Raw genomic sequence first — 115343 nt, 5'->3', positions numbered from 1 at the left:
GTTGACAGCACCGCGTTGCTGGCGCTGATGGTGCGGGGGTTAACCACACCGGAGAAACGAATAAATTCGGTTCCCTGATTAATTTCGATTTGTTTCTCACCCACCACGCGCAGGTTGCCGTTGGACAGCACCTGATTGACGGTGACGGTGATGGTGCCGGTAAAGGTGTTGTTGGCGGTCGCGCCCCCTTTGCCGGTGAAGTCGTTTTTGCCTTCGCCATCGAGACCCACTTTCTCGCCGCTCGCGCCGACCAGACCATTCAACCCGGTCGGTACGGTGGTCAGACCGAAGCTACCGCTGCCATCGCGGCTGGCATTCGCCGAGGAGCTTTTGCTGGCACTGACGTTTTCCTGCAGGGTAATCGTCAGGGTGTCGCCAATATTACGTGGACGGCGATCTTCAAACAGCGGCTGATAACCGTAGTTGAGCGGCGCAACGCCCTGAAAAATCGAACCATTGACCACCGGCGGCGCAGAAGGCGTTGGCTCTGCCGTTGTCGAGCCTTGTACCAGTGGCGTGCGTGGGACCAGCGCACAACCGTTTAATGTCAGCAGCGATAACGCCACCAACCAATGACCAGGCTTGAGAATCACTTGCTTCGCCACGGGGTTCTGACCTTATTCATGTTCTTAATCAGGCCAGCCAGGCTGGCCCAAAGACACCAGATTTATAACTGGGTTAACTTCTGCAGCATCTGATCGGAGGTGCTGACCGCTTTGCTGTTGATCTCATAAGCACGTTGCGTCTGGATCATCGACACCAGTTCTTCCGCCACGTTAACGTTTGAGGTTTCCACATAACCCTGATACAGCAGACCGGCACCGTTCTGACCCGGCGTGCTTTGGGTCGGCGCGCCTGACGCCTGTGTTTCCTGGTAGAGGTTTTCCCCCAGGCTGTCGAGACCGGCATCGTTCATAAAGGTGCTGAGCGTCAGCTGGCCTACCTGCGTCGGGTTGGTCTGCCCCTGCACCGTCACATCCACCACGCCATCGCGTGAAACCGTAATGGCGGTGGCGTTGGCCGGAATGGTGATCCCCGGCTGTACCGGATAACCGGCGTTGGTCACCAGCTGACCATTCTGATCCACCTGGAACGAACCATCGCGGGTATAGGCAGAGGTGCCATCCGGCATCTGTACTTCAAAGTAGCCCTGGCCGTTGATTGCCAGATCTTTTGAGTTGCTGGTCTGCGACAGGTTGCCCTGGGTGTGCAGACGCTCGGTGGTCACCGGACGCACACCGGTACCAATCTGCATACCAGACGGTAAGGTGGTTTGTTCTGATGACTGCGTACCTGGCTGACGGACTGTCTGATACATCAGGTCTTCAAAAACCGCACGCGAACGCTTAAAGCCGTTGGTGCTGACGTTCGCCAGGTTGTTGGCGATGACGTCCATGTTGGTTTGCTGGGCGTCAAGGCCGGTTTTCGCAATCCATAAAGAACGAATCATTGTTTTATCCTCAGCCTTAACTGCTCATATTGAGCAGTTGGTTGGCTTTTTGTTCGTTTTCATCGACGTTAGAGATGACCTTCATTTGCATCTCAAAACGTCGGGCGTTGGCGATCATATCGACCATGGTTTCCACGGGTTTCACGTTACTGCCCTCAAGAACCCCAGGCGAAACCTGCACCGTGGTGTCTTCTGCCAGCGCTGCCCCGCGTGTTGCCTGGGTTTGTGCCGTGGGACGGAACATGCCGTCGTCACTGCGTTGCAGCTCCTGGCCGGTGGCGGTGACCAGCTTCAGACGACCAATCTGCACCGTCGCATTGGGAGCATCACCGGGGTTACGCGAGGTGATGGTGCCATCCGTTGCGATAGTCAGCTCTGCGCCCTGCGGGACCGCAATCGGCCCGCCATCGCCCATCACGGGATTGCCCTGGATTGTCAGGATGCCAGTGGAACTGATTTGAATGTTGCCGTTGCGGGTATAGGCTTCGCTGCCGTCAGCGGTGCGTACCGCCAGCCAGCCGTCCTGCTGCACCGCCACGTCGAGCGCGCGACCGGTATTGTCCATCGCCCCCGCAGTCATATCGGCACCCGGTGTAGAGGCCGTTACCAGAGTACGCGTCGGCAGCGACCAGCCATTGACCGGCACCGCGCGGTAAGCTTCCAGCTGGGCACGAAAACCCGGCGTGGAGGCGTTGGCGAGGTTGCTGGCCGTGACGGACTGCTGCTCCAGCGTCTGGCTGGCGGCTCCCATCGCGGTATATATCGCGTGATCCATAATGCAATCCCGTTAGTGAATTAACGTAAGTTGACCAGGGTGTTGAGGATCTGATCCTGGGTTTTGATGGTCTGCGCGTTCGCCTGATAGTTACGCTGCGCGACGATCATGTTCACCAGTTCATTACTCAAATCCACGTTGGACGCTTCCAGCGCGCCTGCGGTCAGCGAACCAAAGGTGCCGGTGCCTGCGGTGCCGATAGCGGCCTGGCCGGAAGAGCTGGTGGCGCTCCACACGTTGTCACCTTCTGACTGCAAACCTTCCGGGTTAGAGAAGCTCGCCAGTACGATCTGACCCAGCAACTGAGTTTGCTGGTTCGAGTAAGTACCGGTGATGGTGCCGTCGTCGTTGATGGTGTACGTGGTCAGGTCACCCGGTGCATAGCCATCCTGCGTCGGGTTGCCGAAGGTGGTGGTGCCGGTGTTCTGCTGCAGGCTGCCCTGCATACTCAGGGTGATGCTCTGACCAGCCGCAGCGCCGTTCGAGCCATCAATACTCAGAGCTACCGTGGTCGCGCCGGTGACGCCACCCACGCTGGTGAGGTTACCGCTGGTATCAAAGGTCAGATCAAAATCGCCCGCTGAAGTGCCGGTGGTCGAGTCAATCGCGTGCACGGTCCAGGCGTTATCACCGGTTTTGACGTAGTACATATCGAGGGTGTGATCGTTACCCTGCGAGTCATATACCGTCATGGTGCTTTTGGCGTTGTAGCTATCGACGTTAGACGCATCAAAGGTGGTCACTGTCGGCGTGGTGCTGGTGGAGTTAAGGTTCGCCACCTGCGTCGCCGTGGTCGTGGCACGCGCGGACATCTGCGTGGTAGGAATGCTCAGCGCCACCGGGTTAGCACCGGTCTGAATGGTGGCCGGAGAACCACTTGCCGGATAGCCGGTCACGTACAGACCCTGGGTATTCACCAGGTTACGGTTTTCGTCCAGCGTGAACTGGCCGTTACGTGAGTAATACACCGCGCCGCTGCTGTCGGTCATACGGAAGAAGCCGTTGCCGCTCAGCGCCACATCCAGGCCACGGCTGGTGGTGGTGGTGGTGCCGTCGTTGAAGTTCTGGATCACCGCCGCTACTTTGGTGCCCAGGCCCACGTCAGAACCGGCAAACATGTCGGCAAAAGCAATGGTGCTGGATTTAAAGCCCGCTGTGGCGGAGTTGGCGATGTTGTTACCAATTACGTCAAGGTTACTGGAAGCAGCACCCAGGCCGCTCACCGCTTGGGAAAAAGACATATTAATTGCTCCTGGTTACAGGTTTATCAGAGGATCTGACGAACATCATCAAGGGTCGCGGTCCCCATGGTGCCGAGGTCCAGTGTAGAGGTGTCATCCGTTGTGCTGACGCCACTGACGTAGGCGTAATTCAGCGGTTGAGCCACCAGTTGGGTGCTGCCATTGCTGGCGGCAATGGAAACGGTATATTTGCCGTCCGGTGCCGTAGAACCATCAGTCAGCGTGCCATCCCACGAGAAGGTGTGAACGCCTGACGACAGCGCACCCAGGTCAATGGTACGTACCGTGGCACCACTTGAATCTTTGATGGTGGCGGTGGTGGCGGTTGAGGCGGTGGTCAATTCCACACCAAACGGCGTGGTCGTCCCGCTACCCACGAGGATCTGGCTGCCATCCACCATCACGCCATGACCAATCAGCGTAGAACTTTGCAGGTTCTGGCTGGTGCTGATCTGCCCGGAGATGGAGCCCAGCGTGGTATTGAGTTTTTCAATGCCGCTCAGGGTGTTGATCTGTGCCAGCTGTGTGGTGAGCTGGCTGTTATCCATCGGGTTGGTCGGGTCCTGATTCTGTAACTGCGTGACCAGCATGGTCAGAAACTGGTTCTGTAAATCTTCCGCACTGTTACCGGTGCTGCTACTGCTGGAAGAGCTAAGGACCGTGGGGTCCAGATTTTCGTTAACGCCTACCGCGATACCCATTGTGTTTCTCCGTTACTGACCCATAGTCAGCGTTTTCATCATCATTGATTTCACGGTGTTCAGAACCTCAACGTTGGCCTGATAGCTACGTGAAGCCGACATGGTGTTCACGGTCTCGGCCACCACGTCCACATTGGGCATCTTGACGTAACCTTTCTGGTCGGCCATCGGATTGCCCGGGTCGTACACCAATTTCGCCGGGGAAGGATCGTCCACCACGCCGGCTACCTTGACGCCACCGGTTGCCATACCCTGAGCGGCGTCGGTCTGGAAAATCACCTGTTTCGCCACATAGGGCTGACCATCCGGCCCGGTGACGCTATCGGCGTTGGCCAGGTTACTGGCGCTGACGTTCAGGCGCTGCGATTGCGCCGTCATAGCCGACCCGGCGATATCAAAGATATTTAGCAATGCCATGCTTATTGCCCCTGCAGAACGCTCATCATGCCTTTGATTTGGCTACTGATGAGGGTGAGATCGGTTTGATATTTCAGGCTGTTATCGGCGAACTGCGTGCGTTCCCGGTCCATATCCACGGTGTTGCCATCCGCGGCAGGCTGATCGGGAATGCGGTACAGCAGGTCCATTGATGGCTGTGCGTTGCTCTGCGCTTCGATGTGACGTGCCGATGTCACATTCAGCGCCAGACTGCTGCCATCAGCGCGACCATTTTCCATCACCTTGCTGAGCTGGCTGGCAAAGTCGATATCCCGGGCCTGGTAGCCTGGGGTATCAGCGTTGGCAATGTTGGATGCCAGGATTTCCTGACGCTCCGCCCGCAGGTTGAGAGCTTCTGTACCAAATCGCAGCGCGGCATCGAGTTTGTCGAGCATGCTTCCTCCGCGAATGAGAATTTCGAGCTGACAGCTTAATTGGGGAAAAGCAAGGGCTATCGTCTGAATAGCGCCAAAAACATCGGCTATTTTTGACATTGAATTTTTCGCGCGAGGAGTAGACTCAGGGCCATCTTCAGTCAGGAGGCGTATCATGCGCAGATTTCCAACCTTACTGTCTTCACTTTTGCTGGTGCTGGTGCTGCCGGGTCATGCTGCGCAACTTGATGCGCAATTGACGCAATTTTTTAAGGCGCGCGATCCGCAACATGCGGCAGGCATCAATGTGGTTATTCGTACGCCAAAAGAGCAGTGGCCAGCCTGCGATGCGCCGCAGTTTCTGTTGCCTGGCAATAGCCGCCAGTGGGGTAACATGAGCATCGCCACCAATTGCGGACAGAATCGTCGTTATTTACAGGTTCAGGTGCAGGTAACCGGACAATATCTGGTAGCGAATCACCAGTTGATGCGGGGCAGCAGCGTCAGCGCCAGTGATTTCCGCTTGCAATCCGGACGGCTGGATACCCTGCCGGCACGCACCCTGCTCAGCGCGGCGAGCGTCAGCGATGCCATTGTGATGCGTGACATCACGCCAGGCCAGCCGGTCACCGCCACGATGGTGCGCCTGCCGTGGCGAGTAAAAGCCGGGCAAAATGTGCTGGTGGTGGCCAGTGGTAACGGCTTTGATGCCAGTAGTGAAGGCAAGGCAATGAACAATGCGACCACCGCGCAGACGGTTCGCGTACGTATGGGAAATGGTCAGGTCGTCAGCGGCCGGGTCGGCGAGGATGGGAATATTCTTATATCGCTATAAAGCGCTAAAGAACCCTGTTTTTCTGCCGATAGTGAAAGCAACAATGAAATTACCCTATGCTGACTCAGTTGGCTCATCCCCGACTGACTTTACAGGAGCAAGACCATGAGCATCGACAGAACCCAGCCATTACAACCGGTTAGCACTGTTCAGACCCGTGACAGCAATGACAACAGCAGCAAAGTGCGTCAGAGCAGCACGGCAAGCACCACCAGCACCAGCGAAAGCGGTTCACAGGTGAAACTGAGTGCAGCCCAGTCCCAGCTGATGCAGCCGGGTAGCAGTGATATCAATACCGCTCGCGTTGAGCAGCTGAAAACCGCCATTCGCAATGGCGATCTGAAAATGGATACCGGCAAGATCGCCGACGCGCTGATCGCTGATAACAAGGCGTATTTAGAGGGTAACTGATCCCGATGAACAATCTGTTGACCACCTTAGATAAGATGCAGGAAGTGCTCTCCTCACTGAGTGAAGTCATCAATGAGGAGCAGCAGCAACTGGGTGCCGGTTTGATTAACGGCAACCTGTTGCAGCGCATTACTGAAGATAAGAGCGCGCTGCTTTCAACGCTGAACTATCTGGACGAAATGCGCCGGACTACCGAGCAGAGTAGCGGCACCCAGGCACCTTATCGTGGTCACAGTGAAATGTCTCGCCGCTGGAGCAGCATCCAGCAGCATACGCAGCGCCTGCGTGATGCCAATACGCACAATGGCTTGCTGTTGCAGCAGCAAATTCGCTTTACTGATGAGGCGTTAACGGTACTCAAACCCCATCAGACCCAGGCATTTTACGGTCCGGACGGATTGGGCAAAGGCCAGGCGACGCTCAGTCGCAAAGGGTAACCGACCGGGACAAATCCGTTCCTTTATTGACCCGGTCGGCATCAATGCCGACCCTACATCCGTAGGGTGCGCATTGATGCGCACCGTCAGCCCTGAGTACGGCGGGCGAAATCACGCGGGCGGAAGCCAAGCACACCCAGCATGACAAAGTATGCCCCCCCCCCGACGGCACAGACTCCCGCCAGACGCAGCAAGCGCCACCACATATGTCCCTCTTCCCAGGCTGGCATCACATAAAGCAAACCCAGCAGAGCCGCAGCCATCGCCAGCACGGCAATCAACAGACGCAGTAAAAAGCTAAACCAGCCCGGCTGTGGCTGGAAAATCTGTTGCTTACGCAGTTGCCAGTACAGCAGTGCCGCATTCAGACAAGCCGCCAGGCCAATCGACAGCGACAACCCCGCATGTTTCAGCGGACCAATAAACGCAAGGTTCATCAGCTGCGTCATGATCAAGGTAATAATGGCGATCTTCACCGGCGTTTTAATGTCCTGACGGGAATAGAAACCCGGTGCCAGTACTTTCACCACAATCAGCCCCATCAGCCCGACCGAATAGGCAATCAGGGCGCGCTGCGTCATGGCGGCGTCAAAGGCGGTGAATTTACCGTACTGGAATAAGGCGATGGTCAGCGGACCTGAGAGGATGCCGAGCGCCACGGCGCTGGGCAACGCCAGCAGACAGCAAAGACGCAGGCCCCAATCCATCAGGCGGGAATATTCATCGTGATTGCCGCTGGAAAAACTTTTCGCCAGCGACGGCAACAGAATGGTCCCCAACGCCACCCCTAACACCCCGGAAGGAAACTCCATCAGGCGATCGGCGTAGTACATCCAGGAAACCGAGCCGGAAACCAGAAACGAGGCGAAAATAGTATTGATAATCAATGAAATCTGGCTGACGGATACGCCAAGAATCGCCGGTCCCATCTGACGCATCACACGCCAGACACCCGCATCGCGCAGGTTAATGCGCGGCAGCACCAGCATGCCGATTTTCTTCAGGTGCGGCAGTTGATAGAACAACTGCAACACCCCTCCCACCACCACGGCCCACGCCAGCGCCATCACCGGCGGATGGAAATGCGGCGCGGCAAAGAGCGCAAAACCAATCATGCTGATGTTCAACAGTGTCGGCGCAAAGGCAGGCACGGAGAAGCGGTTCCAGGTATTGAGGATAGCCCCGGCCAGCGACGCCAGCGAAATCAGCAGAATATAAGGAAAGGTAACGCGCAGCAGCGAACTGGTTAACGCAAATTTGTCCGCAGTATCGGCAAACCCCGGCGCGGTAATCACAATCACCCAGGGCGCGGCCACCATCCCCAGCACCGTGACCAGCGCCAGCACCAGCGTTAATAACCCGGAAACATAAGCCACAAACACGCGGGTGGCGTCGTCGCCCTGCTTGCTTTTGTATTCGGCCAGAATCGGCACGAACGCCTGAGAAAATGCCCCCTCGGCGAAAATTCGTCGCAACAGATTAGGCAATTTAAAGGCAACAAAGAAGGCGTCGGTCGCCATCCCGGCGCCAAACACCCGCGCCACAATGGCATCGCGGGCAAAGCCCAGCACGCGGGAAAACAGGGTCATTGAACTGACCGCTGCCAGCGATTTCAACAAATTCATAATTGGCGGCGCATCCTGAAAAGTGTCGGATAAATGAGCAACTTAGCGCGGACATCCTGAGATGCCCGGCGATAGTCTACTGCCACAACGGGAAATGACCAGCATTGAGTGTTACAAGGGATTATTCCTGCTCAGCATCGCGCCACAACTTCTCCACCAGCCGCTGTGCCGCCAGCGCTTGTTCGCCACTGGTTTCAGGCATCGTCTGATTTTGCACGCACTGAATAAAATGATGGGCAGCGCCGCTAAATCCACGCTGGGTAAGATGACTCTGCCACGCGGCGGGAGCCTCCAGACGTAAACCCGCGCGATTTTCCTGCTGCCAGTCACGCATTTCGGCGATCTGGATATAATCGCCATCGCAAACGGCCGTCACCACTTCACGTTGGGTGCCCGCACGGCGATGCATGCTGGTGGTGATTTGTAAGCCCCCGGCAGAGAAATGATGCTCGGCATACAGCATCGCGCCCTGCTCATTGGTCTCAATATGACCATGCTGACGCGTCAGCTTGCCACCCGCCAGCCACAGCGCGGTATCGACGACATGCAGATAATCATCCAGCAGGGTAAAACGCAAATCCTGCGGCCCGACGCTGTCCGTGCGGTGCTTTTCAATCCGCAGTGAAGCGGCATTGGCCATCTGCGCCTGCAACTGCTGATAACGCGGCGCAAAGCGGCGATTAAACGCCACCATCAGTTTACGTTTACGTTTCTCCGCCAGCGCCACCAGCGCTTCCGCCTGTTGCAGGGTTTCCGCCAGCGGCTTATCGACGCAGACATCTTTATCTGCCAGCAGCAACGCTTTTACCACCTCATAATGCGAAGCGGTGCTGCTATGAACGAACACCGCATCGCTGGCCGCCGCCAGCGCGTCCAGCGTGGCAAAATAAGGTATGCGGTAGCTGTCGCAGATGGGCTGTGCTTTGGCCTGATTGGGGGAAAAGGCACCCGCCAGCTGCCAGCTTTCGGCCTGAGATAATACGGACAGCCAGGCTTTTTGTGCAATGCCGCCCAAACCAACAATCCCGATACGTAGCGTCATCTTAATGCTCCTTTTGCAGCAGCTGTTCGAGCTGTGCCTGCAACTGCGCCACAGTTTCTTCCAGTTGTGCAACACGGGCTTCAAGCCCCGGATGGTCTGATTCGCCTGCCGGTTCGGATGTCTCCACCACGTCACCACCAAACAGATGCATATAACGACTTTCGCGTTTGCCCGGTTCACGCGCCAGCCGCACCACCATCGGGCCATCTTCGCGGCTGAGCAAATGATTCAGTGTCTGTTCAACTTCATTCATGTCACTGAATTCATGCAGGCGACCGCTGCGGGTACGCAGCTCCCCTGGCGTTTGTGCCCCGCGTAAAAACAGCAGCGTCAATACGGCGACTTCGGCGCTGCTGAGTTGCAGGTTGCCAAACGCCGAGTTGCAGAACCGTTGTTCATATTTGCTGACGCGCTGGCCGAAACCGTTATTCGAGGTGACCAGGTGTTTTTTAACCAGCTCGTCCAGTTGTGACTGCACTTCGCTTTCGCTCAGGTTCATCACCGGTTCGCGGTTAGATTTCTGATTGCAGGCAGTGACCACACCATTGAGAGACAGAGGATATTGATCCGGGGTGGTGACCTGCTTTTCCAGCAGACAACCAATCACGCGCAGTGCCTGCGCCGATAAAGCCATTTTCATCGCATTGTTCCCTTTTTTATGATCCGCGGCGGTCCGGGGTCCACTCGCGCCAGGTCAGCGCTGTCAGAACATGATCCTGCCAGCGGCCATCGATCAACAGGTAATCTTTGGCATAACCCTCTTTTTCAAAGCCCAGCCGCGCCAGCAGATCGCCGCTGCGCTGATTATGCGGCATATAGTTGGCCATGATCCGGTGCATATGCTGCTGCCGTTGCATATAGCGGATTGCGCTCTGCAACGCTTCAAACATCAGCCCCTGCCCCTGCCACTTTTCGCCCAGTGAATAGCCAAGATAACAGGCATGGAACGAACCCCGCAGTACGTTGCTAAAGTTGGCGACGCCCCGCACTTCGCGTTCTTCCTGATCCATCAACACAAAATAGAATGCCGAGCCTTGCTTATGCATGTCGGCAATCAGTCCCAGACGCGCTTGCCAGCCAGACGGATAACAATGGCTTTCATCGCGTACCGGCTCCCAGGGCTTGAGAAACACGCGGTTTTCCGCGTAGTAATCCGCCAGCCGCCAGGCATCACGCTCATGAACTAAACGAACCACCAAACGATCGGTAGTGAGACGCACGCGCGGCCCAGCAGAACGATAGCCAAACATCTTGACTCCTGAAATCCATGGCTTAAGAAGGAAGTACGCCAGCGGCGTTATATCTCACTATAACCGTCACCCCGCCTGCGGTAAAACCCCGGATCCTGTTCCCGGGAATTCATCCTTAATCAGGATAAATTTTCTTACCGCTTCGATGAAAAAATATCATCCTGATAATCCTGTTTTTCTGCCGTACGGCGGCGGAAAATAGACCAACTGGTCTCTTTTTTCCTCTCTTCCTTGCTCAGGATTTAGCATGTCTCGGGTTGCGCGGGCACGACGCCTCGGTAAAACATTTTTATTAGTGGATAACATGCTGGTGGTATTGGGATTTTTTGTGGTATTTCCCCTTATCTCCATTCACTTCGTCGAACAGCTCGGCTGGGCTGCGCTGATGGTCGGCATTGCCCTCGGCCTGCGGCAGTTTGTGCAGCAGGGTTTCGGCATCTTCGGCGGTGCGATTGCCGACCGTTTCGGTGCGCGTCCCCTGATCGTCACCGGCATGTTAATGCGTGCGGCGGGCTTTGCCTGTATGGCCCTCGCCCATGAACCCTGGCTGTTGTGGCTGGCTTGTCTGCTATCCGGACTCGGCGGCACCCTGTTCGATCCGCCCCGCAGCGCGATGGTGGTGAAGCTGGTGAGAGCGCGTGAACGCGGCCGCTTCTTTTCACTGCTGATGATGCAGGATAGCGCGGGCGCGGTGTTGGGGGCGCTGATTGGCAGCTGGCTGCTGGCGTGGGATTTCCGCCTGGTATGCTGGGTTGGCGCGGCGGTGTTCGTCAGCGCCGCTTTATTCAATGCTATCTGGTTACCGGCCTGGCGCATTTCCACCGAGCGTATTGCGATGCGTGATGGCATGCAACGCGTCTGGCAGGACAAACGCTTCCGCCTGTATGTGCTGACGCTGACGGGTTATTACATTCTTGCGGTGCAGGTGATGCTGATGTTGCCGGTGATGGTGAACCAGGTCGCAGGTGCCCCGGCGGCAGTGAAATGGATGTACGCCATCGAAGCAATGCTGTCACTCAGCCTGCTCTATCCGCTGGCGCGCTGGAGCGAAAAACGTTTCCGCCTCGAAACACGTCTGATGGCCGGGCTGTTTTTGATGACCATCAGCCTGTTACCGGTTGGCCTGACCACCACGCTGCCGTCACTGTTCTTCCTGATCGCCGTGTTCTATCTCGGTTCGATCATCGCGGAACCGGCGCGAGAAACGCTGAGCGCATCGCTTGCCAGCTCACGCGCCCGTGGCAGCTATATGGGTTTCAGCCGTCTCGGGCTGGCTCTGGGTGGCCTGATTGGCTATTCCGGCGGAGGCTGGATGTTCGATTTAGGCCAGCAACTGTCGTTGCCGGAATTACCCTGGATGCTGCTCAGTACCGTAGGTGGCGTGACGCTGCTGGCCCTGTGGTGGCAATTTCAGCCACGCGCGGTCGCCCCGGCGTTGTTCAGCAGCTGATTTGCCCCGGTCGCCTTTCTCTCCCATACTTCCCGCACGCCGATAAAAAAGGGTGACGCCAGTCACCCTGATAATCACAGGAGAAACGGGATGAAACTCTACATCTACGATCACTGCCCTTTCTGCGTCAAAGCACGCATGATTTTTGGGTTGAAAAATCTGCCAGTCGAGCTGGTGGTCATGCTCAATGACGACGAGAACACACCCAAAAAACTGATTGGTCAGAAGATGGCGCCCATTCTGCAAAAGGCGGATGGCAGCGCGATGCCGGAAAGCCTGGATATTGTGCGTCTGGTGGATAAGCAAGATGGTGAACCGCTGCTGAATGGCAAAGCCAATCCGGCCATCAGCGACTGGCTGCGTCGCGTCAATGGTTACGTCAACAAACTGCTGCTACCCCGTATCGCCGACGCGGGCTTCGCTGAGTTCGCTACGCCGGAAGCGCGTAACTATTTCCGCGAGAAAAAACAGGCCAACATTGGCGACTTCACTGAACTGCGCAAGCACGCGCCAGGGCTGATAAAAAACGTCAGTGACGATTTGCGTCAGCTGGATAAGTTAATCGTCAAACCTAATGCGGTGAACGGCGAGCTTTCCGAAGATGATATCCATCTGTTTCCGTTGTTACGTTCCTTAACACTGGTTGCGGGTATTGAATGGCCCAGCCGCGTGGCCGATTATCGCGACAATATGGCGAAGCAAACCCAGGTCAACCTGCTCTCCTCTATCGCAGCCTGACCCTCATGATGAGAGGCGCACCGGCGCTTCTCATCTCTCTCCTGGTGACACCTGCCCCTGATTCAGGCACGCTATGCCTCGTTTGCCGTATCATTCAGGATGAGGAAAGTATGAAGAAGGCGTTTTCCGGGCTACTGGCCCTGTTGTTTGCCGTGCTGCTGACTGGCTGTAACCAATTAACGCAGTACACCATCAGCGAGCAGGAAGTGAATCAGGCGCTGCAAAAGCACAATAACTTCGAGAAAGATGTTGGCGTCTCCGGGCTGGTGAATGCACATATCGTGCTGAGTGATTTGAGCAGCCAGATTGGCCGTGAAGAACCCGGCAAAATTACCCTGACAGGCAAAGCGACCATCAATGTCAGTTCATTATTTGGTCCGCAACAGGCCGAAATGCAGCTCAAAATGAAGGCGCAACCGGTGTTCAATCCTCAGCAGGGGGCGATTTACCTGCATGATCTGGAAATTGTTGACGCCCAGGTGCAGCCGGAAAAAATGGCGTCGATCATGAAGACGTTGACTCCCTATCTGAATGAATCGCTGAAGCGTTATTTCAATGAAAAACCCGCTTATGTGCTGAGCGAAGATCGCAGCAAAGGTGAAGCGCTGGCGAAGAAATTCGCCAAAGGACTGGAAGTTAAACCTGGCCAGCTGGTGATCCCTTTCACTGATTAACCCCCGTGACCGCGCCTGCTGTGGCGCGGTTTTGCTTCTGACGCATAAAATCCCGTGCAAACGGTTGCCCAAATCCTTATGCTTACTCCCCGGCCTAAACGTGCCTTTCGTTTTCTACTCAGCCGGAGCCTTTTGAATGACAGCCCAACCCCAGCAAATCACGATTCGCCGCCCTGACGACTGGCATATTCATCTGCGCGATGGCGCGATGTTACAGGCCGTGTTGCCTTATACCAGTGCGGTAAACAGTCGTGCCATTGTCATGCCAAACCTGGTTCCGCCGGTGACCAGCGTCGCGGCTGCGGTGGCCTATCGGGATCGCATCCTTGCGGCCTTACCCGCCGGACACGCCTTTACACCGCTGATGACCTGCTATCTGACCGACTCTCTCGACCCGGATGAGATCGAGCAGGGCTTCCGGGCTGGCGTATTCACCGCCGCTAAACTTTATCCCGCTCACGCCACCACCAACTCCAGCCACGGCGTCACCAATATTGCCTCCATTGCACGCGTGCTGGAGCGGATGCAGCAGATCGGTATGCCGATGCTGGTACACGGTGAAGTGACCGATTCTCACATCGATATTTTTGACCGTGAAGCGCGTTTTATTGAGACGGTGCTGGAACCGCTGCGTCAGCAGTTCCCGGCATTGAAAGTGGTGATGGAACACATCACCACCAAAGAAGCGGCGGAATATCTTGCCGCCGGTAATGAACTGCTCGGTGCCACCATTACGCCACAACACCTGATGTTTAACCGCAACCATATGCTGGTGGGCGGTGTGCGTCCGCATCTGTATTGCCTGCCGATCCTGAAACGTAATATCCACCAGGAAGCGCTGCGTAAACTGGTCGCCAGTGGCAACCGTCGTGTATTCCTCGGCACCGATACCGCCCCACACCTGCGTCATCTGAAAGAGGCCAGCTGTGGTTGTGCCGGGGTGTTTAATGCTCCGACTTCTCTGCCAGCTTACGCCACCGTATTTGAGGAACTGGATGCGCTGCAACATTTCGAAGCGTTCTGCTCCGAGAATGGTCCGAACTTCTATGGTCTGCCACTGAATGAGGGGACACTGACGCTGGTGCGTGAACCCTGGACTGTCGAACAGACCGTGGCCATCGCCGATGATACCCTGGTGCCTTTCCTGGCCGGTGAGACCCTGAACTGGCGCGTAACCGCCTGATGTGATGATGCTTGCCTTCGGAAGCAATATACTGTACAAATAGCCAGTATATTATTCCGGAGGTGTTTATGCGTGTCGAAATTACCGTAGCAAAAACTCAACCCCTTCCTGCTGGCGCACTTGACGCGCTGAGCGCCGAACTTACCCGCCGCATCAGCCGGGATTTTCCCGACGACGAACATCATGTCAAAATCCGTTACGCCAGCGGCAACCAGCTCAGCGTATTTGGTGGCTGCAAAGAAAATCGCGATCGCATCAGTGATATTTTGCAGGAAACCTGGGAAAGCGCTGACGACTGGTTTATTACCGATTAACCGCCACTGCGCAGTTTTGCCGGGTTTCGCCACCCGGCTTTTTTGTTTTTATTTCTCCCTCGCCAGACAAAGTCACTGCATCTAAAATCATCATTAACGCCCCTATTCTTGCACCCGCCATGCTAACAGGAGATGTTTTACCCATGACTCACGATAAACCGGAAGAGGCAATGACATTTGGCGAATTGCTGGCGTTAATTGGTGAACAGCAACGCCGCTTAACTGTGCTGGAAAATGCCTTTGCTAATCTGACATTCTGTCTTGATGATCGTGCCAGCCAGTTACTGGTGCACAATCTTTTGCTGGAAGCGCAAAACCAGAACCACGATACGCAGTTACAGCAGCAATTTGTCCATCTGGCCGAAGAAATTAAGAAATGCAGCGGTGAAAGACCAGATGATTCGCAGGGTTAAAATCGCCCTTTAATCGGTTCCAGAGTTCTCCTAAAGTCAGGTAACTTTGCTGCCGATAACCTGATTAGTGCGACTTTACATTCGCAGCTTCAAATGCCCATAAGCGCGGGCGGTTTATTATTTTTTAAAAGCGTATTTTAAAAGCATTTATTTTTTGCTCAGATTTTGAACACCACATTTTTTAACTATTGTACCGTTCGTTTCATGTTATAATTATCCCGCTAGTGCAAGAAAAGCCGCATTGAACCTCAAGAAGCACTTCGTTTAACGAGTAAAAAGGAGGTTATAATGGACAGAAATAAAGACGTCATCCAGACTCATCCATTAGTCGGATGGGACATTAGCACTGTAGACAGTTATGACGCCATGATGATCCGCCTGCACTCGCTCTCATCGCAGGATCAGAAAGAAGAAGACGCAGATGTTGGTCCTACCTACTGGCTAACCACGGATGTGGCGAGGCAGTTTATCTCCATACTCGAAGCTGGCATTGCAAAGATAGAGTCCACAGAGCAATACCTACGCGATAACCAAAAGCATTAATTTTTAATATTTCGCGTGAAACAGGCCCTGCAGGGTCAATGCCGGTCCCTCAGGGCGACCGGCATTGTTTTTTGTAGCATCACTCTTTTCCTGACGTCTGCCTGCGAGCGCTCCTGACAATCGCCGCCTGGAGTTCCCCGGCGGATACCGCGCTGATAAATACCGAGGTATTCTCCTCTACAGCCCGCTGTAACGGCATCACGATCACCGTGGGCAGGTTGCCCAACTTAAGTTTGTTCGCCAGTTGCGAATTATTTTCCAGTACGCGTCGGGCTTTGGTGACGGCAGACTGCGAAGGAACCGCAACCTGCAATTCTCTCACCACATATGCAATATCTTCTGCCTGCAGATGCTCTTTGAACATCGACTGATAATAACGCAACCACTCCCCCGCCCCCTGTTGCTGCCACAGAGCAACGCCAATCGCCAATGCGGTTTCCGATGACGCCCATCCTTCTCCGGGCATCGGCCAGTCCCGGAACACAAAACGCACCTGTGGATTGTCACGCATCATCTGCATAATGACGGTGGACATGGCGCCACAGGGAACGCAGCGATAATCATAAAAACTAATCACGACTACCGCAGCGTCGGGCGGGCCGATTTGCGGCGCGTCATGACTGACCAGCAAGGTCTGGTGCAATGCAATCACTTTTCGTTTTAGCTGCAGGAGGGTCTCGTTGCGTTGTCGCTGACGTTGTTGCAGCATCTGGTCGAGAATTTCAGGATGCGCCAGCAGATAGTCACGCGAAATCGTGCCGATTTGTTGCCGTTGTTCAGGCGTGAAGGCAGGCGCTGTGACGGCAAACGCCGGTAAGATCACCAGCGTGAACAGGGCAGTGAGCATGATGTTGCGCGGCATAACTCACCTTTTTATTTCGGCCCGGTGGCATCTGGCGTGATGTTGCGGAGCAACACCACATATCGGGTTCCCATGACTTTCCCTTCGCCCAGCCAGGTTTCATCGTAAAGATTCAGCCTCGTATTACCATTGGCGAAAGTATAAAAAAAGCCGTTTTCCGTCTGGTTACCCACAAAGTCGGCCAGCACGAAATTGCCATTCAGGGTGCGCCGAATAAAATCCGCAGACTGGCTGACAAAATCGCGGCGCAGCACGCTCTTACAGCTGTCGAGACTGGTAAAAACCTCTCCCTGATGCGCAGCCAGTAGCCCCGCCAGCATATTGACCGTCACCACCGCCAGCGGCGTCAGGCGCAGGAGTTTAGGGGCGAGCTGCGGGTCATCAGGTTTGCTCTCCGCCCCCTCAATCAGCGCTTCTTCGGTAAAAAAGGTCGAGGCGATAAAGGCGGCGCAGGCGGTGGTCAGGTCGGCCTTACTGGCGCTGGCCAGATAGCTAAACCCGCTGTCCTGAGAGGCCAGTTGCTTCACCTCAATCCCTTTGCTGGTGAAAAAGGTATCGAATTTATCCAGACTCTGCTTACCGCTGACATACAGGCAGACCTGATCCATGATGATTTTATTGCGTTTACCGCCAAATAACGGCACCAGTGACGTAATGACCTGCTGCGTAATCGGCAGGGATGACACTTCAATATCATGCGCATCCGCACCCGCCGAAATCTGGTCACTGCCCAGTAAACTCAGGGCGATCACCACCGCTCCTCTGCCTAGCCATCTGTTCATGTTGTATCTTCTTCTGCCGGTGATACCGCATTACCATTGATAACCAATGCCCACGGAAACCCCGAAATCGCTTTCGCTGTTACCGGACCCTTGTAGTTTGGTGATCCATTTGCCGTTACCGGAAATCGCCGAAACACCAATGGCGAGAGAGGCTTTATCGTCATACCCGGCCACCGAGACCCCCACCAGACTTGACGACGGCTCCCAGGCTTGTGGCAATCCAGCCATCGCCATAGCGGAAGCGACGCCTGCGGTCAGTTTGTTATCTAAGCGATCGACCCGGTTATTGATGTTGCGAAATGACTGGTTGTTGGCGGCCTGCACCTGATCCAGCTGATACACGTTAACGGCGTCGGTGTCATTCACGCCAGGCGCAACGTTGGTAATACGTCGTTCGTTACCGGGAGATCCCACCGAAACGGTATTGGCCTCACTGGCGATGGAGTTGGCGCCCAGCGCCACGGAATTGCTGGCGGTTGCGCTGCTAAAGGCACCCATTGCCACGCTATTATCGCCAGACGCGACCGCGCCATTGCCGACTACGGTACTGTTGGCTCCGCTGGCGAAGGTATCATTGCCCAGCGTGGTGCTGTTGACCCCGGTGCTACGTGCGTTGCTACCCACAGCTGCAGCGTTGCTGCCACTGGCCGTGGCGATACCTGTCGCGTTCACGGCCAGCTGTTTCGTGTTGCCCTGCTGAAGCTCTAACGCTTTGATTTGTCCGACCGTCACCGCATCGCTGTCGTTAACCCCCGCGCTGAGCCCGGTCAGAACACGGGTGCCTTCGTCACCGGCGACGTTCACGGTACTGCCACCGGTGCCCTGGGCAATATCCACTTCGCTGCTGGTGGTTGCCTGAGTCACCAGTTTTTCACCAGAATTATTAATGTTCTGATACAGATCGACGATGTTATTGGTGTTTTGTATCACCTGCTGATCGACAGCAAAGAGCTGGCTGCCGTTAACTGCCTCGGTACTTTGCGCTGACAGCGCACCCGCCGCCACACCGGTCAGTTTGCGATTCCCATTGGTACCAGCAAAGGTCACCTCATTACCGCCGGTCGTGGCGGCGACCGTGACAACACTGGCGTTGGACGCCTGCTGAACCAGACCAATGCTGCCGTTGTTAATGTTATTCGCCAGGTTAACGATGTTATTGGTGTTGCTGGTCGTCGCACTATCAAGGGTGCCGAGCGCATCACCGACGTTGGTTTTGATACTGCCCTGAATGTTGTAGCTCGGGTTGGTCAGATTGCCGTTACTCCCTACCGTCGCCCCGCCGCCCAACGCGCTGGCGATATTCTGGTTGGCGCTATAAAGCTGGGAACCGTTAATGGCCTGGGTACTGCCCGACGCGATGCTGCCAGGTGCCACGCCTGAAAGGGTGCGGCTCCCGGCTGTCCCGGTAAAATCAACCTGAGTGCCGTCGGTGGCGGCCCCTACGGTGATGGGCGCACCCGCTGCCGACTGCCGCACCAGACCGATGCCGCTGGAATTGATGGTGGTGGACAGCGTGTTAATCGCTTCGTTGCTGGCAAACAGCTGGGAGCCGTTCACCCCGTCGGTGCTGTCGCTGCTGAGCCGCCCGGCCGCCACGTTGGTCAGGGTGCGCTCGCTGCCCGGTGCGCCGATGCTGACGGTGCTGGCAGGTGCTCCACCGGCGAAGTTATGGCTGACCCCGGCAATCATGGCAGATGTCGTCGTCACCGCGGCCGCGGTAACGGAGTTCGCGCCCAGCGCCACATCCCCGGCGTTGGCGGCGGTAGCACTGGTGCCGATCGCCACGGCATCGTTGCCGCTGACGGCCGGTAGCGTGCCTGTGGAATTGGCGCGGAAGTAGCGGCTGCCATTGTTCGTCAGATCATTCACCGAAGTGCTGAGGCTGCTGACGTTACCGTTAGTGGCAAACAGCTGGCTGCCGTTGACCGCGTCGGTGCTGTCTGCCGCAAGCCCGCCGGCAGCAACACCGGTCAGCTTACGCGTCCCCCCGCCGGAGGCGGAAAACGACACTTCACCGCCGTCAGCTTCCCCGCCAACAGTTATCACCCGGCTGGTCGCATCCTGTTTCACCAGCCCGATGCCGCCGGAACTGATGGTGGTGGACAGCGTGTTAATCGCTTCATTGCTGGCAAACAGCTGGGAGCCGTTTACTCCGTCGGTGCTGTCGCTGCTGAGTCGCCCGGCCGCCACATTGGTCAGGGTGCGTTCGCTGCCCGGTGCGCCAATGCTGACGGTGCTGACAGGTGCTCCTCCGGCGAAGTTGTGGGTGACTCCCGCGATGGTGGCTGAAGTTGTGGCGACCACCGGATCGGTGACGGAGTTCGCGCCCAGCGCCACATCCCCGGTATTAGCGGCGGTGGTATTGGTGCCGAGGGCTATCGCATCCTGAGCCGTGGCGGTGGCACCGGTGCCAACCGCTGCGGAATCGTCGCCGGTCGACGTTGCCGCAGCGCCAACGGCGATGGCATTAGTACCACTGGCAGCGGAGTCAAGGTCTGTCGAGTTGGTGTGGAAATACTTCGTCCCCTGATTCGTCAGATTAGTGATCGAGTTATTGGTATCAAACAGCTGGCCGCCGTTCACCGCCTGCGTGCTGCCCGACGCGATGGTGCCGTTGGCGACACCAGCCAGAGTGCGTGCCCCGGCGGTCCCGGTAAAATTCACCTGCGTGCCATCCGTAGCGGCGCCCACGGTGATGGGTGCACCCGCTGCCGACTGCCGCACCAGCCCGATACCGCCCGCGTTAATCGTCGTAGACAGCGTATCAATCGCCTGGTTGCTGGCAAACAGCTGCGAGCCGTTCACCGCATCGGTGCTGGTGTCGCTGAGCTGCCCGGCGGCCACGTTGGTCAGGGTGCGCTCGCTGTCCACCGCGCCGATGCTCACCGTGCTGGCCGGGGCATCACCGGCAAAATGATAAACCGTGCCCGCGATGGCCGCTGACGGCGTGGCCACTGCCGCCGCCGTGACAGAGTTCGCCCCCAGCGCCACATCACCGGCATTGCCCGCTGAGGCCGAGTTACCAATGGCAATCGCATCCGCGCTGCTGGCGCTGGCACCGGTGCCAACCGCTACCGCATCGGCACCGGTTGCAGCCGAGTCAGCCCCCGTTGAGTTGGCGTGGAAATACTTCGTCCCCTGATTCGTCAGATTAGTGATCGAGTTATTGGTATCAAACAGCTGGCCACCGTTCACCGCCTGCGTGCTGCCCGAGGCAACCGTGCCGTTTGCCACGCCGGTCAGGGTGCGCGCCCCGGCGGTCCCGGTAAAATCAACCTGCGTGCCATCCGTAGCCGCGCCCACGGTTATCGGTGCACCCGCTGCCGACTGCCGCACCAGACCGATGCCGCCCGCGTTAATCGTCGTGGACAGCGTATCAATCGCTTCATTGCTGGCAAACAGCTGCGAACCGTTCACCGCATCGGTGCTGGTGTCGCTGAGCTGCCCGGCGGCCACGTTGGTCAGGGTGCGCTCGCTGTCCACCGCCCCGATGCTCACCGTGCTGGCCGGAGCATCACCGGCAAAACGGTAAGTCGTGCCCGCGATGGTCGCTGACGGCGTGGCCACCGCCGCCGCCGTGACGGAGTTCGCCCCCAGCGCCACATCCCCGGCGTTGCCTGCTGAAGCGACGTTGCCGATGGCAATTGCATCCCTGGCGGATGCGCTGGCACCGGTGCCAACCGCCACCGCATCAGCACCGGTTGCAGCCGAGTCGGCCCCCGTTGAGTTGGCATGGAAGTAGTTGGTGCCTTTCGTGGTCAGGTTGTTCACCGTGTTACCGAGGCTGGTGACGTTGCTGTTGGTGGCACCGAGTCCGCTGTTCAGCGCGGTCAGTGCGCTGCCGACGTTGTTAAAGGGCGTGCCGGAGAGGCCGGTTAACGCATACGACGGCGCGGTGACTGAACCGTCGGTGGTGCTGACCCCCGCCCCGCCGCCGAGATACGCGGCCTGGTTCTGGTTACCCGTATACAGCTGGCCGCCGTTCACCGCCTGCGTGCTGCCCGAGGCGACGGAGCCGTTCGCCACGCCGATCAGCGTGCGCGCCCGGGCCGTCCCGGTAAAATCCACCTGGCTGCCATCCGTCGCCGCGCCCACGGTTATCGGTGCACCCGCCGCCGACTGCCGCACCAGACCAATGCCGCCAGAACTGATGTTGTTATAAATTGAATCAATCGCCTGGTTGCTGGCAAACAGCTGGGAACCGTTCACCGCGTCGGTGCTGTCGGCATTAAGCCGTCCGGCCGCCACATTGGTCAGGGTGCGTTCGCTGCCCGGCGCGCCGATGCTGACGGTGCTGGCTGGTGCTCCTCCGGCGAAGTTGTAGCTGACTCCCGCGATGGTGGATGAAGTCGTGGCGACCACCGGATCGGTGACGGAGTTGGCACCCAGCGCCACATCCCCGGCACTGGCGGCAGTGGTATTGGTGCCGAGGGCCATCGCATCCTGAGCAGTGGCGGTGGCCCCGGTGCCAATCGCTGCCGCATCGGCGCCGGTCGCCGTTGCCGCTGTGCCGACAGCAATGGCATTGGTGCCGCTGGCCGCTGAGTCAAGGTCCGTCGAGTTGGTGTGGAAGTACTTCGTGCCGTTGTTGATCAGGTTGTTGACGGTGCTGTTGGCATTAAACAGCTGGCCGCCGTTGACCGCATCGGTGCTGCCCGACGCGATGGTGCCATTAGACACGCCAGTCAGCTTGCGGGTGCCTCCGCCGGTGGCAGCAAACGACACTTCACCGCCATCGGTTTCCCCACCGACGGTTATCACCCGGCTGGTCGTATCCTGCTTCACCAGACCAATCCCGCCGGAATTGATGCTGGTATAAATCGAATCAATCGCCTGGTTGCTGGCAAACAGCTGGGAACCGTTCGCCGCGTCGGTGCTGTCGCTGGCAAGCCGCCCGGCCGCCACGTTAGTCAGGGTGCGCTCGCTGCCCGACGCGCCGATGCTGACGGTGCTGGTGGGCGCCCTTCCAGCAAAGGTATGCGTTGCCCCAGCAAGTGAAACAGAGGTGGTTGACACAGCTGCTGCGGTGACGGAGCCGGCGCCCAACGCCACCGCACCGATGTTGGCGGCGGTAGCGCTGCTGCCAATCGCCACAGCATCGGCACCCGTTGCCGCCGAGTCGGTACCCGTCGAGTTGGCATGGAAATAGTTGGTGCCTTTGGTGGTCAGGTTGGTGATACTTGTATTGGCAGTACCCAGGCTGGTATTCAGCGCGGCAAGCGCATCGCCGACGTTACTAAAGGGGCTATTGGTGAGGCCCGCTAACGCGTACGACGGGGCAGCGATGCTGACAATGTTGCCCGTCGCCGAACTTACCACCGCTCCGCCACCCAGCGCAGTGGCCAGGCCAGATCCGATGGCAAACAGTTGATCACCGTTCACCCCCTCCTTACTGCCACTGGCGACAGCACCATTACTGACGCCAAGCAATCTGCGGGTCAGGCTATTAGAATTTGTAAAGTTTACCGTGAGGGTACCGGTATCCGCACCAACGGTGACCCCCGTTGGCCCTGTAACTTTCACCATTCCCACATCCCCGACATCAAGCGCGTGCAATGCATCGTTGACTGTGGTGTAGGTTTTGCCTGTAAGGGTATAAGTTGGCCCTGTAACGGCACCCGTCGAGCTATTGAGCGTTGCCCCTCCACCTAAAGCAGTGACCACCGGTGATAGCTGACCGACGTTAACGGCATCAGTACCCGCCGTACCTGGTGCCAGTGAGGTGATTTTCTTGCTGGAGAGGCTCAGACCATTGGTCGTATTAACGGTGGCCGAAGCGCCATTGAATGTGAACGCATCACTGTTAAATGTGATTGCGTTTTTCTCAACGATAATCTGGCTGGATCCTGCCACATACGTTTTGCTGATACCGCCGAATGAAAATCCGGCAGAAGAAGTGCCCGCCCAGGAAATACCCGTGGCATTGTTGTTAATGCCTGACATATAGCCGAAATTATCACCGCTTACCGCTGTTACTGCCGATGACCAGGGCGCACATAATAAGCGCGTGGTCCCATCATTCATACAATAGTTATTGGCATTCCCCACAGCAGGACCTTGTACACCGACAAAAGCTAAATTGTTATTAATCGCATAGGTGTCAGTCGCCTGCGACGCCATGATAACCAGCAGCACAATGCTCTTAGCCACTGTCCCGGCACCATTTTTCGCCAGCTCACTCACCACGACCATGCAGCGCTGGGCAACGCTCCATATCGTTTTATAGATTCTGTTCATGACCCAACCCCATTGATGCCGCAGCATCAGGCAAGCCGTTTGTTTCTACATTAGTGACATCAACCTACAATAGATAAATATTGAGAATAATAACCCACGCTTCGCTTAATTTGCGGAATTTTATTGGTAATATTTGACTAATTATGGATTGCCTTAATATTTACTGCCAGAAAGGGAGGAAAAATTTTCGCACACCCATCAGCCAGGCAAGCGCCGAAAATGATCAACAATACCCGTCCGTTAACACCGTCCCCTGCGGAAAATAATGATCCTTCAGTGCGTCAGACTTCGTATCCCGCAGGGCGGATTTTTCATGAAAGCGCGCTTTTGTTATGCTGCTGAAAAATTTCGCCGTAACAAGGGAGTGATGTTGCATGGTTTATGATCTGATTGTGGTAGGCAGTGGTTCCGTTGGCGCGGCAGCAGGGTTCTACGCCACCCAGGCGGGCCTATCGGTACTCATGATCGACAGCGCCCACCCACCCCATTCTCAGGGCACCCATCATGGTGAAACACGCTTAATCCGTCACGCTTACGGTGAAGGTGAACGTTATGTTCCGCTGGTGCTGCGCGCGCAAACATTATGGGACGAACTGGAAAGCCAGAGCGGGGAACGCATCATGCACCGCAGTGGTATTCTCAATCTTGCCCCCATCTCTTCCACTTTTATTCAGAACGTCATCGACAGCGCCCGCGCCTGGAAGCTGGATGTGCAAATTCTGCAGGCAGACGAAGTGCGCAAACGCTGGCCTCAGTTCACCGTGCCAGACGGTTATATTGGCGTGTTCGAACCCCATTCCGGTTTTCTTAAATGCGAACAGGCAGTGCGTAGCTGGGTGCAGCTGGCAGAACAGGCAGGGTGTGCCCAACTGTTCAACTGCCCGGTGACACAAATCGGTCGGGATGGCGACCTGCAACAGGTCACCACCAGCGAGGGTGAGTTTCGTGCACGCAAACTGCTGATCAGCGCCGGTACCTGGGTCAGCCATCTGGTGGCGGATTTACCCGTTACGCCAGTGCGCAAAGTGTTTGCCTGGTATCAGGCTGATGGTCGTTACAGTGAGAACAACAAATTTCCTGGCTTTACCGTGGAGATGAATGACGGCAGCCATTTCTACGGCTTTCCGGCAGACAATAACGCACTCAAGGTAGGACGTCATGATGGTGGTCAAATCATGCAGACCCCTGCCGATCGCAAACCTTTTGGTAGCGTCGCCGCCGATGGCAGTGAAGCTTTCAGCTTTTTACGTCAGTTTCTCCCGGGTATCGGCGTATGTTTACATGGTGAAGCCTGCAGCTACGACAATACGCCTGATGAAGACTTCATCATTGATACTCTGCCTGATGAACCCAACCGTTTAATCATTACCGGTTTAAGCGGACATGGTTTTAAATTTTCCAGCGTGCTGGGTGAACTGGCCAGTGAATTTGCGCAAGACAAACCGCTTTCCTTTGATATTACCCCCTTCTCGCTGACACGTTTTTCCTGATCAACCGAGGTCGCCGCTGCTACGGCGGCGGCCAGACTGACATAAGCTGACAAAAATTTAATCTTCGCGCCGGATAAAAGCGCAAAAGGTGTAGTAATTACGCCAGTCCCTTTCATCCAGTCAGTTCAGGGAGATGTTATTCAATATTTCTGAGTGGCAGACATTAATAACGTCATAATTCCCGAACAGTTATTTCTTTATTTATAGAAAAGTAAGTCTGATTGATCTTCTATTTCAAAGTATGGATTCTCATTGCTACTTATTTCTGATTTGAGATTTCAGAAGATGTGGCGTAATTCTCCACTGCGGTTTGGTGCCGTCTCCATTTTATTACACTGGCTAATGGCTCTGGCCATCTATGGCATGTTTGTGCTCGGATTATGGATGGTCGGGCTGGGTTACTACGACGGCTGGTATCATACCGCACCCGAAATTCATAAAAGCATTGGCATCCTGTTGTTCTGCGCCCTGCTGATTCGTCTGGCATGGCGTTTTCTGTCACCACCGCCCGCCCCCCTGAGCAGTTATTCCACCCCGGTGCGCCTCACGGCGATTGCTGCACACTGGCTGTTATATGCCCTGCTGCTGACCATTCTGCTGAGCGGTTATTTGATTTCCACCGCGGATGGCAAACCGATTTCTTTTTTTGGCTGGTTTGAGGTGCCCGCATTGCTGGCAGGTGCCGCTGCACAGGCGGACACCGCCGGCGATATTCATCTCTGGCTGGCCTGGACGGTGGTCGTGCTTTCCGTAGTGCACGGACTGGCTGCCCTCAAACACCATTTTATTGACCGTGATATCACGCTGAAAAGGATGCTGGGTTGCCGCATCCCGTTAACCTCTGAAAAGGAAAAGTAACATGCTTAAGAAAACACGACTGGCGCTATCGGGTGCCGGTTTACTGGTCGCCAGTCTGTCGGCCAACGCCGCCGAGTACCAATTTGATAAGCAAGGCCAGCATGCTTTCGTGCAGTTCCGAATTCAGCATCTCGGCTACAGCTGGCTGTACGGCAGCTTTAAAGATTTCGATGGCAGCTTTACCTTTGATGAGGGTAATCCGGCGGCTGATAAGGTCAATGTCACCATCAATACCAACAGCCTCGATACCAACCATGCCGAACGCGATAAACATCTGCGCAGCGCTGATTTTCTCAACACCGGCAAGTTTCCGCAGGCCACCTTTGCCTCCACCGCCGTCAGCAAACAGGGCAAAGAGTATAAAATTACCGGCGACCTGACTCTGAATGGTGTGACGAAACCCGTCACGCTGGATGCCCGTTTAATCGGTGAAGGTAAAGATCCCTGGGGTGGTTATCGTGCCGGATTCGAAGCCAGCGGGGAGATTGTGTTGAAAGAGTTTAATATCAGCAAAGACTTAGGTCCTGCTGCGCAAAAAGCCGAATTGATTATTTCTGTCGAGGGTGTGCGTCAGTAATACGCGGGCAGCCTGCACCAGTGCAGGCTGCCACCGGATTATTTCTTCTCCGGCACCGGAATCGCCATGGTCATATTCAGCAAACCACGTGATTTGTTGAAGACCTTGTTGCCGTTTTCGCGCCCGGCGCGACGAGCACGTTGCTCTTCAGGCGACAACTTTGACTCTTCCATACAAACCGGGCTGCAGCAATTGTGGAATTTTTCCGCACAGCTCGGGCACTGAATAAACAGCAGATGGCAGCCATCATTGACGCAGTTGGTATGAGTATCACAAGGCACACCACACTGGTGGCAGTGAGATAACACATCATCAGAGATACGCTCGCCCATACGCTCATCAAAGACAAAATTTTTGCCTTTGAAACGCACCGGTAATCCCTGCTCGCGTGCGCGGCGGGTGTATTCAATGATGCCGCCCTCGATGTGATAAACATCATCGAAGCCGTTGTGCTTCATCCATGCACTGGCCTTTTCACAGCGAATGCCGCCGGTGCAGTACATGACGATCTTTTTATCTTTCTGATCTTTCAGCATATCAACCGCCATCGGCAGCTGATCGCGGAAGGTATCCGCAGGCACTTCCAGCGCATTATCGAAATGCCCCACTTCAAACTCATAGTGGTTACGCATATCGACAAAAACGGCGTCCGGATCGTCCAGCATGGCGTTAACATCGGCCGCTTTCAGATAGTTACCCACCGCACTGGCATCAAAACTGCTATCGTCAATACCATCCGCCACAATGCGATCGCGCACTTTCAGACGCAATACCCAGAAAGATTTGCCATCATCATCCAGCGCAATATTCATACGCAGATTATTCAGCGCCGGATTGAAACCATACAGAAACGCTTTCATGCTTTCATACTGGCTGGCGGGCACGCTGATTTGCGCGTTAATACCTTCGTGGGCGACGTAAACGCGGCCAAACACCTTGAGTTGGGTTAAGCCAATATATAAAGCATCACGGAACGCCTGAGGATCGGCAATCTGGAAATATTTGTAAAAAGAGACCGTAGTGCGCGGCTCGGTTTCAGCCAACATGCGCGCCTTCAGCTCTTTATTGGAAACAAGGTTATGTAACACTGGCATGGTGTTCGTTCCTGTTATCAATCGGGAAAAATGAGCGCGCACATGATACCTGAATTCATCACGATGCAAAGCCTTTGCTGTGAATATCCCCTGACAGTGACCCGCGACGCAAAACTGCACGGTAATTATATTTTAATGCGCTTGCCAGATTTCTCTTACCTGCTGGAGGTCTATGCTTGATTTCAGTCAGAGAGAAAAAATGGCACAATAGCGACAAATAACAGGAACCGGTACCTCTGGTACAAGACGCAGGATACTGACATTTCAATGACTCAACTTCCCCAATTTTCCCGTGAACTCCTCCATCCGCGCTACTGGCTTACCTGGCTGGGCATCGGCATTCTCTATTTACTGGTGCTGCTGCCTTACCCGGTTTTGTATGTTATTGGTTGTGGTTTAGGTCGTATTGCCATGCGCTTCCTGAAACGTCGCGTCAAAATCGCGCAGCGTAATCTGGAGCTTTGCTTTCCCGATATGCCGGTCAGTGAACGTGATGCCATGGTGAAACACAATTTCGAATCCGTTGGCATGGGCCTGATCGAGACCGGCATCGCCTGGTTCTGGCCAGACTGGCGTATTCGCAAATGGGTAAGCTGTAGCGGGCTGGAACATATCGACTCTTCTCTGGCCGCCGGTCGCGGCATTCTTTTGATCGGTATGCATTTTCTTACCCTGGAACTCGGCGCGCGCGTCTTTGGTATGCATAACCCAGGCATTGGCGTGTACCGGCCGAATGACAACAAATTACTCGACTGGCTGCAAACCTGGGGTCGGATGCGTTCCAATAAAAGCATGCTGGACCGCAAAGATCTGAAAGGCATGATCCGTGCGATGAAAAACAACGACATTATCTGGTATGCACCGGACCACGATTATGGCCCGCGCAGCAGTGTTTTCGCGCCATTTTTCGCCGTTAAGGATGCCGCCACCACCACCGGCACGCATATGTTAATCCGCCTGGGGAATCCCAGCGTGGTGCCGTTTCTGGTACAGCGCCTGCCCAACCGTCGTGGTTACGAGATGAAGATCATGCCGGATATCCGTGACAAATTCTCGCTGGAAAATGAACTCGACACCGCCATTAGCATGAACAAGGTGGTTGAGGAAAGCGTGTTGCTGGCCCCGGAACAATACATGTGGCTGCATCGTCGTTTCAAAACGCGCCCGGAAGGTGAACCTTCACGCTATTAATGTGAAGCGGGACACCGTGCGTGTCCCGCTTCGCCTGTAATCAAATTTGCCTTAATTCATGATATTATCCGCCAATATCCGGCGAAAACTGTACCAATCTGAATTAAAGCTCACGCATATTCTTAGGCCATTTTAATCTGGAGTCAGCGCGCACAAAAAACAGAAAATCATGTCCTCTGGTGAAGCCTGGTGACAAATAATAAACGCAATTCCCTTCATATCATGGATTTATTCCTCAGCCACTAAAGAAAATCTTACCGATTACACCAGACCTCTGCGGATCTGAATTTTTCTGATTCCAGGCATATTCCTATTTAATATTGTTGAATTCTTTGAGTTCGCTAATCAATACAGAAAAATTAACTTAATTTACAAGGTATTATCTTAACAGATAGCTTACTTATTCCGTTTCTAAAAAAGATACGCATTACTTATACCTTTCTGGAATTTGTTCACAAAATCGATTCCAGTTAGTTTCATTTATGAGAGTTAGTTCAATAACTGCTCAAGAAAAATAAAAAGATTACACACAGCAAACCGCAGGAACCCATAATATGAATAAAGGCATCTACTATTATGTGACGGTCAGTACCGATCAGGATAATTATCACCTGTTACACCGCAAAGAGTGTAAACGTCTGCCGGAAAAGGAAGATATGGTCTTTATCGGTACACTTTACAATTTAAATCAGGCTTTATCGATTGCACGTATTAATTTTAAAAAGGTGAAACCCTGTATTAAATGCTGTATTCGCTACTCTGCTCCTGTTATTCGTGAATCTGTGCGTCCTGTGCTGCATTTTCCCCAGAAAATGCACTGACCCGTCCGGGCGGATGTTTCACCTCATCCGTCCGGACGTTATTCCTCACAACTCCCGCTGATTTTTCGTCTATCCTTCTCTGAAATCCCTATTCAACAGGCAAGGAGATTGCGATGAGCATGTTTACCACTTTAGAAGAAGCCATCGAAGCAGCACGTGAGGAGTTTCTCGCCAGCCAGCCGGGGCTGGATGCGGAAGATGCAGCCGTCAGCCAGTTTGCCCTGCAAAAATATGTCATGCAGGATGGCGATATCATGTGGCAGGCCGAATTCTTTGCTGATGAAGATGAGCAAGGGGAATGCCTGCCCATCCGCAGTGGTGAAGCTGCACAGGCGATTTTTGACGGTGACTTCGAAGAAATCGAGTTACGCCAGGAGTGGCAGTCGGAAAATACCCTGCACGAATGGGATGAAGGTGAATTTCAGCTTGAACCGCCGGAGGACACCGAAGAAGGTGAAGCCGCAGCGGCCGAGTGGGACGATGATAACAGTGATTCTGACCGCTGGGCGTAGAGGTTATTCGTAAGGACCGTGATGGGCATCCACCGGTAATAACAGCGTGTCCATCACCAATGACAGCGGCAGATCAAGGATGGTCAGCATACGCCATGCGCCATCACGCACATCCCACTGCACTCCGGGGTAGTATTGATTACCGTGTCCCTGGCCGGGCACGGTACGACTGATGATGCTGCCACAGCCACTAAGCAACATGATGGCGGCACTGACGACAGTTAATTTCAGGAAACGATTCACAACAATTACTCACAATGGACTGGCGTTATTTTAGCCGTCAGTGCGGGTGAATAACTACACCTGATAGCGTAAAGATTGCGTTAGTCGGAACAGTCTTGCCGGTTAATCGTACTGTAACAATAAAAAAAGCCGCTATCGCGACACGATAGCGGCTTTTATCTCGCGGGCTTAATCAGCCTGCGCTCTTCATCAATGCTGCTGTAGTGCCAGTGGGTTTAACTTCAGCTTCTGATAGCTTTCCACCCACTGATGATATTTCTCACTACTTTCCCACAAGCGGGTATGGACGCGAGCCAGCACTACCGGATCGCTAATCAGCTGCAAGCGCTGTTCGCGATTCAGTTTTTCCGGTGCATCACTCAGCGCCTGATCCACACGACGATCGCGGGCATGATTGAGCAAGGTGCTATGCAAATGGCGTGAGGTCGCCATCGCCGTCGCCAGCGCGTTAAATGCCGGGTTAAACAGCGCATGCATAAAGCCGTTTTTCAGCGCACGTTCACGGTTCAATTGCAGGTAGCTATCGGTATCCACCAGCTCTTTCGGCGGATCGTACTCTTCCGGAATCAGGAACAGCTTCGCTCGCTTGCTTTTCAGACCGAGGGTCGCGCGGCTCGACATGACAGACACGAACGGCGACAGAATCAGTGAGAAAACAATCGGCGACAGCCACCACAGGAAGTTCAGATCCAGCAGGCCCATGCCCGCAGCCCAGACAATCCCCAGCAGCATCTGCGAACCGTGACGACGGAAAGCTTCGCTCCATGGTGTCGCATCATCGTCGCGCTGCGGTGAGTTCCACACCACTTCCCAGCCAAGGAACGCGCTGACCACAAACACGGTATGGAACAGCATGCGCACCGGTGCCAGCAGTACCGAGAACAGCATTTCCAGCAACAGCGAGAAAAACAGCCGCACTGCCCCGCCATACGGTTTTGCGCCTTTGAACCAAATCAGCACCACGCTGAGCAGTTTCGGCAGGAACAGCAGAACCAGCGTGGTGGAGAACAGCGCAATCGCCAGATCCGGACGCCACTGCGGCCACACCGGGAACAACTGCCGCGGCTGCAGGAAGTAGGTCGGTTCCATCAGCGTATGCACTACCTGCAAGGCGGTGGAGAGCGCCAGGAACATAAACCACAGCGGAGCCGAAAGATAGGACATCACCCCCGTCAGGAACACCGCACGGTGTACCGGGTGCATCCCTTTTACCAGGAACAGGCGGAAGTTCATCAGGTTACCGTGACACCAGCGGCGGTCACGCTTCAGCTCATCCAGCAGGTTCGGTGGCAACTCCTCGTAGGACCCAGGCAGATCGTAGGCGATCCACACGCCCCAACCGGCACGACGCATCAGCGCAGCTTCAACGAAGTCATGCGACAGAATCGAACCGGCAAAGGAGCCCTCGCCCGGCAACGGTGCCAGCGCACAGTGTTCAATAAAGGGTTTCACACGAATGATGGCGTTATGGCCCCAGTAGTGTGATTCCCCCAATTGCCAGAAGTGCAGGCCAGCGGTAAACAGCGGGCCGTAGACGCGGGTAGCAAACTGCTGACAGCGGGCATACAGCGTGTCCATACCCGAGGCTTTCGGTGATGACTGGATAATACCGGCCTTTGGATTCGCTTCCATCATGCGCACCAGACCCGTGAGACACTCACCGCTCATCACGCTGTCAGCGTCCAGCACTACCATATAGCTGTAGTTGCTGCCCCAGCGACGACAGAAGTCATCGATGTTGCCGCTCTTACGTTTCACACGACGGCGACGGCGACGATAGAAAATCTTGCCCGCGCCACCCACATCACGCACCAGCTCCATCCAGGCTTTCTGTTCGGCGATGGCAATATCGGCATCGTAACTGTCGCTGAGGATGTAAACGTCAAAGTGTTCCGCATTGCCGGTACGCTTGACCGATTCCCAGGTCGCACGCAGGCCCGCGAAAACACGTTCCACGTCTTCATTACAAATCGGCATAATCAGCGCGGTGCGATGCTCCGGATTTAGCGGTTCATCGCCTGACGTTGAGTAAGAGATGCTGTACTTATCACGGCCAATCAGCAACTGCAGGAAGCCCATCAACGCGGTCCAGAAACCGGCGGAGACCCAGCAGAACAAAATGGCGAACAGGAACAGAATACCGGTCTGCAAAATGTACGGCAGAATCAGCTCCACCGACTGCAACCAGTTCTGGTTGAACAGCTCCATGGGATCGAGCAGTGTCCAGCCCTGGTACGGCAAAATGGTTTTCATGTACCAGGTCGCGATCACCGTTTGCAACAGCGTCAGAATCAGCAGGACGTAACGACGCATCGAGCCCACGTGACGCCACTTCTCTTCCACTTTCTGTTCTTCGTCCGCGGTGGAGCGCGGCGCAGACTTACGCCCACGCATCGAATCCCAGGCACGGGCAATCGGGTTGGTACGCCAGGCTTCCGGGAACATCAGCGAACGCTTCACCTTCGGCATCGCCTTCAGAATGGTGCGGTCGAGATAATCCTTGCCCAGCTGCTGACCATCAGCCAGCGAATCTGGCCAGGCCATCTGCACACGGGACGACACCGATTTTAACGGGGCATCATCCAGGCGCTCACTGGCGGCAACATCATGCCCCAGTGACGTATGAATAGCGTGGAACGCCTGGGCATTTTGTAGCGATGCGCTCAGGCGGGCGCGCTCTGCCGCATCAAGCGGCAGAGCTTCCACGTAAGATTGAGGTGTAAAAGTCGAGTTATTCATTGGCTGGTAACTGATAGCTCCAGGTTTCCGTCAATGTCTTGTCACCGCTAACCAGCGCCGCACGCATTTCCGTCGGCTGCTTGTTATCTTTCACGCGCAGACGCAATACCAGACGCCAGCCTTTGGTCACCGGGTTGTAACGCACGCTCTGCTCAACCACCTCGGCGTTATTACCCACGCTGACCTGTGGGGCAACCTGCGTATTTTCCGGCAGTTTGCTCATTGCTCTGCCGACAAAGTCAACAGTAAAGGCGATGCTGCCATCTGGCTGGCGCACAAGATTGGACTGCTTCACATCACCCGCAGAGCGCAGGGTATCTTTCACCCAGGCAACATCATCGGAATGCAGCAGGTTTTCGTCACGGGTAAAGTGCAGACGATACTGGAAGCTCATCTCTTTACCCGGTTCAGCCAGTTTTTCCGGCGTCCAGAAAGCCACGATATTGTCGTTGGTTTCATCGGCGGTGGGGATCTCCACCAGCTCGACATGGCCTTTGCCCCAGTCACCTAACGGCTCTACCCAGCCGCTCGGGCGCAGGTCATAGCGGTCATCAAGATCCTGATAGTGGCTGAAATCGCGGCCACGTTGCAGCAAACCAAAACCTTTCGGGCTTTCGATGGTGAAGGTGCTCACCGCCAGATGTTTCGGGTTATTCAGCGGACGCCAAATCCACTCGCCGTTACCGGCATGGATGGAAAGTCCATTGGAATCATGCAATTCCTGACGGAAATTGCTGACCGGCGACGGCTGATTTGCGCCAAACAGGAACATGCTGGTCAGCGGAGCGACACCCAGTTTGCCGACGTTGTCACGCAGATAAATTTTTGACTGCACATCAACGGTGGACTCTTTACCCGGACGCACCACAAAACGGTACGCACCTGAGGCGCGCGGTGAATCCAGCAATGCATAGATCACCAGTTGCTTGTCCTGCGGTTTTGGTCGCTCGATCCAGAACTCTTTAAAGCGCGGGAACTCTTCGCCCGATGGCAGAGCGGTATCAATCGCCAGACCACGCGCCGACAGACCATACACCTGGCCCGCCCCGATCACGCGGAAGTAGCTGGCACCGAGGAAACTGGTGATCTCGTCGTTTTTACCCTTTTCGTTCAGCGGATAAAGTACTTTAAATCCGGCAAAACCAAGGTTTTTCACCGCGTCAGCGTCATGCTTGACGTTGCCGAAGTTGAAATAGTCCGGGTTGTACTTGATTTCACGCACCGTATTGGCCGTTACTTCGTTGATTTTCACCGGTGTATCGAAATACATACCCTGGTGATAAAACTCCAGTTTGAACGGTGTACGCAATTTGCCCCAGTAAGCTTTATCGTGGTTAAACTGGATCTGCTGATAATCAGCATATTTCATTTCACGAAACTGAGAGGGTAAGTTGCTCTTAGGCGCTTCAAAGCTTTTCCCTGCCAGGGCCTGAGCCTGTTTTGCTACATCATCAAGGTTGAACGCCCAGCTATTATTTGCGTACAACGCCAGCAGAACTGCTGCACCAACCCAGCGCATCTTCATCAGTCCGGCCTTATTTTTCACTATATTCAGCACATCCCCCCCTTTCGTGTGCTTAGATCAAACCCGCATATCTTAAAGGATTATTCGTTTTTCCGACAGCGTATGTAAACGAATGTTCCCTCTATTTGTAAGTCGAAAATGCGCTTTTAGGATTATTAAACGATACAGAATCTACTGATAGTATACCCTGTTTACAGCCGGTAGAATTTTACTCCGGCATAATCCGGTTTCAGGGCGAAGCCGGCCAGGACTCAGACAATTGGATGCTTATGACTGCAGCAAAATCCGAACGCGAATATTTTCTCGATTCGATTCGAGCTTATTTAATGTTATTGGGCGTGCCTTTCCACGTTTCCCTGATTTACTCCACACAAAGATGGTCAGTAAATAGCCAGGATGCCTCGATGTGGCTGACGGTGTTGAATGATTTTATTCACGCCTTCCGCATGCAGGTGTTCTTCGTCATCTCCGGCTATTTTTCCTACATGCTTTATCTGCGCTATCAGCCACAGCGCTGGTTAAAGGTCCGCCTGGAGCGCGTGGGTATTCCGCTGCTGACCGCCGTGCCGCTCATCACTTTGCCGCAGTTTTTTATGCTAAAAAATCTTACGGATAAAGTAGGAGATTGGGACAGCTTCACCCTGTATCAGAAATACAATGCGCTGGTGTGGGACCTGATTTCCCATCTGTGGTTTCTGGTGGTGTTGGTGATCCTCACCACGCTGGGAATGATCACCTTTCGCTGGCTGCGCAGCCAGCATCGTCAGATTGATTATACCCGCGTTGGCTGGGGCAAACTGACGCTGGTCCTGCTGGCATGGTCGCTGCTGTGGTGCGTGTTCCGTCGTCTCATTTTCACCTTCCAGCCCAACTGGCTGATGGATGGACTGTTCAGCACCGCCGTGATGCAAAGCCTGTTCTTCCTGCCGTTTTTTATGCTGGGCGCACTGAGCTGGAAACATCCGCCACTGAAGGCGTTGTTTGTCCGTTTTAATCCGGTGATGTGCTTTGGCGCGATTGCGGTATTTGTTGCCTATAGTCTGAACCAGCGCTTCAGCAGTGGCGATGGCTGGTTGTATGAAATCGACGACGTGATTTCAACCCTGATGGGCCTGTGCATGCTGAACGTGTGTTTCTGCTTCGGGCACAAGCTGCTGAACAGTCACTCACCACGCATCATGTATCTGGTGAATGCCTCACTGTTTATTTACCTGGTGCACCACCCGCTCACCCTGCTGTACGGCATTTTTATCACGCCGCTGATCAGCAACGATACCCTGGGTTTTTTCCTCGGCCTGTTGATGGTGTTTGGCGTGGCGTTTGCGTTGTATGAAATCCATCTGCGCATTCCGTTGTTGCGTTTCCTGTTCTCGGGGAAACCACAACGCAAATAGCCGCCGGGCCAGCTTAGCTGGCCCGTTTTATTTACAGCAACCACTCAATCGGCAAGCGCCATACCAGCCGCACCAGCAAACGCTGTACCCAGGTACATTGCGGCTCATGGATATGGACCACTTCGCCCGCCTCTGCCGGATATTCCACCCAGTTCACCCGCCCCCAGCCATCGAGACGTAAGGTCCAGGCACGATCGCGCATCCCCTGAATAAAGCGCTGATGGGTGCGCTGCGCCAGTTCGTCGCTTTCAATCACCAGCCCCATTTCGGTATTCAGCACCGCTGAACGCGGGTCGAAATTAAACGAGCCGATAAAAACTTTTCGATTATCCACGCTAAAGGTTTTGGCGTGCAGGCTGGAGCCAGAGTTACCGGTCAGCCCACGGTCGTGCGGTGCCTCGCTGGCATTGGCCTGCGGCTTCAGTTCGTACAAAGCAATGCCGTGACGCAGCAGCTTCTTGCGCCAGCGCGCATAACCGGCATGCACCACGCTGACATCATTGGCTGCCAGCGAATTGGTCAGCACGGCGATTTTGACCCCGCGTCGCTTCAACGCCAGCAACTGTGCCACCCCGGCACGCGTCGGCACGAAATAAGCCGAGATGATGTCAAATTGCTGTTGCGGCGTACCAATCACCTCCAGCATGCGCTGGGGTAACAGGGAAGACCGCTTCGCTTTACCCAGCCCTTTACGCGGATCATCGCTTAACAAACGCGTGGCCGCCCAGGTCATACTCAGCGTCCCTTCCGCCATCTGGCTGACAAAAGAGGATTGCTCCAGGCGGGCCATATAGCGCAGCACCGCTTCGCTGTGTTGCCAGGCGGTGGGCAGTCGTACCGCCTGGCGTCCATCGTGATCAACATCGACCACGCAATGCAGCGGTGACACCGCTTTGCTGTGCCAGTAACGCTCGAAATCATGCTCCACCTCCTGCACCACCGGCCCTATCGCCATCACGTCCAGATCGGTAAACAGCGGTTCATCGCCGGTGCCAAAATATTCATCGCCGATATTGCGCCCGCCGACCAGGGTCGCGGCACCATCTACCGTCAGGCTTTTATTGTGCATACGGCGATTCAGCCGGGCAAAGTCGGTCAGATAACCGAGCATGCGCAGCGTGCGAAAGGAAAAAGGATTGAACAACCGGACGGCGATATTGGGATGACGATCCAGCTCGGCGAGGGTCTCGTCCAGTCCGGGGGTATTGTTGTCATCCAGCAGCAGACGCACTTTGACACCGCGCTCTGCCGCGTCCAGCAAGGCGCTAAACAGCAGACGACCCGACATATCGTTATGCCAGATGTAATACTGCACATCCAGCGTGCGCCGGGCCATGCCCATCAGCAAATAACGGGCGGCAAAGGCGTCCAGTCCATCATTGAGCGGATGGATCCCACTCATGCCCGGATGTGACGCGCAGCGCGCATCCGTGATTTCATTCAGCCAGTTTTGGTCTTTTTCCGCAGAATGGCGTGGTGCGGCTTCGCTCATACAGGATCCCTGAAACTCATCATATTCTTATTGTTGGAGGTCGCACTGCGCATCGCAATCGGAGGCTTCCGGTAACAGTTGCTGGCCCGCTGTTAATTTAGTCTAGACTTAGCGAAACGTTCTGCATTCGGCGTGCCCCGTGAGGAGAGGAAAATGGCGCAACACCCCCTTGTTCCCCCGTCCCCGCGCTATCAGCCCCGGCTGTTTCGCAGTTTTTTTCAGGGCAGTTTTCCCTGTTCCAGCGCCCGTCGCGCCGGAGGGCGACGCCTGGATATGGTGATCAGCAGCGGCCATGACATGCTGCTGGAAAAAGATTATGCCGCACTCAAGCAGGAGGGACTGCTGACCGCGCGCGATGGCGCACGCTGGTATCTGATTGAAGCCACCCCAGGTGAATATGACTGGCGCTCCTTTCTGCCGATGGTACACGCCGCCGCGCGTCACGATCTGCAAATCATCTGGGAGCTGATGCATTTTGGTTATCCCGATCATCTCGATATCTTCCATGCCTCATTTGTCGATCATTTTGAACGCTTCGCCCGCGCGATGGCGCAACTGATGCGTAATGAGGGCGTGGAGCAGCCGTTCTTCACGCCCGTCAATCAGATCTCCTTCTGGTCGTGGGCCGGTGCAGATGTCGCATGGCTTAACCCCTACGCCAGCGATCGTGGTAAGGAGCTGAAGCGTCAGCTGGTGCGGGCTTCGCTGGCGGCAATGCATGCGATTCGCGAGGTCTATCCGCAGGCGCGTTTTGTGCTGACCGATCCGCTGGTGCAGGTGGCCACCAATCCCGCTAACCCGGATAGCAAACCCTATGCCGATGCGCAGCATCAGGCACAGTTCGAAGCCTGGGACTGGCTGGCCGGGCGCGATGCGCCGGAGCTGGGCGGCAGCGAAGATTTTCTTGATATCCTTGGCCTGAATTACTATCCGGATAACCACTGGTTTTTCCCGGGTGACCCATTACCCGATGACCATCCCTCACGCCTGCCGCTGCATCGCCTGTTGTTGCAATGCTGGCAGCGTTATCAGCGGCCGCTGCTGCTGGCAGAAACCGGCGCGGAGGGCGACGCGCGCGCACCCTGGCTGCGTCAGGTGTCTGAAGAAGCGATGCTGGCTCTGGAACAAGGGGTGGCGCTGGAAGGCATTTCGCTTTATCCGGTGGTGGAGTATCCGGCATGGGCTGATGATCGTCGTTCACCGGGGCCATTATTTGGTCTGGGGGATCCCAACGGCAATCGCACGCTACATGAGGCCTTAGCGCTGGAGTTACGTAGCCAGCAGATTAAGTGGCAAAAACGGCGGCAGGATTAAGATTGCTGGGTTTCGGCGTTTTTCGGACCGCAGGTTTGAACATCGAGAGAACGGTCAGCAGGATGGCGCACATCGGTGAGCCAGGTCATGGTGAACAGGAATACCACGCCAATCAGACAGGCCGAAAGCAGGCCAATTATGGCGATCAGTTTGTCATCTCTGGATTCCATCAACATCTCCTTGCAGGCTTCCGATACCCGTTGCAACAAGCCTTAGCTCATCCATAACGTCATCATCAGGACAAAGATTATAAGGGTAACCGAGGTCACTGCAAGTACCACAATGGCAAACTGCGCATCGTCGAGCGGCTGGCGCAAAGGTTCGTCGTGATCATCGGGTGGAGCAGGTGAACTCATGTGAACTCAATAGAAATAAAGGAAACCAGCAGCAACATTAACGCATCGAGTGTAATGGAAAGCGGCCAAAGATGAAGAATTATTTCCGCAGGAAATGACAACGGGGCGCAATCGCGCCCCGCTGAGAGATTAAAAGTCGTAGCTCATGCTGACTTTTAAGGTGCGCGGATCGCCCTGTGTCAGGTAAGTCCCTGAGTAGTCGATATTCGCCCAATACTTCTCGTTGGTGACGTTTTCCACCGCCACGCGCCAGACCACATCGTTCTGATTGATCTTCGTACGATAACGCAAACCCAGATCCAGCGTGGTGTAAGCCTCAATCCGTTTGGTGTTGGCGGAATCCGCCCATTGCGGGCCGGTATGGTTCAACAGCGCGGTCGCGGTCAGCCCCTCAACCGGCTTGATATCGTACTCTGCGCCCAGCGCATAGTTATAACGCGGCACGCCGATGGCCTGTTTGCCGTCGTACTGGCCTTTTGCCGTTTTCACCATTTCCGGATTAATCCAGGTGGCGCTGGCATTCAGACGGAAGCCAAGTACCGGTTCACCAAATACATTCAGCTCCGCACCACGGTGACGCTGTTCGCCATTCATGGCATAGACATTGTTGCTGTCGAGAATGCCCGATGGCTGTTTGATCTCAAACAGCGCCAGGGTGCCCCCTACGCGGCCAAAGTCACCTTTGACACCGATTTCATTCTGCTTCGAATGCGCAATACCGGTCACCGCACCGTAGTTAACCGCGCTGGTCGGTGCCGTTGAGCCAGGCTGCAACGCTTCGGTGTGGTTGGCATACAGGGAAATCGACTGCCAGGGTTTGTACACGATGCCGTAAGTAGGCATCCAGCGGCTTTCGGTATAACGCGAGCTGACGTCTTCCGCCTGGGTGTTGTAGTTGTAGTTACGCACCCAGACTTTCTGATTGCGCGCCCCGAGCGTCAACAACAGGGTGTCGTCGAATGCGCCCAGCGTGTCGCTCAACAGATAGCCCTGGGTGCGGGTGCGGGCCGTGGTTTTCGGATCGTAGAATTCGCCACCCGCGTAGGTGGGCGTCGGTCGCGCCACATCAACCGGATCGTAAATGTTGTAGGTGTAACCTGACAACGACATGCGATAGGCGTTTTTCGCGTTGGTGGTCAGCGCAGAATAGCCCAGGTTGACCTTATGCGAGATCGGTCCGGTATCGAAATTGCCACGCACGCCCAGCATGCCGCTCATGTTGTCCTGACTGCGGTTGGTTTCGAAGGTGTTGATCGACACATCACCGGCGGTATTCAGCAGTTTTGGCGTGGCATAGTTACCGATTTCATGGGCATGCTGGGCACCCAGTGCCGCATACGCAGTCCAGCTATCGGTGAGGTCATACTCTGCTTTTGCCATGCCCCATTCGTTTTCAATATTGCTGAACACCCAGGGCTGGCTGTAATTGGTGGAGTTAGAAGGCACCGCCGGCAACGAGTCTACACCGCTGATATTGACGCCCATACGACCATCGTGGAACGTTTTTTTCTGGTAGCCGAAATCCAGCGAGGTACGCAAACGCTCACCACGATAATCCAGTCCAATAGACGCCGCTGTGGTGCGTTTCTTCTCGCCATCAACGCCAGTCTCACCTTCGCGGTTAACCGCGTTAAATCGCACGCCGAACTGGTTGTTATCACCAAAACGGCGGCCAATATCGAGGCTACCACCCACCTGCGAGGAGGACGTGTAGTCAACACCGACACGGGTCAGCGGGGTATCATCCGCATGTTTCGGTTCCAGGTTGATCAGGCCACCGACACCGGTGCTGGCTGCGCCGTTCAGCAGGCCGTTAGCCCCTTTGAAGATTTCAACGCGATCAATCAGGGAAGCATCCATCACCTGACGCGGCACTACGCCGGGTAAACCGCTAAACGTCATATCATCGCCATCGAGGCGGAAACCACGAATACGATAACTTTCCGCGAAGTTGCCGTAGCCTTTGACGTTTTGCACCGTGGCATCATTACGGATAACGTCGGCAATGGTTTTTGCCTGTTGATCCTGAATCGCTTTGGAGGTGAAGCCAATCACGTTGAATGGCACATCCATCGCGTTCTGCTCACCCAGCATGCCAAGACGGCCGCCGTGCGCGATCTGTCCATCAAGATAGGCCGGAACTAAATCGTTCCCGCCAGGTTTGAAGTCATTCTGCGGTGTCGCCACCACGGTCAGCGTCTTCTGTTCTTTTTTCGCCGCATCTGCGGTGGTGTTGGTGGTAGCAGCCATCACTGGCAAACAACCGGCGCTGACCATTACAGCCAGCAGCGTCGGTTTCAGTCCGGGATTGAAAGGCGTTTTGCGCATGGATATCCCCTAATGCAAAGCAAACTGATAATCATTATTATTGCGGTTTGCGATTATGCGGACAGCAGCGCTGAATGCAAGAAAATTCCTGGCATTTCTTTACAAATTCCAGACATGGGGGAAGGTTTATTGCGCGGGGGTCCAGCAGCGTGCCCGCCAGTGCGCGATAAATCGTGCCGCTACGCTGCTGTGCGATTTGTAGCGGCGCAATTTATTGCGCGGGGTTTTCGGTTATCCATCCTGCCAGCGGCGAAACACCAGCGAAGTGTTAATGCCACCAAAAGCAAAATTGTTCGACTGGATATACTCAGTCTCGATATGGCGCACGCCACCCATGATGTAATCCAGCTCGCCACATTCTGCGGCAGGCTGCGTCAGATTCAACGTCGGAGCGAACCAGCCTTCACGCATCATCTCAATACTCATCCATGCCTCCAGCGAACCGCAGGCACCGAGTGTATGGCCGAAGTAACTTTTTAATGATGAGATCGGCGTGCTGGCACCGAACACCGCCGCCGTGGCCTGGCTTTCGGCAATATCGCCGCGATCGGTAGCCGTACCGTGTGCATTAATATAGCCAATCTGATCCGGCGTTAGCCCGGCGCTTTGCAGGGCACGTTCAATGCAAACCTGCATGGTTTCCTGCTGCGGTTGGGTGATATGGGCCGCATCACAATTGGTATGAAAACCCACCAGCTCGGCATAAATGGTGGCACCCCGTACCTGGGCATGGTGCAGTGATTCCAGAATCAGCGTGCCCGCCCCCTCGCCAATCACCAGCCCATCACGCTGTTGATCGAACGGTGCGGGTGTGGCGTGCGGCGCGTCATTGCGCTGGCTGGTGGCAAACAGCGTATCGAATACCGCCGCTTCCGATGGACAGAGTTCCTCCGCCCCACCCGCCACCATCACCGTCTGATAACCGTGACGAATCGCTTCCCATGCATAACCAATCGCCTGGCTGCCCGAAGTACAGGCGCTTGAGGTGGGGATCACCCGTCCACGTAAACCAAAAAACAGCCCAGCGTTGACTGCCGTGGTGTGCGGCATCATCTGCACATAGGTGGTGCCAGTGATATTGTTGGTGTGTTTTTCCGTCAGCATGGTGGCAAATTCGCTGACCGGACCGGTGCTCCCCGTTGAGGAGCCGTAAGCAATGCCGGTTTCACCATGGGTGAGCACCGGATGCCCGATCAACCCCGCCTGCTCCAGCGCCAGCTCGGTGGCACGCGTCGCCAGCAGCGACACCCGTCCCATGGCGCGGATACGCTTGCGGGTGTAGTGCTCAGGCAAGGTAAAATCATCCACCGGCGCGCCCAGCAAGGTATGCAGACCAGCATACACCTGCCATTCCGGCATATGGCGCACCGCGTTTTTGCCTTGCTTCAGGCGCGCGGCCACCGCAGGCCAGCTCTCACCAAAGGCGGTGACACCGCCCATTCCGGTTACCACCACACGCTGAATCACAGCATACCCCCATTGATTGAAATCACCTGCCGCGTGACATAACCCGCAATGTCCGACATCAGGTAACTCGCCAGCCCGGCCACTTCTTCCGCTGCCCCCATGCGCTTCATCGGAATCAGTTTCAGCGCTTCATCAATCACCTGCGATTCCAGCCCGGCCATAGCGGTAGCGATCAGTCCCGGCGCGATGCAGTTAACGGTAATTTTGCGTTTCGCCAGCTCAATCGCCAGCGCTTTGGTGGCACCGATAATGCCCGCTTTCGCCGCGCTATAATTGACCTGGCCGCGATTGCCCATGATGCCGGAGACCGACGATAGCGTGACAATCCGTCCTCCCTGGCGCAGCCCAATCATCGGCATCACACAAGGCTGGATGACGTTATAAAAGCTGTCGAGATTGGTGTGAATCACGCTGTCCCACTCGTCATCCTTGAGTGCCGGGAATGCCGCATCCCGGGTGATCCCGGCATTGCTGACCACGCCATAGTAAGCACCATGGGTGGCGATATCCTGCTCCAGCGCATCTCGTGTCGCCACACGCTGCGCCACATCAAACTGCAATGTCCGGCCGGAACCACCCGCTGCGATAATCTGTTCCAGCGTTTGCCTTGCACCGCTGGCATCACGGTGATAATGCACCACCACATGGAAACCATCCTGAGCCAGACGCCATGCAATGGCTTGTCCGATTCCCTTGCTCGCCCCGGTCACTAATACGCTACGCATTATGACGTTCTCCTTGTGCTAATAATGGTTGTAATTCGTCATCATCCGGCTGCCAGGTGTTGAGCCGGCCACTGGCCAGGCATCGATCTCCATGGCGGATTTCCCCTTCAAAACTGCCGAGACGCGCATCGCGCATCAGCAAATGCATCATCACCTGCAAGTTCGCGCCTGCCGGGAAGGTTGCCGCCGCCACGCGATAGCCACGTCCGCCCAGCAGCATGCCGGGGCGAATCTGCGTCACCCCCTGCTCCCTGGCGTGAAACCCCGACCACACCCCCACCGTCTGCGCCATAATCTCCACGCCGAACCAGGCGGGCAGCTCTCCCTGTGGGGTCAGAAACGGGCCCAGTACGCCCTCAGGGTCCACCGACACCAGGCAGATCACGCTATCTGCGGTGACGTTGATGACGCGCTCCAACAGCAACATTGGCGCGCGATGCGGCAAATACGCCTCTGGCGGTAAAAAATCAGCCATCGATTCGTCCTGTAATCAGGCAGGTATTATTCCCGCCAAAAGCAAAAGAGTTGGAGGCGATCACCGGCCGCACCAGCGGGGTCGGCACGCTAATCAAGCCGCAGTCCGGCAGCGAGGGATCGCGTTCGGCCTGCGAAAAATCCTGCCCCGGCAGCGGTAAATGCTGCTCCAGCAGCAACAACGACAGCGCCGCTTCCGTGGCACCGGCCGCACCCAATGTGTGGCCGGTAAGATGTTTGGTAGAACTGCAGGGAACACCATCACCAAACAGACGATGCACCACCGCCGCCTCCACCTGGTCGTTAAGCGGCGTGGCGGTGCCATGCAGGTTGATATAACCGACCTGTTCAGGGGCTAAACCCGCCTGCTGCAAGGCCATGACCATCGCGCGCTCCGCCCCGCTCCCTTCCGGATGCGGGGCCGACATATGCCAGGCATCCGATGATTCCCCCACCCCCAGCAATGCCAGCGGCTGAGGCTCCCGCGTCAGCAGCAGCAGCGCTGCCGCTTCTCCAATCGAGATCCCATCACGATCGCGGCTGAACGGTGCGCATTGCTGTTCCGATAACGACTCAAGGCTGGCAAATCCATTAATTGGCATACGGCTGAGCGAGTCGGCTCCGCCTACCAGCGCCACATCCGCCAGACCGGCGGCAATCAGGCGTGCACCGCTGATAATCGCCCGGGCGCTGGAAGAACAGGCGGTGGAAAGGGTATAGGCCGGGCCATCCAGTTGCAGATACGCGGCCAGAAAGCGCGAGGGATCGCCCAGCTCCTGCATCCGGTAGTCATAACCGTCTAAGCCCGCGTTAACCTGACGATCGCCTTCATCCACGCCCGAGGTGCTGGTGCCAAGGATCACCGCCACCCGGTCGCGGCCATACTGCGCAACCGCGGCCTCCAGCGCCGGATGAATTTGTGCCAGCGCCGCCAGTAGCAGCCGGTTATTGCGGGTATTGTGCGCCGCCAGCGCTTGCGGGATGACGGGCAGCTCGCCCTGCACCGCCCCCAGCCAGCAACGTTTACCTGCCTGCAGCCAGCCGTCGCGCGGCTGCATCCCTGGCGCTTCGCCCAGCTGCAATTGCGCAGCGATCTGCGCATGGCTGTTGCCCAGCGCATTGACCATGCCGTAAGCCGAGATATAAATCATGATGCGTCCAGGGTTTGAATCTGAATCAGATAACCAAAAGCACGCTGTTCGATGCTGATGGGGTCACGTTGCTTGCCACGCTGGATGTAATGAATCAACGTCACCACTGTGCCGGAGGGATCGCGCAGCTCACGCCGATCGCCAATATCCTGCAACTGCCAGCCGCTGGGTAACTGCGGCAGCCAGGCGCTAATCGGCCAGTGGCTGAGCATGACATCGGCCAGTACCTGGCTGGCTGGCGGCATCTCCGGTAACGCCATCATTTGTTGAGTATGGATGCCACTGGCGTCGTAAGTGACGCTGAATAGCCGGATACCGAGTGACGACAATCCGGCAAGGCTGATGTGCTGCCCATCCGCCGCCAGCAACACCAGCAGCGATTGCGTTTTACCTTTAGTATGGCCGGTTAATAGCTGTTGCTGCTGAAACGCCGGGGAAATGCCCGGCACGGGCAACGTGACACGCACGCCCGGTTTAAGCCAGGCAGTTGGCCGGTTGGGTTGTGTCGTCTGCTGCGCACACCCGCCGATCAACAGGCTAAACAGCAGCAAAATCAGGCTTTTCTTTATCATGGTTTTCTTTTCCCTGCGGCCAGCGGGGCCAGCAAAAATGCGCAGAAGATGCCGCTGCACAACACGGTGCCAAAGCTGCTGATGGCCGCTGTGCTGCTGAACACCAGCATGCCCAGCGTCAGCAGCGTGGTCATCATCGCCAGCGTAACCGCCAGCATCGAGGTCAGCGGCGTACCGCGTGGGTTGCTGAAAAACAGCGTGTAATTGATACCTATCCCCAGCACCAGAATCAGCGCCAGTAAGGCAAAAAGGTTGAGCGTGGCACCAATCCAGCCAAGCGTAGCCAGTGCTGCCGCCAGCGATAGCCAGGAAGGCAGCGCGCTACGCAGGCCCGCTTTCAGCCCAAGCCGGATCAGATAGCTCAGGGTAATCAGCAGCAGCGCCAGCGCCAGCAAGCCACTCAGCAGGGTGCGCCAGAAGGCAAACAGCTGATCATAACTGGCTTTGCGATCAACCCAGCTGACCCCCTGCTGCTGCTGCGCCAGTTGCTGGAGCGCGCCGCTGTTGCGCACGCCTGACACCGGCACCAGCACGCTGCTGCGACCATCCGGCAGCGACAGCCACAGCAAACGCCAGCCCTCGCTGAGCGGACTTGCCAGCCAGTCGTCCGGTGTCACCGGCATGGCGCGCAGATCGGCCTGCGCCGGGGTGACGCCCGCCTGTTGCAGCCGCGCCGCTATCGCCGGGGCCGCCTGTTGCAACAACCTCACATCCTGTTGCTGCTGCGCCAGCGAGTTGAGCGGCAGCAGGCGATAACCGGACAGTTCGCCGCGTTGCTGCGCCTGTTGCAGCCTGGGTGCCAGCGCACTCAGGCGTTGCAGGGTTTGCTGGGCATTATCGCCCCACACCACAAACCAGGTCTGATCGGCTTGCTGGCCGGTGAGTTGTGCCAGCTGTCGATCCTGCGCCAGCAACTGCGCCGGAGCGCTTTGCAGATGCGCAATATTATCGTCCACCCGCAGTTGCAGTATGCCGGTCAGCGCATAAATCGCCACCAGCGCAGGCAGTCCCCATATCAATCCGCGATTACGCCGCCACGCCGCCAGCCAGCGCGCCAGCCACACCATACCCGGTATCGGGCGCACCGGCAGACCACGTACCAGCCACGGATAAAAACAGATCACTGTCAGGCAGGATGCGCTCAGTCCACTGGCGGCAAACACCGCCAGCTGACGCAGGCCAGGAAAGGGGGCCAGCAGCATCAGTAGCCAGGCAATGGCGGTGGTGGCAAGCGCCAGCAGCAGCGTAGCGCGCACCTTCGCCAGGCTTTGCCACGGTGTGGCCCGATCGCCATGCACCATGCGTTCGGTGAGGTAGTAAAGGGTGTAATCCGCTGAGATCCCGACGATGCTCAGGCTCATCACCAACGTCGTCAGATGCAGTTCGCCGAAGCACAACAAGGTCGCTACCGTGCCCGCCATCGCGCCAATCGCCACCGACAGCGCGCACAAGGCCAGCGGGCGCAGTGAGCGGAATACCAGCCAAATCAGCAGCAACAATCCTCCCAGCGTGACGCTGCCGAGGGTCTCCACATCATGTTGTGCGCGCTGGCTGGCATCATTGCTGAACAACACCGTGCCGCGTGTCAGCAACCGGGCATGCGGCCAGCGCGTTGTCAGCTGTTGTTCCAGCTGCTGCAACGCCGCGACCAGTTGCTGGCTTTGCTGGATGCTGAAAGCATTGCTCGCCAGCTCGCCATGCAGGAAGTACCAGCGACGCTGCTGCGCGTCATTCACCGTCAGCCAGCCATTACGCAACACCATTTTGCTGGCGTTTTGCTGCAAGGCCAGCTGCGCCCCACGCACCAGCAGCAGCGGATCATGTTGTAATTCCTGGCTGCTGACGCCAGCAAAGGCGGAAAACAGCTGCGCCAGAATCCAGTCAGCCTGAGCTGTGCCACTATTTTGCAGACGCGCTCGCGTGGACTCGTCGATCAAGCCATTACGATGCTGCCAGGCAAAACTCCCCCAGCGTTGCATCTGCTGATCGTCCATCGCGCCGCTAACCTGAGCAAGCAGAGGTAACGCCTGCAATTTCGCCTGCCACCAGGCTGCGGCTGCCTCGCCATCCTCGCCGTCGGTGCTGACCAGCCACACCAGTTGCCGATCAAGACGCTGCATAAACGCCTGCTGGATCTCTGCCGGGGCCTGGCCAAGATTCTGCTGCGGCAGCAGCGCCAGCACGCTGCTATTGATCTGGCTGCGCGGTAACAACAGCGCCAGTGCCATCGCCAGCAACAGACACACCGCCAGCCACAGCAGCGCCAGGTTTCTTTCACTGTGCCGCCGCAAAACGTGCGCGCTCCTCATCGGTCAGATGGCCGGGTTCGGTACGGGTAGCGCTCAGGGTGATTTCTGTCTTATCTCCCTGCCTGTCATCGAGACGGATCTGGTTAAGAAACGCGCCCCCCTGTAATTCGATGCGGTTAAAAATTTTATTCAGCGGTGCCGCTTTCGGTATCAGACCGAGCTGCCAGTTATCTTTCCCCTGCGCCTGAAATTCGAGGGTGAAATTCTCCCGCAGCACTTTCTCATCCGCCTGGAATAACGCGCGCAGCAGATGGTTAAACTGGAACATCTGCGGATTACTGTCGGCGGTGATCACCTGGGGCGGCTGGCCGCTGATGCTTTGTACCATGCGTCGATCATCCAGCAGCAGGGTCATGGGGAAAGGGGTGTTCTGCTGCCACCACAGCCCCTGTTGCTGTGCAATCAGCAATTGCCCGCGTGACACCAGGGGTTGCGCCATACCGGCAATGGTACGGACCTGGACGAAGTTGGCGCGGATCACCGGCTGGCTGGCAAAGCGCTGTTGCAGCTGGTCCAGCGTCACCGCACCGACGCTGGCACTGCACAGCAGCAACATGGCGATCAAAAAACGTTTCAAGGTTGTACTCCCAGGCGTGCAAACAAAATGGCAGGCGAGACGAAACACATCTCCTGCGTGGTCTGATCCACCGCCACCTGAATGGTGTGCGCTTTGGTGGTGACCTGCCCAAGCGCATTACGAATGATGTAATCAATGCGCAGGCGGTTCTCATATTCTGCAATGGTGGCGCTGATGCGAATGACCTCTTCACAACGGATTGGCTGACGATATTTCACCCGCGCATCCACCACCGGCCAGACATAGCCGCTGGCCGCCATTTCGCTGTAGCTGTAATTCACGCTGCGCAGCAGTGCCTCACGCGCTGCCTCAAAAAAGCGGAAATAGTGGCCATGCCACACCACCCCCATCGGATCACAGTCGTTAAACGACACCACCCTCTCCACCTCGGCGCGGTGTTCTGCCTCACTCATCGCGGTTCTCCTCAGCCGGTAATGCCCAAAAATCGTAAAAATTAAACCAGTCCAGCGGTGCCCGCAGCGCATAATGCTGCAAGCGCCGGGCATAGCGATCCACCGCCTGTTGCAAGGCCTGCTGGCGGGTAGCACGCGGCAGACTCAAGGGGGAAGCGAAGGCTTCGCAATGCACTTGCAATCGGCCCTGCTCACGCAAGGCAAACATCAGCAGCACCGGGCAACGCAAGGCGGCGGCCAGTAAAAATGGTCCCTGTGGAAAGGGGGCGGGCTGGCCGAGAAAGTCACTCCACACCACACGCCGCTCGCCACCGCGCTGGCGATGCACGGCGGTGCGATCGCCAACAATAGCCACCCATTCCCCCGCATCCAGTTTCTGTTGCAGCAGAATCGCGGTGTCTGGCCCGATATCCGTAACCGGCATCAGATTGACCCCCGCCTGCGGTGCAATGCTTTCCAGCACTTGCCGAAAGCGCTGAGCATTGTCAGTAAACACCAGCGCATTGATCACCAGGCCACTCACCTGCTTCGCCATCGCGCGGCAGGCTTCGATATCGCCGAGGTGTGAAGCGAGGATCAGATGACCCCGGCCTTCAGCCGCGCGGATCACCGCTTCAGTGCCGGGAGCAAAATCGATATCGCGTCCCCAGCGCAGATCACCACGCCAGCTCGCGACCTTATCCAGCATGCTGTAGCCAAAACGCAGGAAGTGACGGTAGCTATTGAGCGGCACTGGCAATGTCTGTTTTTGCTGCTGCGCACAGTGTTGCACCCGCGCCAGCCACTGCTGCGATGCCGCGCGCGCACGCCGTCCGCTGAGCCAGTACACGGCCACCACCGGCCATAACAGCAACACAAATGGCAGCCGCCCGGCGCGTCGATAAAGCCACAGCATAAAACGCAGCCCCCACTGCCCGCGACGTTCCGGCGTTGACGACCAGTGGCGCGCTTCTCCACGCTGACGCAGCAACTGTGGCATACGCGGCAACATGCCGAAGAACAGGCGAGTGTGCATCCACGAAATACGCAGGTTGTCGCGCAGGGTATCAAAATGCGAGACACCGCTCGGCGGATAGGTGACGCGCGTCGTCAGGAAGCGGCTCGGTGTGCCCTGCCAGTAGAGACGCACCATGATTTCGGTATCAAAATCCATGCGCTGCCCCAGCGGCTGGCGATCGCATAAGGCCAGCGATGGCTCCAGCGGATAGACACGAAATCCACACATGCTGTCTTTCAGTGACAAAGAAAGCGTTTCAATCCACACCCAGAAGTGGGTGATGTAGCGACCATACAGACGCGATTTGGGAATCGAGGCATCGTAAAGCGGTTGCCCGGAAATCAGGCTGTGTGGATGGCGACGTGCTTCATCAAGCATCCGTGGCGTATCTTCCACCTGGTGCTGACCATCAGCGTCCAGTTGCAGCGCATGGCTGTACCCCGCCGCCGCCGCCGCACGCATTCCGGCGATCACCGCCGCGCCCTTGCCCTGATTTTCGGCTAAGCGATGAATACGCAGCTGCGGGGCCTTGAGCGCGTCGATTTGCTGCCGGGTCTGCGCATCGCTACCGTCATCAACGATGATGATCGGCAAATTAAACGGCGCAAGGCGTTGCAGCACCGACGCCAGCATCGCACCGTGGTTATAACAGGGGATCAACACGCAGGGGGCGAATGGCGCATTCAGCACAGGCGGATCTTCCCACTGCTGGCGACTGGCGTCGCGTCGTCAGATAACAGCCGATACTGAAAGCTGAGCACCGATTTCTCAGGCTGCCAGTCAATTCGCAACTCCAGCTCGGCATCCGGCAGCACCGGCTGCTGAAATTTTATGTTCTCAATCGACGCAAACGCTTTTCCGGGTACCAGCCGCGTCAGACCGTAGTACAGCACCCAATCGAGTTGCGCTACGCCGGGCAAAATCGGCAGGGTGGGAAAATGACCGCGAAACCACAGCAAATCGGCAGCCACATGCAGACGCAACGTCAGCATCGTAGCCTGCTGCTGAGCATCAAGTTCAACCGGCAACATGAAAAAGCTCCTCAATTTGCGGCCAGGCGCGCTTACTTTGCGCGGTAACCGGGATGGTGGTCACCACCCGCCAGTAACGTGGCATGGCGACCGATTCCAGCCAGGGTTGCAGCGCCTGTTTCCATTGTTGTTTACGTTGCGCCAGCGTGGCCGGATCCAGCGGTTGATCTAAGGCCAGAACCACGCCAATCGCCTGGCGTCCGTGGCGCTGAATCACCAGCGCGGCGGCATCGGCAATCTCCGGCAGGGCCAGCAAACGACGTTCAATCTCGCTGAGCGACACGCGTTTATCTTCAATCTTCACCACACGATCCTGTCGCCCCGCCAGCTGAAAATGGCCGGATGCCAGTGGTACCAGGTTGTCATCCAGCAACCAGCCCTCGGCCCGCTCCAGCAGCGGCGAGAAGACACGCCAGCGCGCATCATCCTGCTGCTGCAGGCGCACCGGCGGAAAACATTGCCAGGGTGCCTGTTCCGTACTCAGCTCACGCCAGGCGATGACACCGGTTTCCGTGCTGCCATAGATTTCATCCACCGGGCAGCCCAGACGCTGTTGCGTGTGACGGGCATCAGACCAGGGTAATGCGCCACCCGCAGAGATAATCAGCGCACAGCGCGGCAAATTGAGTGACGGGTCGAGGCGACGTAAAAAGGCCGGGCTGCTGATAAAAGCGTAGCGATGCGCCGGGGCAAGGTCCGCCAGTTGTTCGCTGTACAACAGTTGCTGCGCAGCAAAAGGTAAACCGAGCGCCATCGGCAGCACCACGCGAAACGTCAGGCCATACAGATGCTGATGGCTGACGGAGGCAACCACATGGCAGAGCCGCAGTCGATCGCCCCAGAGCGTCGCCAGCCACTGCGCTTCGGTGTCCAGCGCCCGGATTGATTTCACCACGCGACGTGGGGTGCCGGTCGATCCGGAGGTAAACAGCACCAGCGAGGCATCCGCAGCGAGGTCTGCCAGTTCAGCATCAGCCTCCGCACCATCCCAAAGCAGATGCGGCAGGGTCAGGGCCAGCGGCATATCGCTGATCACCCCGTCAAAACAGCCCGTCATCTCCGCCAGTTGCGCCGCGCGACAATGGCCTGGGATGACCGGCGTTTTCCCCGCATACCACACCGCCAACAGCGCGACGGTGAAGTGATAACTGTTGTCAAAGCACAGCGCCCACTGCTGGCCTGGCTGGGCCCGCAGCCGCATACACAACGCCATCACCTGCCGCTGCAGCGTGACTAAGCGATAGGGTTGCGCGCCCTGCCAGGCAACGAGGCGATCCTCCGCGCGCAGCCAATGCGCGATGGCCTGTGCTTTCATGCCTGTTTCCTCACCCGCTGACGCAGCAGCCATTCGCCAGCCATCAACGATCCCATCAGCAAATAACTGATGCAGCCGTTCCACAACGTCCAGATCCGCAGATCCGCCAGCAGGCAGGTCATCAACGCCACGCCGCCATTGAAAATAAAAAAGCCGCACCACACCTGAGTCACCCGTCGGGTGTAGCGCACTGCCCGCGCCGGGAGCTGCGGTTCACGCAGGCGCGCAATGCGCTCAACCAGCGGCATTCCCCGCCACAACGATGACGCAAACAGCAGCAACAGCAGCGCGTTAACCACTACCGGATACCACAACAACAGATGCTGCCCGCGTAACCACCAACTGGCGAGGCATAGCACGCTGCCGATCAGCGCCATCCATAATCCGCTCCGCGCCATCGCACCCTGCGCATGGCGCAGGCTCCAGCCGCGCAGCACAAACAGCAGTGCCAGCAGCAACAGCAGCAGACGCCATTGCGGATACGTCAGCGCCAGCCACACCAAAAATGGCCAGGCCAGTAGCGCCATGACATTCAGCAAACGCAGTGCCGCTCGCATGTCGTCCTCAGTCTTCGCGCGTCAGTTGTGCCACCGCATCCACCACATCCTGCACGGTACGCACCGAGCGGAACATTTCCGGGCTGAACTTATGCCCGGTGCGCTTTTGCAGATGCACCACCATATCGACGGCATCGATGCTGTCGAGTTCGAGATCTTCATACAAACGCGCATCCGGGCGAATGTCGTCAGGTTCAATTTCAAACAATGAGGTCAGCAGCGCTGCAACTTCCTGGTAAATCTCATCTTTATTCATCATGCTTACCGCTCTCAGGCTTGCTGTTGTTCAATAAACGCGGCCAGCGTGGCCACGGAAAAGAAATGCGCGCGCAGCCGTTCGCTTTCTGCGGAAAGCTGCACACCAAAGCGATTTTTCACCGCCAGGCCGAGTTCCAGCGCGTCGATGGAGTCGAGTCCCAGACCCTCACCAAACAGCGGTGCATCGGTATCGATATCGTCCACACTGATATCTTCCAGATTCAGCGTGTCGATAATCATTTGTTTAATCTCGTTGATCATGGCTTGCATAACTTAGTTAGTCTCTTCAGGGGTCAGAGCCTGTTGCAGGTGACGCGTCAGGTGACGCGCTGCCAGCGGCTGCGCATCTTCATGCGCCTGGTAAAAGCTCTGGCTGGCAATGCGTGATTGTACGCGCACAGTAAATCGCGGTTTAACCGGTGGAATCTGATACCAGCGGCTCTGCTTATCCAGCATGCGTTGGGTGCAGCTGATATGAACCACGCGCAGATCGCATCCGGCACGCACGGCGATATTGGCCGCGCCCCGTTGTAATTTTAGTGACTCGCCGTAACGGGTGCGGGTGCCTTCAGGAAAAATCAGAATGGTATCGCCACGTGCCAGGCGCTGCTGGCTCTCAGGCAACAGCGTTGCAGCCTCGCTGTTGATCAGATAATCCGCGGCACGGATCACGCCACGCAAAAAAAAGTTATGCTGCAACTCGGCTTTCACCAGGCAATCTATCTCGGGTAACACCGAGGCAATCATCACGTAATCGATAAGCGAAGGATGGTTGGCGACAATCAGGCAGCCACGATCCTGTTGCAGCCGCTCTGCCCCTTCGATGTGATAATCATAGACGCCAACCCGGCGGCAAAAACGCAAAAAACAACGGAAACTGCAGGCGATGCTGCGCCGGGCGATCTGACGGCGACGCGCTGCATCACGTTGCACCAGCAGCAACAGGTTGAACCAGACCAGCGACAGCAATAACCCGCCGACGCTGAACAAGCTAAAGCTGACGGCCGTCATCAGCAGCCGCCAGTAATAATTCCAGCCAGCGTTGCGGCGCTCAATCATGCGCACGCTCCCACAACCATTCATGCCGCTCTCCCGGCACAGCAAAAGCCGCCTGCTGTCCGAGCAGGCCATGCAGAAACTGCAAACTTTGTGATAAGGATGGCGAGTGACCGGGCCGCAGTGGCTGCGCCTGACAGCGCCAGTCGTCACCGCTACGCAACAGCAGTGCCACCGCATACGGGGCATTGAACGGCATGTCTGCCAGCCAGGGGCGATAATATTCCGGCACCAGGCCCTCGAAATCCACCAGCATCACCTGCTGATAACCGGCCTGATGCAGTGCCGCTACTTCCAGCAGCCCCTGCTGAAAACTGTCCATCCCCGCCGCAAGCGAGGTGGACACCAGTGGCTGGCGTGCTGCAATGGTCAGGCTGCCGACGGCAGAGTTGTGGACGGACATAGCAAAATCGGTAGGAGAGAGTGCCTGTTGCTGCGCCAGGGCTGCAAGTATGCGCAGGTTGCGTTCCAGCTCACCGTGACGGCTGGTAAATACCACGGCATCCACCTGCTGACGCGCCAGCAACGCCAGGCCGCACTCCACTGCCGCACGGCTGCCGCTGCTCAGACGGCGTGCCGTCATCATCGGCAGAAACCGGGGTTTCGCGAGTGGTTGGGAGGGATCAATCTGCGGAGCATGTTCTGCCCAATGCTGCCAGGCACTGAGGGTATCAAGGCCCGGTGCCAGAGCGTGCCAGTCGATAAGCGTGTAAGCGAGTTTCATACCTGCATTCTTTTATAAGTCTGAGGGAAGGTCAGATTTTCCTGGTGCGGCATCCCTTCCCTGCCTGATTCCGGTCATCCGCGCTGGCGGATGTCTGCCGATTAAAGAAGGCGGGCAACTGACTAATTCTATAACCTGGTGGCAGACCTGCACGCGGACCGGCTTATCGCGTCGCCAGTGCCGCCAGACGCAGCTGGATATCCTGATCGAGGTTATGTACCCAGCGATGGTAATTACGATGAATCTGACCCTTACCCGCTAACAGGTTCTGGCTGCCAACGTATTGAATGCTGTAAGTTTGTGCACTGTAGATCACCCGGATGTCTGCGGTGTGGCCGCGTTGCGTCAGGCGGCCATTGATCACCCCCGGCCCGGCCGGCGTCATCACCCACTGACGGCTAAGCCCCGCTTCGATAATGGTGTTTTTCATCTGGCTGTCGCTGTAGCGCTGGCTCAGCGTTTGATTGATCGCCGCAATTGGCGCGGTACGAGAGACACAACCGGTTAACAACGTCGCCGTGACCACCAAAGCCACGCCCCATGTCTTCATCATCATTTCCCTTTTTTCCCCTGTTATGAGCAAACCCTTCGCCCTCTGGGGCGCTGAGAGTAATGCTGCATGATGCAAAAACAAGAGAAAAAAGCATAAATCACTTTATTATCAGAATGTACTCACGAAATATCAGATAAGTCTGTGATTAAACCGGAATATCCACCACAAAATCGCGCAGACACATGATGATTAACCTTTCCAGCCGCCCCCCAATGCGCGGTAAAGATCGATTTGCGCCAGCAGCAGGGTATTTTTCACACTCACGACGCTGAGCTGCGTATTGAACAGGGTGCGTTGCGCATCCAGTTCGTCCAGATAGGAAGCGTAACCGTTCTGGTAGCGGTTGCGCGCGATACGTAACGCCTCACTGACGTAGTTTTGCTGTTTCTCCAGCTCGGTCAGTTGTTCCTGATTGCGGCGGATGGCATCCAGCGCAGTATCCACTTCGGCGAAGGCATTTCTCACCACTTTCTCGTAGCCAAACAACGCCTGATTGCGTGCCGCCATCGCCACATCCACCTGTGCCGTCAGCGCTTCACGATTGAAGACCGGGGCCAGCACGCTGCCACCGATGCTCCATAAACGGAACGGATTATCAATCAACTCATGTAACTGGTAGCTTTCAAAGCCGCCGCTGGCAGTCAGATTGAGTGACGGCAGCAACTGCGCTTGCGCCGAAGCCAGCGAGGCATCAGACGCCAGCAGCTGACGCTGTGCCTGGACAATATCCGGGCGACGATTGAGCAGCTGCGACGGTAACAGCGTCGGCAGCCGCTGTGGCAGGATCTGATTGAAATGCCCGGCACGGGCGATTTCACGCGGGTTCATCCCCACCAGCACGCTGAGGGCATTTTCCTGCTGCGCAATCTGGTGCTGCAACTGGGGTACCTGCGCTTTTGCCGTCTGATACTCTGACGCTGCCTGCATCCACTCCAGTCGCGAGGAATAACCGGTTTGGTACTGACGCTGTGCCAGCGTCAGGGAATTCTGCCGGCTGATCAGCGTCGCCTCGGTGACACGCAGTTGTTCATCCAGTGCACACAGGCTGAGATAGCCGGATGCCACCGAGCTGGCAACGGTCAACTCCGCCGCTGCCGCCGCTGCACGTTGCGCATCCAATGACGCCTCGGCGGCGCTGATGTTGTTGCGGCGACTGCCCCACAAATCGACGTCATAATTGGCCTGTAACGATGCCTGAAACACCGCATTTTCATACGGCAACCCGGTGGCGGCGGAAATGGCGCGCTGATGAGTCGCCCCCGCACCGGCTGTCACGCCAGGATAGTTATCCCCCTCAGCGGCACGTAGCTGAGCACGATACTGATCAACACGGGCACGGGCGGTGAGAATATCGCTGTTATGCAACAACGCCTGACTGACCAGCCGATTGAGGTTGTCATCGCCAAACGCTCGCCACCATTGTGCTTCCGGTGCCGCACCCGGTCCTACCTGCTGACGCCAGCTTTCCGGTATCGGCAACGAGGCCGGTGCTTTTTCGACTTCTGTCGCACAGCCATTCAGCAGTAAGACGGTGAGCGTCGCCAGCATCAATCGGCTCATAGCGCATCCTCATGCGGTGCGGCGGCCGTATCGATACTGACTTCAACCGACATCCCCGGACGCAACGCCTGTAAATCACCATGCACTTTAATTCGTACCGGAATGCGCTGCGCAATTTTGACAAAGTTGCCGGTGGCGTTATCCGGCGAGATGGCGCTGAACTCCGATCCCGCCGCTGGCGAGATATATTCCACGCTGCCGTCGTAGCGTTTGCCATCCAGCGCATCAACGCGAATCGTCACCGGTAAACCGGGCCGGATACGCGCCAGCTGGGTCTCTTTCAGGTTGGCAATCACCCATTTGTTATCCGGCACCACCGAAGTCAGGCGCGTACCGGCGGTGACAAAGGTGCCTTTGCGGACCGACAACTGGCCGAGCTGGCCGTTATCGGGGGCAATGATCCGCGTGTTGGCCAGATCAATATCGGCCAGCTCCAGCGCCGCTTTGGCGTTAGCGACATCGCCTGCCAGCGCCGCGCGATTCACAATCACCGTTTGCAGATTTTGTTCGGCTACCGCCAGTTGCGCCTCAGCCTGACGTACCTGTGCCTGTGCCTGGGCATTGGCGGCCCGCGCAGCATCACGCTCACGCACCGATAGCGAGCCATCCGCGGTAAGATTTTCCACCCGTTTCAAATCAAAGCTGCTTTTTAGCGCCTGCGCTTTGGCATTGTCGATGGACGCCTGGTTACTGAGGATGGTGGCTTCGGCACTTTTACGCTGCTGCTGGTTGTTGTTCAGCGCCGCCTGTTTCATCGCCAGCTGGGCCTGCGCCTGATGTACCCGCTGACGATAAATACGATCATCAATGGTCATCAGCAGTTGCCCCTTCTCTACCGGTTGCAGATCCACCACATCCACCGACGTCAGATAACCACTGACCTGCGGGCTGATAAAGGTCACCTGACCCCGTACATAGGCATTTTCAGTGGACTGAATCGTGCTGGTGAAAGGCCACAGTTGCCAGGCGTAAAGGATCACCAGCACACCGACCAGCACAATGCCACTGCCTGCCGCAATTGAGAGAATACGCCGACGGTTGATGCGCTCGCGCTCTGCGGCCTGAAGATCGTCCTGTTGACTCATGGTGTCTCCGTTCGGTTTGCTGATAAGGCCAGCTGACGTTGCTCCGCCAGATTACGCCGGGCCAGTCGCCAGTTGAGGTAGCGCAGGCGCGTGAGTCGCCAGAGCACCCACATCAGCGTGATCAGGGCCAGGCCAGCGGTGAGATAATAGGTATCGTTATAAGCGAGGATGTTGGATTGCAGCGTCGCAATCGTCTGCAACTGGCTGCTGCTCTGCGCGCTGAGCAGGGTGCCATCCGGCAACTGGCTGCTAAACAGGGCGCTGTATTGGCTGAGACGCTCGGTGACATTCGGGTTGAGCTGCGACAACTGATCGCCCAGCAGGCTGGAGTGATATTTTTCGCGCCAGGTCTGGAAGGTGCCGAGGATCGCTGCGCCAATCAGCCCGCCGAGATTCTGGCTCATGCCGAACAGCACGACAAAACTGACCAGGTTTTTCGGCTGCGTGACCACGCTGCCAATGCCCAGCAGCATGGCGGGGGCCAGAAAAAAAGCGCTGCTAAAACCGAGCAAAAACTGACTGAAATACATGTTATCGCCGCGCGTCAGCGGGCTGGATTGCGCATCCATCAGCGAGGCAATGATCATTACCAGCAGCGAGAATACAATCGGCCAACTGAGATGGGTGGGCCGGATGGTCAGCGCACTCAATACGATGCCCGCCACCACCCCCAGAATGATCGCCAGCGCCATGCCGCGCATTTGATCGTTAAGCAAACCCAGCTGTTGCAGGAAACCCACGGCCCCGGTGTTCTGCTCCGCCAGCACGATACGCATCATGATCATCACGATGCCCAGCCGCACCATCATGCCGTTGCTCAGCCAGCGCGTATTGATCAGGGGATTTTGCCGGTTATGTTCCAGCACCACCGCTGCAACAATCAACACCAGCGCAATCGCCAGGGATATGCCCAGCCACGGCGTGGTAAACCACCATTCAATGCGTCCAAGGGACAGCACCGCACAAATCAGCGCCATGCCGGGAGCCAGCAAAATAAAGGTGAGAAAATCGAGTTTTTCGAACGCTTTGATGCGATCACCCGGCGGCAGCTTCACCACCAACACGCAACCCAGCGCGATCATCGCCAGTCCCAGCTCGAACAGATACAACCCGCGCCACTCATCCAGTTGTAGCAATTCCGTGGAGAACAGCCGCGCCAGCGGGATCGCCAGCTGCGAAGCGGTCAGGCCAATCACCAGCGCTTTCAGGCGATGTTTCGCGGGCCATGCCTGAACCTGGTAATAAATCCCCAGCGAACTCAGCGCTGCCCCCACCATGCCGTGCGCAGTACGCACAATAATCGCCGAGCTGAGATCGTTGGCCAGCAGATGAAAAAACGCCACCAGCACATACAACACCAGGAAGGCTTCGGTGAACAGACGCAGACCAAATTGCTGGCGAAACTTCACCAGTAACAGGTTGATAGAGATATTACCCATGACATATACCGCGGGTAACCAGGCAATTTCATTGGAGTACGCGGCGAAGGTGCCTTGCAGATTGGTCAGATTGGCGGTGACCAGCGCATTGCTCAGCGCACCGGTGATGGAGATCAGCAGGCCAATCAGACCAAAGGCGATGCGCATGGCTGGCGAATGCAGTGGCGTGGAAGGCGACCCCGGCAGCATCGGTTTCTCGTGTGGCAACCACTCTCGCTGGGCATAGGGATTGCGCTTCGCCACCGTTATAACGTCCCCAGCCGCGTCAGTAGTTGCTGCAACACATGCTCAGTGACGGCCAGTGCCTGTGGGTCAATATCAGCCAGCAACTGGGCGCGTAGCGTATCAGCCTGAGTTTTTACTTCCGCGAAGGCAATGTTGCCCTGCTCCGTCAGCATCAGCAGGCGCTTGCGGCGATCCTCCTGGGGCTGGACGCGCGCCAGCAATTGTTGTTTCACCAGCCGATCCACCAGTGGTACCACACTGGCCTCTTCCAGACCCAGCAATTGCGCCAGGGCTTTTTGCGTCGGTGGTTCATTTGCCGTCGCCACCGTAGCGATGGCCATCCAGCTACTCATACTCAGCCCGCTCTCTTTCAGACGGCGGTCAACCGCCAGCCGCCACGCATGCGCAGTGAGATGTAATAAACGGGAGAAGGGTTGTGGATAGTCAGTCAAAAGATAGTGACCTAATGGTTAGATGTCTAACTAAACAGTGACGTTATTATACGCAGACCCGGTTGCGAATGAAAATACCCCAGCACCCCTGATTAATTCACGATGACCATGGTAGTGCGAAATTTGACACAACCCATGAAGCTGTACATCCTTGCTGTATAGGTTATGTGAGGTAACCGTCTATTTATCTGGCGATAAATGGATGAATAGCACAAAATGTTCATGTTTACCTTGTACAGATTGAGAGTCATTGTATAAGTTTATTGTCCGGGGACTGGTTAACGGTCCTGTAACGAATAATGCACGTTGTGCCGCCTCTGAAGGTGTTGTGGATTTCCACCTCCAGAGGCGTCTTTTTTGTCTGTGAGATGACGTTGGGTCTTTCACGCCTGTCCGCGTGAGAGTTTTATCATCGTGAGTCTGATGATTCTCATCAGACTGAATTTTAGGACTTTACACATGCAAAATGCCGTTATAAGCCGCGATCAGGCCATCGCGCGATATTTCAATCTGGCGAGTGAAAGTGCAGACAAGCAAATGGCTGTATTTGGTCAAATCGTTGCTGAAATTCTGCAAACCGGTATGCCCGTCACCAATAAGGCAATTATTTCTGCCCTGATTGTCCGGCTGGAGCAGGAAAATGATGTGGCTCAACTGGATATTTATCGCCAGCTGCTGGAGATCGTGGTGCATAAAACACCGGATGATGTCCTGGTATAAATCACGATTCCACGGATGGAATCCCCCACCTGAACACAGATTTAGTCTGGCATCCCCCAGCATTGACCGGTAACATCCTTTTCCCTGTCCGTTTCTCATCTGGTTACTGCCTACCGTTTGGTAAGCGCAACATAATAAAAGAGCCTGCACAATTTATGAGTCATCCATCCGAAGATCTCACGGTAAGCCGCGTATTACGCTCGCCTGCCCTTCTCACCCGCGAATGTCTGGCCGGGATTATTACTGCGCTGGCCCTGATTCCTGAAGTCATCTCTTTTTCCGTGATTGCCGGTGTTGATCCTAAAGTCAGCCTGGTGGCGTCGGTGGTGCTGTGCCTGACGTTATCCCTGCTGGGTGGCCGCCCGGCGATGGTCACCGCCGCCGCAGGCTCGGTAGCACTGGTGATAGGCCCCATGGTACACGCGCACGGCGTGGAATATATTCTGCCCGCCGTGGTGATGGGTGGCGTGATTCAGATTTTGTTTGGCCTCGCTGGCATGGCGCGCATGATGCGCTATATCCCACGCTCGGTGATGATTGGTTTCGTCAACGCGCTCGGTATTCTGATTTTCTTTGCCCAGGTGCCCCATGTCTGGGGCCAGTCCGGCCTGGTATGGGTGCTGTTTGCCGTTACGCTGGCGATTGTGTTGTTGCTGCCGAAAGTGCTGAAAAGCGTTCCCTCTCCGCTGGTGGCGATTGTGGTCGTGACCGCTATTGCGCTGCTGCTGGGCTATCGCGTACCCAATGTGGGTGATGAAGGCCCGATGACAGCCGGATTACCGGGGTTCACCACGCTGCTGGTGCCGTTTAACCTGCAAACGTTGCAAATCATCTGGCCGACGGCGCTCAGCATTGCCTTTGTTGGCCTGATGGAATCACTGCTGACCGCAAAACTGGTGGATGATATTACCGACACCCCATCCAGCAAACGCCGCGAGTCCTGGGGGCTGGGTATCGCCAATATTCTGGCCGGGTTTTATGGCGGGATTGCCGGTTGTGCCATGATCGGCCAGACCATTGTTAACGTGGAACTGGGTAAAGCCCGCACCCGCGTTTCCACCGTCGCCGCCGGTCTGGTGCTGCTACTGCTGGTGACCGGCCTGAGCCAGATCATGGCGCAGATCCCAATGGTGGTGCTGGCAGGCATTATGATGGTGGTGGCAGTGAAAACCGTGAACTGGCATAGCCTGCACCCAGCGACACTGAAACGCATGCCGTGGTCAGAAACGCTGGTTATGGTGCTGACCGTTGCCATGACGGTATGGACCGGTAACCTGGCACTGGGCGTGTTAGTTGGGGTGATCCTTGCCATGATGCTGTTTGCGCGCCGTATTGCGCATGTAATTCACGCCGAACGGCAGCTGAGTGATGAAGGTGACCAGGTACATTACACCGTGCGTGGCCCGTTGTTTTTTGCCAGCAGCAACGATCTGTTCGAACATTTTGACTACGCGCACGATCCTGCATCAGTGACCATTGATTTGACCCATGCGCAGATCTGGGATGCTTCCAGTGTCGCGGCGCTGGACGCCATTGAATATCGCTATCAACGTCATGGTGCCACCGTGACCTTTATCGGACTGGATAACCGCAGCAGTGATTTCCATCGTCGCCTGACAGGAACGCTGGGGTAAGTGTTCGCATAAATAACCGGGGCCAGCCGTGTTACCACGCTGGCCCCGGGCGTTTTATGATGTGATTACAGGATGGTGACGTGGATCCTGTCTTCAATCAGGACTTCCGATTGACCACTGCTGTGGTAATCATGATAAACCTTGCCATCAATGGTGACGGTGCCGTTATCCTGCCAGTGATCAGCCCCACCGCTTAGTTCAACGTTGCCATTCTCGCCATTGACGATCAGGGCATCATGATTTTCACCCTCCACCTTATCCAGCGTCTGATTATCCACTTTCAGGGTGTTATTGCCGTTGGACATATCAATGTTATGCATCTCCTTCAGGGCATCCACCAGGTTGGCCAGATCGATGTTCTGGTGATCGCCATCCAGCAGCAACGCAATACCGCTATCATCGTGATGGTTTGGTTCATCAACATTAAACGCACGAGCCGCTGGCGTCGTGTCATCCGCTACTGGCGCATCATGGGTGTTATAAATCACATACACCTGACCGTTGTATTGCGCGTTGGGATTTTTATCGGTGGTTGCAGCCCCGATCTGCGAGGGCGCACCGACCAGCAGATCAGGGTGACCATCTTTGTTCATATCAACGACATCTACCGACCAGCCAAAGTACTGATTTTCAACGCTGCCGTAATGCACTTCCCCCCAGCCGTTTTCGAGTATGGTCTTAATGTCGATCTGACCATGGTTGGCCTTCAGGGCATCCTCATAATCCTTTTCATGGCCGCCATAGACGACATACACCGCCCCGACAACTTTGTTGTTATTCACCGCCAGTGGGTCGCTGATGACCAGATCGTTGATGCCGTCACCATTGAAGTCATAGCCACCGATGACATTGAGACCAAAACCCTGCTTGCTGCCGGGATGGTTGGTACTGACGATGCCATAACCGTATTGGGTGTCGAAATCTTTAACCGTCTCGTTGACCCCAATATTGATATCGCCCTTGATCTTGTTGGCGTGCAGAACCCATACCTTGCCATTGCCTGAACCGGAATAATCAGTACTGGAACCGATCGCAATGTCCGTATCGGTGCCATTGCTGAATCCGCCGAGATTGGCAATATTATGGTTGTGCGGGATTTGTTCAGCTCCGCCACCATCGGCAATTGGGCGCGCATTGATTTCATTTAATATACCCTCACCGATGTTATGGATACGAATCAGCTGAGTCGGATCCGCAGTCGCATCGGCCACGCTGAAACTATTGGGCAACCCATCTTCAGGGACTTTATAGAGATACCAGGTGCCACGTCCCGCACCATTCTTCACGGCTGACTCAGCGTCCTGAATAGCAAGGTACTGTTGCTGGTTACCAAAAATATCCCCCAGCATCTGAATATCGGAGCCGAAGTTATAGTTTTGAGTAGAGCCTGCGGCATTGGTGTAATCTTCATAGTCGATATTCCCCACCACCATGCCATCGGGTGTGGTAATCGGCACCCACGGAGCATGCGGAGTCCCGTTTGTCGGATCGGGTTGTAGCTTGATGTTCCCCCACTTTCCGTGTTCGGGATCAAAAGTGACGGTAGTGATCACACCCTGCTGGCCGCGTGGAGCTGAAATGTCGCTGATCAGAAATGTCAGCGTGCCATCCGCGTTGGCGACAGATCCAACGTTGAAGCCAAAATATTTCCCCCAATCCGTATCGGTCATCATAAAACCATAAGGACTGTGGCCGCCTTCAGCATTTGAAATCTCTTTAAGATCGAAATTATTCGGCAACGGTTCCTTAACGAAGAAGGCCTTGTCATTCCAGTGTGAATAAATCGCCACCCAGCCATTATCAAGCGCCTTGATACCATAACCCATCAGATCACTGCCATCCCCATTGGCATTAGCCACGGCACTGCTGTTGGTAATAATTGTGCCAATTCCCGGATGTGCTTTGAACAACGCTTCCATGCTGGTGCTTTCGGTAATCATCCAGGCATACTGTTTGGCGACGGCGTAAATCACCCCCTGATAGTTTTCACTTCCTGCCTGATTTAATCCTCCGCGGGGGGCGGTGATATAGATAAAATCTTCGCTGGTCGTGATGGCATAGCCAAAGTTGTCCCCGGTTCCCTTGCCCGCATCAGAAAAAAGTACAACAGGCTCTGCGGGCAGCACTGTCCAGCTGCCGTCTGCGCTGCCGTTCAGATAACCCGGTTCTGATTCGTTAGTCGCCTGGTCCACAACCACCGCGCTGATATGGTGCGGGCCGGTATCGAGTGAATGTTGATCATCCGGTGTGTAGCTCCAGCTGCCGTCAGGATTGACCTTCACGTCACTGGCAATAATCTTGCCCTGATCATCCTTAATGGTGACCGTCACTGTATCGTAAGTGTCATTATCCTTGAGAGTGACCTGCCCGCTGAAGGTTGGCGTTGCATCGGTTTTTTCTGAGTCGGTGACGATGGTCGTCGTATTGTGATTAGCGGTGTCCACATTGAAAATCGGCACAGCCGTTTCGCTATGGTTCCCTGCCGCATCCACAACCTGAACCTGCATGTGATCATAGCGGCCGTCAGCCAGATCAGGCACCTCGGTGCGCCACGCTCCCTGATCATCTGCTTTCACGGATATCAACACGTTGCCATCCTTATCGAGGATGTTTACCGTGCTGCCCGCTTCCGCATTGCCGCTGAGCGTCGGCGATTTATCGTTGGTCACACCATTGGCAAGAATGACTTCGTGAGTCTGATCATTGGTGATCACGATATCGGTCGCTGGCGCTGGAGGAACGGTATCCTGGGTATAATCCACCGGGCCGGTGGTTGCACCTATATTCCCTGCGGAGTCAGTGACCGTCACTGTGATATGGTGTGGTCCTTCTCCCAGACCGTTGTCCGGGGTAAAGGTCCAGTTACCTTCGGCGTCGATGGCAACGTCAGCCAATTGATCTTTGCCGTCTTTAATGATGACCTTATCACCCGGTTTTGCCCCCGTTACATGACCACTGAAATTTGGCGTGCTGTCGTTGGTGGGATGGTTGTGATCAATCACCTTCTGATGGTCGTCGGTGATAATCAGGGTGCTGGTGCCCTCTTCCGGCTGAGTATTCTGGTTATACTCCACCGTGTAAGACGGGGTGCCCTGGTTGCCAGCCTCATCAGCGACGGTGGCGGTAATTTTGTGTTCGCCATCGCCCAGCGCCGGGTCCGGAATAAATGTCCAGTCGCCATTTGCATCAATTGCAGCTTCACCCAACACTTTACCGTCGTCTTTGATGATCACCTTATCCCCCGCTTGCGCGCCAGCGACATGGCCGCCGATGTGCGGGGTGCTGTCGTTGGTGGGATTGGTGCCGTTAATTATGCCGCCATCATCGTTAGTAATTTCGAGGGTACTGGTGGAAGTCGGTGCCTGAGTATCCTGGGTATAGTCGATACGGGTGGACGGTGTCCCCTGGTTGCCTACCGCATCGGTGACGGTGGCGGTAACCTTGTGTTCGCCATCGCCCAACGCAGGTTGCGGGGTAAACTGCCAGTCGCCGTTTTCGTCTATTGCCGCTTCGCCCAACACTTTTCCATCATCTTTGACGATCACTTTGTCCCCCGGCTGCGCCCCATCTACATGGCCGCTGATGTGCGGGGTGCTGTCGTTGGTCGGCTTTGATCCATCAATGGTTTCGTTGGCATCATTGGTGATCCGGATGGTACTGACGCTGTCCGGAGGCGTGGTATCGACAGTGATGGTCAGATCGGATTGCGTGCTGTTACCGGCGGGATCCGTCACTTCGACCACCAATTCATTGCCGCCTTCACCCAGCGGTGCATTCGGGGTTACCTGCCAGTCGCCGTTACCATCAACCACCGCAGATCCAATCACCGTATCGCCATCTTTAATGGTGACGGTGCTGCCCGGTTCAGCCTGGCCGTGAATCGCAGGGGTGCTGTCGTTGGTATTTGTGCCGTTATTGGCATTACCGTCCCGGTCATCCACCGTGATATTTTGTGCCGCATCAGGAGAGGTGGTATCGACTTGCAAATCAACCTGTTGCGATGCGCCACGGTTACCCGCAGCATCCTGCAATTCCGCAGTGAGTTGATGCTGCCCCTCACCCAGGTCATGATCTGGCGTATAGGTCCAGTGGCCATTGGCATCAATGTCCGCATACCCCAGCACCTTATCGCCATCCTTAATGACCACACGATCACCTGCCTCTGCATCGGCGACAGTACCGGTGATTGTCGGAGTGGCGTCGTTGGTAATGCCAGCGGTAATCGCCACAGGATTTGCCGGATCATTGTCGTTGATCAACTGCAAATCAGACAGCGTGCCTGGGGGCGGCGTGGTATCAACGTTCAGTGTGATATCCGATGTGGTGCTGTTTCCCCCTGGATTGGTGACATCCACCTGCAAATTGCTGTCGCCTTCCGCCAGCGGGGCATCCGGGGTTAGCTGCCAGTCGCCATTCCCATCAACAACGGCAGAGCCAATCACCGTATCGCCATCTTTAATGGTGACGGTCATGCCGGGTTCCGCTTTACCCTGAATCACCGGAGTCGCGATGTTGGTGGTATCGCCCGCAATGCGGTTGCCGTCTTTATCAAAGATCGCAATGTCATAGGCGGGATTTGGCGGACGGGCGTTGCTGTCACTGCCGGAATGATCGTCTGAGCCGCCACCATGATGTGAAGCCGCAATAACTCCGCCAGCAATCGCTGCAGTAGCGAGACCTGCCGCTGCTGCTGCCCAGCCACCGGACATGCCGAAGAGACCTGCGGCACCTTTATCGTCGTTATCATCCTGCTGCCCGGCCGCTGCTGCGCCATCTGTTGCCTGAGCCCCGGGGGCACTGTCTCCTTCTGCTACGGGTATCGCTTGCCCCGTACTGCTTTCGCCTTCTGTCAGCGCGCTGACCAGCGAAGTCTCTCCGCTTGATGACCAGCTATAGCGATGACCCTGGTCGTCAATACCGTAGATGTCCGGCGGTGTCTCCTGTGCATAATAATCTTCGATCAACACCACTGGATGTTTGCCATGCCCGGTAAAAATTTCCAGATCATTACCATGACGCACAAACCTCAGGCTTTTGATCGAAGCGATGTCTGCGCCCGCTTTTAACGCAATCTGTCCATGCGGTGGTGACTGGATAGTTAATTGCGTTAACGGCTCAACTTTGATGATAACGTTATTTTCGCTGCCGTTAATATTCGTTGCACGATGCAATAAGTCGTCCGTTGACGATGAATATGTCATATAAATTTCCCGGTGTTGTATTTCAGTATCATTTCTATGCTAAAGCACAGGATTAAGATTTATCTCTGGCATTGCTTTATTAAAGGTAAGCAACTGACAGGATGATAAATGTTGAATTAATCCAAATATATATATCGAGGCAGCTATATATATGAAATGGTCCTGAAAAAATCCTATCCACCAACTTAACAAATGACACAAAAAATAAATTAACCCATTAAAATAAAACAATATTACCTGGAAAATCAGACTTAAAATCAGATGTCATAAATTAATCACAGGAATTAAGTCAAACTCCCGATTATTATCCCCCGCCAATCTTTTCATCCCATGCCGGCACCACTTATAAAATAAAAATACAGAGAAAAGAAAAATAAAGGCAGATGACATTACCCTTATCCAGGATTAGAAAACTTCATTATGAAAGAAATTAGTCACCCGTCATCTTCTGCACACCAGGAGAAAGATACCTTACTCTGCGCTATCACCTGGCTTGTCAGACACCATGGAAAATCTGCCAGTGCCGATGTGCTGTATGCAGGCCTTCCCCGCGGTGAATGCCTGGCTCCCGATATTGCCGTGCTGATGCTGGAACAGGCCGGGATTCAGGCGGGATGGGTGGAGAGGGACATTCTGACCCTGTCTGAATCGCTCTACCCGCTCATCATCGCCATGACAACCGGCGAATATGTGATCCTGCAGAAAAAGCATGAAGGGCAATACAGCCTGCTGACGCCCACCGACGGGACCCTGCACCATGTTTCAGCAGAGACATTGGCTAAAGAGGCTGCAGGTTTCGCCATGTTGACCCGATTGAAGGTGCAGCCCGTTGCCCGTGGTGACCAGGATATTTTGCCCGCCAGCGGTCGTTCGGGGCATTGGCTGTTTTCCAACCTCTGGCGCTTTCGCCAGTACTTCTACAGCGCCGCGCTGGCTGCGTTACTGGCCAATGTGCTGACGTTGTCGACCACATTTTTCACCATGAACGTCTATGACAGGGTCGTACCAACCGGGGCTTATGCCACGCTCTGGTCGCTGGCTATCGGTGTGCTGATCGCCATTACCTTCGAGTTTATCGCGAAGCAGATAAGAACCTGGCTGGTCGATTCTGCCGGAAAAAAAACCGATCTGCTGGTAGGTTCGCTGCTGTTTCGCAAAACGCTGGCGATGCGAATGGAGTGTAAACCGCGCTCAGCCGGTTCGTTTGCTAACCAGCTACGTGAATTTGAATCGGTCAGGGATTTTCTCTCCTCAGCCACGCTGGCGACGCTGTCTGATCTCCCCTTCTGTCTGTTGTTCCTCAGCATCATGTTCGCCATCGGCGGGCCGCTGGCGATGATTCCATTGCTGGCGATCCCGGTGATTATCATTGCCGCAATCGCCATTCAGTGGCCGTTGTCGCGTTACATGAAAGAGAACATCAGTGAGATCTCGCAGAAACAGGGATTGGTCATCGAAACCATCGTCGGGCTGGAAACCCTCAAAGCGGCAAAGGGGGAAGGTGTGATGCAAAAACGCTGGAATGATTTCAGCGCATTGGCGGCGGCATCATCGATGAAGACCCGCTATCTGTCGAGCCTGACCAGTAATTTTGTCAGTTACGTCCAGCAGGTCTGTACCATTCTGATCGTGCTGTGGGGGGTGTATCTGATTCATGCCGGGGAAATGACCATGGGCGCTCTGGTCGGGATGGTGATCCTGTCAGGACGCTCATTATCACCGCTGGCGGCGGTGGTCGGGCTGGCCATTCGCTTCCAGCAGGCAAAAACCGCCTTACATTCGCTGAACCAACTCATGGCGATGCCCACTGAGCGCGATAAACAGGCGCACTTTTTACCTTCACCACCGCTGAAAGGGGACATTGCACTACGCCAAGTCGGTTTTCATTATCCCAAAACCGGTCTTCATGATCCTCTGCCGATTCTGCATCCATTAAATATCAACATTCGGCCCGGCGAACGCGTCGCCATTTTAGGCAGTATCGGCAGTGGCAAATCAACGCTGTTGAAAATTCTCGCCCGTCTCTATTTGCCCACCCAGGGGCAAATGACGATGGATGCGCTTGATGTTAACCAAATCGATCCCGCCGACTGGCGTTCCGTCTGTGGCTATGTTTGTCAGGACAATCGCCTGTTTCAGGGAACGTTACGACAAAACATCATCATGGGAAATCCAGCCGTGAGCACCGAACACTTTTTGCAGGTGGCGACATTAACGGGGATTGATGCGATCGCTCGCCGCCACCCTTCAGGATACGACATGCCCGTGGGCGAAATGGGCCAGGGCCTGTCAGGCGGACAAAAACAACTGGTCTCCCTCGCCCGATGTTTACTGCTTAACCCCTCGATTTTACTGATGGATGAACCCACCAGCTCGATGGATAGCACGGCGGAAGCCCAGTTTATTGCGCAATTGAAACAGGTTATCCAGCAAAAAACACTGGTGATCGTGACCCATCGCGCGGCGGTGCTGAGTCTGGTGGAACGCATCATTGTGCTGGAAGACGGAAAGATTCTGGCTGATGGACCCAAGGCACCGATTCTGGCCAGGCTTTCCCAATCGTCAACATCCGGGCGTAAGGAGGCGTCACATGCGTAAGAAAACCCATCTTCACCCTGCGGATATGCCATTTCTCGACGATCTGCAAAGCGCGATCATTTTGCAGAAAACCCCCAAAAGTATGCTGGTGTTGTGGCTGCTGCTCTTCGTGGTCGTGACGGCGTTGGTCTGGGCGCATTTCGCCGTCGTTGAAGAAGTGACCAAAGGCGAGGCAAAGGTGATCCCCGCCAGCCATGAACAAATCATTGAAAGTTTTGAGGATGGCACGCTGGAAGCGCTGTTTGTGAAAGAAGGCGACCTGGTGGAAAAGGGCCAGCCGCTACTCAAGCTGGATTCGACGCGCTCAGAGGCAAGTTATCAGGAAGAATTGTCTAAATCCTACAGTCTGAAGGCGGCAATCGCCCGCACCAGAGCGGAAGCCTATGATTTATCGTTAACTTTCCCCACGGAAATCAGCGATTTTCATACCCTCATTCAGGATGAAACTCAGGCTTATCAGACCCGACGCAAATTGCTGGAAGAGAGCATCAGTTCCCTTTCACACAACCTGAGGCTGGCGGAGGAAGAGGTCAATTTGTCGGAACCGCTGGCGAAACGGGGGTTGATATCAGATATGGAGATCCTTCGTCTGCGACGTCAGGCTAACGATCTCCGTGTCCAGATCGCCGATCGCACCAATAAATACCATTCCGACGCCAACAGCGAGTTGACCCGCCTGGAATCTGAACTGGCACAGGTAGAGGCACGGCTGATTGGGCGCAAGGATGTGATTAAACATGCGCTGATTACCGCTCCGGTCAGAGGGACGATCAACAGCATTAAAGCCACGACGATTGATGGTGTTATCTCGCGCGGAGAGCAGATTATGTCTTTGATCCCGTCAGAAGATAATTTGCTGCTGGAGACCCGTATCAAACCTACCGAAGTTGCATTTTTACGCCCTGACCTGCCCGCTACGGTAAAAATCTCCGCCTATGACTTCGCCATTTATGGCGGGCTTGACGGCGTCATAGAAAGTATCAGCCCCGATACCATTATTGATGAAACCAAAGCGCGATCGGGCCGTGAGGATGCAACCTATTACCGGGTCTATATCCGTACCCACGGCACTGATTTACATGTCAAAGATAAAAGTTTCCCCATCATTCCAGGGATGACCGCCAGCGTTGAGATTAAAACGGGTGAAAAAACCATTTTGTCTTATCTGCTCAAGCCGGTTTTAAAAGCACGTGAAGCCTTCAGGGAGAGATAACAACATGCGTAAGACAATGATCATGCTGACAATGCTGGCCTTTAGCCGGGCGGCTATTAGCGCGCCAGTTACCCTTCCCACGATGCATGACGCAATGATGAGCAATGCGACTCGCGTCTGGCTGGCGAAAATGGTCAATCAGGCGCTGGATTTCAGCCCGGAAATCAGGGTTGCTGATGCTGATAAACGCGCCGCCGACGCCGACATCGACCGTGTTAAAGGTGCGCGCTGGCCGCAGGTTCAGCTCGGCACAACGGCACCGATGGCATCCTTCGGCAATGGCAGCCACACGGGGAATAATCGCCTGGATGACAGCAGCCTCTCACTGAATGTCACCACCACGTTGTTTGACTGGGGGAAGAACCGCGAAAATATAAGTAGTGCCACACAGCAGGCTCATGCGGCCACTTACCAATATGATTCTCAGAAACAACAGATTGCCTGGAGCACGCTGAGCCAGCTCATCGAATTGAGTCGCTACCAGCAGAATCAGATGGTTACGCAAGCCTATGTAAAACGCATGCGCGCCCTGGTCAATATGTTAGTTGAAATTACCCAAACTGATTCAGGCAGGCACAGTGAGTTGGTACAGGCAAGAGCCAAACTTTTGGCGGCAGAGGCAAGCATGCAACGGGTCACTGACCAGCGCAGGCAGTCGGAAATTTCACTGTTCCGTCTGACCGGACAGCACGTCAGTTTACCGGATCATTTCGACTGGACGATGCAGCCCGTCCCCACCTCACTGGTTTTCAGTCGGATGGATAAACACCCATCATGGCTAAAGGCACAGGCAGAAGCTGAATCCGCAGCGCATGATGTGTCAGCAGCTGAAGCCAGCACACTGCCACAACTTAATTGGGTTATATCGAAAAGCACCGCCAAAGACAGTTATGGCAATCCTGGTCAATGGTATACGGGACTGAATATTCAGTGGAATGCCTTCACCGGCGGAGCGGAAAAAGCCGCCATTCAGGCATCATCAGCGCGGGCGTCAGCCCGGCAATCTCAGTTCGCTCAAACGCGGATGGATATGGAGTATCAAATCCACACTCTCAGCCAAAGCAGAGACGCGGCGGAGGTACAAGGTCGCGAATACCAAAAGCTCAGTCAGGAAACCGATTTGGTCAGCAAAATTTACTACGAGCAATGGCTACGGTTGGGAAAACGCACATTACTTGATGTGCTGACAGCGGAAAACGATTGCTACAACAACCGTATCGCGGCGATAAATGCCCAACATGATGCTTATAGCGCTAACGTGAAGCTTGTTGCCACTGCCAGTATGACCTTTGAGTGGTTTGGTTTGCGTCCACACAAGAACGAAAAAGACTCAATCGCAACGGGGGGATTGCCAGCTTTTCGCACCCGGTAACAGGTCACTTTTTGTCCAAAAGAGGGTGACTTACTGTGATTCAAATACAGCATCGGACCGAAAATGAACCAGGCTGGCATCCATTTGATCCAGAGATGTTATTCAGAGGTTCAGAAATGGAAAAAGCTTATCTAAACAATGGTTAATGTGGGGAATGAACTACACTTAGTGTGATCATTCTGTTTACTCTTTGAGCCGTTGCCGCCTGGCTTAGTGGGCGCTCAGGGTGAGAAGATCTTTTTTCAGCAATTTCTATCTTGAAGACGAAGGGTTGAACCATGATTCAATCAGCCAGTGACATTCAAAAACGCAGCGACGAAAAACGCGGTATAAAGCCCAAAACCTATAAGCTCCCTTTGAGCACCATCGCGCGGATCGAATCGCTCGCGAGTCTGAAGGGGATTTCCCAGGGTGCAATTATTACTGCAGCCATTGATATTTATGATCAATCGCTAAAAAGCTAACCAGGGGCCGCCATTGTGCGGCCTTTTTTGACACGACTTACGTCTCTTACTGACGCGTCAGCCACAGCGATAATTGATTTCTGCGCTGACTAACCTCTGGCCTTCTTCCGTCAGTCTTACCTCGTAATAACGCGTGATATCGGTTGGATAAAATACAAATTCCACCAGACCATCCCGTATCAGGGGAGCCAGACTGCGACAATTCACCTCCCTGAGTTTACGGGTTCTCATGTCGTGTCTTTTTTCATACCCCATTGCTTTATCACCGCGTAACAGGAACTTCGTTCCTTTTTGCATGCGGTGCAGGACGATCATCTTCTCCTGAGAAATAATCATTGAGTTCCCCCGGCAAAGGTTGCACATGGCGGCCAATCATGTTTTCCCAGCAATAACAGCACTCATATCACTGGTTTGAAAACCGTGCGATGCGTGATACGTCATAATCTTGTCGTGATTTGTGACGATATTGTTGCCGCATCTGCCACCAAAAGGCCAGGGCAAAAACTCCCGCAATTGGCTGATAAATCATTAGGCTTTTTCCTGGTTTTTGGTAGATGACGATACAACCGCAAGATCACAGTGGCTCCGGTTGTTGGTGGGCAGAAGCCCGGTAAGTCATATCAGGAACGGATATCAGGAAACGAGGAGTAAAAACAAAAAACCGCGTGGAAACATGGTATTTCTCAAGAAGCACATATTATGGATAAAGAACGCTTTGAACGCCTGGTGGAAAGCATCAAGCAGATAAAAGCAATAGAAAAAGGCGAGATCAAGCCAGCTCGTGTACATCGTCACTATGTGCCGACAGACAGTTGATTGCGAGAGGCAAGTGGCATGAAGCCTGGGCAGTGCGCACTTTAACTCTATCAAGCCTGACAATTGACACCGTGTAACCATGTCACACTTTGCCCAGGAACGTACATGAGCATTTCCGGGCATTGGGTTTTGAAATCCTCTTTAAAACATCAAGTTATCCAGATAGTTACCTTGGCCCCAAATCGTGCAGGCAGGTGCGGTGTAGCGCCGTTTCCGTCTCGGATGTGGTTTTATGATGCGGATTCTGTGCAGCCGGTGTACAGCTGTCAGACAATAGTGTTACAGGCCGAGGCCGGAATCACTGACCGAACACATCGGAATACACAGTAAACGTGATCGTTGAGTGTGAACGTCTTGTTTCATAATGCTAGATTGTGCCCTGCTCGGTTCATTTCTTTCCTGATTGTAATTTCGCAAAAGGAATTCTTATGACTGCACAACACACCATCCCCTCTGCAGGCCTGTATGTTTCAAAGAAAGATCCCTCTGTCAGACTGATTGTGACCGACGTTATTGTCGTTGATGAAGAACAAGAGGATGCAGGTGATATTTTTTATCTGGTTTACGCGAATCATGACGATGATAAGGACGATATGTATGAACCTGGGTATGAATTAATGCCAGAAGAATGGCAGGAATTCGCCAGACAGAACCAGCTGGAATTTATTCCTGAACGAGAAATGACCGTCGCTGAGGTGCGCCAGCTGCTGGACGGGAGCTAAAGCAGAGGCCGTCTGTAAACATGCCTCAGGAAAGAGGTTTTGCTAATGTTTTCAATATGGACGAGATGGCCAGCGCATACGTAAATTTTTGATAACCACGAAAGCTACATGCTGCTACTTGCGAAACTCACCGCCAGACGAAAACAAAAAATCCGCCCTGGGGCGGATACGACATCACTGCTTATTGCTTTGATTTTATTCGGTTTACTTCGGTAGAAGATATGGTGCCCGGGGCGGGACTTGAACCCGCACGACCTTACGATCGAGGGATTTTAAATCCCTTGTGTCTACCGATTTCACCACCCGGGCAGGGTGTAAAGTGGAGGCGCGTCCCGGAGTCGAACCGAGGTGGACGGATTTGCAATCCGCTGCATGGCCACTCTGCCAACGCGCCTTTCAATCTGATGTGCATTCCGTTACGAGACAGAGTGCTAAATCTGGAGCGGGAAACGAGACTCGAACTCGCGACCCCGACCTTGGCAAGGTCGTGCTCTACCAACTGAGCTATTCCCGCATTATCATCGAACTTGCTGATTTTATTTAGCTTTTAGCAGACACGCTGCCGTTCGATGCGATGCATTCTACTGAACTGGCGCAATGAGTCAATAAAATTATCCACACAGTGCGTCCGTTTGCTGCTTTTTGAATCGCATCGATCACCGTTCGAACAAATCACCACGCGCTGCGTTCAAATACTGGAACATTGACCAGAACGTCAACACTGCCGCGATATATAAAGCGACCACGCCCACACCAATCACCGTGGCATCAGGACGCCATAACAGCGCCACCAGCGATAGCATTTGCGCCGTGGTTTTCACTTTACCGATCCAGGAGACGGCCACGCTGCTGCGCTTGCCTATTTCCGCCATCCATTCACGCAACGCTGAAATGATAATCTCACGGGCGATCATCGTGGCAGCAGGGAGCGTAATCCACCAGGCGTGAAAATACTCCGCCACCAGTACCAACGCTATCGCCACCATCACCTTATCCGCTACCGGATCAAGGAACGCACCAAAACGCGTGGTTTGTTTCCAGCGACGCGCAAGAAAGCCATCAAACCAGTCAGTCACTGCCGCAACCACAAAAATGAACGCCGTTAAAAAAGGTGCCCAGTGAAATGGCAGATAGAACGCCAGCACAAAGAAAGGAATCAGGACGACCCGAAACAAAGTAAGACATGTAGGAATGTTAAATTGCATATGCCAGTAACTGTCTGGTATGGGTAGAATTTAACGTATGTTCCTACATTGCCCCCCCTCTTTCAATGTTAGTGTTTCAGTGAATAGAAGATTTTTTCTGCCAGCGCGAAGGAAATGCCCGGCACCTTCGCTATTTCTTCCACACTGGCATTCATCAACGGTTGCAGGCCACCCATATACTTAAGCAGCTGCTGACGGCGTTTCGGCCCGACACCTTCGATACTTTCCAGCGCGCTGGTGTTCTTAACTTTGGCCCTTTTTTTACGATGACCTGAGATCGCGTGATTGTGAGCATCATCACGAATATGCTGAATGACGTGCAGCGCTGGCGAATCCGGCGGCAGCGAGACGCCCTCACCTTCCGCTTCGAAAAACAGCGTCTCAAGACCCGCTTTACGATCGCTCCCCTTCGCGACACCGAGCAATATCGGACGATCTTTGTCCCAGGGCACATCCAGTTCGGCAAATACCTGCTTTGCCTGCGCCAGTTGTCCTTTACCGCCATCAATCAGGATAACGTCAGGGATTTTATCTTCTTCCAGCGCTTTGCCGTAGCGACGGCGCAGCGCCTGATTCATCGCGGCATAATCATCGCCGGGTGTAATACCTTCGATATTGTAACGTCGGTAATCGCTACGCATCGGGCCATTGCGATCAAACACCACGCAGGAAGCAATGGTCTGCTCCCCCATGGTGTGGCTGATGTCGAAACACTCCATGCGATTGATCTGGTCCAGTTCGAGGAACGTTGCCAGTGCAGCCAGGCGCTGTTGTATCGTTGAATGCTGGGAAAGCCGTGTGGTCAGCGCAGTAGCGGCATTGGTGCGTGCCAGCTTAAGGTAGCGGGCGCGATCGCCACGCGGTTTGCTCTGGATATTGACCTTGCGCCCAGCCAGCTCGCTGAGCGATTCAGCCAGTAACTCGCGTTCCGGCAGGCTGAAATCCAGCAGGATCTCGGACGGCAAAGTGCGTGCCTCACTGCCCTGCAAATAAAATTGGCCGAGGAAGGTTTGTACCACCTCCGCCAGTTCCGTATCCGCAGGAACCTTCGGGAAATAGCTGCGGCTGCCCAGCACCTTACCCTGACGAATAAACAGGACATGCAGACAAGCCATGCCTGCATCGTAGGCGACGCCCATCACATCCAGGTCATCCCCCTGATTGGAGACGAACTGCTTCTCGGTAATGCGACGCACCGCCAGAATTTGATCGCGCAACCGTGCGGCTTCTTCAAAACGCAGATCCTGGCTGGCGGCTTCCATTCTTTTGACCAGCTGATTCAGGACCTGGTCATCCTTACCTGCCAGAAACAGCCGAACATAATCGGTTTGCTGTGCATATTCTTCTTCAGTGACCAGACCTGCCACGCAAGGACCGAGGCAGCGGCCAATCTGATATTGCAGACATGGCCGTGATCGGTTGCGATAAACGCTGTTTTCGCACTGACGAATTGGGAAGACTTTCTGCAACAGCGCCAGGGTTTCCCGCACAGCATAACCGTTCGGAAACGGGCCAAAGTATTCCCCTTTGGCATGTTTGGCCCCACGGTGCATCGCCAGCCGTGGATGAGTGTCTGCGCTGAGAAAGATGTAAGGATAAGATTTGTCATCGCGCAGCAGCACGTTATAACGCGGCTGATACAGCTTGATGTAGTTATGCTCCAGCAGCAGCGCTTCGGTCTCGGTATGCGTTACGGTGACATCGATTTGCTGGATATTACTCACCAGCGCTTCGGTCTTACGGCTACCTACCTGTGAGCGAAAATAACTGCTGAGGCGTTTTTTGAGGTCTTTGGCTTTGCCAACATAGATCACCGTGCCTGTCGCGTCGTACATACGGTAGACGCCGGGCTGACTGGTCACGGTGCTGAGAAAGGCTTTAGAATTGAAAACGTCACTCACTACTGATTAACGGCTCCGCATTATACAGGCCATGTCGAATGGCCAGATGCGTTAACTCCACATCGCCACTGATGTTCAGCTTGCTGAACATACGATAACGGTAGCTGTTAACGGTTTTCGGGCTGAGACTAAGCTGTTCGGAAATTTCCGTCACCTTCTGCCCTCGGGTGATCATCAGCATAATCTGCAATTCCCTTTCCGACAAACAGCTAAATGGTGATTCCGCTTTCTGCGGCTCAATCTGGCTCAGCGCCATTTGTTGCGCAATATCGGATGCAATATAGCGCTGACCCGAGTGGACCGAACGGATAGCGCTCACCACTTCCTGCGGCGCGGCACCTTTGCTGAGATAACCCGAGGCTCCTGCCTGCATCACTTTGGCGGGCAGTGGGTTTTCTGTATGAATGGTAAGCATGATGATGCGAATATCCGGGTTGTAACGCACGATTTTACGCGTTGCTTCAAGGCCGCCAATGCCAGGCATGTTCATGTCCATCAGCACGACGTCCACCGGATTGTTACGGCACCATTTCACCGCATCTTCACCACAGGCCACTTCCCCGGCAATTACCAGTCCCTTCATATCTTCCAGTATGCGACGAATGCCGGCGCGTACCAGTTCATGGTCATCAACAAGAAGCAAGCTGATCAACGGGACGTACTCCGCAGGTTAGTGATGGGGAATATATTTTCAGGAGGCTTATCTTACCGGGTTTTCCGGGGAAAGAACATCGCCCGCCGCAGATAAATCCCGCTTCAAATGATACAAATCAAATAGCGGTTACAGACCACTCTTTTTTAGCATCCCGCAATAACACGTGAGAATGACAAAGTAAAATATACATCAATATCATTGAGTTATAATTTATACCACGTTTCGCTTTATACTCATAACACGTAAAACTAATAAACCTTCCCGTCATTTTTTATTGACGATAAATACAGCAATTTCTCATTTCGTTTTTAGCATGAATTTCTGATTTCAGTGCGAATAAATTGCTCTGACAACCGTATGATATACTCTGTTTTTTGCGCACAGGAAGAATGTGCCGGGATCACGTAACACAACCAGGGAGTTGATTATGAGCGATGAAGACTTTGTAACCTCGCAGGAAACACAAGCGCTGGCAGATGAAGTTGCCTGCCTGAAAATGATGGTAACACTGATTCTGAAAGGAATGGGTCAGGCAGATGCCGGGAAAGTGATCATCAATATGGAGCGCTATGTACAGACGTTAGGGGAAAAACCTCAGGCGGAAGTTTTCAGCAACACCATTCGTCAAATCAAAACCGCCTACCGTCAGTAAGCGGCCTGCCCCGCGCCACGCGCGCGGGGACATTAACTGTGTGATTGCCAGTTAACGGAAACACCCAATGTCGGCAATACCTCTTCCGGACTAAACCGTCGTGTACCACGGTATTTTTCAGCCAGCGCCGGTTGCTGCACCGGAATGCGAATGGCGAACAGATTATCCTCCGACTGAATCAATCCTGGTGACAGCGGTTCATACACCACCTGATGCTGTTCAAACATCTTTTCCAGCATCGGCGTGGCGGAACTGATCAAGAACTCAATATGACTTAATTCAGCCAGCTGCACCGAATGCCACAGAATGTTGAGCGGCAGTTCCGCATCCACTTCCAGCCGGGCCGAGAAACGTGACATCTCCCAAACCTTTTCGTGGCTGAAAGGTAACACCAATCCTTCGGTTAATTCAGGTTCCTGCCACGGCATCAGACGGGAACAGCCACAAATCCCGCGACGGGGATCCCAGGCAATCATCCAGGTAACATCCGAACGATCGAAACGGTCATACTCCTGACCCGGGGTGCTTAATCGAGGTGGAATTGACCATCCTTCTCCACGCGCAAACACGCTGTAGCGATAGGTTCCCAATTCCGCCAGCAGTGAGGATGGCATATCCTTTAACTGGGTTTGAATTATTTTCATCATGCGCCCCTGACATCCCCATGTTTGCAATGATTTCTTTGCGCCAGCCTGGCAAAGTTCCGGCGCAGGGTAGACAACTGGCTTCGGGCTGGGAACTACTAAAATTAGTAGTTGCCTTTTCGCTAAATCAGACCAATTGCTGCGGCATAACAGGCAATTTGCGTTTTATTGGAAACATTAAAGCGCTTTTGCATATTTTTTTGGTGAAAGTTCACCGTATGTTCCGAAATCGCTAAAATAAGTGAAATTTCCGCAGAGGTCTTTCCTTCCGCCGTCCATTTCAGGATTTCCAGCTCGCGCTGACTAAAATCATTAGATAAAACCGCCATAGAGCTATCATTAAGACGTTCCAGCACACGCAGACTCAGTTCCGCCAGGAAGTGAAGTTTCACCTCCAGCTCAACGCGTAAGTGCCGGGTCTTACTGTGTTGCTTAGACGCAATAGATAATATACCAATGGCACGATTTGATGCCATTGCGGAGCAGGAAAAACCGCTCATCAGGCCATAAGCATTGGCTTCGGCCCATAAGTTGCCCGCTCCGATAAACAGATCATGGGTCCATTCCACCCCGTGGCCAGGCCGCTGACAAAGTAACAACACGGGATCGACGGCATAATAGTTCTCGCTTTCATACCGGCTAACCCAGTTTTCAGGATAACTGCTAAACAAAAAGATCCGCGGTCGGGTAAAAGGCACCGGATGCTGGATCAAAAAGGCAAAGTAATCAAATCCCAATGTTTCTACGTGTTTTTGTATGAGCGATTTCAATTGCATCACTGCGGTAACAGTCTGAAATTGAATTTCGGTCTCGCCTCGCCAGACGAAATAATTATCGGTCGTCATTATTGCCTCAGCGCGGTTTAACGCTCTTGCACCTTGTTATTCGAACTGATTAACACAAAAATTAAATTAGTTAGAGAAAAAATATTGATTGAAAAGAGTTCAAGCCACTCGATAGCAATCATAAACATCCGGTTGTCAATGCGTTACCGTAATGGAATGGGCTGGGCTTATCGTCTTTGTTAACAGCATCACAATTTTTCAATGATACCGCCGATTAGAATAGGATTTTTCCGATGTCGTTTCAATCTCCATGATCATTGAAAATTTTCAATAGTTTGATAAGTATTCAGCATCCTCATTAACTGAAATCTATTCTTTACAGGGTTTTAACCTCACTCTCCAGGTTAATTTATGCCACATTTCCGCCCCACCTTTTTCTTTATCTCATTTATTTCTGCTATCCGTTCACTTTTTCACCCTTCACAGTGATTCCCGTCGGGCAGGTTTCCAGCTACTCTTAGCAGTGAGCGGCGTAACACGCAACGGTGATTTGCAGGGGAAGACAATGCCGCAGCCGGGCTGACCGCATTGTCGCGCGTATTCGAGAAGCTAAGCGGGACTGACTATGTTGAACCAGTTGGCATTACCCTTCCTTGTTCTGGGTGGCTGTACCGCCCTGATGATTTTAAAAGACCTCTTCCGTCATCCCCATCCGGTCGCGGTGATGAATATAATCTGGCCATTAACCGGGCTATATATGCCATTCATTGGCTGGCTAGCCTGGTGGTATCTGGGAAGAAAACCCTCGCGTCAGGTTAAACTCGCCCTGCTGGTGCCACAAAAATTACATCGTAACGCTGGCTGGCAAACCATTTTTATTTCCACTTCATTGTCCGCCGCTGCCTGTATATTCGGCGACATAATGACACTCCCGATAATCACCCTGCTAAACCAATTTGCGATTAATCCGGCATTATGGATCGAGGCAATTATTTGCATCGGCATTTCGTTATTAGTGGGGTTATTTTTTCAATTCCTGGCAATTCGCCAACGCGAAAAACGTTCATTCGGCAACGCGTTATTATTGGCGCTGAAAACTGAAATTTTCCCTTTGCTGATTTATCAGGCAGGAATCTTTCTCTTCATGGGATTGGCCCTAAAATTCGTGTTAAATCAGCAAATCAATCCATTGCTGGTTGGATTTTGGTTCATGCTGCAACTTGCCATGATAATAGGCTTTCTTTTCTCCTGGCCTGCCAATCATTTCCTGATCAAACGCGGGCTTAATCCGGCAGTATAATCTCCGCGACGCTAACCGCTACCGCGCATGCCGAAATGAGAATGGCTGGCATGTGCGGCGTTGTTATCAGAGCCAGCCAGAACAGATCATCCCCCCTTCACACCCCCTCCCTGCTGAAATTGCCTGTTTTTCACCCACTGTGACGAAAGATTGTGCCATGTAAATATTTACTGACAGAGCAAAGCGCGCAAAAGGTCACAGATGTTAAAAAACAATTACCGAGAGTTGTGGCTATTCCACTATCTTATGCCACTTGCCCTGTACAACAGCAGGTTAATTAACAGCCAGCAGAGCTGACACAACATCGAAACAGGAAAGAAATCGTTATGGTTGATCAATCCAAAGAGGCCCTCCTCACGACGGAGCAACCGGAAAAACTCCGGCGCAATCTCCACAACCGCCATATCCAGCTTATCGCCATTGGGGGTGCTATCGGCACCGGGCTGTTTATGGGATCCGGCAAAACCATCAGTCTGGCCGGACCGTCGATCATATTTGTTTATATGATCATCGGTTTTATGCTGTTTTTCGTGATGCGTGCCATGGGGGAGTTGCTGCTCTCCAATCTGGAATACAAATCCTTCAGCGATTTTGCCGCTGATCTCCTTGGCCCCTGGGCAGGTTATTTCACTGGCTGGACTTATTGGTTCTGCTGGGTCGTGACGGGCATCGCCGACGTGGTGGCGATAAGTGCTTACTTCCAGCTTTGGCTGCCGGACTTCTCCATCTGGATGAGTGCCCTGCTTTGCGTCGTGGTGTTCCTGACGCTGAATATTGCCACCGTGAAGATGTTCGGCGAAATGGAGTTCTGGTTCGCGATTATCAAAATTGTCGCCATTGTCGCGCTGATTATTACCGGCGTGGTGCTGGTGACGATGCATTACCCTTCACCGGGCGGCGGAACTGCTGCGCTGAGCAATATCTGGGATCAAGGCGGTATGTTCCCGAAAGGGTTGAGCGGCTTCTTCGCAGGCTTCCAGATTGCGGTATTTGCCTTTGTGGGTATTGAACTGGTTGGCACCGCCGCCGCTGAAACTCACGATCCCCATAAAGTGCTGCCACGTGCCATCAACGCCATTCCGCTGCGCGTCATCATGTTTTATGTACTGGCGCTGATGGTCATTATGGCGGTGACCCCGTGGAACCAGGTGCTGGCTGACCGCAGTCCCTTTGTTGAAATGTTTGTGCTGATTGGTCTGCCTGCCGCCGCCAGTATCGTCAACTTTGTGGTGCTCACCTCGGCGGCTTCTTCAGCCAACAGTGGCATTTTCTCTACCAGCCGCATGTTGTTTGGTCTGGCGGAACAAGGAGTGGCGCACAAAGCGTTTGGCCGCCTGTCGGCCCGTGCCGTACCGACCACTGGCCTGTTCTTCTCCTGCCTGTGCCTGCTCGGCGGTGTAGCGTTAATTTACCTGATCCCGGATGTGATGACGGTGTTTACGCTGGTGACCACGGTATCAGCGATTCTGTTTATGTTCGTCTGGACCATCATCCTGTGCAGCTATCTGGCCTACCGCAAACAGCATCCTCAGCGTCACGCGGAGTCAACGTTTAAGATGCCGCTGGGTAAATTTATGTGCTGGGTATGTATGGCGTTTTTCGCCTTTGTACTGGTGCTGCTGACCTTGCAGGATGATACCCGTCATGCCCTGATGGTGACACCACTGTGGTTTATGATTCTGACCATGGGCTGGCTGCTACGTCGCCGTAAAGCCTGATCCCCCTGAAAGAATAAGGCCCGTTAACGGGCCTTATTCTTTATATTCTTTCGCGCATCTTTCTCCACGCCTCTGCCAGCGTAGGCCGTAGCGACGGTTCACGCATGGGAGCGGCATCCGGCGCATCCGGCGCGCCAAGATTGAAGGTAAAGGTGTAATTTGGTTCTTCTCCCATACGCAGATCGGTGATCAGCGTATCGCTACCCTGCTGGCGCATGGCATAAAAACCATGACTGAACCAGGCGACGCGTTCGGCCAGCCATTGACCTTTAAAGGGCGTAAACAACGCTGGCTGGCGATCATACCAGTGAATTTCCAGTGGACGATTCGGTGACAGCAACGACCAGTAAGCTTCGCCATAGCGTTCCGGCGTCATAATCACCGTGCGCCATACCAGCGTGTTAAACGCAGTGGGTGTCACCAGCAACCGCTGTGGCTGTACCCTCTGTTGAGCCAGCTGCTGGCCAATATGCTGCGTTGCCATACTTTGCGCCACCATACTCCAGCCAAGATACAGGCTGCTGACGACCAGCCCGACCTGATTCCAGCGCAAGCCGATCCTGTCACGCCGCCCCAGAGCGACGCCAAGCGCAATCAGCAACGGCAGCGTATACAGTGGATCGATGATGTACATACTTCCGACAGCATAGGGGCAATCTGTGAGTGGCAAACCAAGCTGTGTACCGTAGACAGTCATCAAATCGAGCAATGGATGGGTGATCAGCACAAGCCAGGTCGCCAGCCACCAGCTCGCCCAGTGCTGACGCTGGCGGAGTAAGCCAGCCACCAGCCAGCTCAGCAACGGAGAGACCAGGGTCAGCCACAGCAAGGCATGGCTTTGGCTGCGATGCAGCGTCATATTACGAATGGCGTCGCCGTGATCAATAAACACATCCAGATCGGGTAAGGTACCGATCACCGCGCCGACCAGCGCTGACTGCCACACCGGCACGCGCCTGCCCATCACTGCCACGCTTACCGATGCACCTAACGCCAGTTGTGAAAGCGAATCCATGCAAACTCCTGTGCCTGGAAAGGATTAGCGCACGCGGATCCCTTCAATAATCATCCGCTGCACGTTATCTACCGTTTGTTCAAAAAACGCCGGGTCATTCAGCGTCTGCCCGGTCACTGCTTCAACCTGCGAGGCGAAATCGGCGTAATGCTGGGTGGTGGCCCACAGCAGGAAAAACAGATGCTGTGGCCGTACCCCCGCCAGCCGCCCTTCAGCGATCCACTGTTCGATGATCGCCGCTTTTTCATCAACCAGCGTTTTGAGATCTCCCGCCAGTTCGCCCTTCAGCAGCGGCGCACCCTGTAACATCTCAAGGCAGAACAGACGCGATGCCTGGGGATGATCGCGTGAGACTTCCAGCTTCAGGCGGATATAACGGCGGATGGCCGTTAGCGGTTCCTGATCATGGCGCAACGCCCGCAGCGGAGCCAGCCAGACATCCAGAATCTCTTTCAGCACCGCAATGTACAGTGCCTCTTTCGAGGGGTAGTAATAAAGCAGATTGGTTTTTGACACATCGGCGCGCTCCGCCACTTTATCGAGGCTGGTGCCGTGAATACCAAATTGCGAAAAGAAGGTTAGCGCCGCTTCCAGAATCGCCGCCCGTTTTGCCGCTACCGCGCGTGAGCGGCGCGTTGGCTTTTTTTCATCACTTTTCACACTGTTACCTCATCCATTCTGCGTAATCGCATCATAACAAAGCCCCCCGCTCCTGCCTAATGTCGCCCCTGCACCTTTTTTGACCATCTGTGCATGAAAAATGTGCAGATAATTTTGACCAAATGGTCCAAAACGGACCATTTACTCCGGTTTTTTCTTAAGCCTGTTTTTTAACATCATGTTGTATAAGACATTTAAAAATGTGGCACAGGCTTTGCAAAATTGTGACGGAGCGCCGCCAGCAGGGAGCAAGCAGGACGCAGCGCAGCGCGTGAAACAAGCCCGTTCAATGCAGAGAGGTTTCACATGAAAATTGGCGTCTTTATCCCGATTGGTAACAATGGCTGGTTAATTTCCACCCATGCCCCGCAGTACAAGCCGACATTTGAATTGAACAAAGCGATTGTGCAAAAAGCCGAGCATTACCACTTCGACTTCGCGCTTTCGATGATCAAACTGCGTGGCTTCGGCGGGAAAACCGAATTCTGGGATCATAACCTCGAATCTTTCACCCTGATGGCCGGGCTGGCCGCGGTTACCTCGCGTATCGAAATATACGCCACCGCCGCCACGCTGACGCTGCCGCCCGCGATTGTCGCGCGCATGGCCTCCACCATCGATTCTATCTCCAATGGCCGCTTTGGCGTCAACCTGGTGACCGGCTGGCAGAAGCCGGAATATGAACAGATGGGTCTGTGGCCGGGTGATGACTACTTCGCCAGCCGCTATCAATACCTGACCGAGTACGTCACCGTGCTGCGCGATTTATGGGGCAACGGCCAGAGCGATTTCAAAGGTGAATTCTTCACCATGAACGACTGCCGTCTCAGCCCACAGCCGCAAAGGCCGATGAAGGTGATCTGCGCCGGGCAAAGTGATGCCGGGATGGCGTTTTCGGCGCAACACGCCGATTACAACTTCTGCTTTGGTAAAGGTGTCAACACGCCCACTGCGTTTGCCCCCACCGCCGCGCGTATGAAACAGGCCGCCGACAACGTGGGTCGCGATGTGGGTTCCTATGTGCTGTTTATGATCATCGCCGCTGAAAGTGATGAAGCCGCACGCGCCAAATGGGAGCACTACAAAGCCGGTGCCGATGAAGAGGCACTCGCCTGGCTGACCACCCAAAGCCAGCAGGACACCAAATCCGGCAGCGACACCAACGTGCGTCAGATGGCCGATCCTACCTCTGCTGTGAACATCAATATGGGTACGCTGGTGGGTTCCTGGGCCAACGTGGCACGAATGTTGGATGAAGTTGCTGGGGTAGAGGGTACACAGGGCGTGCTGCTGACTTTCGACGATTTCCTGCAGGGGATCGAGGACTTTGGTCAACACATTCAGCCGCTGATGCAGTGCCGTCACGCTTTGATTGAATCGCAGAAGGAGGTTGCCTGATGACTGCCGTTGTTTGCGCCCATACATCGACCTTACCGCAGGTCACCTTGCCCGCGCGCCCGGAAGCCATTGCTTTCCCGCCCGCGCAAAGCGCCCTGATTGTGGTGGATATGCAAAATGCCTATGCCACCGAGGGCGGCTATCTCGACCTGGCCGGTTTTGACGTCTCCGCCACCAAACCGGTAATCGCCAAAATTCACCAGGCGGTGACTGCCGCCCGCGCCGCCGGAATCCAGGTAATCTGGTTCCAGAATGGCTGGGACGATAAATATGTCGAAGCCGGTGATGCCGGATCGCCCAATTTTCATAAATCCAATGCCCTGAAAACCATGCGTAAGCGACCCGAACTGCAGGGCACACTGCTGGCGAAAGGCGGCTGGGATTATGCGCTGGTGGATGAACTGGTGCCGCAGCCGGGTGACATTATCCTGCCCAAACCACGCTACAGCGGCTTCTTCAACACGCCACTCGATAGCCTGTTACGCAGTCGCGGCATTCGCCACCTGATTTTTACCGGCATTGCGACCAATGTCTGCGTCGAATCGACGCTGCGCGACGGATTCTTTCTGGAATATTTCGGTGTGGTACTGGAGGACGCGACTTACCAGGCCGGACCGCCGTTTGCGCAGCAGGCGGCCATCTTCAATATCGAAACGTTTTTCGGTTGGGTCAGCGATACCGACACCTTCTGTGAAACGCTAACAGCCTGAAATCAAGATCGTAATCACCTGCAAAAACCACGAAAAGGAAGATCAAGCCATGCCTAAAAGTGTCATTATTCCGCCCGGCACCACCACACCTATCGCCCCTTTTGTGCCCGGTACCCTCGCCGATGGCGTGGTCTACGTTTCCGGCACCCTGCCATTCGACGCGCAAAATAACGTGGTGCATGTTGGCGATGCGGCTGCACAAGCCCGCCACGTACTGGAAACCATTAAAAAGGTGATAGAAACGGCTGGCGGCACCATGGATGACGTCACCTTCAACTCCATCTTCCTCACTGACTGGAGTAACTACGCCGCGATTAATCAGGTGTATGCCGAATACTTCCCTGGGGATAAACCGGCACGCTACTGCATTCAATGCGGGCTGGTGAAGCCTGATGCGCTGGTCGAGATTGCCACAGTGGCGCACATCGGCAAACAGGAGGCGTAATGCATCTGGAGATTCAGGGTTTACAGACCAGGGACGCACCGACGCTGGTGCTCTCCTCCGGCCTGGGCGGGGTGGCCGGTTTCTGGCAACCCCAGCTGGCGGCGCTGGGACAGCATTATCGCGTGGTGACCTACGACCAGCGCGGCACCGGCCGCAGCCCGGATACGCTGCCTGAAGGCTACAGCATGGCGATGATGGCCGCCGAACTGGCGGACGCGCTGGAGCAACAGGGCATCGAACGCTTTGACCTGATTGGCCATGCACTCGGCGGGTTGATTGGCCTGCAACTGGCGCTCGACTACCCACAACGCGTGGGACGCGTGGTGGTGATTAACGGCTGGTTATCACTCGATGCCCATACCGGACGCTGCTTCCAGGTACGCCAGGACCTGCTGCTCAATGTGGGCGTTGAGGCCTTTGTGCGCGCCCAGCCGCTGTTTCTTTATCCGGCCGAATGGCTGGCGCGTCATCAGTCGCGCATCGAAGCGGAAGACGCCCACCACGTCAAACATTTCCAGGGCATGGAAAACCTGCTGCGCCGCCTGCACGCGCTGAAAAGCGCCGATTTTCGCCCCCATGCGGCACGCATCACCCAGCCGGTGCTGGCCATCTACAGCCAGGATGATCTGCTGGTCCCCTGGAGTTGCTCTCAGCAGCTGGCTGCTGCGCTGCCCAACGCCAGCCTGATTGAAATGGCCTGGGGTGGGCATGCCATGAGCGTCACCGATGCAGAAAACTTCAACACGCTGTTGCTGCAATGGCTGGACGACAGCCGCGCTCAGGAGGTCACGGATGAGTGTGCATGAAGTCTTACCGACGGTTGAACGCCAGACGTTTCGCGATGCGATGTCACGCCTGGGTGCCGCCGTCAACATCATCACCACCGACGGTCCGGCTGGCCGGGCCGGTTTTACCGCCTCAGCCGTGTGCAGCGTGACCGATTCACCGCCGACGCTGCTGGTGTGCCTGAACCGTTCTGCCTCGGTGTGGCCGGTGTTTCGCGACAACGGTTACTTGTGCGTGAATACACTGGCTGCCGGACACGAAGATCTTTCAACGCTTTTTGGTGGCAAAACGCCAATGGCCGAACGCTTTCTCGCCGCCCGCTGGCATACGCTCACCAGTGGCTCACCGCTGCTGGACGGCGCGCTGGTGTCGTTTGATTGCAAAATCACCCAAGTGGTCAGCGTCGGCACTCACGACACGCTATTTTGCGAGGTGCTGGCGCTGGTGCGGAATGAGGAGTCGCACGGCCTTGCCTGGTTTGACCGCGGATATCATCACTTTTCACGGCAGGAAGCCCGCTAACGCCGCCCTGCGCGGTCCGGTTCCACAGACACTCTGGAGAAGACGATGGCGAGTTCCTGGTTTCCCCGCTGGCAGAAAAAGTCAGCCTTGACTGAAAATGGGCTGATTGCACCGGATGAAACGCTGCCGCTCGGGCAGACCGTGATTCTGGGCCTGCAGCATGCTGTGGCAATGTTTGGCGCAACGGTGCTGATGCCGTTGCTGATGGGGCTGGACCCAAATCTGGCGATTCTGGTTTCCGGGATTGGCACGCTGTTGTTCTTTGTCATCACCGGGGGACGCGTGCCCAGCTATCTCGGTTCCAGTGCGGCCTTTGTTGGCGTGATTATCGCCGTCACCGGCTTCAATGGTCAGGGTCTCAACCCCAACCTCTCACTGGCGCTCGGTGGGGTGATCGCCTGTGGTGCCTTGTATACGCTGATTGGTTTTGTGGTGATGAAAGTGGGTACCGGCTGGATCGAACGGCTGATGCCACCCGTAGTCACCGGCGCGGTTGTCATGGCGATTGGGCTGAATCTCGCCCCGATTGCGGTACATAGCGTGTCGTCCTCAATGTTCGATAGCTGGATGGCGGTGATGACGGTGCTGTGTATTGGTCTGGTGGCGGTGTTTACCCGAGGCATGGTGCAGCGCTTGCTGATCCTGGTCGGTCTGATCGTCGCCTGGGCCATCTATGCCCTGCTGACCAATGTCATGGGGTTTGGCAAGCCGGTCGACTTCACTGGCGTCGCCAACGCGGCCTGGTTTGGCCTGCCGCATACCACCACGCCGGTGTTTGATATGCAGGCGATCGTGATGATCGCGCCGGTGGCCATCATTCTGGTGGCGGAGAACCTCGGACATATTAAAGCAGTGGCGGGCATGACCGAGCGCAATCTTGATCCCTGGATGGGGCGGGCCTTCGTCGGTGACGGCCTGGCCACCATGCTCTCGGGTTCAATCGGTGGCAGCGGTGTGACAACTTATGCGGAAAACATTGGCGTGATGGCCGTTACAAAAGTCTATTCCACGCTGGCCTTTGTCGCTGCGGCGGTGATTGCTTTGGTGCTGGGCTTCTCACCCAAATTTGGCGCACTGATCCACACCATTCCCGGCCCGGTGATTGGTGGTGCATCGATTGTGGTGTTTGGTCTGATTGCCGTGGCCGGGGCACGTATCTGGGTGCAAAATCACGTCGATTTCAGCCAGAACAGCAATCTGATTATGGTGGCAACCACGCTGGTACTGGGGGCCGGGGATTTCGCGCTGAAAATTGGTAACTTCACCCTGGGCGGCATCGGCACCGCTACCTTCGGTGCCATCATTCTCAACGCAATTCTGCGCCGTCGCGGTGCCAGCCTGGGTGAGAACCAGACGGCACGCCAAAACAGTTAGGGTTCCTGCATCTCCTGCGGTGCCAGCTCCGGCACCGCTTTTTTACGCCGGATGCGTAATTCACTGACGATCACCCCGCAGACAATCAACGCTCCCCCCAGCAAGGCCGCTGCCGGTAAACGTTCACCTGCCAGCCGCCCCACTACCCCTGCCCAAACCGGTTCACCGGCATAGATCACCGTCGCACGCGTCGGTGAGACACTGCGCTGCGCCCAGTTCATGGTGACCTGAATCAGGGCACTGGCGGCACCGAGACCCAGCGCACTCAGCACCAGCGGCGTGCTGAGGGTCGGTAACGTTTCCCCATTGGGGATCATAAACACGAAAGCACAGGCCGATGCGACGGCCAGCTGGATCAGCGTCACACGACGCACATCAACCTGACCAGCAAACCGGCTGATCAGAATGATTTCAGCGGCAATCGCCAGGGTGCTCAGCAGGGTGGCCATTTCACCGGCGTTCAGGGCGAAACGGCCATCCTGCGGACCCGCCACCAGCAACAAGCCAATAAACGCCAGCAGAATCCCCAGCCACGCCATTAATCCGGGTGGGCGACGTAAAAACAGCCACTGCAATAGCGGCACCACTGGCACGTAAAGCGCAGTCAGAAAGGCGGACTGGCTGCTGGAAATGGTTTGCATACCCCAGGTTTGCAGGCCATAGCCTCCGGCGATAGCCACACCAATCAACGCCCCCGCCTTGCACTCCAGCCAGGTGGTTTGCTTCAGGTAACGGCGGAAGAAAAAAGCCAGCAGTAACGCCGCCGTCGCAAAACGCAGACCAACGAAGAAGAATGGGCCGGAATGAGCCATCGCCCGATGCACCACCAGAAAGGTGCCGCCCCAGACCATGGTAATGAAGATCAACACAAGTTCCTGGCGCGTCAGGCGCAGGGAAAGACGAGAAGAAGCTGAAGACATAAAGCACCACGATGTGAATTCGGGCGTCATTTTCGCAGAGTCAGAAGGCGTTGTCACCGCCGGGCGCTCCCGGCGGCGGAGGGAATTACTGTACAGCCGGATTATTTCTTACCGCGGCTGCGTCCCCCTTTTTCACCTGCTTCGGAAGCGCGCTGCGGGTCGTTTCTGAAATTCCCGCCGCTATTCTTACCGCCTTTACGGCCTGCTTCCGCGGCTCTTTCGCGATCTTCCGCGAAATTACCCGATCCTCCACGATGTTGGGCCATCATTTCCTCCGAGAGAGTTTTCGCATCTGTGGTCAGGACTTTTCACATGCAAGGGGTGAAAAGCGCAGGTGGCACGTTTTCCGGACCACCCGATTAAAGAATAGCCAATAGCGTTGCGTTTATGGCTGATATTTATACTTTGAAACACATATTCTTCTTAATTTCTTCTACGATTTGGCATTTTACGCCAGATGACAAGCGCTTAGCCGAGTATTAAGCGAAGCCGCAGCTAAGCGGCTGTGCTGTTCAGCGGCAGGTCACGCAGGCTCTTCTATACTTCAGATTACGTGTTCAAACCCCGCAGGAAGAAAAAAGATGGCGAAAATTCTGGTGCTTTATTATTCCATGTACGGACATATTGAAACCATGGCGCAGGCCATTGCTGAAGGCGCACGTCGGGTGAACGGTGCGGAAGTGACGATATTGCGCGTGCCGGAAACCATGGACGCCGAACGCTTCGCGCAGGTCGGCGGCAAGGTCAATCAGCCAGCCACTGAGGCAACCCCCGAAGATCTCCCACAATACGATGCCATCATCCTCGGCACCCCCACGCGTTTCGGTAACATGGCCGGTCAGATGCGTAACTTCCTCGACCGCACTGGCGGGCTGTGGGCCTCAGGCGCGCTCTACGGCAAAATTGCCAGCGTGTTTGCCTCCACCGGCACCGGCGGCGGCCAGGAGCAAACCATCACTTCGGTCTGGACCACCCTCGCCCACCACGGCATGGTGATTGTCCCCATCGGTTATGGCACCAAAGAACTTTTCGATATCTCCCATGTGCGCGGCGGCACCCCTTATGGGGCCACCACCATTGCCGGGGGCGATGGATCGCGCCAGCCTTCTGCAGAAGAACTCGATATCGCCCGTTTCCAGGGCGAACATGTCGCCGGTCTGGCGGTAAAACTGAAAGGATAAATCCACAACAGGAGACCTTTATGGCAACAGAACAGTCTAAAGCTCACCACGTGGGCGAATGGGCCAAACTACGCCACACCTCTACAGAAATCGCAGAAGCGATATTCGAAGTTGCTAACTATGACGAACGCCTGGCAGAAGAAATCTGGCGTCAACAGGGCAGCGATGAAGTGTTGTTTCGCGCCTTTGATAAGACCGATCAGGACGTCCTGACGTGGGATGATAAGACGGTTGAGCGTAAAAACATCTGAATCTCAGGCGGGCCAGTCCCGCCTTTGTCGTCTTAATTGACCAAGGAGCGTTGTATGTCTTCCTATCAAAGTATCAATCCCGCCAATAATCAGTTGCTAAAGAGCTGGTCATCGCATGATGCCGCTTATGTGCAGCAGGCGCTGGAGACTGCCGATCGTCTTTACCACTCCGACTGGTGCAAAGGAGATATCCAACCGCGACTGCAGGTGCTGAAACGTCTGGCGGATCTGATCGATGCGCGCGTTGAACAACTGGCGACCATCGCCAGCCAGGAGATGGGCAAGCTGATTGGTCAAAGCCGTGGCGAAGTCAAAATTTGTGCCCAAATCGCCCGCTACTATGCCGAACACGCGGCAACGCTGCTGCAACCGCAAGCCTATCCCAGCGATGTGGGTGATGCCTGGCTGGAATATCATCCGGTTGGCGTGATTGTGGCGGTGGAACCCTGGAACTTCCCCTATTACCAACTGATGCGGGTGCTGGCTCCGAACCTGGCGCTGGGCAACCCGGTACTGGCAAAACACGCCAACATTGTGCCGCACTGCGCCGATGCCTTCGAAAAACTGGTACATGAGGCGGGAGCACCACCTGGAGCCTGGACCAATCTGTATATTTCGAATGATCAGGTGGCGGATTTGATCGCCGATGATCGTGTTCAGGGCGTGGCGCTCACCGGATCTGAACGGGCAGGCAGCGCAGTGGCGCAGCAGGCCGGTAAGTATCTGAAGAAATCGACGCTGGAACTGGGTGGCAACGATGTGTTTGTGGTGCTGGACGATGCCGACCTCGATGAAGCCGTGCGCCAGGGGGCGCAGGCACGTCTCAGCAACTGTGGCCAGGTTTGTACCGCAGCGAAGCGCTTTATCGTTCATGAGCAGGTTGCCGAGCGCTTTATGACAAAATTCAGTGCCGCCCTGCAATCGGCTGTTGCAGGCGATCCATTGGATGAGAAAACCACCCTCGGACCACTGTCATCACAGGATGCGCGCGAGCGCCTGATTAAACAGGTTGATGAGGCTATCGCGCATGGCGCGCAGGTGGAGATTGGCGGGCGGGCCATTGCTGGCGTCGGTAATTACTTCCAGCCGACGATTCTCACCGGCCTGACGCCTGACAATCCGGCCTATTATCAGGAGTTCTTTGGCCCGGTGGCTCAGGTCTATGTGGTGGCTAACGACAGTGCTGCCGTGGCGCTGGCGAATGACTCGCATTATGGCCTTGGTGGCTCGGTATGGACGCGGGATATTGCTCGCGGGCGCAAAATGGCAGCGCAAATCGAAACCGGGATGGTGTTTATCAATTCACAAAGCGATACCGCAGCGGAACTGCCCTTTGGTGGCGTGAAACGCTCCGGCTATGGACGGGAGCTGTCTGATCTCGGTCTGAAAGAGTTTGCCAACCAGAAACTGGTGGTGGTGGCCGGATAAACAAAAACCCCGCCGCGGCGGGGTTTTTTAACGGCGGGCAACTTAGTTGCTGGCCGCCGGGGCGGTCGCATCGCTCTTATCTGATTTAGCCGGCGCATCCGCTTTGGCCTTTTCAGCAGCAGCGGCATCCGCTTTCGCTTTCTCTTCCGCAGCTTTCTGGGCGGTGGCTTTCTCGGCTTTCGCCTTCGCTTCCGCTGCTTTGTCCGCTTTCACCTTCTCTTCTGCGGCTTTGGCATCTGCGGCTTTCTGCGCGGCCGCTTTGTCCGCCGCCGCTTTATCTGCGGTGGCTTTATCGGCAGCGGCCTGATCGGCCTGGACCTGCGCGTCGTCACTGGTCGTCGCTGACGCGGCGGCCTGTTCTGGCTGAACAGCAGCCGGTGCTGGAGCAGCAGGCTGCAACGGCGTGCCCTGCAAGGCGGCATTCAGCACACTGGCGAACTGATCCCAGCTGCAATAACCGTTAGCATCGGCATCACAACCCGCCAGTTGCAGCGTGACACGCTTCGGCGGATTCTTCAGGCTCAGCACATCAGCATTACGCAGCTGATCGCTGGTCTGATAGACATATTCCACCTTCAGCAGATCTTTGTTGTTTTTTGCATCGTGCCAGCGTTCAAACACCACCTGGCCACCAATCGGTGTCTTCTCATCGTTGCCCGGCAGCTCATACGGCTTCACCTGCAACGCACTCAGCAGCGAAGCGATGTTCGAATCATGCCCTACCATCAACGTCACTTTCGGCGCGTTGGCTTTGTCCTGATCGATCAACTGGCTGCGGATATAATCCACCAGCGGTGCCGCCACTTCGCGTGCCACATCCGGTGAAGCGAACAACGCATCCTGATAACCATTTTTAATCGCTGCCAGTTCTTTCCACTGCTCAGGCGTTTTGATCTGCCCCCAGGCGACCTGGTCCAGCGGGAAACCTTCGTAATATTGCAGGGTGAAGGCATCGATCAGTGAATTGCCGACTTTCAGTGGACCATTGACGTTCGGCTCTTTGCCATTATCGGCGCTGAAGGTGTTCTGGCCGCTGCTCAAATCACACTGTTTCTTGCCATTGCAGGCCGGGGAAGATTTGTAATCAATAATTTTTTCGAGGTACTGGTAAGCCGGTTTTAACGCCAGCTTTTCGTTGGCAGCGGTCATTGCTGACAGGGCTTTTTTGTTGAAATCGTCACTGCCATCAGTGACCACCGGATTGAACACCGGATCCATGGTGCCCATGGCATCCTGATGCGTCACGGCGATGTCACATCCAGGGAAAGCGCCATTCACGAAGAACTGGGCTGTTGCCACGGTGCGTTGCAGACTGTTGGCATAGACAAATACGTTGCTGCTGTCCGGGCAGGCGCCATTTTCTACCAGGCCCTGCTGAGCCAGCCACTGACGGGTATAGTTACCCATGTAGACTTCCAGCACCCCACCTTTGGTGGTGAGCTGACCACCGGGCACATCCCACTGCGGCCAGCTTTTTTTCGTTGATTGCTCCAGCACGCTACCGTTGTTTGCCAGCGGTGCGCGCAGATTGTGACGGCTCAGCATCAGTACCTGCTGCAGCTGCATGTCCCCTTCCGCAGCCTGCGCTGCCATGCCCATCGGTAACGCAGCGATGACTGACAACGCGCAAAGACTCAGTTTCTTGATCATTGTGCCTATTCCATAATTCATCAGTGAAACACTCTGGCATTCAAACGATTAGCTCGGCCACAGAGCGAATTGCCCCACAGTGTAACCCAGCTTGCCTGGGAAAATCGCCAGATGTTTGCAAAAACCGTGAATGGACTATAGCAGAACAGAGCCTCGCCGTAGGCTTAAGGCAGCAGATTGAAAAGCAACGGGATGTTTTTCAGATTCTCTGAAGCAGAAATGCAAAAAGCCCGCATCGCTGCGGGCTTCTTTAATTTGGCGGAGGAAGAGAGATTCGAACTCTCGGATGGTTTCCCATCGGCGGTTTTCAAGACCGCTGCCTTAAGCCGCTCGGCCATCCCTCCTGATAAAACAAATACTTAACCCTGAACAGATTAAGTGGCGGAGGAGGAGAGATTCGAACTCTCGGATGGTTTCCCATCGGCGGTTTTCAAGACCGCTGCCTTAAGCCGCTCGGCCACCCCTCCGCAATGACGCGCACTATAAACATCCCCCCCGAAGATGTAAAGCCTGCTGCGATTCATTCGCCTGAAAAACAGCCAAAAACTATTTATTCGGTGCCATAATCGCCATTCCGCTCAGGGAAACAGCAATTTATCGCGTAAAGAAGGGTAAAACGCCTTTTCTGTCCCAGCACCGCTGCGTATTCTTTCCGCAGATTTGGTGTTCTTTCAATTTAAGGAGCGCATGATGGATAGAATTATTACGTCGTCGCAGCGGCAGTCGCTAATCAGCACCCACAAAGTGCTGCGCAATACTTATTTCTTACTTGGCCTGACACTGGCGTTCTCCGCCGTTACCGCCACACTCAGCACCGTCTTCGCCCTGCCTGCACCGGGTCTGATTCTGATGCTGGTCGGCTTTTATGGCCTGATGTTTCTGACTTACCGCCTGGCGAACAGCCCGACGGGTATTCTGGCCGCCTTTGCCTTCACCGGATTCCTTGGTTACTGCCTGGGGCCAATTCTTAACTCATTCCTCTCGGCGGGTATGGGTGATGTGATTGGCATGGCGCTGGGCGGAACCGCGCTGGTGTTCTTCTGCTGTTCGGCCTACGTCCTGACCACCCGTCGCGATATGTCATTCCTCGGCGGCATGATGATGGCGGGCTTTGTGGTGCTGCTGGTGGCGGTGGTGGCTAACCTGTTCCTGCAGCTGCCTGCCCTGCACCTGGCAATCAGCGCGCTGTTTATCCTGTTCTCAGCAGGTGCCATTTTGTGGGAAACCAGCAACATCATTCACGGCGGCGAAACCAACTATATCCGCGCCACCGTGAGCCTGTATGTCTCGCTGTACAACATCTTTGTCAGCTTGCTGAGTCTGCTGGGCTTCGCCAGCCGCGACTAACGTCAGCCAGTTCGTCATAAAACCCCGCTCCGGCGGGGTTTTGCTTTTTCTGGCGGCCCCGCCCTACAATACGCGCAAACTGAATCTGAGGAGTCACCGTGATTTTTGCCGGTAAAGAGATTGCCACCGATGCGGAAGGCTATCTGAAAAACAGCGCCGACTGGAACGAGCCACTGGCGGAAGCCATCGCAGCAACAGAAGACATCACTCTGAGCGAAGCGCACTGGGAGGTGGTCCATTTTGTGCGCGCCTTCTATCTGGAATTTAACACTTCACCGGCAATTCGCATGCTGGTGAAAGCCATGGCACAAAAATATGGCGAGGAGAAAGGCAACAGCCGCTATCTGTTCCGCCTGTTCCCGGAAGGCCCGGCAAAGCAGGCAACAAAAATTGCCGGGTTGCCGAAGCCAGCGAAGTGTCTGTAATCAGCCCGTGGTAAAACGACTGGGTGGTTCTGTCGGTTGATGGGGTTCCACCAGCACTTTTTCCACGCGAGCACTGCGCGGGCCGCCCGCTTTCAACCAGTCGATTAATGCTGTGACCTGCGCGTCTTCTCCCCAGGCCAGCACTTCCACGCTGCCATCATTCAGGTTACGTGCATAACCTTTTACACCTAACTCTTTGGCCTGCGCCTGCGTACTGTAGCGAAACCCAACGCCCTGCACCAGGCCGTGCACCCAGATTTTGAAGCAGGTTGTGGCCATTGTGCTCCCCCATCACTGTTCATTGCATTTTGCCGCCATCCACCGGAAAATGGCGCCTCATTTTTTCAGGTAAGCATAGCAAACTATGACTGTTCGATTGATTCTCGCTAAGGGACGTGAAAAATCCCTGCTCCGCCGCCATCCCTGGGTATTTTCGGGTGCCGTTGCCCGCATGGAAGGTAAAGCCCAATCCGGGGAAACCATTGATATTTGTGACAGCAATGGTAAATGGCTGGCCCGTGCCGCTTATTCACCGCAATCGCAAATTCGGGCGCGCGTCTGGAGCTGGCAACAGGATGAGTCGATCGACATTGCCTTCTTTGTCCGCCGTTTTACCCAGGCACAGCAGTGGCGCAGCTGGCTGGCGCAGCGCGATGGTCTGGATAGCTACCGTCTTATTGCCGGTGAATCGGACGGCATGCCCGGCGTGACCATTGACCGTTTCGGTAATTTCCTGGTGCTGCAGCTGCTGTCCGCCGGTGCCGAATACCAGCGTCCGGCCATTGTTTCTGCCCTGCAGCAGTACTTCCCGGAATGCGCGATTTACGATCGTTCCGACGTGGCAGTGCGCAAAAAAGAGGGACTGGAGCTGACACAAGGTCCGGTGTGTGGGGAATTGCCACCGCCGCTGCTACCGATCACCGAACATGGCATGAAATTGCTGGTGAATATTCAGGGTGGTCATAAAACCGGTTATTACCTTGATCAGCGTGACAGCCGCTTTGCCACACGCCGTTACGCCGACAACGCACGCGTGTTGAACTGCTTCTCTTACACTGGCGGCTTTGCGGTATCGGCATTGATGGGCGGCTGCCGCGAAGTGATCAGCGTTGATACCTCGCAGGACGCCCTGGACGTGGCGAAACAGAACGTGGAACTCAATGGTCTGGATGTCTCCCGCGCCCAGTTCCTGCGTGACGATGTGTTTAAGTTACTGCGTCGTTACCGTGACAGCGGTGAAAAGTTTGATGTCATCGTGATGGATCCACCGAAATTCGTTGAGAACAAAAATCAACTGACCGGTGCCTGTCGGGGTTACAAAGATATCAATATGCTGGCGATTCAGTTGCTGAACCCCGGCGGCATTCTGATGACCTTCTCCTGCTCAGGACTGATGGCGACCGATTTATTCCAGAAAATCATCGCTGACGCCGCCGTCGATGCCGGCCGTGATGTACAATTTATTGAGCAGTTCCGTCAGGCAGCCGACCACCCGGTGATCGCCAGCTATCCTGAAGGGCTTTATCTGAAAGGTTTCGCCTGCCGCGTGCTGTGACTTGAAAAAGCTGCCTCTGCCTCCATATCTTCAGCAGGGTAGCATTTTGGGAGGTCACTATGATTGCCAGTAAATTTGGAATTGGACAGCAGGTCCGACACCGTCTCTCCGGGGTGCTCGGTGTGATTGTGGATGTTGATCCGGAGTATTCGCTGGACGAACCTAAGCTGGAAGAAGTGGGTGCCGCTGAGAAACTGCGCGCAGCACCCTGGTATCATGTGGTGATGGAAGATGAAGAGGGCGAGCAGGTTCACACCTACGTCGCTGAAATTCAGCTTGCTGGTGAAACATCATTTGAACATCCGGAACAACCTTCCATGGATGAACTGGCTGCGTCGATTCGGCAGCAGTTACAGGCACCACGCCTGCGTCATTAAGCAAAAACGGCGACCTCAGGTCGCCGTTTGTTTTAATGCACCGGTTGCACCAGGCCCAGTCGCGGTATTTCAATTTTTGGACAACGATCCATTATCACCGTCAAACCCGCATCCTGCGCCAGCACGGCGGCCTGTTCATTGATCACACCAAGTTGGAACCATAGCGTCTTCGCGCCAATAGCAATGGCTTCCTGCGCCACTCCCCACGCTGCTTCGGCATTGCGAAACACATCCACCATATCAATGCTACCCGGAATATCGGCCAGTGTGGCGTAGGCTGTTTGTCCCAGCAGCTGCTGACCGGCCAGTTTCGGGCTGACCGGAATCACGTCGTAACCCTGATCAAGCAAAAATTTCATCACGCCATAGCTGGGACGATCAGGGCGATCGCTGGCACCCACCAGCGCAATACGTTTGCTGTGGGTCAAAACATCACGAATGGTTTGATCGTTCATGCATCTCTCCTTTTTTCACTCGCCTGAGTGTAAATGGCATCAGCTGGCCTCGCACAACTCCCTTAGCGGAAAAGTTTGCGCGGCAGCACGAATAAGTATGTTAAAATGTAAACTAACTGCCATAATGTAATAATTTGCTACACATCACTGATTTGCGCCCAGTTCACGGGAGTTGAAATGAAGCTGTTTTTCGCTGTTACGGGTTTGATAATGCTACTCGTATCAGCATCCTGCCATGCCATTACCCTGAAACTGGATCCGGAAATCGATCTTCTGGTGCTGGATGGGCGCAAAATTTCCGGTTCACTGTTGAAAGGCGCGGACAGCCTGGAACTGGAACGCGGACAACACCAGTTTCTGTTTCGCGTGGAAAAATCACCTGACTCAACACCTCGCAACGCCCCGCATTATCAGTCCGTGCCGATGATTGTGACCTTCACCGCCACAGCCAAAACCGTCGCTATTCGTCTGCCCGCGCTGGACAACCGCCGCGAGCGCTCCACCTTCGACAGAACACTCAATTTCCAGCTGGTGGATGAACAAGGGAAAGAAATCGCCAGCATTCGTGACCGTCTGCCACAGCCGGACGGCGGCGACCTGGAACAGGCTATGCTCAAGTATAACCGCAATGGTCAGGCCGCTTCCGTGCCGCGCTTTGCCGTACAAACCAGCAGCATCTCTGACGCTCAGATGAACGCAGATTTCGCCTGGCAGGACGTCAGTGACCTGCCTTCATTACAACGCTGGTTTGAACGTTTTGATGCCGCCACCCGTTTGCGTTTTCTCAGTTGGATGAAAACCTTACGCGCAAGTTGATAGGAACGAAACGCCAGGGGTAAACTCGATGTATTACTTACATCGACCGCTAAGAATCAGGAAGCCCCATGGAGCAAACCGTTCGTACCCTCAATATTCAAAAACATATCGCCCTTGTCGCTCACGATCACTGCAAAGCCTCGTTGCTGGATTGGGTGCAGAAAAATCAAAGCGTGCTGCAGTCACATGTGTTGTACGCCACTGGTACCACCGGCAATCTTATCAATCGTCATACCGGTCTGGATGTTAACGCCATGCTGAGTGGCCCGATGGGCGGCGATCAGCAGGTTGGCGCGCTGATTTCGGAAGGTAAAATTGATGTGCTGTTCTTCTTCTGGGACCCGCTAAACGCCGTACCACACGATCCGGACGTCAAAGCGTTGCTGCGCCTGGCGACAGTCTGGAATATCCCGGTGGCGACTAACCGCTCCACCGCAGATTTCCTGATCCAGTCGCCGTTGTTTGCCCGTGAAGTGGAGATCCAGATCCCTGATTACCCACGTTACCTGGCAGAACGCCTTCAATCGTAATGCATCAGGCTTTCCGGTTCTGCGGCACGCCTAAATCACGGAAATGCCCGACAAAAACGGAAGGCCGATCTTTATCGAACAGCAACCATACCTGCTGACGTGCACGCGTCAGCGCCACGTAGGCTAAGCGACGTTCTTCTGCGTCAGGGAAAGCCTCAGGCTGCGGTAACAATCCCTGTTCCATAATGGATTCGCGTGCTGCCGCCGGGAATCCATCGCGCCCTTCATGCAAGCCGAGCACAATGACATAATCCGCCTGCTGCCCTTTGCTGGCATGGATGGTCATGAAATCCAGTTGCAGTTTTGGCCAGCGGGTTTTGGCTTTATCCAGCAACGCCGGGCGTAAATGATGGTAGCGTGCCAGCAGCAGAACACGTTCCTCCGGTTTCACGTAACCACTTAACTTATCGAGCAATGGTTCAAGTTGCTCCTGCGCCAGTAACGTCACCGACTTCTTGTTACCTTTGGTCAGACTATTCAGCGGCTTGCGCAACTGGTGTGGGTTTTGCTGCACAAAACGATTGGCAATCTCACCAATACGATCGTTAAAGCGATAAGTGGTATCCAGCACGCAGCGGTCACCTTCGCCAAAATAATGATGGAAGGCGGTGGTCAGGCTCATCTCCGCGCCGCTAAAACGATAAATGGCCTGCCAGTCATCACCTACAGCAAACAGCGCCGTGCGTTTGTTTTGCTGACGCAATGCGGTCAGTAATGCAGCACGCTGCGGGGAGATGTCCTGAAATTCATCCACCAGAATATGTTTCCAGGGACTGATAAACCGTCCTTTCTCCAGGATGGCAATCGCCTGATGGATCAAACCGGAGAAATCGACAGCCCCCTCCTCTTTCAGCGCGCTTTTCCATGCTTTCAGGATCGGAGCCATCAACTTAATACGTTTGCTAAATTGATCGCGATGTTCTTCCGGTACATCATCAATCATCGCGGTCTGCGCACCGCCGTGCATGCGCATCAGCCCCAGCCAGCGTTCCAGACGCGATGCCAGGCGCTGCGCCAGTTTGTCATCCTGCCAGAATGGCCCGTCGGCAATTTCCCATTCCAGCTCCTCCTGGAGCCACTGACGCCAGCCGCTGGCCTGAGCTTTTTTACTGCCGCATTGTTCACGCCAGGCCTCGATCAGCAATTGACGGCGGGCTTTACTGTCACTTTCCAGTTTGCTGATGGCCGGTTGTTTATTGCTGCCCTCGCGAATGATATGCAAAGCCAGCGCATGGAAGGTACGCGCCTGAATTGCGCTTTCCCCAAGCCTGGTCTGAATGCGGTCATTCATCTCTTCTGCCGCCTGACGTCCAAACGCCAGCAACAAAATTTGTTCCGGCTGTGCCAGTTTGCGCCTTAGCAACCAGCCCGCCCGCGCGACCAGCACCGAGGTTTTGCCACTGCCGGCACCCGCCAGCACCAGCAACGCGTCCTCACCATTGACCACAGCTTCACATTGCGAGGGGTTCAACGGGGTCGTTTCCACCGTTGAGAAGAACGCCTGATACTCCTGCAGAACTTTGGTGGTCCATTCACGATTGCGCTGACGGATGGCTGCGTCACCCTGTTCCAGCCATTGCTGGCAGAATTGCCACAGTTCGCGGCAATTTTCGAACTTTTCAAGACGTGATGTTGGCAAAGGTAGCGCGGAGAATTGCCGGGTGATATTTTCCTTCACCGCGTTGAGTTCGCTGCGTTTCAGCCAGCGGTCCTGCCCGGTAAAAGCAAAGATTTCCTGTTGTAAGTGAGTCAGCACATCAACGCAGACCTCACTCATCTCCTCGCTCCAGCGTTGCCAGGCTTGTTGCAGATAATGAAAAAAGCGCTGCGTTTCCTGCCACTCGGTGCCGTGCAGTCGCACCACCTGGTCTGCTGGTAGCAAAAATTCCAGCTCACCCCATACCAATCCCCGCTTACAAACGATATCTAATAACTGATTGAAAGGTATGAGGTATTCATGACGATCGCCGCTGACTTCAACCCCTGCAGCCAGCAGACGCACGCGATTATAAGGGTGCTGTGCAAGACGTTTACCCATTGATGTTGCTTTCAGTTCCATGTCTGCACCGTCTTCAGGAATAGGATTATCGCGCAGTTTACCTGCCAGACCCTTGACGCTCCAGCCTTAAAACAGGCTAAACTTGGCGACACATATTGCGGATTGCAAAAGGAAAATCGTGTTATGCGCACCGTGCTCAATATTCTCAACTTTGTACTGGGGGGCGTTTTTACCACCCTTAGCTGGCTGCTGGCGACCCTCATCAGCATCATTCTCATCTTCACGTTGCCGTTGACGCGCTCCTGCTGGGAGATCACCAAACTCTCGCTGCTGCCATTTGGTAATGAAGCAGTACATATCGATGTACTGCGTCCGGACAGTAAAAACAACGTCATGAACGCGGGTGGCACCTTCCTCAACATCTTCTGGCTGGTGTTTTTCGGCTGGTGGCTGTGCCTGATGCATATTTCTGCCGGCATTGTGCAATGTCTGACGATTATCGGCATCCTTGTTGGCATTGCCAATTTCAAGATTGCTGCCATCGCCTTGTGGCCAGTGGGGCGTCGCGTGGTGTCGGTGGAAGAAGCTCAGGCAGCGCGGGAAGCCAATGCCCGCCGTCGTTACTAAGGCTGAACCATGATATATGATGCTTTACCCGGCTGGCGTCGTTATCTGTTTAACAGCAGCCTGCGTTATTTACTGCGTATTTTTTTCGCCCTTGCGGGGTGCGCCGCCGTCCCCTGGTGGTTACAGCAAATTGAGTGGACCATTCCTCTCACACTCGGCGTGGTGGCCGCCGCACTGGCTGATCTCGACGATCGTCTGGCAGGACGCCTGCGTAACTTGCTGATCACCCTTATCTGTTTTTGTATCGCGTCGGTATCGGTCGAATTGCTGTTCCCCTATCCCTGGGCCTTCACCATCGGCCTGGCGCTTTCAACCTGGGGATTTATTTTGCTGGGTGCGCTTGGACAGCGCTATGCCACCATCGCCTTTGGTGCCCTGCTTATCGCAGTCTATACCATGCTGGGCACGGGCCTGTTTCACCAATGGTGGATGCAGCCATCCCTCCTGTTGGTGGGGGCTTTGTGGTACAACCTGCTGACCTTAATCGGCCATCTGATCTTCCCGGTACGCCCGGTTCAGGAACAATTGGCAGCCAGTTTTTCCCAGCTGGCGCGCTATCTGGATGCCAAAGCCAGCCTGTTTGATCCCGATGGTGGGGAGCTGGATGATGCCGCGCTGATCGCCACCGCCATGGCAAACAGTCAATTGGTGGCTCAGCTAAACCTCACCAAAAGTACCATTCAGAGTCGATTACGTGGCGACCGGGGTTCCCGCAGCACCAGGCGCAGCCTGCATTATTATTTTGTGGCCCAGGATATTCATGAACGCGCCAGCTCATCGCATCTGCAATATCATCAGCTGCGCGACGACTGGCGCTACAACGAAGTGCTGTTTCGTTTTCAGCGCTTGCTGAATATGCAGGCACACGCCTGCCGTCAGCTGGCTGAGAACATTTTATTACGCCAGCCCTGGCACCACGATACACACTTTGAACGTGCCTTTGAGCGGCTTGAAACCGCGCTGGCACGCTTGCAGCAAAGCGCCCCCGATGAAGCCAATATCCGAGCCCTGTTCTGGCTGCTACGCAATTTGCGCGCAATGGACGCTCAATTGGCTTCGATTGAATCAGAACAAAAGCTGGCGCAACCCGCGACCTCAAGCGATGACAACCTTTCCAGCGATGAGATAAGCGGTTGGGCCGATATCCGCTTGCGCATTAGCCGCCATCTCACCCCGACTTCAGCGCTATTCCGTCACGCAGTCAGAATGACGTTGGTGTTATGTGTCGGTTATGGCTTAATTCAATTAACCGGCTTACATCGCGGCTACTGGATTCTGCTCACCAGCCTGTTCGTCTGTCAGCCAAATTACAATGCCACGCGTCGTCGCCTCGCGCTGCGCATTGGCGGCACGTTGGCAGGGATAGCCATCGGTTTGCCGGTGTTGTGGCTGGTGCCTTCAATCGAGGGTCAGCTAATATTGATTGTCCTCAGCGGTGTGCTGTTCTTCGCCTTTCGGCAAATACAATATGCACAGGCGACATTGTTCATTACCCTGCTGGTGCTGCTGTGCTTCAACCTGCTGGGTGAAGGTTTTGAAGTCGCGCTGCCGCGTGTGCTGGATACGCTGCTGGGCTGTGGTCTGGCATGGTTGGCCGTGGCCTTTGTCTGGCCAGACTGGCAATTCCGTCAGTTACCTGCCGTAGCCGAGCGCACCCTAAATGCCAACTGTCGATACCTTGATGCCATTATGGAGCAATATCATCAGGGTAAAGATAACCGTCTGGCTTACCGTGTGGCCCGCCGCGATGCACACAACGCGGATGCAGAACTGGCCTCGGTAGTTTCCAATATGAGCAGTGAAGCCCGTTACCAACAATCATTACGGGAAAACGCCTTTCGGATGCTGTGCCTGAATCACTCCTTTCTCAGCTATATTTCGGCGCTCGGGGCGCATCGTGTTGGTCTGAGCGACCCGACGTTACTGGCGTTGCTGGATGATGCGGTATGCTTCGTTGAAGATGTTCTGCAAATTGAACGCGTCAGCGATGCTGAGGCCGACCGGATGCAGCAAGCCCTGCTGCATCGTCTGGCCGGAATGAAAGCCAGTCCGGAAACGCAGGCACCGTTAGTTTTGCAACAGCTGGGATTACTGATCGCCCTGCTGCCGGAAATTGCACGCCTGCGTCGCATCCTTGTGGCGGGTTAAAATGGAACTCGCTCTGCTGTGCCACTTTAGCGGAGCGTTTTTTGATACCACGCGCAAAGCTCTGCTCGCACCTCACTCGGCAGCGCTGCCTCATGATGCCCGGAAATCGCTCCCTGTAACGCCAGCAGTGTTTTCAGACCAATATGTTTATTCACCGCCCGCAATTTCAGCCAACTCTGCTTCGCGCCGATTTCATACAGATGTTTAACCGAACAGATGCCGACCTTGTGCAGCAGCATTTCCATTCGCATGCTGAGATTGGGTAAATCTTTCAACCGAAGAGAGACATATTTGGTCTCAAGCTCATCGCGGGCCGCCCGTAAAGCGCTGGCAGAAAGCCGCATTAACCGTTCTGGCTCCTGCCAAAGCCACTTATCGACTTTGAAATAGTTCAGGACCACTGGTATGCCACGTTTGCGATAAATCAACGGCTCCATAGGTCGTTCAACGGCATAATCCGCCACCGCCTCACAGGCTCGTAAATAGAGCGCATCATCATTGATAAATGCAAAGACGACCTTTCCCACTGTAAGCGCATAGCCACCGAACTGCGTGCGAGACTCAATTTTTCCCAGTGCCGCCAGCCGCACTTTTGATTGCTCAACAACCGGATGAGTTTTTTTCATGCTGACACCTTCCTGAAGTCCTTTTACCAGAAAAATCCTAATAAACATCCATTTATTCATCGAGTTAGAAGATATGGAAAACGATCTGGCTGTTCAATGAATAAATGCAGTCAGAGCAAAAAATGTGCGGAATTTGCGAGACGTTTTCAGAAATTGAGGTTGATCTTTATCCAGGAAGTCATTACTGTATATTCATACAGTTCATTACTGAGTGATTAAATTATGCGTACTCAATTCTCTGGCACCGCTGATCGTTCTCACCGTTTTGCAACTTCAGGTGTAGCAGCACAACCCTCGCTGGGCGGCATTACGGAGCTGCGTTACAGTGAACAACCCGGCATGATGCCGCTTTTGCTGCTGCCGGTCCTGAAAGAATTGAGCCTGCAATCACGCTGGCAGTTGTGGTTAACGCCGGCGCACAAACTGAATCGCCAGTGGATGCAGCAGTCAGGTTTGCCGCTGGAAAAGAGTATGCATATCACCGAAAGCGAACGTTACAGTACGGTAGAAAGCATGGTTAAAGCCCTGCGCACCGGTAACTATAGCGTTGTTCTGGCGTGGATTCCGTATGAACTTAACGATGAAGAGCGCTGGGAACTGAAACAGGCGGCAGCGGAAGGGGAAGCTTTGGGGCTGGTTATGCGTCCTCAAGGGTACGAAGCTGTTTTGTCGAGACAACCGTCTTCGTCAAAAATTCCCTCAGATTTGTTTCATTAAGTAAAATTAAGATTTTTCTCACACCGTTTTTTGTGGAACTTAACGCTAAGCCACTGATTCTTGTCCAGCCAGCTTAGACAATGGCTTAGCCGTTTTTTTCATTTCTGATCACGAAGATTATGCCATGTCAATTGTTAAAATGTGTGTATAAACCCCTGTTTTTTTATCGCCTGGCGTCACATCATACTTGTAAGTTTCCAATCTCGTTGTAGACTTTACCTCGCCAGGGTGCTCAATAACCTCCGTTTTTTTTCGGTAGAGTCATAAGCGAGCATGTTGACCCGGCGAAGGATTGGATTACAACCAAGAGCAAACATTTTTGCTCATTGCCTATTTGGATGATAACGAGGCGCAAAATGAAAAAGACAGCTATCGCAATTGCAGTGGCACTGGCTGGCTTCGCTACCGTAGCGCAGGCCGCTCCTAAAGATAACACCTGGTATACCGGTGCTAAACTGGGCTGGTCTCAGTACCACGACAAAGGTAACTACGGTAACGGTTACGTGAACAACGACGGTCCGACTCATCAGGATCAGCTGGGTGCAGGCGCATTCCTGGGCTACCAGGCTAACCCGTACCTGGGCTTCGAGCTGGGCTATGACTGGCTGGGCCGTATGCCTTACAAAGGCAACAACATCAATGGCGCATTCAAAGCACAAGGCGTTCAGCTGGCTGCTAAACTGAGCTACCCAATCACTGACGATCTGGACATCTACACCCGTCTGGGCGGCATGGTATGGCGTGCTGATTCAACTCAGAACAACAACGGCGTTCGCATCAGCGATCACGACACCGGCGTTTCTCCGCTGGCTGCTGTTGGTGTTGAATACGCACTGACCCAGAACTGGGCAGCTCGTCTGGACTACCAGTGGGTTAACAACATCGGTGACGCAGGTACCGTTGGTGCACGCCCTGACAACAGCATGCTGAGCGTCGGTGTTTCTTACCGTTTCGGTCAGGATGAAGCTGCTGCCCCGGTTGTAGCTCCGGCTCCGGCCCCGGCTCCGGTTGTTGAAACCAAGCGTTTCACCCTGAAGTCTGACGTCCTGTTCAACTTCAACAAAGCTACCCTGAAACCAGAAGGTCAGCAGGCTCTGGATCAGCTGTACAGCCAGCTGAGCTCACTGGACCCGAAAGATGGTTCAGTTGTTGTTCTGGGCTTCACCGACCGTATCGGTTCAGAGCAGTACAACCAGAAACTGTCTGAAAAACGCGCTCAGTCTGTTGTCGATTACCTCGTTTCTAAAGGTATCCCGTCCAACAAGATCTCTGCACGTGGCATGGGCAAATCTAACCCGGTTACTGGCAACACCTGTGACAGCGTGAAAGGCCGCAATGCCCTGATCGACTGCCTGGCGCCGGACCGTCGCGTTGAAATCGACGTGAAAGGTATCAAAGACGTGGTAACTCAGCCGCAGGCTTAAGTTTACACGCAGTAAAAACCCCGCCTCGGCGGGGTTTTTTTATAGCTGTTTAACAGGAACGAAAACTAGTCGTTCTCTGCGCCATCTTTTCCCAGAATTGCCTGTAAATCCTGCTTCAGCGTAGACATCTGGCTGGCATACTTCTCTTTGCGTTCTGCATCTTCAATCAGCTGCACGATTGTGTCAGAAAGGGTACTACTACGACGTTGTGCTAACCCTGCCAGACGCTGCCACACCAGATATTCCAGGTCGATGGATTTCTTCCGGGTATGCTGATGTTCCGCATTAAAATGGCGCTTCCGACGTGCCCGGATGGTCTGCTTAAGACGATTATCCAGATCGGGATGAATATGCTGGGCAATCCATTCATTGACCTCTACCGGGCTATTTTCCATCGACAACAAGGCATCGACCGCGACCTGGGCTGCACTCAGCTCCAGATGACGGGTGATCAGCTCACCTTCCCGATGCTTTTTCACCAGGTATTTCCACTTCCATCCACTTTCAAGATTTTCGAGTTGCTGGTATTTCATCGGAATCTCATCGTGATCACGTAACAAACTAAGAATAACAGCTTTTTTCCCGGATGCAGCAAGGAAAAACATGTTGCAACCGTCACAATTCGGGCCGGAACTCCGCAGTGCTTAACCCGGTTGATTCCTGTATAATCGCGCTTTTCCCGAATCTGACGAATGGAATATTTTGACCAGCTCTCAACTCACGTGGCAAGCCCTGCAGCCGGATAGCACCCGCTACCAATCCATTTTCTCTAATGTCTCACTGGAAGATAGCGATAGTCTGGCCGCGGTCCAGCCGCGTCTGCTGAATGCGCTGGCGCATTTGCATCATCAGCAACAAGGGTTACCACTGCTGTTGTTACGCAGCCAGGAAAATAACGATTATCTCGCCTGGATTGCCAATGCTGCGCAACGTTTCCAGCCAGAAACGGAAACCCTTTCGGGTGGCGATTATCTGGTCATGGGCGACAATGTCAGCCTGCTGCCACCGACTGACAGCAGCCGTCCGTTTACCAGCCAGGGCGGCGTGCATTATGCCGAATGGATAGAATTTGAACAGTTGTTCGGATGTGTACGCCAGTATAAAGATCGTGTGCAACTGGAGCCGGGGTTATTGCATCGTGCTAACGGTGGCACACTTATTCTGAGCGTAACCACTCTCCTGGCACAGCCATTGATGTGGTTACGTCTGAAAAAAAGCGTCGAATCAGGCCGTTTTGACTGGTATTCCCAGGATGAGCGCCAACCCTTGCCCGTCGCTATCCCTCCTCTGCCCCTCCAGCTGCGCCTGATTCTGTGTGGCGAACGTGATGCACTGGCTGATTTTCAGGCACTGGACACAGAAGCGCATGAAATGGCGCTTTACAGTGAGTTTGAAGAAAACCTTCAGGTGGTGGATGAGGACGACATGACGGCCTGGTGCCAGTGGACACTGACCCTGGCTGGCCTCGCCGGTTTGCCCGATCCGGAAGAAGACTTTTGGCCGTTGCTGATTAACGAGGCGGTCCGTAACACGGGCGATCAGGATACGCTGCCGCTTTGTCCGCGCTGGCTACGCCGCCAGATGCAGGAAGCAGCGTTGCACGGTGACGTACTCAATGCTGAAGCACTCAAAGACGCACTGGAAGCACGCCAGTGGCGTGAAAGCTTCCTCGCCGACCGTATGCGTGATGAAATCCTGCTCAATCAGATTATGATCGAGACAGAAGGTGAAGTGGTCGGCCAGATCAATGGTCTGTCGGTGATTGAATTCCCGGGTCATCCACGTCCGTGGGGCGAACCTTCACGCATTACCTGTGTGGTGCATCCGGGTGACGGTGAATTCACCGATGTTGAACGCAAAGCAGAACTGGGCGGCAATATTCATGCGAAAGGCATGATGATTATGCAGGCCTATCTGATTGCTGAGCTGGAACTGGAACAGCCACTCCCCTTCTCTGCTTCGCTGGTGTTCGAACAATCCTATTCTGAAGTCGATGGCGATAGCGCCTCGCTCGCCGAACTCTGCGCCCTGATCAGTGCGCTGGCTAATCAGCCACTGAACCAACAAATAGCTGTCACCGGTTCGGTGGATCAGTTTGGCAATGTACAGCCGGTAGGTGGCCTGAATGAGAAAATTGAAGGCTTCTTCAGCATTTGTCACGAACGCGGCCTCACCGGCCAGCAAGGCGTGATTTTGCCCGCCAGTAACATACGCCACCTCAGTCTGAATGCGACCGTGGTTGAAGCGGTAGAACAGGGCCAGTTCCACATCTGGGCCATTGAGCGGGTAGATGAAGCCCTGCCGCTGCTGACCGGGGTCGTGTGGCAAAGTGAAAGCGGAGATTCACTGCTGAGCACCATTCAGGAACGTATCGCTCAGCTTAATCAGCAGGAAACGCGTCAGCGTCCGTGGCCATTTCGTTGGCTTAACTGGTTTAACCACAGCTGATAGCATTGCCCAGCGTACAACTGTTCGCTAATATTCGGGCTTCACTAAATAAGGCTTATTGAGAACATGGTAGATAAACGCGAATCCTATAGCAAAGAAGACCTGGTTGCCTCAGGTCGCGGAGAACTGTTTGGCGAAAACGGACCGCCGCTTCCATCAGGCAATATGTTGATGATGGACCGCGTGGTCAAAATGACCGAAGACGGCGGTAAATACGACAAAGGCTTTGTTGAAGCCGAACTGGATATCCGCCCTGACCTGTGGTTTTTTGATTGCCACTTCATCGGTGATCCGGTGATGCCGGGCTGTCTGGGTCTGGATGCTATGTGGCAGCTGGTTGGCTTCTATCTGGGCTGGCTGGGTGCAGAAGGTAAAGGCCGCGCACTGGGCGTGGGTGAAGTGAAATTCACTGGCCAGGTACTGCCGACAGCGAAAAAAGTGACTTACAAAATTCACTTCAAACGTGTCATCAACCGCAAACTGGTGATGGGCGTGGCTGATGGCGAAGTGTTTGTCGACGGCCACCTGATTTACGCCGCCACAGACCTGAAAGTGGGCCTGTTCAAAGACACCACCGCTTTCTAGTTCTCCTGACTTTCCCCTCGATACTTCAATGACAGGGAAAGCAAAAACCTCCGCGCTAAGCGGAGGTTTGTTCCTTACTTGATGAACATCCGGCAGTGCTAGGCCACCGCCGACCTGTCCTCCATGGCTTGTCGCCAACCTCCCAACCAGTGAGACCGTGCGTCGATCATTTGGTACGGGCAAATCTCTTTCGAGCGTCCCGTAATACCGGCCTGATAGCCACGTGAATGTGCTCGTTCCAGGCGGTCTCTTTTCTGTCTCTTCATACCTCGTTTCCCTCATTTCAGGTCTGGTGGAATCTGGTGGAAAGATAGAGTGGCGAATTAATGTTCAACCACTCTAACGTTCTAACTCCAGCCGCGGAAAAGATCAATGCGCAAAATTCACGCCAATGTCATAAATTTGACCTGAAACCGACATCACAGAATGAGGTAAATTTTCAGAAAAATCGCTTATCTGGCTGATTAGGCAATAAAAAAGTCCCTGATGTTTTTGCCACACGATGATGACAAATCAGGGACTTAGCATAAGCTTCGAACAAATCTTAATTTGGCGTGATCGCACTATTCGCAATTTGCTGAGCGACCTGCTGCCAACCGAGTGCCAGAGTGCGCACCAGCGCATCGTAACCGTCTTCAGTTTGCGGCAACGTCAGATTAAAGCCGTGTTTGATAAGCCGCCCTTGATGTTGCAGCACCCACTCACCACTCACAATCGCCTTACCATCGTAGCGCCCCTGAAAACCAGTTACGTTCACCGTCAGCGTGTCATGCGTTTCACCCAATGGCGTACCGGACACCAGACGTCCCGGTAACGCACGGCTCAGGTTGTTGACCAGCGTTTGCTGTAATTGCTGATCGAGCGGACTGGCCCACAGATTATTAGCGGCAATAACGTATTTCACGTCACTGGTCTGGTACACCAGGCCATTACCCGCCAGATAATCCGGAACGCTAACCTGCTGCACCCAAAGCATCGGTTGCCCATTGCTGGCATCGGTGCTGACAGGTGCCATACTGGCACCCGCAGGCAGTTGATAGTAAGTGGTTTCAATGGTGCTGCTGCAACCTGCCAGCAGCAGCAGCGCCCCAATCATCAGCCCTTTCTTCACTGTTTCGCCCTCTTCGGCTGTGGATCCTGGCCCGGTTTGGCTTCAAACACCAGCGCGTTGCTTTTGCTATTCAAGGTCTTCAGCACCGGCTGCAATTCACGCAGCACCTGATCCAGTCGCTGCATATCGCCCACCAGCTTGTTATAGGCAGGCGATCCCGGTTGCAGCCCTTTCATACTGCGATTCAGTTCACGCAGCGTCTGCTGCATATCCGCCGGAAGCGTCTTCATCGCCGGGCTGCCGGTGATCTGATTGAGGTTGTTGAGCGTTTTCTGCAACTGCTGCAGCGTGCGCTGGCTCTCCTTCAGGGTGCCGGTTGCCTCATTAATCATCGGATTGAGCGGCAGGTTGTTGATCTTGTCGAGGGCAGCCAGCAGTTTCTGCTGAATCTGGCTCAGACCACCGCTCACCGTCGGGATCACTTCCAGACCCGCCACTTTGTCCGGCCCCTGATAAGGTGCAACGTTGTCGTAGAAATCCAGATCGACATACAACGCACCAGACAACAGATTGCCGGTTTTCAGGGTGGCACGCAGACCGCGTTTTTTCCCATCCTGCAAGTGCTGTTCGAGATTGAAGTCACCACCAAGGCGGCTGATAAAGCGATCTGGCTCGATACGAATCAACACCGGTACACGATAATCAGTGTTCAGCGCCTGGTTGATACCCGGAATGGTATAAGGCACTTCAGCCACCGTCCCGAGACGAATGCCACGGAATTCCACCGGCGCACCGGCTTGCAGTCCACGGATAGAATCGGTAAAGAACATCAGGAAATCGATATGGTTGGTATACAGCGAATCCTGGATGCTGCGCTGATCGTCGAACAGATGATATTCCGCTTTATTCTCTGCCGCCTGCCCCAGCTCCCAGCCGTCCGGTACGTCAAAGCTAACACCACCACTGAACAAGGTCGTGAGGGATCCCATTTCCACGCGCATACCGGAGGATGACATATCCACCGCGATTCCGCTGTCCTTCCAGAAGCGCACGTTGGTGGTAACCAGCCGATCATAAGGCGCGGAGATAAACAGCTGATAAGTCATCATGCGTTTTTCCGTGTCGAACGTGCTGGTTTCGACTGTACCGACACGATAACCACGGAACAGCACCGGGTCGCCCGGATTAAGCTGCCCGGCTTTTTTGCTGTCCAGCGTGACGCGAATACCTTTGGCATCCGGCGGTGCCAGCGGTGGCGCATCCAGCAGCTGATACGTTTCCGGTTTATCTCCCTTCGTGCCTGGCTGCAGCTCGATATAAGCACCGGATAACAGGGTGCCGAGGCCGGTAATCCCTTCCCGTCCAATCTGGGGTTTAACCACCCAGAACACACTGTCGCCGTGCAACAGTTTATCCATACCTGAATTCAGCCGCGCTTTGATCTCCACATGATGCAGATCGTCCGTCAGTACCGCGCTCTCCACCACACCGACATCCACGCTGCGGCTCTTGATGGTGGTTTTACCCGCTTCGATACCTTCGGCATTTTCGGTAATCAGTGTCACTTCCGGCCCCTGATGGCTGAAGTGATAAAAAAGAATCCATCCGCCGATTAACAGCGTGA

At 54.9% G+C, this 115343-nt stretch carries 111 protein-coding genes, 5 tRNA genes and 1 pseudogene (2 of these 117 running past the window's edge); 49 read left to right on the top strand and 68 right to left on the bottom strand.

The annotated features are described in order from the left end of the window. From CUN67_RS07310 to flgB, 7 genes are all read right to left on the bottom strand, one after another. A protein-coding gene (locus tag CUN67_RS07310; RefSeq protein ID WP_084873875.1) for a flagellar basal body L-ring protein FlgH crosses the window boundary here: on the bottom strand, nt 1–605 show its 5' portion. 106 nt of this gene lie to the left of the window's left edge; the window shows 605 of its 711 coding nt (coding positions 1–605); it begins with the start codon at nt 603–605; its stop codon lies beyond the left edge, outside the window. A 62-nt stretch (nt 606–667) separates the two neighbouring features. Further along, nucleotides 668–1450: a flagellar basal-body rod protein FlgG gene (gene flgG, locus CUN67_RS07305; RefSeq protein WP_084873874.1), complete on the bottom strand. Its 783-nt coding sequence runs from the start codon at nt 1448–1450 to the stop codon at nt 668–670. Nucleotides 1451–1466: 16 nt separating this feature from the next. Further along, on the bottom strand, nt 1467–2225 hold the full coding sequence (locus tag CUN67_RS07300; protein ID WP_084873873.1) for a flagellar basal body rod protein FlgF: 759 nt from the start codon (nt 2223–2225) through the stop codon (nt 1467–1469). Nucleotides 2226–2245: 20 nt separating this feature from the next. Beyond that, nucleotides 2246–3466: a flagellar hook protein FlgE gene (flgE, locus tag CUN67_RS07295; protein WP_208714631.1), complete on the bottom strand. Its 1221-nt coding sequence runs from the start codon at nt 3464–3466 to the stop codon at nt 2246–2248. Nucleotides 3467–3492: 26 nt separating this feature from the next. Continuing rightward, entirely contained in the window at nt 3493–4167 is a 675-nt protein-coding gene (gene flgD, locus CUN67_RS07290) for a flagellar hook assembly protein FlgD (protein ID WP_208714630.1), read from the bottom strand. 12 nt (nt 4168–4179) lie between these two features. Next, a complete protein-coding gene (gene flgC, locus CUN67_RS07285) occupies nt 4180–4584 on the bottom strand; it encodes a flagellar basal body rod protein FlgC (RefSeq protein ID WP_208714629.1) in 405 nt (134 codons plus the stop codon). A 2-nt stretch (nt 4585–4586) separates the two neighbouring features. Continuing rightward, nucleotides 4587–5000 carry a flagellar basal body rod protein FlgB gene (gene flgB, locus CUN67_RS07280; RefSeq protein WP_084873869.1) on the bottom strand — a complete coding sequence of 138 codons (414 nt, stop codon included), beginning with the start codon at nt 4998–5000 and terminating at the stop codon, nt 4587–4589. Between the two features lie 154 nt (nt 5001–5154). Here flgB and flgA point away from each other — a divergent pair, with 154 nt between their 5' ends. The 3 genes from flgA (at nt 5155) to flgN (ending at nt 6662) form a co-directional block, all read left to right on the top strand. After that, nucleotides 5155–5814, top strand: coding sequence for a flagellar basal body P-ring formation chaperone FlgA (flgA, locus tag CUN67_RS07275; protein ID WP_208714628.1), 660 nt, complete (start codon nt 5155–5157; stop codon nt 5812–5814). 105 nt (nt 5815–5919) lie between these two features. Next, nucleotides 5920–6225: a flagellar biosynthesis anti-sigma factor FlgM gene (gene flgM / locus CUN67_RS07270; RefSeq protein ID WP_208714627.1), complete on the top strand. Its 306-nt coding sequence runs from the start codon at nt 5920–5922 to the stop codon at nt 6223–6225. 5 nt (nt 6226–6230) lie between these two features. Then, nucleotides 6231–6662 carry a flagellar export chaperone FlgN gene (gene flgN / locus CUN67_RS07265; RefSeq protein ID WP_208714626.1) on the top strand — a complete coding sequence of 144 codons (432 nt, stop codon included), beginning with the start codon at nt 6231–6233 and terminating at the stop codon, nt 6660–6662. An 86-nt stretch (nt 6663–6748) separates the two neighbouring features. Here flgN and murJ read toward each other — a convergent pair whose 3' ends face one another. The 4 genes from murJ to rimJ all read right to left on the bottom strand — a co-directional run bounded on the left by murJ (nt 6749) and on the right by rimJ (nt 10579). Then, entirely contained in the window at nt 6749–8287 is a 1539-nt protein-coding gene (gene murJ / locus CUN67_RS07260) for a murein biosynthesis integral membrane protein MurJ (protein WP_208714625.1), read from the bottom strand. A gap of 121 nt (nt 8288–8408) precedes the next feature. Then, nucleotides 8409–9329 (bottom strand): Gfo/Idh/MocA family protein, encoded by a 921-nt coding sequence (locus CUN67_RS07255; protein ID WP_208714624.1) that lies wholly within the window; start codon nt 9327–9329, stop codon nt 8409–8411. 1 nt (nt 9330) lies between these two features. After that, a complete protein-coding gene (locus CUN67_RS07250) occupies nt 9331–9969 on the bottom strand; it encodes a DUF480 domain-containing protein (protein ID WP_208714623.1) in 639 nt (212 codons plus the stop codon). Between the two features lie 16 nt (nt 9970–9985). Then, entirely contained in the window at nt 9986–10579 is a 594-nt protein-coding gene (rimJ, locus tag CUN67_RS07245) for a ribosomal protein S5-alanine N-acetyltransferase (protein WP_084873862.1), read from the bottom strand. A 247-nt stretch (nt 10580–10826) separates the two neighbouring features. Between rimJ and mdtH the strand changes: the two genes are divergently transcribed. From mdtH to bssS, 7 genes are all read left to right on the top strand, one after another. After that, a complete protein-coding gene (gene mdtH, locus CUN67_RS07240; RefSeq protein WP_208714622.1) occupies nt 10827–12029 on the top strand; it encodes a multidrug efflux MFS transporter MdtH in 1203 nt (400 codons plus the stop codon). Between the two features lie 90 nt (nt 12030–12119). Further along, on the top strand, nt 12120–12767 hold the full coding sequence (gene grxB / locus CUN67_RS07235) for a glutaredoxin 2 (RefSeq protein ID WP_208714621.1): 648 nt from the start codon (nt 12120–12122) through the stop codon (nt 12765–12767). A 110-nt stretch (nt 12768–12877) separates the two neighbouring features. Beyond that, a complete protein-coding gene (locus CUN67_RS07230; RefSeq protein ID WP_084873859.1) occupies nt 12878–13441 on the top strand; it encodes a lipoprotein in 564 nt (187 codons plus the stop codon). A gap of 136 nt (nt 13442–13577) precedes the next feature. Then, a complete protein-coding gene (pyrC, locus tag CUN67_RS07225) occupies nt 13578–14624 on the top strand; it encodes a dihydroorotase (protein WP_208714620.1) in 1047 nt (348 codons plus the stop codon). Nucleotides 14625–14692: 68 nt separating this feature from the next. Continuing rightward, nucleotides 14693–14938 carry a DNA damage-inducible protein I gene (dinI, locus tag CUN67_RS07220; RefSeq protein ID WP_208714619.1) on the top strand — a complete coding sequence of 82 codons (246 nt, stop codon included), beginning with the start codon at nt 14693–14695 and terminating at the stop codon, nt 14936–14938. 143 nt (nt 14939–15081) lie between these two features. Then, nucleotides 15082–15351 carry a hypothetical protein gene (locus CUN67_RS07215; RefSeq protein WP_208714618.1) on the top strand — a complete coding sequence of 90 codons (270 nt, stop codon included), beginning with the start codon at nt 15082–15084 and terminating at the stop codon, nt 15349–15351. 288 nt (nt 15352–15639) lie between these two features. Beyond that, on the top strand, nt 15640–15894 hold the full coding sequence (gene bssS / locus CUN67_RS07210) for a biofilm formation regulator BssS (protein WP_208714617.1): 255 nt from the start codon (nt 15640–15642) through the stop codon (nt 15892–15894). 79 nt (nt 15895–15973) lie between these two features. On the opposite strand, the gene CUN67_RS07205 is transcribed toward bssS, so the two are convergent. From CUN67_RS07205 to CUN67_RS07195, 3 genes are read right to left on the bottom strand one after another with little or no spacing between them, the layout of a single operon-like run. Beyond that, nucleotides 15974–16756: a thioredoxin domain-containing protein gene (locus tag CUN67_RS07205; protein ID WP_208714616.1), complete on the bottom strand. Its 783-nt coding sequence runs from the start codon at nt 16754–16756 to the stop codon at nt 15974–15976. Nucleotides 16757–16767: 11 nt separating this feature from the next. Further along, nucleotides 16768–17538 carry a hypothetical protein gene (locus tag CUN67_RS07200; RefSeq protein WP_208714615.1) on the bottom strand — a complete coding sequence of 257 codons (771 nt, stop codon included), beginning with the start codon at nt 17536–17538 and terminating at the stop codon, nt 16768–16770. 30 nt (nt 17539–17568) lie between these two features. Continuing rightward, the gene (locus tag CUN67_RS07195; RefSeq protein ID WP_208714614.1) at nt 17569–23775 is read right to left on the bottom strand and encodes a YadA-like family protein; all 6207 of its coding nucleotides are present in this window, start codon (nt 23773–23775) and stop codon (nt 17569–17571) included. A gap of 374 nt (nt 23776–24149) precedes the next feature. Here CUN67_RS07195 and solA point away from each other — a divergent pair, with 374 nt between their 5' ends. The 3 genes from solA (at nt 24150) to CUN67_RS07180 (ending at nt 26700) form a co-directional block, all read left to right on the top strand. Continuing rightward, nucleotides 24150–25265 carry an N-methyl-L-tryptophan oxidase gene (gene solA / locus CUN67_RS07190; RefSeq protein WP_208714613.1) on the top strand — a complete coding sequence of 372 codons (1116 nt, stop codon included), beginning with the start codon at nt 24150–24152 and terminating at the stop codon, nt 25263–25265. 285 nt (nt 25266–25550) lie between these two features. After that, on the top strand, nt 25551–26123 hold the full coding sequence (locus tag CUN67_RS07185) for a cytochrome b (RefSeq protein ID WP_208714612.1): 573 nt from the start codon (nt 25551–25553) through the stop codon (nt 26121–26123). A 1-nt stretch (nt 26124) separates the two neighbouring features. Then, nucleotides 26125–26700 carry a YceI family protein gene (locus tag CUN67_RS07180; protein WP_208714611.1) on the top strand — a complete coding sequence of 192 codons (576 nt, stop codon included), beginning with the start codon at nt 26125–26127 and terminating at the stop codon, nt 26698–26700. 38 nt (nt 26701–26738) lie between these two features. On the opposite strand, the gene trhO is transcribed toward CUN67_RS07180, so the two are convergent. Then, entirely contained in the window at nt 26739–27794 is a 1056-nt protein-coding gene (gene trhO, locus CUN67_RS07175) for an oxygen-dependent tRNA uridine(34) hydroxylase TrhO (protein ID WP_208714610.1), read from the bottom strand. A 267-nt stretch (nt 27795–28061) separates the two neighbouring features. Here trhO and CUN67_RS07170 point away from each other — a divergent pair, with 267 nt between their 5' ends. The 3 genes from CUN67_RS07170 (at nt 28062) to CUN67_RS07160 (ending at nt 30318) form a co-directional block, all read left to right on the top strand. Beyond that, entirely contained in the window at nt 28062–28985 is a 924-nt protein-coding gene (locus CUN67_RS07170; RefSeq protein ID WP_208714609.1) for a Kdo(2)-lipid IV(A) acyltransferase, read from the top strand. 554 nt (nt 28986–29539) lie between these two features. Further along, the gene (locus CUN67_RS07165) at nt 29540–29806 is read left to right on the top strand and encodes a hypothetical protein (RefSeq protein ID WP_021186040.1); all 267 of its coding nucleotides are present in this window, start codon (nt 29540–29542) and stop codon (nt 29804–29806) included. 113 nt (nt 29807–29919) lie between these two features. Next, complete coding sequence (locus CUN67_RS07160) at nt 29920–30318, top strand: MysB family protein (protein ID WP_208714608.1); 399 nt, start codon at nt 29920–29922, stop codon at nt 30316–30318. A 3-nt stretch (nt 30319–30321) separates the two neighbouring features. On the opposite strand, the gene CUN67_RS07155 is transcribed toward CUN67_RS07160, so the two are convergent. The 3 genes from CUN67_RS07155 to CUN67_RS07145 all read right to left on the bottom strand — a co-directional run bounded on the left by CUN67_RS07155 (nt 30322) and on the right by CUN67_RS07145 (nt 34828). After that, nucleotides 30322–30549 carry a YceK/YidQ family lipoprotein gene (locus tag CUN67_RS07155; protein WP_208717095.1) on the bottom strand — a complete coding sequence of 76 codons (228 nt, stop codon included), beginning with the start codon at nt 30547–30549 and terminating at the stop codon, nt 30322–30324. 201 nt (nt 30550–30750) lie between these two features. Further along, on the bottom strand, nt 30751–33300 hold the full coding sequence (gene mdoH, locus CUN67_RS07150; RefSeq protein ID WP_208714607.1) for a glucans biosynthesis glucosyltransferase MdoH: 2550 nt from the start codon (nt 33298–33300) through the stop codon (nt 30751–30753). Then, nucleotides 33293–34828, bottom strand: a complete 1536-nt coding sequence (locus CUN67_RS07145) for a glucan biosynthesis protein G (RefSeq protein WP_208717094.1) — start codon at nt 34826–34828, stop codon at nt 33293–33295. Before CUN67_RS07145 ends, mdoH begins: the two co-directional genes overlap by 8 nt. Nucleotides 34829–35094: 266 nt before the next feature. Here CUN67_RS07145 and mdoC point away from each other — a divergent pair, with 266 nt between their 5' ends. Further along, a complete protein-coding gene (mdoC, locus tag CUN67_RS07140; RefSeq protein WP_208714606.1) occupies nt 35095–36219 on the top strand; it encodes a glucans biosynthesis protein MdoC in 1125 nt (374 codons plus the stop codon). A gap of 31 nt (nt 36220–36250) precedes the next feature. Here the strand turns inward: mdoC and CUN67_RS07135 are convergent, their stop codons facing one another. Next, nucleotides 36251–37711: a phospholipase D family protein gene (locus CUN67_RS07135; protein ID WP_302882401.1), complete on the bottom strand. Its 1461-nt coding sequence runs from the start codon at nt 37709–37711 to the stop codon at nt 36251–36253. 153 nt (nt 37712–37864) lie between these two features. Here CUN67_RS07135 and CUN67_RS07130 point away from each other — a divergent pair, with 153 nt between their 5' ends. Continuing rightward, nucleotides 37865–39025, top strand: a complete 1161-nt coding sequence (locus CUN67_RS07130) for a beta-glucosidase (RefSeq protein WP_208714605.1) — start codon at nt 37865–37867, stop codon at nt 39023–39025. On the opposite strand, the gene CUN67_RS07125 is transcribed toward CUN67_RS07130, so the two are convergent. The 24 genes from CUN67_RS07125 to CUN67_RS07010 form a co-directional block, all read right to left on the bottom strand. Continuing rightward, nucleotides 39022–39195, bottom strand: coding sequence for a hypothetical protein (locus tag CUN67_RS07125; RefSeq protein WP_167379240.1), 174 nt, complete (start codon nt 39193–39195; stop codon nt 39022–39024). The genes CUN67_RS07130 and CUN67_RS07125 overlap by 4 nt on opposite strands. Nucleotides 39196–39237: 42 nt before the next feature. Then, entirely contained in the window at nt 39238–39381 is a 144-nt protein-coding gene (locus CUN67_RS07120) for a hypothetical protein (protein WP_013508612.1), read from the bottom strand. Nucleotides 39382–39510: 129 nt separating this feature from the next. Next, entirely contained in the window at nt 39511–41709 is a 2199-nt protein-coding gene (locus CUN67_RS07115) for a TonB-dependent receptor (RefSeq protein WP_208714604.1), read from the bottom strand. Nucleotides 41710–41940: 231 nt separating this feature from the next. Beyond that, complete coding sequence (locus CUN67_RS07110; RefSeq protein WP_208714603.1) at nt 41941–43176, bottom strand: beta-ketoacyl-ACP synthase; 1236 nt, start codon at nt 43174–43176, stop codon at nt 41941–41943. Continuing rightward, the gene (locus tag CUN67_RS07105; protein WP_208717092.1) at nt 43173–43904 is read right to left on the bottom strand and encodes a 3-ketoacyl-ACP reductase FabG2; all 732 of its coding nucleotides are present in this window, start codon (nt 43902–43904) and stop codon (nt 43173–43175) included. Before CUN67_RS07105 ends, CUN67_RS07110 begins: the two co-directional genes overlap by 4 nt. Beyond that, a complete protein-coding gene (locus CUN67_RS07100; RefSeq protein WP_208714602.1) occupies nt 43894–44376 on the bottom strand; it encodes an ApeP family dehydratase in 483 nt (160 codons plus the stop codon). The genes CUN67_RS07105 and CUN67_RS07100 overlap by 11 nt, the downstream gene beginning before the upstream one ends. Then, nucleotides 44369–45526 (bottom strand): beta-ketoacyl-[acyl-carrier-protein] synthase family protein, encoded by a 1158-nt coding sequence (locus CUN67_RS07095; RefSeq protein ID WP_208714601.1) that lies wholly within the window; start codon nt 45524–45526, stop codon nt 44369–44371. The genes CUN67_RS07100 and CUN67_RS07095 overlap by 8 nt, the downstream gene beginning before the upstream one ends. Beyond that, nucleotides 45523–46098, bottom strand: a complete 576-nt coding sequence (locus CUN67_RS07090) for a DUF3261 domain-containing protein (RefSeq protein WP_208714600.1) — start codon at nt 46096–46098, stop codon at nt 45523–45525. The genes CUN67_RS07095 and CUN67_RS07090 overlap by 4 nt, the downstream gene beginning before the upstream one ends. Then, complete coding sequence (locus CUN67_RS07085) at nt 46095–48407, bottom strand: MMPL family transporter (protein ID WP_208714599.1); 2313 nt, start codon at nt 48405–48407, stop codon at nt 46095–46097. Before CUN67_RS07085 ends, CUN67_RS07090 begins: the two co-directional genes overlap by 4 nt. Beyond that, nucleotides 48373–48963 carry an outer membrane lipoprotein carrier protein LolA gene (locus CUN67_RS07080; RefSeq protein WP_208717091.1) on the bottom strand — a complete coding sequence of 197 codons (591 nt, stop codon included), beginning with the start codon at nt 48961–48963 and terminating at the stop codon, nt 48373–48375. Before CUN67_RS07080 ends, CUN67_RS07085 begins: the two co-directional genes overlap by 35 nt. Before the next feature lie 17 nt (nt 48964–48980). Beyond that, nucleotides 48981–49397, bottom strand: a complete 417-nt coding sequence (locus tag CUN67_RS07075; RefSeq protein ID WP_208714598.1) for an acyl-CoA thioesterase — start codon at nt 49395–49397, stop codon at nt 48981–48983. Further along, nucleotides 49390–51084 (bottom strand): glycosyltransferase family 2 protein, encoded by a 1695-nt coding sequence (locus CUN67_RS07070; protein WP_208714597.1) that lies wholly within the window; start codon nt 51082–51084, stop codon nt 49390–49392. The genes CUN67_RS07075 and CUN67_RS07070 overlap by 8 nt, the downstream gene beginning before the upstream one ends. After that, a complete protein-coding gene (locus CUN67_RS07065) occupies nt 51078–51425 on the bottom strand; it encodes a 3-hydroxyacyl-ACP dehydratase FabZ family protein (RefSeq protein WP_208714596.1) in 348 nt (115 codons plus the stop codon). Before CUN67_RS07065 ends, CUN67_RS07070 begins: the two co-directional genes overlap by 7 nt. Beyond that, nucleotides 51412–52740: an AMP-binding protein gene (locus CUN67_RS07060; RefSeq protein ID WP_208714595.1), complete on the bottom strand. Its 1329-nt coding sequence runs from the start codon at nt 52738–52740 to the stop codon at nt 51412–51414. Before CUN67_RS07060 ends, CUN67_RS07065 begins: the two co-directional genes overlap by 14 nt. Further along, nucleotides 52737–53297, bottom strand: coding sequence for a hypothetical protein (locus CUN67_RS07055; protein WP_208714594.1), 561 nt, complete (start codon nt 53295–53297; stop codon nt 52737–52739). The genes CUN67_RS07060 and CUN67_RS07055 overlap by 4 nt, the downstream gene beginning before the upstream one ends. A 7-nt stretch (nt 53298–53304) precedes the next feature. After that, entirely contained in the window at nt 53305–53556 is a 252-nt protein-coding gene (locus CUN67_RS07050) for an acyl carrier protein (RefSeq protein ID WP_208714593.1), read from the bottom strand. 11 nt (nt 53557–53567) lie between these two features. Beyond that, entirely contained in the window at nt 53568–53825 is a 258-nt protein-coding gene (locus tag CUN67_RS07045) for a phosphopantetheine-binding protein (RefSeq protein WP_208714592.1), read from the bottom strand. Nucleotides 53826–53828: 3 nt separating this feature from the next. Further along, a complete protein-coding gene (locus tag CUN67_RS07040) occupies nt 53829–54638 on the bottom strand; it encodes a lysophospholipid acyltransferase family protein (RefSeq protein ID WP_254711382.1) in 810 nt (269 codons plus the stop codon). Next, a complete protein-coding gene (locus tag CUN67_RS07035; protein WP_208714591.1) occupies nt 54607–55335 on the bottom strand; it encodes a beta-ketoacyl synthase chain length factor in 729 nt (242 codons plus the stop codon). The genes CUN67_RS07040 and CUN67_RS07035 overlap by 32 nt, the downstream gene beginning before the upstream one ends. A gap of 163 nt (nt 55336–55498) precedes the next feature. Beyond that, the gene (locus tag CUN67_RS07030) at nt 55499–55891 is read right to left on the bottom strand and encodes a hypothetical protein (RefSeq protein ID WP_208714590.1); all 393 of its coding nucleotides are present in this window, start codon (nt 55889–55891) and stop codon (nt 55499–55501) included. A gap of 186 nt (nt 55892–56077) precedes the next feature. Continuing rightward, nucleotides 56078–57448, bottom strand: coding sequence for an efflux transporter outer membrane subunit (locus CUN67_RS07025; RefSeq protein WP_208714589.1), 1371 nt, complete (start codon nt 57446–57448; stop codon nt 56078–56080). Beyond that, complete coding sequence (locus CUN67_RS07020) at nt 57445–58533, bottom strand: HlyD family secretion protein (RefSeq protein WP_208714588.1); 1089 nt, start codon at nt 58531–58533, stop codon at nt 57445–57447. Before CUN67_RS07020 ends, CUN67_RS07025 begins: the two co-directional genes overlap by 4 nt. Further along, nucleotides 58530–60215, bottom strand: a complete 1686-nt coding sequence (locus CUN67_RS07015) for an MFS transporter (RefSeq protein WP_208714587.1) — start codon at nt 60213–60215, stop codon at nt 58530–58532. Before CUN67_RS07015 ends, CUN67_RS07020 begins: the two co-directional genes overlap by 4 nt. A 2-nt stretch (nt 60216–60217) precedes the next feature. Next, the gene (locus tag CUN67_RS07010; RefSeq protein WP_208714586.1) at nt 60218–60649 is read right to left on the bottom strand and encodes a MarR family winged helix-turn-helix transcriptional regulator; all 432 of its coding nucleotides are present in this window, start codon (nt 60647–60649) and stop codon (nt 60218–60220) included. A 459-nt stretch (nt 60650–61108) separates the two neighbouring features. Here CUN67_RS07010 and CUN67_RS07005 point away from each other — a divergent pair, with 459 nt between their 5' ends. Both CUN67_RS07005 and CUN67_RS07000 read left to right on the top strand, forming a co-directional pair. Next, a complete protein-coding gene (locus CUN67_RS07005; protein WP_208714585.1) occupies nt 61109–61369 on the top strand; it encodes a biofilm/acid-resistance regulator YmgB/AriR in 261 nt (86 codons plus the stop codon). A 155-nt stretch (nt 61370–61524) separates the two neighbouring features. Beyond that, nucleotides 61525–63003: a SulP family inorganic anion transporter gene (locus CUN67_RS07000; RefSeq protein ID WP_208714584.1), complete on the top strand. Its 1479-nt coding sequence runs from the start codon at nt 61525–61527 to the stop codon at nt 63001–63003. 65 nt (nt 63004–63068) lie between these two features. On the opposite strand, the gene CUN67_RS06995 is transcribed toward CUN67_RS07000, so the two are convergent. Next, nucleotides 63069–68204, bottom strand: coding sequence for an Ig-like domain-containing protein (locus tag CUN67_RS06995; RefSeq protein ID WP_208714583.1), 5136 nt, complete (start codon nt 68202–68204; stop codon nt 63069–63071). A gap of 420 nt (nt 68205–68624) precedes the next feature. Here CUN67_RS06995 and CUN67_RS06990 point away from each other — a divergent pair, with 420 nt between their 5' ends. The 4 genes from CUN67_RS06990 to CUN67_RS06975 all read left to right on the top strand — a co-directional run bounded on the left by CUN67_RS06990 (nt 68625) and on the right by CUN67_RS06975 (nt 73851). Next, nucleotides 68625–70802, top strand: a complete 2178-nt coding sequence (locus tag CUN67_RS06990) for a type I secretion system permease/ATPase (RefSeq protein ID WP_208714582.1) — start codon at nt 68625–68627, stop codon at nt 70800–70802. Continuing rightward, a complete protein-coding gene (locus tag CUN67_RS06985) occupies nt 70795–72015 on the top strand; it encodes an HlyD family efflux transporter periplasmic adaptor subunit (protein ID WP_208714581.1) in 1221 nt (406 codons plus the stop codon). Before CUN67_RS06990 ends, CUN67_RS06985 begins: the two co-directional genes overlap by 8 nt. 4 nt (nt 72016–72019) lie before the next feature. Beyond that, nucleotides 72020–73387 (top strand): TolC family protein, encoded by a 1368-nt coding sequence (locus CUN67_RS06980; protein ID WP_208714580.1) that lies wholly within the window; start codon nt 72020–72022, stop codon nt 73385–73387. A gap of 278 nt (nt 73388–73665) precedes the next feature. Further along, the gene (locus CUN67_RS06975) at nt 73666–73851 is read left to right on the top strand and encodes a ribbon-helix-helix protein, CopG family (RefSeq protein ID WP_208714579.1); all 186 of its coding nucleotides are present in this window, start codon (nt 73666–73668) and stop codon (nt 73849–73851) included. 57 nt (nt 73852–73908) lie between these two features. On the opposite strand, the gene CUN67_RS06970 is transcribed toward CUN67_RS06975, so the two are convergent. Next, nucleotides 73909–74187, bottom strand: coding sequence for a hypothetical protein (locus CUN67_RS06970; protein ID WP_208714578.1), 279 nt, complete (start codon nt 74185–74187; stop codon nt 73909–73911). A 908-nt stretch (nt 74188–75095) separates the two neighbouring features. Here CUN67_RS06970 and CUN67_RS06965 point away from each other — a divergent pair. Continuing rightward, the gene (locus tag CUN67_RS06965) at nt 75096–75389 is read left to right on the top strand and encodes a hypothetical protein (RefSeq protein ID WP_208714577.1); all 294 of its coding nucleotides are present in this window, start codon (nt 75096–75098) and stop codon (nt 75387–75389) included. Nucleotides 75390–75611: 222 nt separating this feature from the next. On the opposite strand, the gene CUN67_RS06960 is transcribed toward CUN67_RS06965, so the two are convergent. The 6 genes from CUN67_RS06960 to uvrY form a co-directional block, all read right to left on the bottom strand. Next, a tRNA-Leu gene (locus CUN67_RS06960) sits at nt 75612–75698 on the bottom strand. An 11-nt stretch (nt 75699–75709) separates the two neighbouring features. Beyond that, nucleotides 75710–75783, bottom strand: a tRNA-Cys gene (locus tag CUN67_RS06955). Nucleotides 75784–75827: 44 nt separating this feature from the next. Then, nucleotides 75828–75903 (bottom strand) — tRNA-Gly (locus CUN67_RS06950). Nucleotides 75904–76045: 142 nt separating this feature from the next. Further along, nucleotides 76046–76594 (bottom strand): CDP-diacylglycerol--glycerol-3-phosphate 3-phosphatidyltransferase, encoded by a 549-nt coding sequence (gene pgsA / locus CUN67_RS06945; RefSeq protein ID WP_208714576.1) that lies wholly within the window; start codon nt 76592–76594, stop codon nt 76046–76048. Nucleotides 76595–76662: 68 nt separating this feature from the next. Further along, nucleotides 76663–78495, bottom strand: coding sequence for an excinuclease ABC subunit UvrC (uvrC, locus tag CUN67_RS06940; RefSeq protein ID WP_208714575.1), 1833 nt, complete (start codon nt 78493–78495; stop codon nt 76663–76665). Then, nucleotides 78488–79147, bottom strand: a complete 660-nt coding sequence (gene uvrY, locus CUN67_RS06935) for a UvrY/SirA/GacA family response regulator transcription factor (protein WP_208714574.1) — start codon at nt 79145–79147, stop codon at nt 78488–78490. The genes uvrC and uvrY overlap by 8 nt, the downstream gene beginning before the upstream one ends. Nucleotides 79148–79577: 430 nt before the next feature. Between uvrY and CUN67_RS06930 the strand changes: the two genes are divergently transcribed. Further along, a complete protein-coding gene (locus CUN67_RS06930) occupies nt 79578–79802 on the top strand; it encodes a DUF2594 family protein (RefSeq protein ID WP_208714573.1) in 225 nt (74 codons plus the stop codon). Nucleotides 79803–79834: 32 nt separating this feature from the next. On the opposite strand, the gene CUN67_RS06925 is transcribed toward CUN67_RS06930, so the two are convergent. Next, complete coding sequence (locus CUN67_RS06925; RefSeq protein ID WP_208717089.1) at nt 79835–80446, bottom strand: acyl-homoserine-lactone synthase; 612 nt, start codon at nt 80444–80446, stop codon at nt 79835–79837. Between the two features lie 122 nt (nt 80447–80568). Beyond that, the gene (sdiA, locus tag CUN67_RS06920) at nt 80569–81291 is read right to left on the bottom strand and encodes a transcriptional regulator SdiA (RefSeq protein WP_208714572.1); all 723 of its coding nucleotides are present in this window, start codon (nt 81289–81291) and stop codon (nt 80569–80571) included. Between the two features lie 565 nt (nt 81292–81856). On the opposite strand from sdiA, the gene CUN67_RS06915 reads away from it, so the two are divergent. Both CUN67_RS06915 and cycA read left to right on the top strand, forming a co-directional pair. After that, on the top strand, nt 81857–82531 hold the full coding sequence (locus CUN67_RS06915; RefSeq protein WP_208714571.1) for a DUF4396 domain-containing protein: 675 nt from the start codon (nt 81857–81859) through the stop codon (nt 82529–82531). A 326-nt stretch (nt 82532–82857) separates the two neighbouring features. Beyond that, the gene (cycA, locus tag CUN67_RS06910; protein ID WP_208714570.1) at nt 82858–84249 is read left to right on the top strand and encodes a D-serine/D-alanine/glycine transporter; all 1392 of its coding nucleotides are present in this window, start codon (nt 82858–82860) and stop codon (nt 84247–84249) included. A gap of 40 nt (nt 84250–84289) precedes the next feature. Here cycA and CUN67_RS06905 read toward each other — a convergent pair whose 3' ends face one another. Both CUN67_RS06905 and rutR read right to left on the bottom strand, forming a co-directional pair. After that, complete coding sequence (locus CUN67_RS06905; protein ID WP_208714569.1) at nt 84290–85264, bottom strand: metal-dependent hydrolase; 975 nt, start codon at nt 85262–85264, stop codon at nt 84290–84292. 24 nt (nt 85265–85288) lie between these two features. Next, nucleotides 85289–85924 carry an HTH-type transcriptional regulator RutR gene (gene rutR / locus CUN67_RS06900; protein WP_208714568.1) on the bottom strand — a complete coding sequence of 212 codons (636 nt, stop codon included), beginning with the start codon at nt 85922–85924 and terminating at the stop codon, nt 85289–85291. Nucleotides 85925–86230: 306 nt separating this feature from the next. On the opposite strand from rutR, the gene rutA reads away from it, so the two are divergent. Genes rutA through rutG form a run of 6 tightly spaced genes read left to right on the top strand, consistent with a single transcriptional unit; the run spans nt 86231 to nt 91159 of the window. Continuing rightward, on the top strand, nt 86231–87322 hold the full coding sequence (gene rutA, locus CUN67_RS06895) for a pyrimidine utilization protein A (protein ID WP_084878389.1): 1092 nt from the start codon (nt 86231–86233) through the stop codon (nt 87320–87322). Continuing rightward, on the top strand, nt 87322–88032 hold the full coding sequence (rutB, locus tag CUN67_RS06890) for a pyrimidine utilization protein B (RefSeq protein WP_208714567.1): 711 nt from the start codon (nt 87322–87324) through the stop codon (nt 88030–88032). The genes rutA and rutB overlap by 1 nt, the downstream gene beginning before the upstream one ends. Before the next feature lie 49 nt (nt 88033–88081). Beyond that, complete coding sequence (rutC, locus tag CUN67_RS06885) at nt 88082–88477, top strand: pyrimidine utilization protein C (protein ID WP_013508575.1); 396 nt, start codon at nt 88082–88084, stop codon at nt 88475–88477. Continuing rightward, entirely contained in the window at nt 88477–89283 is an 807-nt protein-coding gene (gene rutD / locus CUN67_RS06880; protein ID WP_208714566.1) for a pyrimidine utilization protein D, read from the top strand. Before rutC ends, rutD begins: the two co-directional genes overlap by 1 nt. After that, nucleotides 89270–89785, top strand: coding sequence for an NADH-dependent FMN reductase RutF (rutF, locus tag CUN67_RS06875; RefSeq protein WP_208714565.1), 516 nt, complete (start codon nt 89270–89272; stop codon nt 89783–89785). Before rutD ends, rutF begins: the two co-directional genes overlap by 14 nt. Before the next feature lie 45 nt (nt 89786–89830). Next, on the top strand, nt 89831–91159 hold the full coding sequence (gene rutG / locus CUN67_RS06870) for a pyrimidine utilization transport protein G (protein ID WP_208714564.1): 1329 nt from the start codon (nt 89831–89833) through the stop codon (nt 91157–91159). On the opposite strand, the gene CUN67_RS06865 is transcribed toward rutG, so the two are convergent. Then, on the bottom strand, nt 91156–92079 hold the full coding sequence (locus tag CUN67_RS06865) for a DMT family transporter (protein ID WP_208714563.1): 924 nt from the start codon (nt 92077–92079) through the stop codon (nt 91156–91158). The genes rutG and CUN67_RS06865 overlap by 4 nt on opposite strands. A 101-nt stretch (nt 92080–92180) precedes the next feature. After that, entirely contained in the window at nt 92181–92345 is a 165-nt protein-coding gene (locus CUN67_RS06860; protein WP_084873757.1) for a general stress protein, read from the bottom strand. Nucleotides 92346–92660: 315 nt separating this feature from the next. On the opposite strand from CUN67_RS06860, the gene wrbA reads away from it, so the two are divergent. The 3 genes from wrbA to CUN67_RS06845 are packed head-to-tail and all read left to right on the top strand — an operon-like array spanning nt 92661 to nt 94939. Continuing rightward, nucleotides 92661–93260, top strand: a complete 600-nt coding sequence (gene wrbA, locus CUN67_RS06855) for an NAD(P)H:quinone oxidoreductase (RefSeq protein ID WP_084873756.1) — start codon at nt 92661–92663, stop codon at nt 93258–93260. A 20-nt stretch (nt 93261–93280) separates the two neighbouring features. Next, nucleotides 93281–93511, top strand: a complete 231-nt coding sequence (locus CUN67_RS06850; RefSeq protein WP_208714562.1) for a YccJ family protein — start codon at nt 93281–93283, stop codon at nt 93509–93511. Between the two features lie 54 nt (nt 93512–93565). Then, the gene (locus CUN67_RS06845; protein WP_208714561.1) at nt 93566–94939 is read left to right on the top strand and encodes an NAD-dependent succinate-semialdehyde dehydrogenase; all 1374 of its coding nucleotides are present in this window, start codon (nt 93566–93568) and stop codon (nt 94937–94939) included. Nucleotides 94940–94981: 42 nt separating this feature from the next. On the opposite strand, the gene agp is transcribed toward CUN67_RS06845, so the two are convergent. From agp to CUN67_RS06830, 3 genes are all read right to left on the bottom strand, one after another. Further along, the gene (gene agp / locus CUN67_RS06840; protein WP_208714560.1) at nt 94982–96589 is read right to left on the bottom strand and encodes a bifunctional glucose-1-phosphatase/inositol phosphatase; all 1608 of its coding nucleotides are present in this window, start codon (nt 96587–96589) and stop codon (nt 94982–94984) included. Between the two features lie 256 nt (nt 96590–96845). Further along, nucleotides 96846–96933 (bottom strand) — tRNA-Ser (locus CUN67_RS06835). Between the two features lie 35 nt (nt 96934–96968). Further along, nucleotides 96969–97056: transfer RNA gene (locus CUN67_RS06830), tRNA-Ser, on the bottom strand. A 223-nt stretch (nt 97057–97279) separates the two neighbouring features. On the opposite strand from CUN67_RS06830, the gene yccA reads away from it, so the two are divergent. Beyond that, on the top strand, nt 97280–97936 hold the full coding sequence (gene yccA, locus CUN67_RS06825) for an FtsH protease modulator YccA (protein WP_084873752.1): 657 nt from the start codon (nt 97280–97282) through the stop codon (nt 97934–97936). Nucleotides 97937–98034: 98 nt separating this feature from the next. After that, the gene (tusE, locus tag CUN67_RS06820) at nt 98035–98361 is read left to right on the top strand and encodes a sulfurtransferase TusE (protein ID WP_208714559.1); all 327 of its coding nucleotides are present in this window, start codon (nt 98035–98037) and stop codon (nt 98359–98361) included. On the opposite strand, the gene yccX is transcribed toward tusE, so the two are convergent. Further along, nucleotides 98362–98640 (bottom strand): acylphosphatase, encoded by a 279-nt coding sequence (yccX, locus tag CUN67_RS06815; protein WP_208714558.1) that lies wholly within the window; start codon nt 98638–98640, stop codon nt 98362–98364. A gap of 85 nt (nt 98641–98725) precedes the next feature. On the opposite strand from yccX, the gene rlmI reads away from it, so the two are divergent. Continuing rightward, nucleotides 98726–99916, top strand: a complete 1191-nt coding sequence (gene rlmI, locus CUN67_RS06810; RefSeq protein WP_208714557.1) for a 23S rRNA (cytosine(1962)-C(5))-methyltransferase RlmI — start codon at nt 98726–98728, stop codon at nt 99914–99916. A 59-nt stretch (nt 99917–99975) separates the two neighbouring features. Continuing rightward, nucleotides 99976–100293: a heat shock protein HspQ gene (gene hspQ, locus CUN67_RS06805; RefSeq protein WP_208714556.1), complete on the top strand. Its 318-nt coding sequence runs from the start codon at nt 99976–99978 to the stop codon at nt 100291–100293. A 32-nt stretch (nt 100294–100325) separates the two neighbouring features. Here hspQ and CUN67_RS06800 read toward each other — a convergent pair whose 3' ends face one another. Continuing rightward, entirely contained in the window at nt 100326–100748 is a 423-nt protein-coding gene (locus tag CUN67_RS06800; RefSeq protein WP_208714555.1) for a CoA-binding protein, read from the bottom strand. Nucleotides 100749–100925: 177 nt separating this feature from the next. On the opposite strand from CUN67_RS06800, the gene CUN67_RS06795 reads away from it, so the two are divergent. Both CUN67_RS06795 and mgsA read left to right on the top strand, forming a co-directional pair. Next, nucleotides 100926–101564 (top strand): YccT family protein, encoded by a 639-nt coding sequence (locus tag CUN67_RS06795; protein WP_208714554.1) that lies wholly within the window; start codon nt 100926–100928, stop codon nt 101562–101564. Nucleotides 101565–101632: 68 nt separating this feature from the next. Further along, entirely contained in the window at nt 101633–102094 is a 462-nt protein-coding gene (gene mgsA / locus CUN67_RS06790; protein ID WP_208714553.1) for a methylglyoxal synthase, read from the top strand. A gap of 4 nt (nt 102095–102098) precedes the next feature. Here the strand turns inward: mgsA and helD are convergent, their stop codons facing one another. Further along, on the bottom strand, nt 102099–104153 hold the full coding sequence (gene helD, locus CUN67_RS06785; protein ID WP_208714552.1) for a DNA helicase IV: 2055 nt from the start codon (nt 104151–104153) through the stop codon (nt 102099–102101). Between the two features lie 123 nt (nt 104154–104276). Here helD and CUN67_RS06780 point away from each other — a divergent pair, with 123 nt between their 5' ends. Next, the gene (locus CUN67_RS06780) at nt 104277–104720 is read left to right on the top strand and encodes a YccF domain-containing protein (protein ID WP_208714551.1); all 444 of its coding nucleotides are present in this window, start codon (nt 104277–104279) and stop codon (nt 104718–104720) included. A 9-nt stretch (nt 104721–104729) separates the two neighbouring features. Beyond that, nucleotides 104730–106868 carry a YccS family putative transporter gene (gene yccS / locus CUN67_RS06775; protein WP_208714550.1) on the top strand — a complete coding sequence of 713 codons (2139 nt, stop codon included), beginning with the start codon at nt 104730–104732 and terminating at the stop codon, nt 106866–106868. Between the two features lie 26 nt (nt 106869–106894). Here the strand turns inward: yccS and CUN67_RS06770 are convergent, their stop codons facing one another. Further along, nucleotides 106895–107494 carry a TfoX/Sxy family DNA transformation protein gene (locus CUN67_RS06770; protein ID WP_208714549.1) on the bottom strand — a complete coding sequence of 200 codons (600 nt, stop codon included), beginning with the start codon at nt 107492–107494 and terminating at the stop codon, nt 106895–106897. A 222-nt stretch (nt 107495–107716) separates the two neighbouring features. Between CUN67_RS06770 and sulA the strand changes: the two genes are divergently transcribed. Next, nucleotides 107717–108211, top strand: coding sequence for an SOS-induced cell division inhibitor SulA (gene sulA, locus CUN67_RS06765; protein ID WP_208714548.1), 495 nt, complete (start codon nt 107717–107719; stop codon nt 108209–108211). Nucleotides 108212–108567: 356 nt separating this feature from the next. Then, entirely contained in the window at nt 108568–109635 is a 1068-nt protein-coding gene (ompA, locus tag CUN67_RS06760; protein ID WP_208714547.1) for a porin OmpA, read from the top strand. 65 nt (nt 109636–109700) lie between these two features. Here ompA and matP read toward each other — a convergent pair whose 3' ends face one another. After that, on the bottom strand, nt 109701–110168 hold the full coding sequence (gene matP, locus CUN67_RS06755) for a macrodomain Ter protein MatP (RefSeq protein WP_208714546.1): 468 nt from the start codon (nt 110166–110168) through the stop codon (nt 109701–109703). Nucleotides 110169–110221: 53 nt separating this feature from the next. Here matP and CUN67_RS06750 point away from each other — a divergent pair. After that, nucleotides 110222–112083, top strand: a pseudogene (locus CUN67_RS06750) (AAA family ATPase). Between the two features lie 66 nt (nt 112084–112149). Beyond that, complete coding sequence (fabA, locus tag CUN67_RS06745) at nt 112150–112668, top strand: bifunctional 3-hydroxydecanoyl-ACP dehydratase/trans-2-decenoyl-ACP isomerase (protein ID WP_208714544.1); 519 nt, start codon at nt 112150–112152, stop codon at nt 112666–112668. Between the two features lie 98 nt (nt 112669–112766). On the opposite strand, the gene rmf is transcribed toward fabA, so the two are convergent. The 3 genes from rmf to pqiB form a co-directional block, all read right to left on the bottom strand. Next, entirely contained in the window at nt 112767–112934 is a 168-nt protein-coding gene (gene rmf / locus CUN67_RS06740; protein WP_013508548.1) for a ribosome modulation factor, read from the bottom strand. Between the two features lie 278 nt (nt 112935–113212). Continuing rightward, a complete protein-coding gene (pqiC, locus tag CUN67_RS06735) occupies nt 113213–113779 on the bottom strand; it encodes a membrane integrity-associated transporter subunit PqiC (protein ID WP_208714543.1) in 567 nt (188 codons plus the stop codon). After that, nucleotides 113776–115343, bottom strand: partial view of an intermembrane transport protein PqiB gene (gene pqiB / locus CUN67_RS06730; RefSeq protein WP_208714542.1) — the 3' portion only. Its footprint extends 76 nt past the window's final position; only the last 1568 of its 1644 coding nucleotides appear in the window; its start codon lies beyond the right edge, outside the window; it ends in the stop codon at nt 113776–113778. The genes pqiC and pqiB overlap by 4 nt, the downstream gene beginning before the upstream one ends.

This window comes from Pantoea cypripedii (assembly GCF_011395035.1).
Lineage (GTDB): Bacteria > Pseudomonadota > Gammaproteobacteria > Enterobacterales > Enterobacteriaceae > Pantoea > Pantoea cypripedii_A.
Note: the sequence above shows the minus strand (reverse complement) of the source record. Positions and strands in the feature narration are given on the sequence as shown.

Excerpts from the sequence above, each read along its gene's own strand:
- CUN67_RS06795 (WP_208714554.1), top strand. The coding sequence starts at position 100,926 with ATGAAGCTGTTTTTCGCTGTTACGGGTTTGATAATGCTACTCGTATCA.
- CUN67_RS07230 (WP_084873859.1), top strand. The coding sequence starts at position 12,878 with ATGAAGAAGGCGTTTTCCGGGCTACTGGCCCTGTTGTTTGCCGTGCTG.
- rutF (WP_208714565.1), top strand. The coding sequence starts at position 89,270 with ATGAGTGTGCATGAAGTCTTACCGACGGTTGAACGCCAGACGTTTCGC.
- flgA (WP_208714628.1), top strand. The coding sequence starts at position 5,155 with ATGCGCAGATTTCCAACCTTACTGTCTTCACTTTTGCTGGTGCTGGTG.
- CUN67_RS07180 (WP_208714611.1), top strand. The coding sequence starts at position 26,125 with ATGCTTAAGAAAACACGACTGGCGCTATCGGGTGCCGGTTTACTGGTC.
- pyrC (WP_208714620.1), top strand. The coding sequence starts at position 13,578 with ATGACAGCCCAACCCCAGCAAATCACGATTCGCCGCCCTGACGACTGG.
- CUN67_RS07120 (WP_013508612.1), bottom strand. The coding sequence starts at position 39,381 with ATGAGTTCACCTGCTCCACCCGATGATCACGACGAACCTTTGCGCCAG.
- CUN67_RS07050 (WP_208714593.1), bottom strand. The coding sequence starts at position 53,556 with ATGATGAATAAAGATGAGATTTACCAGGAAGTTGCAGCGCTGCTGACC.
- yccA (WP_084873752.1), top strand. The coding sequence starts at position 97,280 with ATGGATAGAATTATTACGTCGTCGCAGCGGCAGTCGCTAATCAGCACC.
- CUN67_RS06845 (WP_208714561.1), top strand. The coding sequence starts at position 93,566 with ATGTCTTCCTATCAAAGTATCAATCCCGCCAATAATCAGTTGCTAAAG.
- cycA (WP_208714570.1), top strand. The coding sequence starts at position 82,858 with ATGGTTGATCAATCCAAAGAGGCCCTCCTCACGACGGAGCAACCGGAA.
- CUN67_RS06980 (WP_208714580.1), top strand. The coding sequence starts at position 72,020 with ATGCGTAAGACAATGATCATGCTGACAATGCTGGCCTTTAGCCGGGCG.
- CUN67_RS07000 (WP_208714584.1), top strand. The coding sequence starts at position 61,525 with ATGAGTCATCCATCCGAAGATCTCACGGTAAGCCGCGTATTACGCTCG.
- CUN67_RS07065 (WP_208714596.1), bottom strand. The coding sequence starts at position 51,425 with ATGTTGCCGGTTGAACTTGATGCTCAGCAGCAGGCTACGATGCTGACG.
- CUN67_RS07095 (WP_208714601.1), bottom strand. The coding sequence starts at position 45,526 with ATGATTTATATCTCGGCTTACGGCATGGTCAATGCGCTGGGCAACAGC.
- rlmI (WP_208714557.1), top strand. The coding sequence starts at position 98,726 with ATGACTGTTCGATTGATTCTCGCTAAGGGACGTGAAAAATCCCTGCTC.
- CUN67_RS06995 (WP_208714583.1), bottom strand. The coding sequence starts at position 68,204 with ATGACATATTCATCGTCAACGGACGACTTATTGCATCGTGCAACGAAT.
- CUN67_RS07075 (WP_208714598.1), bottom strand. The coding sequence starts at position 49,397 with ATGAGTGAGGCAGAACACCGCGCCGAGGTGGAGAGGGTGGTGTCGTTT.
- flgE (WP_208714631.1), bottom strand. The coding sequence starts at position 3,466 with ATGTCTTTTTCCCAAGCGGTGAGCGGCCTGGGTGCTGCTTCCAGTAAC.
- CUN67_RS06990 (WP_208714582.1), top strand. The coding sequence starts at position 68,625 with ATGAAAGAAATTAGTCACCCGTCATCTTCTGCACACCAGGAGAAAGAT.
- CUN67_RS07025 (WP_208714589.1), bottom strand. The coding sequence starts at position 57,448 with ATGAGCCGATTGATGCTGGCGACGCTCACCGTCTTACTGCTGAATGGC.
- yccX (WP_208714558.1), bottom strand. The coding sequence starts at position 98,640 with ATGGCCACAACCTGCTTCAAAATCTGGGTGCACGGCCTGGTGCAGGGC.
- CUN67_RS07300 (WP_084873873.1), bottom strand. The coding sequence starts at position 2,225 with ATGGATCACGCGATATATACCGCGATGGGAGCCGCCAGCCAGACGCTG.
- CUN67_RS07115 (WP_208714604.1), bottom strand. The coding sequence starts at position 41,709 with ATGCGCAAAACGCCTTTCAATCCCGGACTGAAACCGACGCTGCTGGCT.
- yccS (WP_208714550.1), top strand. The coding sequence starts at position 104,730 with ATGATATATGATGCTTTACCCGGCTGGCGTCGTTATCTGTTTAACAGC.
- rmf (WP_013508548.1), bottom strand. The coding sequence starts at position 112,934 with ATGAAGAGACAGAAAAGAGACCGCCTGGAACGAGCACATTCACGTGGC.
- trhO (WP_208714610.1), bottom strand. The coding sequence starts at position 27,794 with ATGCCAGTGTTACATAACCTTGTTTCCAATAAAGAGCTGAAGGCGCGC.
- flgB (WP_084873869.1), bottom strand. The coding sequence starts at position 5,000 with ATGCTCGACAAACTCGATGCCGCGCTGCGATTTGGTACAGAAGCTCTC.
- CUN67_RS07165 (WP_021186040.1), top strand. The coding sequence starts at position 29,540 with ATGAATAAAGGCATCTACTATTATGTGACGGTCAGTACCGATCAGGAT.
- fabA (WP_208714544.1), top strand. The coding sequence starts at position 112,150 with ATGGTAGATAAACGCGAATCCTATAGCAAAGAAGACCTGGTTGCCTCA.
- pgsA (WP_208714576.1), bottom strand. The coding sequence starts at position 76,594 with ATGCAATTTAACATTCCTACATGTCTTACTTTGTTTCGGGTCGTCCTG.
- murJ (WP_208714625.1), bottom strand. The coding sequence starts at position 8,287 with ATGAATTTGTTGAAATCGCTGGCAGCGGTCAGTTCAATGACCCTGTTT.
- CUN67_RS07200 (WP_208714615.1), bottom strand. The coding sequence starts at position 17,538 with ATGAACAGATGGCTAGGCAGAGGAGCGGTGGTGATCGCCCTGAGTTTA.
- dinI (WP_208714619.1), top strand. The coding sequence starts at position 14,693 with ATGCGTGTCGAAATTACCGTAGCAAAAACTCAACCCCTTCCTGCTGGC.
- ompA (WP_208714547.1), top strand. The coding sequence starts at position 108,568 with ATGAAAAAGACAGCTATCGCAATTGCAGTGGCACTGGCTGGCTTCGCT.
- CUN67_RS07195 (WP_208714614.1), bottom strand. The coding sequence starts at position 23,775 with ATGAACAGAATCTATAAAACGATATGGAGCGTTGCCCAGCGCTGCATG.
- hspQ (WP_208714556.1), top strand. The coding sequence starts at position 99,976 with ATGATTGCCAGTAAATTTGGAATTGGACAGCAGGTCCGACACCGTCTC.
- sdiA (WP_208714572.1), bottom strand. The coding sequence starts at position 81,291 with ATGACGACCGATAATTATTTCGTCTGGCGAGGCGAGACCGAAATTCAA.
- CUN67_RS07090 (WP_208714600.1), bottom strand. The coding sequence starts at position 46,098 with ATGATAAAGAAAAGCCTGATTTTGCTGCTGTTTAGCCTGTTGATCGGC.
- mdoH (WP_208714607.1), bottom strand. The coding sequence starts at position 33,300 with ATGAATAACTCGACTTTTACACCTCAATCTTACGTGGAAGCTCTGCCG.
- grxB (WP_208714621.1), top strand. The coding sequence starts at position 12,120 with ATGAAACTCTACATCTACGATCACTGCCCTTTCTGCGTCAAAGCACGC.
- CUN67_RS07160 (WP_208714608.1), top strand. The coding sequence starts at position 29,920 with ATGAGCATGTTTACCACTTTAGAAGAAGCCATCGAAGCAGCACGTGAG.
- CUN67_RS07005 (WP_208714585.1), top strand. The coding sequence starts at position 61,109 with ATGCAAAATGCCGTTATAAGCCGCGATCAGGCCATCGCGCGATATTTC.
- solA (WP_208714613.1), top strand. The coding sequence starts at position 24,150 with ATGGTTTATGATCTGATTGTGGTAGGCAGTGGTTCCGTTGGCGCGGCA.
- CUN67_RS06930 (WP_208714573.1), top strand. The coding sequence starts at position 79,578 with ATGAGCGATGAAGACTTTGTAACCTCGCAGGAAACACAAGCGCTGGCA.
- CUN67_RS07035 (WP_208714591.1), bottom strand. The coding sequence starts at position 55,335 with ATGAAACTCGCTTACACGCTTATCGACTGGCACGCTCTGGCACCGGGC.
- CUN67_RS07130 (WP_208714605.1), top strand. The coding sequence starts at position 37,865 with ATGGCGCAACACCCCCTTGTTCCCCCGTCCCCGCGCTATCAGCCCCGG.
- CUN67_RS07125 (WP_167379240.1), bottom strand. The coding sequence starts at position 39,195 with ATGGAATCCAGAGATGACAAACTGATCGCCATAATTGGCCTGCTTTCG.
- CUN67_RS06770 (WP_208714549.1), bottom strand. The coding sequence starts at position 107,494 with ATGAAAAAAACTCATCCGGTTGTTGAGCAATCAAAAGTGCGGCTGGCG.
- rutG (WP_208714564.1), top strand. The coding sequence starts at position 89,831 with ATGGCGAGTTCCTGGTTTCCCCGCTGGCAGAAAAAGTCAGCCTTGACT.
- flgG (WP_084873874.1), bottom strand. The coding sequence starts at position 1,450 with ATGATTCGTTCTTTATGGATTGCGAAAACCGGCCTTGACGCCCAGCAA.
- sulA (WP_208714548.1), top strand. The coding sequence starts at position 107,717 with ATGCGTACTCAATTCTCTGGCACCGCTGATCGTTCTCACCGTTTTGCA.
- wrbA (WP_084873756.1), top strand. The coding sequence starts at position 92,661 with ATGGCGAAAATTCTGGTGCTTTATTATTCCATGTACGGACATATTGAA.
- rimJ (WP_084873862.1), bottom strand. The coding sequence starts at position 10,579 with ATGTTTGGCTATCGTTCTGCTGGGCCGCGCGTGCGTCTCACTACCGAT.
- CUN67_RS07020 (WP_208714588.1), bottom strand. The coding sequence starts at position 58,533 with ATGAGTCAACAGGACGATCTTCAGGCCGCAGAGCGCGAGCGCATCAAC.
- flgD (WP_208714630.1), bottom strand. The coding sequence starts at position 4,167 with ATGGGTATCGCGGTAGGCGTTAACGAAAATCTGGACCCCACGGTCCTT.
- flgC (WP_208714629.1), bottom strand. The coding sequence starts at position 4,584 with ATGGCATTGCTAAATATCTTTGATATCGCCGGGTCGGCTATGACGGCG.
- mdoC (WP_208714606.1), top strand. The coding sequence starts at position 35,095 with ATGACTGCAGCAAAATCCGAACGCGAATATTTTCTCGATTCGATTCGA.
- CUN67_RS07205 (WP_208714616.1), bottom strand. The coding sequence starts at position 16,756 with ATGCCGCGCAACATCATGCTCACTGCCCTGTTCACGCTGGTGATCTTA.
- rutC (WP_013508575.1), top strand. The coding sequence starts at position 88,082 with ATGCCTAAAAGTGTCATTATTCCGCCCGGCACCACCACACCTATCGCC.
- CUN67_RS06975 (WP_208714579.1), top strand. The coding sequence starts at position 73,666 with ATGATTCAATCAGCCAGTGACATTCAAAAACGCAGCGACGAAAAACGC.
- rutD (WP_208714566.1), top strand. The coding sequence starts at position 88,477 with ATGCATCTGGAGATTCAGGGTTTACAGACCAGGGACGCACCGACGCTG.
- mgsA (WP_208714553.1), top strand. The coding sequence starts at position 101,633 with ATGGAGCAAACCGTTCGTACCCTCAATATTCAAAAACATATCGCCCTT.
- CUN67_RS07085 (WP_208714599.1), bottom strand. The coding sequence starts at position 48,407 with ATGAGGAGCGCGCACGTTTTGCGGCGGCACAGTGAAAGAAACCTGGCG.
- CUN67_RS07030 (WP_208714590.1), bottom strand. The coding sequence starts at position 55,891 with ATGATGATGAAGACATGGGGCGTGGCTTTGGTGGTCACGGCGACGTTG.
- CUN67_RS06970 (WP_208714578.1), bottom strand. The coding sequence starts at position 74,187 with ATGATTATTTCTCAGGAGAAGATGATCGTCCTGCACCGCATGCAAAAA.
- CUN67_RS06925 (WP_208717089.1), bottom strand. The coding sequence starts at position 80,446 with ATGAAAATAATTCAAACCCAGTTAAAGGATATGCCATCCTCACTGCTG.
- CUN67_RS07255 (WP_208714624.1), bottom strand. The coding sequence starts at position 9,329 with ATGACGCTACGTATCGGGATTGTTGGTTTGGGCGGCATTGCACAAAAA.
- CUN67_RS07215 (WP_208714618.1), top strand. The coding sequence starts at position 15,082 with ATGACTCACGATAAACCGGAAGAGGCAATGACATTTGGCGAATTGCTG.
- CUN67_RS06865 (WP_208714563.1), bottom strand. The coding sequence starts at position 92,079 with ATGTCTTCAGCTTCTTCTCGTCTTTCCCTGCGCCTGACGCGCCAGGAA.
- CUN67_RS06915 (WP_208714571.1), top strand. The coding sequence starts at position 81,857 with ATGTTGAACCAGTTGGCATTACCCTTCCTTGTTCTGGGTGGCTGTACC.
- CUN67_RS07040 (WP_254711382.1), bottom strand. The coding sequence starts at position 54,638 with ATGAATGGTTGTGGGAGCGTGCGCATGATTGAGCGCCGCAACGCTGGC.
- flgM (WP_208714627.1), top strand. The coding sequence starts at position 5,920 with ATGAGCATCGACAGAACCCAGCCATTACAACCGGTTAGCACTGTTCAG.
- agp (WP_208714560.1), bottom strand. The coding sequence starts at position 96,589 with ATGATCAAGAAACTGAGTCTTTGCGCGTTGTCAGTCATCGCTGCGTTA.
- CUN67_RS07045 (WP_208714592.1), bottom strand. The coding sequence starts at position 53,825 with ATGCAAGCCATGATCAACGAGATTAAACAAATGATTATCGACACGCTG.
- CUN67_RS07250 (WP_208714623.1), bottom strand. The coding sequence starts at position 9,969 with ATGAAAATGGCTTTATCGGCGCAGGCACTGCGCGTGATTGGTTGTCTG.
- CUN67_RS07060 (WP_208714595.1), bottom strand. The coding sequence starts at position 52,740 with ATGAAAGCACAGGCCATCGCGCATTGGCTGCGCGCGGAGGATCGCCTC.
- rutB (WP_208714567.1), top strand. The coding sequence starts at position 87,322 with ATGACTGCCGTTGTTTGCGCCCATACATCGACCTTACCGCAGGTCACC.
- flgN (WP_208714626.1), top strand. The coding sequence starts at position 6,231 with ATGAACAATCTGTTGACCACCTTAGATAAGATGCAGGAAGTGCTCTCC.
- rutA (WP_084878389.1), top strand. The coding sequence starts at position 86,231 with ATGAAAATTGGCGTCTTTATCCCGATTGGTAACAATGGCTGGTTAATT.
- CUN67_RS06905 (WP_208714569.1), bottom strand. The coding sequence starts at position 85,264 with ATGGATTCGCTTTCACAACTGGCGTTAGGTGCATCGGTAAGCGTGGCA.
- mdtH (WP_208714622.1), top strand. The coding sequence starts at position 10,827 with ATGTCTCGGGTTGCGCGGGCACGACGCCTCGGTAAAACATTTTTATTA.
- CUN67_RS06965 (WP_208714577.1), top strand. The coding sequence starts at position 75,096 with ATGACTGCACAACACACCATCCCCTCTGCAGGCCTGTATGTTTCAAAG.
- matP (WP_208714546.1), bottom strand. The coding sequence starts at position 110,168 with ATGAAATACCAGCAACTCGAAAATCTTGAAAGTGGATGGAAGTGGAAA.
- CUN67_RS07135 (WP_302882401.1), bottom strand. The coding sequence starts at position 37,711 with ATGAGCGAAGCCGCACCACGCCATTCTGCGGAAAAAGACCAAAACTGG.
- CUN67_RS06850 (WP_208714562.1), top strand. The coding sequence starts at position 93,281 with ATGGCAACAGAACAGTCTAAAGCTCACCACGTGGGCGAATGGGCCAAA.
- CUN67_RS06985 (WP_208714581.1), top strand. The coding sequence starts at position 70,795 with ATGCGTAAGAAAACCCATCTTCACCCTGCGGATATGCCATTTCTCGAC.
- CUN67_RS06860 (WP_084873757.1), bottom strand. The coding sequence starts at position 92,345 with ATGGCCCAACATCGTGGAGGATCGGGTAATTTCGCGGAAGATCGCGAA.
- CUN67_RS07185 (WP_208714612.1), top strand. The coding sequence starts at position 25,551 with ATGTGGCGTAATTCTCCACTGCGGTTTGGTGCCGTCTCCATTTTATTA.
- helD (WP_208714552.1), bottom strand. The coding sequence starts at position 104,153 with ATGGAACTGAAAGCAACATCAATGGGTAAACGTCTTGCACAGCACCCT.
- CUN67_RS07170 (WP_208714609.1), top strand. The coding sequence starts at position 28,062 with ATGACTCAACTTCCCCAATTTTCCCGTGAACTCCTCCATCCGCGCTAC.
- bssS (WP_208714617.1), top strand. The coding sequence starts at position 15,640 with ATGGACAGAAATAAAGACGTCATCCAGACTCATCCATTAGTCGGATGG.
- CUN67_RS07100 (WP_208714602.1), bottom strand. The coding sequence starts at position 44,376 with ATGGCTGATTTTTTACCGCCAGAGGCGTATTTGCCGCATCGCGCGCCA.
- CUN67_RS06780 (WP_208714551.1), top strand. The coding sequence starts at position 104,277 with ATGCGCACCGTGCTCAATATTCTCAACTTTGTACTGGGGGGCGTTTTT.
- CUN67_RS07055 (WP_208714594.1), bottom strand. The coding sequence starts at position 53,297 with ATGCGAGCGGCACTGCGTTTGCTGAATGTCATGGCGCTACTGGCCTGG.
- CUN67_RS07080 (WP_208717091.1), bottom strand. The coding sequence starts at position 48,963 with ATGTTGCTGCTGTGCAGTGCCAGCGTCGGTGCGGTGACGCTGGACCAG.
- CUN67_RS06800 (WP_208714555.1), bottom strand. The coding sequence starts at position 100,748 with ATGAACGATCAAACCATTCGTGATGTTTTGACCCACAGCAAACGTATT.